This window comes from Comamonas sp. BIGb0124, assembly GCF_003752175.1.
Lineage (GTDB): Bacteria > Pseudomonadota > Gammaproteobacteria > Burkholderiales > Burkholderiaceae_C > Comamonas_F.
Genome location: NZ_RJVF01000008.1, coordinates 511,710 through 624,747, shown reverse-complemented (window position 1 = coordinate 624,747; position 113,038 = coordinate 511,710). Strand labels below are relative to the sequence as shown.

The window sequence follows — 113,038 nt, the reverse complement described above, 5'->3', positions numbered from 1 at the left end:
TCTTGAACCCCTCCATGGAGATCGCTGAAAAGTGGGCAAACACGTCGCCGCCACTTTCGTCTGGCTCGATAAAGCCGAAACCCTTAGCGTCATTGAACCACTTCACCGTGCCGGTTGCCATGGGCTGCACTCCTGTACTTCGTTGACTGTCATGGACAGGACAGCCGCTTGTTCCGCGGATGTCCGGTAGGACGCGCAGAGGCGACATATCCGCTTTCAGTCTGCGGGATTCGCAGAACAGTGTCAACTCGCGCCGGGCCCGGCGACGCGCAGGGCGCTCGATTCGGCGTTTTGTCCTGCGGCCCAGCGGCATGAACAGCGCATCCCGACGATGCGGGCTCTTGAATGTTGAGCGGTCGTGACCATTTCAGATCGGTGGACCGGCAGTATCCTGGTGCCGGAACACCATCCGAGGAGGCTTCTTCTGGGCCTCGGCCCGGAAATTGCTCGATAGAATCCATCATGGCCACCAATATCCAGTTGTCCAAGCCGCTCGTCACAGGGCCCAAACCCGCAGCCCCCGATCAGGGTGGCGATGCGGTCCTGGAGCGGCTGACGCAAAAAATCGAGCCTCCGCGCATGTACCAGGTCGTCATGCTCAACGACGACTACACCCCGATGGAATTCGTGGTGCAGGTCATCCAGGAGTTTTTTAACAAGGACCGCGAAGCGGCCACGCAGATCATGCTCAAAATCCACCTGGATGGAAAAGCGGTCTGCGGCGTGTATTCAAAAGATGTGGCCGCCACCAAGGTGGATCAGGTCATGGAGGCAGCGGCCAAGGCCGGGCATCCGCTCCAGTGCGTGAGCGAACCCACCGGGTCGTGAGGTCTTTCGAGGTAGGGTATTTTTTGGACGTCAAGGCAAAGGAACCAACATGATTGCCCAGGAATTGGAAGTCAGTCTGCATATGGCCTTCGTGGAGGCCCGGCAGCAACGCCACGAGTTCATCACGGTCGAGCACCTGCTGCTGGCCTTGCTGGACAACCCGAGTGCGGCGGAGGTTCTGCGTGCCTGCTCGGCCAACATCGACGACCTGCGTGCATCGCTGGTCAACTTCATCAAGGACAACACGCCCACCGTGGCGGGGACCGATGAGGTCGACACGCAGCCCACGCTGGGTTTTCAGCGCGTGATCCAGCGCGCCATCATGCACGTGCAGTCCACGGGCAATGGCAAGAAGGAAGTGACCGGTGCCAATGTGCTGGTGGCGATCTTCGGCGAAAAGGATTCGCATGCGGTCTATTACCTGCACCAGCAGGGCGTGACACGCCTGGACGTGGTGAACTTCATCGCGCACGGCATCCGCAAGAGCGACCCTGCGGACGGCACCAAGCCGCCCGAAGGCGCGGCCCCCGAGGCCAGCGAGGAACCGGGCGCCGCCGACAAGGGCGAGAAGGCTTCGCCGCTCGAGCAGTTCACGGTCAACCTCAATGCGCAGGCCAAGGAAGGCAAGATCGATCCGCTGATCGGCCGTGAGTACGAGGTCGAGCGCGTGATCCAGATCCTGTGCCGCCGCCGCAAGAACAACCCGCTGCTGGTGGGCGAGGCCGGTGTGGGCAAGACGGCGATCGCCGAGGGCCTGGCTTGGCGCATCACGCAGGGCGAGGTGCCCGAGATCCTCGAAGAGGCTCAGGTCTACTCGCTCGACATGGGTGCGCTGCTGGCCGGCACCAAGTACCGCGGCGATTTCGAACAGCGTCTCAAGGCCGTTCTGAAGACGCTCAAGGAAAAGCCCAATGCCGTGCTGTTCATCGACGAGATCCACACGCTGATCGGCGCGGGTGCGGCTTCCGGCGGTACGCTGGATGCATCCAACCTGCTCAAGCCGGCGCTCTCGAGCGGCCAGCTCAAGTGCATCGGCGCCACGACCTTCACCGAGTACCGCGGCATCTTCGAAAAGGATGCGGCTCTGTCGCGTCGTTTCCAGAAGGTCGACGTGGTGGAACCGACGGTCGAGCAGACGGTGGAGATCCTCAAGGGCCTGAAGTCGCGTTTCGAGGAACACCACAGCGTGAAGTACGCAGCCGCTGCCCTGCAGGCCGCTGCCGAGCTGAGCGCCAAGTACATCAACGACCGTCATTTGCCCGACAAGGCCATCGATGTGATCGACGAGGCCGGCGCGGCCCAGCGCATCCTGCCCAAGAGCAAGCAGAAGAAGACGATCACCAAGGCCGAGGTCGAGGAGATCGTGGCCAAGATCGCCCGCATTCCGCCTGCCAGCGTGTCCAACGATGATCGCAGCAAGCTCAAGACGCTCGAGCGTGACCTCAAGAACGTGGTGTTCGGCCAGGACAAGGCGCTCGACGTGCTGGCTGCCGCCGTGAAGATGGCGCGTTCGGGCCTGGGCAAGGTCGACAAGCCGATCGGCTCCTTCCTGTTCTCGGGCCCCACGGGTGTGGGCAAGACCGAGGCTGCCAAGCAGCTCGCCTACATCATGGGCGTCGACCTGGTGCGCTTCGACATGTCCGAGTACATGGAGCGGCATGCCGTCAGCCGCCTGATCGGTGCGCCTCCCGGTTATGTCGGTTTCGACCAGGGCGGTCTGCTGACCGAAGCCATCACGAAGAAGCCGCATTCGGTGCTGCTGCTCGACGAAATCGAGAAGGCGCATCCGGATATCTTCAACGTGCTGCTGCAGGTCATGGACCACGGGACGCTGACCGACAACAACGGCCGCAAGACCGACTTCCGCAACGTGATCATCATCATGACCACCAATGCGGGTGCCGACACCATGAACAAGGCGACCATCGGTTTCACCAACCCGCGGCAGGCCGGCGACGAGATGGTCGACATCAAGCGCCTGTTCACGCCCGAGTTCCGCAACCGCCTGGATGCGATCGTGAGCTTCAAGCCGCTCGACGAACAGGTCATCCTGCGTGTGGTCGACAAGTTCCTGCTGCAGCTGGAAACGCAGCTGGGCGAGAAGAAGGTGGAGGTGACCTTCACCGACAACTTGCGCAAGCATCTGGCCAAGAAGGGCTTCGATCCGCTGATGGGCGCACGCCCCATGCAGCGCCTGATCCAGGACCTGATCCGCAAGGCGCTGGCCGACGAGCTGCTGTTCGGACGCCTGACCGATGGGGGACGCCTGACGGTGGATCTCGACGACAGCAAGCCGGATCAGCCCGAAGTCAGCCTCGACATTCAGCCGCTGCCCAAGAAGGAGCGTGCCAGCAAGTCGGAGCCGGCCGAGCCGGCAGAGGCCGAGTAAACGGCCGCACGGGGGGCCGCAAGGTTGCCCCGGGGCTGTGGCCTGCAAACCGCCCCTGGATGGAGATGCGCCGTCCAGGGGCGGTTTCTTTTTGTCGGGCCGGCGATGGGGCCGGAGGGTCAGGTTTCGAGGTGCGGTTCGATGAGGTCTTCGAACCAGTCGATGAAGGCCTGCAGCCGCCGGGAACGCTGGCGGCGGTGGGGGTAGACCATCGAGACATCGAGCGACTGCGGGCGGTGATCGGGCAGGATTTCCACCAGCAGGCCGCGGTCGAGCAGATGCTGGACGTCGAAGCGGGGGATCTGGATGAGGCCGACTCCGGCCTGGCATGCTGCAATGTACGACTCCGCGTTGTCGACGGCCACCAGGCTGGGCAGGACGAATTCCGAGCGCTGGCCGTTTTCCAGGTACTCCCAGGGAGCCTCCCGGCCCGATGCCGAAGCCACATAACCCACGGCCACGTGACCGTGGGTACGCAGCTCGTCCGGATGGCGCGGAACCGCGCGTTGCTGCAGATAGGCCGGGCCGGCGCAGTTGATCAGCGCGATGCGGCCCAGTGGGCGGACCACCAGGCTGCTGTCGCTGAGCATGCCGATGCGCACGGCGCAGTCGACGCCTTCCTGGACCAGGTCGATGGGCCGGTCGGTGGAGCCGACCTGAAGGCGCATGTGAGGATAGCTGCGCAGAAAGGCCGGCAGGGCCGGGGCCAGCATGCGGCGTGCGATACGGCTGGGCAGGTTGACTTTGAGCGTTCCGCGGACCTGCTCGTCGCCGTCCTTGAACAGCCGGTCGATCTGGCGCGCTTCGTCGAGCAGGCCGACGACGCGCTGGAGCAATCGCTGTCCGTCGGGCGTGAGCTGGACTTGGCGCGTCGTGCGATGCAACAACCGCGTGCCCGTATCGGTCTCGAGCTGGGCGATGGCCGCCGATACGCTGGCGCGCGGCATCCCGAGGGCCAGGGATGCCTTCACGAAACTCCCCATCTCTGCCACCTTGACGAAGGCGCGATAGCGATCGAGTTTGTCCATGCCAGACGTTTTAACGCGTTCGGCGGTATTTGTCCTATACGGGATCTTCCGGGCAATGGGGCGATTCGATGCGTCTGCGCCACGTTTTTCTGCGCCTCCACTGCCATTTCCACAGCCACAAAGCGCCGGTCGGCAGAACGAAGGCGACGGCGTTGAAGGCGATTTCCTGCTTCAGGGTGTCGCCATCGGCCATGCCCTGCACGGCATTGCAGGCGACCAGGCCCGCCCAGCCCAGCGTGAAGAGCAGGCAGGCCCGGAGTTGCCGATCGCGCTGTTCTCGCCAACGAATGGCCAGGGCCAACCCGACGGCAGCACACAGCATCCAGCCCACGCTGGACCATCCCTGCGGCGTGTGAAAAAGCTGCAGATGCCGATGCCCGTTCGGACTCGACGCATAGGCGTAGCACATCCACAGGGCCAGGGCAGCCATGGCCGGAATCGCAAACACCAAGCCCGAGGCCGCGAGACGATCGCCGGGCGGGGTGCCCTGGGCGCGCCGAAGTGCGTAGTGGCCGACCGCCACGCTCAGCCAGAGCGGCAGGAAGGCCAACGAGGCGATCTGCAGCGCATCGACGCCTGCTGCACTCAGGCCGACTCCCAGGCAGCCGAGCAAGGCAATGAGGCCGATGGCCATGAGTTCGATATCGCGCATGAAAGAATGACGGGAGCGTTGCGGTCTCGGTCGCGGTCGTGTCGCGTCGGTTTCGATGCAGGTGCGGCGAATCGGCGTGGCGGGCGGCAGTGAAAAAAGGAATCGGGCGGGGGCGCGGTACTGGCCGCGTCGACGACGGTGGCGAAGCGCGCAGTCTAGGCGCGTCGCGGCTCGATTGGATGTCCGGTTTTTGAGATAGATCATCCATGAAAACCGACCAATGGCTGACGGCACGCAGAAACCCGGGGGCCGTCGGTGCCGCCGAGCCGGGCACCACCGGTTTCCAAAGGCGTGCAGGCGGGCCGTGGATAATCATTGGTTGTCCTTACTGCGCCTGCACTGATCTATGACGGAACACACCTTCCTCTGGCATGACTACGAAACCTTCGGTGTGAACACGCGGCGCGACCGGCCTGCCCAGTTCGCCGCGATTCGAACCGATGCCGAGCTCAACGAGGTGGGCGAGCCGGTCATGCTCTATTGCCATCCCGCAACGGACGTCCTGCCCGATCCCGACTCGTGTCTCATCACGGGCATCACGCCGCAGCTGTGCCAGGCGCAGGGGGTGCCCGAGCACGTGTTCGCCTCCCGGATCGAGGCCTTGCTGGCCGAACCCGGCACCATCGGCGTGGGTTACAACACCATCCGCTTCGACGACGAGGTCACGCGCTTCATGTTCTGGCGCAACCTGATCGATCCCTATGCACGCGAGTGGCAGAACGGCTGCGGACGCTGGGATCTGCTGGATGTGGTGCGCATGACCTACGCCCTGCGCCCCGACGGCATCGAGTGGCCTCGCCACGACGACGGCCGGCCCAGTTTCAAGCTCGAGCATCTGAGCCGTGCCAACGGCCTGCTGCACGAGGCCGCGCACGATGCCTTGTCGGACGTGCGGGCCACGATCGCGCTGGCTCGCCTGATCAGGACCCGGCAGCCGCGCCTCTTCGATTTCTGCCTGGGGCTGCACAAGAAGGACCGGGTCGGCGCCGAGCTGGGCCTGCCGGTGTCGCCCGCCGAGGCCAAGCCTTTCCTGCACGTCTCGGGCATGTTTCCCGCCGAGCGGGGCTGTCTGGCCGTGATGTGGCCGCTGGCCAGCCATCCGGTCAACAAGAACGAACTGCTGGCGTGGGATCTGTCGAGCGACCCGGCCGAGCTGGCGAGCCTGGATGCGGATGCCATCCGCACGCGCATGTTCACGCGCCAGGCCGATCTGCCTGAGGGCGTGCAGCGCTTGCCGGTCAAGTCCATCCACCTCAACAAGTCGCCGATGGTGGTCGGCAACCTGAAGACCCTGTCGGCCCCCATGGCGCAGCGCTGGGGCATCGACCTCGATCAGGCACTCCGGCATGCGGCCGTGGCCCGCGACCTGCCGGACATGAGCGCCATCTGGGCGGAGGTGATGAAGCGGCCAGCGACGGGCACTGACGAACCCGATGTGGACGAGGATCTGTATGGCGGCTTCGTGGGGAACGGCGATCGCCGCAAGCTCACGCAGTTGCGCGCGCTCGATGGCGAGTCGCTGACCCAGGCCCGCACCGGCTTCGACGATCCGCGGCTCGAGGAAGTGTTCTTCCGTTACCGGGCCCGCAATTTCCCCGACAGCCTGACGGCCGAGGAAAACGAACGCTGGCAGGCGCATCGTGCTGCGCGGCTCATCGAAGGCGAGGGCGGGTGGCTGACGCTCGAGGCCCTGTTCAACCGCATCGACGCCTTGTCGGAAACACTGGACACCTTGTCTCCCGAGCAGGCCGAACGAGCCGAGGCCGTGCTGGGTGCGCTGTACGACTACGCCAGCGACATCGCGCCGGAATAAGGGCATGTCGCGACGCCCTGACAGGGCTGGGGCGGGCTTCTATCATGCGCCATCGCGTGGGTCGGCGGCCCGCGCTGTCTTCAAGTTCCTTACGCATGGGTGGAAAGCCGCATGGATTCTTTGACTCAGGTTGTTCTTGGCAGCACGGTTGCCGCATTGGCCGTGCCCGCAAAACACCGGCGGGCCGCATTGGTCGTCGGCGCCGTGCTGGGCACGGTGCCCGATCTGGATGTGCTCTGGTTCGGTCTGGCCGGCAGCGACGCCGTCACCACCGTGACCTGGCACCGCGGCCCTTCCCATGCGCTGCTTGTCCTGGCCGCATTGGGGTGGCTGTTGTGGCTGGCCGGCCGAAGATGGACGGCTCGGGTGCGAGAAGCGCCCGGGCCATGGCTGACCGCGATCTGGCTGTCGTTGCTCACCCATCCCTTGCTCGACGCCTTCACGGTGTACGGCACCCAGCTGTTCTGGCCGCTGAGCTCGCCGCCGGTGATGGCTTCGACCGTGTTTGTGATCGACCCGCTCTATACGCTGCCGCTGCTGTGCGGAACCGTGGCGGCCTGGGTGATGTCCGGGAAGAACCGAAACGTGCAAGCGGCCGGCATCCAGGTGGCGAATCACCGTGCACCGTCCGGCTTGGGCCGTGCGACGGACAAGGCCAGGCGCTGGCTGCTGGCCGGACTGATCCTGAGCTCGTGTTACCTGGGCTGGTCGGTCTGGGCCAAGTACCAGGTCGATCGCGCGGCGGAGCGTGCCCTGAGCGGAATGGGGTTGGCCGATGTGCCGCGCTTTTCGGTCCCGATGCCTCTGAACACCTTGCTGTGGCGGGTGATCGCGATGGCCCCCGAAGGCGGCTATTACGTGGCCGATCGTTCTCTGGTGGCCGACCGGGGCGAGATGGCATTCGCTTTTCAGCCCAGCGACACCGCGGCCTTGGCCCAGGTGGCTGAACAGTCGGCCGGTGTTCGCCGCCTGCTGTGGTTCACCCAGGGCTTCGTGAATGCGCGGACCGAAGGGGTGGAGGGGCAACCCCGTCTGATTCTTTCCGACCTGCGCATGGGGGTCGAGCCGGATTACAACTTCCGCTACGACGTGGCCGGACAGGATGCGCAAGGCCGATGGGTGGCCGCCGAGCCGATCATCCGTTCGCCAGGAGCCGACGGCCGGGCCGCGACATTGGGCTGGGTGTGGCGGCGGATATGGGACAGCCAGGCCCGGCCTTGAGCATTGACGACAAAGGGGTCTTGCCGATCCCGGAGGCCCGACGGCCGGGCTGAGCGCCGGCTTGCCATGCAGGGCCCCGAAGCGCTGCCCGGGGCCCCTGCGTGTCTGGCGTCTCGCGCTTGCCTGTCGGTGCTGCTTACTTGCCGGCTGCCAGCAGGTTGGGCAGCCACATCGAGAAAGCGGGCACATACGTCACCAATGCCAGGCAGACCAACAACGCCCCATAGAACGGCAGGATCGATTTCATCACCTGCCCGACCGATATCTCGCCGATGGCACACCCCACGAACTGCGTGACGCCGACCGGCGGTGTGTTGAGGCCCAGTGCACAGTTGATCAGCATCACGATACCGAACTGGACGGGATCCATGCCGAACTGCACGGCGATCGGCAGGAAGATGGGGGTGCACACCAGAATGGTGGCGGCCATGTCCAGGAAGGTGCCGAGGATGAACAGCAGCACGTTGATCATCAGGAAGATCATCCAGGGCGTGCTCGAGACCGAGGTCATCAGTTCACCGGTCTTCTGCGGCACTTCGTAGAGGGCCATGAAGTAGCCGAAGGCCGACGAGATACCGATCAGCAGCAGCACCACGCCGGTGGTCTTGCAGGCCTTGGCACAGGCTTTGATGAAGTCTTTCCACTTCAGCGAGCGGTAGACCAGCACGGTGACCAGCAAGGCCCACATCACTGCCGTGGCGGCCGATTCGGTGGCCGTGAAGATGCCGGACAGGATGCCCGCCAGGATGATGACGACGATCAGCAGGCCGGGCAACGCACCCAGATAGGCCTTCAGTACTTCCTTCCAGCCGGGGAAATTGCCGCGTGTGGGATATCCGCGTTTGACGGCCACGTAGTAGGCGGCCCCCAGGTTGCACAGCGTCAGAATCAGGGCCGGAATGATGCCGGCCAGGATCAGGCTCAGCACGCTCACCGAGGCGATGCCCGTGGTGGCCAGCGTGAAGATGATGAGGTTGTGCGAGGTCGGCATCAGCACGCCCACCAGCGCCGCATGCGTGGTCACGTTGACCGCGTAGTCGGCGTCGTAGCCCTCTTTTTTCATCAGGGGGATCATCACCGAGCCCATGGCGGAGACGTCGGCCAGCGCCGAGCCCGCGACCCCGCCGAACAGGGTGCAGCCCACCACGTTGCTCATGCCCAGGCCGCCACGCACGTGGCCGACCAGGCTGTTGGCGAATCGCACGATGCGGTCGGCGATGCCGCCGTAGAGCATCAGTTCGCCCGCGAACACAAAGAACGGGATGGCCAGGAAGGAAAAGATCTGCATGCCGCCGACCATTTTCTGGAAGACGACGGCGACGGGCAGTCCGGCATAGAGCACGGTGGCGACGGAGGCCAGCCCGATGGAGAAGGCAACCGGTACCCCGAGTACCAGCAGTGCGAGAAAACTCAATGAAAGTATGGTCAGTTCCATGACGATGAACCTCGGCTGTGAGCCTTGTGTTTTTATGGGTTGTGCGAAGGAATCAGTACCAGGCCGGCTCGACGGATTCGCCGCGCAGCAAGGCCACGAAATGTTCGATGGAGAACAGGACGATCAGTCCGCCGGCGATCACCAGCGAGAGGTAGTCGACGCCGACCGGCATGCCCAGCATGGGGTCGAGCTCGTCCCACTTGAGCTTTGTCCACATCCAGCCGCTCCAGGCCATGATGCCGCCGAAGAGCGCGACCAGCAGGTGGATCAGCATCTCGACTTTCAGGCGCATGGCTTCGGGCAGCAGGGAGACCAGGGATTCGAGGCCGATGTGACCGGCATCGCGTACGCCGACGGCCACGCCCAGCGCGGTGACGTACAGCACCAGTTGCAGTGCAAGCGGTTCGGCCCAGGTGGGCGTATCGTTGAAGACGTAACGGCCGATGACCTGGGTCTGGACCGATACGATGATGCCGATCAGGCCGACGATGGCGAGGATCAGGCTGCTCTTGCTCAGCAAGGCGCAGATGCGGCTGAAGACATGGACACCGGCTGCCTTGCGGCGCTCGGGGTCGATGGCAGGGGCGACCGGCGCGACGGCTGCGCTGCGTACGGCGGCAGCGGGCGAGGGGAGGGGCGACGTCATGAGTGAACCTTTGGGAGCGATATCGTCGGCGCCCCGCGACGGCCGAGGCCGAGCGGGGCGCCGTGCTGGAACGGCCGGGATTACTTGGTGTCCTGCACGGCCTTGACCAGGCGTTGCAGGTCGGGTGTGTTGATGAACTTGGCGTAGACCGGCTCCATGGCCTTCTTGAATGCAGCCTTGTCCACGTCGTCGACGATTTGCGAACCGGCCTTCAGGACGATGTCGCGGGCCTTGGCTTCCTGCTCATCCCACTTCTGACGCTGGAAAGCGACCGATTCCTTGGCCGTGGCGCGGAACAGGTCCTGGTCTTCCTTGGACATCTTGTCGAAGATCACCTTGGAGATCACGAGCATCTCGGGGGCCATCGAGTGTTCGGTGCGCGAGAAGAATTTCACCGCCTCGTAGTGCTTGAAGCCTTCGTAGGAGGGGATGTTGTTCTCGGCGGCATCGATCAGGCCGGTCTTGAGCGCGGTGTAGACCTCGCCGGTGGGCATGGGCGTGGCGTTGGCCCCCATTGCGGTGACCAGCGCGACCCACAGTTCGGACTGCTGCACGCGGATCTTCAGGCCCTTGACGTCGGCCAGATTGCGCACGGGCTTCTTGGCGTAGATCGAGCGGGCACCGCTGTCGTAGAAGGCCAGACCCACCAGGCCCTGGCTTTCGCAGCCCTTGAGGATCTCTTCACCGACCGGGCCGTCGAGCGACTTGCGCATGTGGGCGATCGAGTCGAACAGGAAGGGCATGGTGGGCACCAGGCTCTTGGGGCAGATGGCGTTGAGCGAGCTGATGTTGATGCGGTTCATCTCCAGCGCGCCGATCTTGACCTGGTCGAGGGTTTCCTTCTCGGAGCCGAGGGCGCTCTTGTTGAAGACCTTGATCTTGTACTTGCCGTTGCTGCGTTGATCCAGCAGTTGGCTCATGTGCTTGACGGCGGCCACGGTGGGGTATTCGTCGCTGTTGTGCACATCGGCCGAACGCAGTTCGACAGCGTGGGCACTCAGCGCCATGCATGCAGCCAGGGCTGCGATCAGGGGTTTGATGGTCATGTCTCCGTCTTTCTCTCACTAGGGTTGCGGGTCGTTGCTTCAAGGAAACCAGTGGCCGCACGTATGCGGCAGCCTCGGCTGCACGAGCCGCGAAACCGATGGGTTCACGGGCAGGGCGCAATCGACGGCGGCGGGCTTGGGGGACGGCAAAGGGCCAGGCGGCTGGCTGCGCGGCAGGGGGCGCAGCGGAGACGGCGACTGGCGGCCTTTGTGACGGCCTCGGCTCGGTGTGTGTGGGGGGCGGAGAGGCCGATGGCCTCAGGCGCTGGGGGGGCGCGTGGCAGGGCGAAGGCGCTGCGCCGCGGGATGCCGCAGTGCGAGGGGGCAGAAGAAGTGGGCGTGGACAGCGTTGCCGAGGGCACACGGCCTGTCGATGTACCGGGCCTGGGCCGGCACAGTGGCCATGCCCGTCAGCAGCGGTCGCTGCGCATGCGGGCGTCGGCGGCTTGTGGCCTCGACTGTTTCAGGGTGCGGTTGCATGGTGGAAATAATTCCTCAAGGACGTTGTTATCAGTTGTCATACACCTCGAGAGTGAATTATCCGAAATGGCCGATCCGCTGCGATTGGTAGTTACCATGAGCCAACCACCGCAAGTGCAAAACATGCTGTTTTACGGTGCGCATTGTGGTGCCGCAGGCGAAATGCGCAGGGCCGTAATCGTGCTGTAAGAAGCTGGATGCAAGCAAGCCAACTTGTATGATGACTTGTGTGTCGGTGCGGCGACAAATGGGCCTCCCGGCCCGTTGCCAGACGTCTGCTTCAGTCGTCGAACCGGGGTGTCTCCACCCCCAGGATCTGGTGCACCTTGGTGCTGGTGGTGGTGTACTGAAGCAAGACCCGTTTGTCCGGAAAGACGATCGGCGCGGCACCGTAGGCCGCCAGGGCGCATTCGTGAAAACCGCTGAGGATGAGTTTTTTCTTGCCCGGGTAGGTGTTGATGTCGCCCACGGCAAAGATGCCGGGCACGGAGGTCGAGAATTTCTCGGTATCGACCATCAACTGCTTTTTCTCGATATCCAGGCCCCACTCCGCGATGGGACCGAGCTTGGGGCTGAGGCCAAAGAAGACCAGCAGCACATCGAGCGGGACCTGCCGCGTCACGGCATCGGGGCCGGTGACCTTGATGTGCGTGAGCCGTCCGCCGGTGGCTTCGTAGCCGGTGATCTGGCCGACCACGAACTGCATCTCCATCGCTTCGCACAGCGCCCGCATGCGCGCGACGGTGGCCGGTGCGGCCTGGAAACCGTCGCGGCGGTGCAGCAGGATGACGCTTTCCGCCTTGTGGGGGCCGTCCTGGGCGAAATGCAGCGTCCAGTCGAGTGCCGAGTCGCCGCCGCCCACGATGACGATGTTGCGGCCGGCGAAATCGGCAGGGTTGCGCACCCGGTAGAACATCTGGCTGTCCTCGAAGCCGTCCATGCCGTCGACCCGCAGCCGCTGGGGCTGGAAGGCCCCCACGCCTGCCGCGATGAACACGGTCTTGGCAATGAAGGCCGTGCCCTTGCCGGTCACGATGTCGAAACGGCCATCTTCACGCTGTTGAAGTTGCTGGACCTCTTGCCCGAGGTGGAAGGTCGGGGCGAAGGGTTCGATCTGCTTGAGCAGGTTGGCCGTCAGTTCGCGGCCGGTGCAGACCGGCACGGCGGGAATGTCGTAGATGGGCTTGTCCGGGTAGAGCTCCATGCACTGGCCGCCGGGATAGGGCAGGGCGTCGATGACGTGGGCCCTGATCTCGAGCAGGCCGAGCTCGAAGACCTGGAACAGGCCGACGGGACCGGCACCGATGATGACCGCGTCGGTCTCGATGGGGGCCGAGGAAGCTTGGACGGAAGCGGGCGGGGGCGTGACGGGACTCAAGGCGGCGGCTCGTGATGGTGGGCGGTGGGGTGGACGGCGTGCCGGGCGGTGCGGGGCAAGCGGCGGCAGACCTGCGAGCGTAGCAAAAAACAAGGACCTGCTGCTCTTGCGGTCATGGGCCTGCTCGAGCCTTCGGCAGCGGGTGCGCTTGGTACCATCGTGTCCTGGGCGTATGCGAGCGCCATCCATCCGAACAATACCTTCGATCTCCCCCATGAGTCTTGATCTTTCCGCCATCAACGCGCAGTACGGCCGCGATCCGCAGCAACTCGTGGCCTGGGCCCTGGGCCTGGGCAAGCGCGCCATCTGCACGACCAACTTCCGCCCCTACGAGGCGGTCATCCTGCACATGGTCACGCGGGTCCAGCCCGACCTGCCCATCGTCTGGATGGACAACGGCTACAACACCGAAGCCACCTACCGTTATGCCGACGAGGTCACCCGGCAGCTCGGCCTGAATCTGTCGATCTACCTGCCCAAGCGCTCGCGCGCGCATCGCGAAGCCATCGACGGACCCCTGCCCGGACTGGACGATCCGCGCCATGCCGCCTTCACCGAAGAGGTCAAGCTCGAGCCCTTTGCCCGTGCGCTGCGCGAGACCGCCCCCGAGGTCTGGTTCACCGCTCTCCGCGCCACCGACACGGCCGTGCGTGCGCAGATGGATCCTGTGAGCATCAATCCCGATGGGCTGATCAAGGTCGCTCCGCTGCTGCACTGGACGTCCCGCGAGCTCTACGCGTATCTCAAGGAACACCAATTGCCGGACAACCTCGACTACTACGACCCGACCAAGGGCGAAGACCATCGCGAGTGCGGCCTGCATCTCTCGCACTGAGCCTGCCGGATCGTCACAGCGCCAGCATGACGATCAGGATCAGGCCCAGCAACCCGAGATACACCCTGGCGTGAAGCGCGTCGGGGATGCGCCCGATCCAGGGCGCCGCCAGCCGGATGCCCAGCCATGACCCGGCGGCCAGGGCCAGGAAGGCCCGGAGATCGATATAACCGGCGTGCCAGGGACCCAGGGACGTGGGCTCTCCGGCGAGCAGCATGTAGGTCGCGGTGCCGGCGACCGCCATGGGCAGCGACAAGGGACTGGCCATGGCCGTGGCTGCCGTCATGCTGGCACCCCGCCTTCGCATCAGCGGTACGGTCATCACGCTGCCCCCCACACCCAGCAGGGCCGAGACGCAGCCGATGAGCAGCCCGGCAGCCGCCGTGAGCGTCCGGCCCATGGGTCTGATCGACGGCCGCGTTTGGTGCATGAAGCCGGGCCGCAGGAAGGCATCGAGCAGGCTGACCGCCAGGTAGGCCATGAAGGCCCATTTCACCCGGTCGCCGCTCAGGGCCAGTGCCGCGGCCGCGCCGCCGATCGCACCCAGGCCGAGATAGACGCTCAGCGGCCGGACTTCATGCCAGGGCACGGTCTTGGCCCGGTGATGGCGGAGCGTGGCCATGCCCGCGCCGAAGACCATGACGGCCGTCGAGGTGGCCACGGCAATGTGCATGGCGGCGTTGGGCTGCCCGAGGTCTGCCGCCGGCGTTGCCGTCAGCACGGCGTAGAGCAGCGGCACGATGACAAAACCGCCGCCGAAGCCGAACAGCACCGTGGTGATGCCAGCCAGGCAGCCCGCGAAAAGCAAAAGCGTGTACATCGCGTGTCGTCCCGAATCCAAAACTGCACGATAGACTGCGCGTTGGTGGCCTGCATTCGTCGATTGGCCAATCATGTTCGCATTTCGGCCAAGAGGATCGCGCCATGCTCAACACCGCTCTGCAGTCCGTCGATGCCGTGGCACGTCCGCTGATCGCGATCGGCACCGACTATCCCGCCGGAACCCTGCTCGATACGCACACCCATCGCCGCGCGCAACTGCTGTACGGCATGACGGGCCTGATGGAGGTCGAAACCGACGATGGGGCGTGGGTCGTGCCGCCGTTCAGCGGTGTGTGGATTCCGGCCGGGCACCGGCACAAGGTTCGCATGCAAGGCGTCAGTACGCGGAGCGTGTACATCGAACCCGATGCGGCGCCGCGTGCGGCCACGGGCTGCGAGGTCCTGAGCATCTCGCCCTTGCTGCATCAGCTGCTGCTGGCTTCGGCAGGCATTGCCGCGCTGTACGACGAGAACGGGCGCGACGGGGCCGTGGTGCAGCTCATCCTGCATGAACTGCGCACGGCGCCGACCTTGCCGCTGTTCGCGCCCGTTGCGCGCGATGCCTCGTTGGCCGCGCTGTGCCGGGTGTTCCTGAGGCAGCCCGACATCCGGTCGGCGCCACAGGCCTGGGCCAGGGACACCCACCGGAGCCTGCGTACCTTTGCCCGGTTCTTTCGCCAGCAGACCGGCCTGTCCTTCGGCGAGTGGCGGCGGCAGGCCTGCCTGTTGGCGGCGCTGTCCAGGCTGTCGGCAGGGCAGTCCGTCACGCAGGTCGCACTCGAGCTGGGCTACGACAGCCCCGGGGCTTTTTCGACCATGTTTCGCAAAGCGCTGGGAAAGTCACCGTCGGACTTCATCCGTGCGTCTGCGGCACCGGGTTCCGATTGACGGCATCTCGTGTGCAGCCGGGAGCCGCGAACCTTATCGCAAAACAAAAAAACCGCAGGCACCCGGTCGGATGCTGCGGTCGTTCGGGTGCGTGGTCATTCGGGGAATGCACCCTGCTCCCCGGCTTTGCCAAGAGCGACACCCTTCGGGCGTGTCGCGCCGGCGCCTTGTTCAGGCGTCGCGAATCAGCTCGTCGATCTTGCCGGGCTTGCCGTTCCACTCGTCGGCATCGGGCATCGAGTCCTTGCGGCGGGTGATGGTTTTCCAGCCTGCGGCGCGAGCGAGCTCGGCGTTGATTTCGATGAAAGCGAGCTGATCGGCCGGCAGATCTTCTTCGGCGAAGATCGCGTTGGCCGGGCACTCGGGAATGCAGACGGCGCAATCGATGCATTCGTCCGGATCGATCACCAGGAAGTTGGGGCCTTCGCGGAAGCAATCCACGGGGCAGACATCAACGCAATCGGTGTATTTGCACTTGATGCAGTTTTCGGAAACGACGTGAGTCATGGCTGAAGCTGTAGAGACGTATGTGTATCGTGGGGCCGGGCCGTCTTGTTGCGCGCGGTACGGGCCAAACGAACGATTTTAAAGAGTTTCGCCGTCTAGGCTCGGCACAGGTGGCAGCTGTAGGGTCTTGTGTGGCGTACGCCCCATGGAACGTGGCCGGGCATGGTGGCCCGGCTCCGGTTTTTACAGTGCCAGCAGTGCGCCGGCGGTGCGGTGGCTGGCGGTGTCGACGAGCACCAGCGAGCCCAGCGCCCGCGATTGCGTGTAGGGCCGGGTGGCCAGGTTTTCCTGCAGTGCCAGTTCGATTTCACCGATGGCATTGGCGGGCAGCTCGGTGGCGTCCTGGCGTTCGAGCGTGTGCACGTCGAGGCGGTGGACGATGCGCTGGACCTTGGCCTTGACCCAGCGGTGGCCGTGCAGGGCCCAGTAGACGCGGCCGGGGACCAGCGGCTGGTCGTCGAGCCAAGCCACGGTCGCCCGCAGCGTGCGGCTGGGTTCGTAGCCTTGCGGTGCCAGCAGCCAGTCGCCGCGCGAGATGTCGACTTCGTGGTCGAGCACGATGCCGGCGCTCTGGCCAGCCGCGACGTCATGGGGCTGGCGGACATGGTCGAGCACTTGTGCGATCACGGCCTGCTGCCCGCTGGGCAGAACGGCAATGGGTTGGCCGATGCGTGCCGTGCCTGCGGCCACGCGGCCCCAGTACACGCGGCGGCCTTGCTGGGTTTCCGCAGAATCCGAGAACTTCTCGACCCACTGAACCGGGAAAGCGAAAGGCGCGTCGGCTTCGGCCGGGGTGTTGGGCAGGGCCTCGAGCACCTGCAGCAGGCTGGGGCCCTCGTAGCCGGCCCAGCCGGGCTGGCTGTCGACCACGTTGTGGCCCTTGAGTGCCGACACGGGCACGATGGCGTGCACCGGCATGCCGGCCTGTTCGGCAAAGGCTTGGAGAGCCGCAGCGATATGGGCAAATGCCAGTGCCGGATCGGCGACGGCATCGAGCTTGTTGACGGCAAACACGATGGACGGCACGCGCAGCAACTGAGCCAGCAGGCTGTGGCGGCGGGTCTGGGGCAGCAGGGCCAGGCCGGCCGATTGCCAGTCGAGCTTGGTGGCATCGACCAGCACCACGGCGGCGTCGGCGCTGGAGGCTGCGGTCACCATGTTGCGGGTGTACTGCTCGTGGCCCGGTGCATCGCCGATGATGAACTTGCGCTGGGCGGTCGAGAAGTAGCGGTAGGCCACGTCGATGGTGATGCCCTGTTCGCGTTCGGCGGACAGGCCGTCGGTGAACTGGGCCAGATCGGCTTCTCCGCTCTTGGAGACATTGGCGAGCTGGTCCTGCAGGACGGAGCGGCTGTCGACCAGCAGGCGGCCGATCAACGTGCTTTTGCCGTCATCGACGCTGCCGCAGGTGATGAAGCGCAGGGCGGCTTGTTGGGAGAGAGACATGAGGCGTGTTCCAACTGGGGTGGAGGGGGCGGAGAATGGCATGCGACCCGAAGGCCGCATCAGAAGTAGCCATCCTTCTTGCGTTTTTCCATCGACGCTTCGGAGGTCTTGTCGTCCATGCGCGTCGCGCCGCGTTCGCTGACATCGGCGGCCAGGGTCTCGATCACGATATCGGCCGGCGTGGCGGCCAGGCTGTCGACGGGGCAGGTGCAGGTGATGTCGCCGACGGTACGGAAGCGCACGTCGCGGGACTGCACGACTTCGCCGTCGCGGGCGGGGGTCAGCTCGGTCACGGGCACCAGCAGGCCCTTGCGCTCGACGATGTCGCGTTTGTGGGTGTAGTAGAGCGAAGGCAGGGCGATGGATTCGCGGGCGATGTACTGCCACACGTCGAGCTCGGTCCAGTTCGAGATCGGGAACACCCGGAAATGCTCGCCGGGTTGCAGGCGGGTATTGAAGAGCGTCCACAGCTCGGGGCGCTGGTCCTTGGGCTGCCATTGGCCGAAGCTGTCGCGGTGCGAGAAGATGCGCTCCTTGGCGCGTGCCTTTTCTTCGTCGCGACGGGCGCCGCCGATGAGGGCGTCGAACTGGAACTCCTCGATGGCTTCGAGCAGCGTGACCGACTGGTGCACGTTGCGCGATTCGTCCGGGCGCGCCAGGCGCACGGTGCCGCGCTTCATGGAGTCTTCCACGCTGCGCACGATGAGCTTGGCCTGCAGCTGTTCGGCACGCAAGTCGCGGAAGTCGGTGACTTCGTGGAAGTTGTGTCCCGTGTCGATCATCAGCAGGGGATAAGGGATGCGCCCCTGGCCGAAGGCCTTTTCGGCCAGCTTGAGCAGCACCAGAGAATCCTTGCCGCCCGAAAACAGCAGGGTGGGGCGCTCGAAGGCGGCCGCGACTTCACGCAGCACGAAGATGGCTTCTTCCTCGAGCGCATTCAGGTGCGTGTCGCTCAGCGCCTGGGCCGGAGCGAGCAGTTCGGCGGATTCGTTGCGGGCGTTCATGAGGCGGTGATCCATTCTTCAGAAAAACACGGGGCGATGCAGCGGCCTCGCATAGGCCGTGCGTCGCCGGAAACAAACGGGCGGTCGGGTCGTCAAGGGTGCCGGGCGATGGCCGCGGCACCCGCAGAGCTTCAGCTGCTGGCGTCGGCCAGCTCGCGCTTGAACACGGGGGTCAGAACTTCGGCATCGGCCTGGTAGAAGCCGCCGAAGCGTTCGAACTGGCGCTGTGCATCGGCGATATCGACACCTTCCTTGAGCACCGCGCTGGAAAAACCGGTGCGCTGCATCTGCACCAGTTGGTCGATCAGCACGTCGCCGGTGGCGCGCAGGTCGCCCTGGAAACCCAGCCGCCGGCGCAGCAGGTAGGCCTGGCTGTAAGCACGTCCGTCGGTGAAATTGGGGAAGTCCAGGTCGATGCGGTCGATGTCGGCCAACCGATCCTTCAGCGTGAACGGATCGGCGTCGTTGGCCAGGTGCACGATGCGCGGATCGTCCTGCGCAGGCTGATGGTCGGCCGTGGCCAGGATCTTGAGGTGCTGCTGAGTCACGAAACGGCCTCCTCGACCTTGAAGCGGGCGGAATTGCCGGCGGCCTTGAAGGGGTCCAGGCCGACGCGGCGCACGGTGTTGATGAACGTTTCGCCGTTCTCGCGGATGTCGCGGTAGGTGGTCAGCACGGCCTCGATGACGTCCGGCACTTCGGCGGCCGAGAACGACGGACCGATCGCCTTGCCGGCCACGGCGGGGCCGCTCAGGGCGCTGCCGTCGGCACCGCCCAAGGTGACCTGGTACCACTCCTTGCCGTCCTTGTCGACGCCGAGGATGCCGATATGGCCGCTGTGGTGGTGGCCGCAGGAGTTGATGCAGCCGCTGATGTGCAGGTCGATCTCGCCGATGTCGTCGAGTTCGTCGAGATCCTGGTAGCGCTCGGTGATGGCCTCGGCGATCGGCAGCGAGCGGGCATTGGCCAGGGCGCAGAAATCGCCGCCGGGGCAGGCGATCATGTCGGTGAGCAGGTGCACGTTGGTGCTGGCCAGACCGAGGTCGCGGGCGTCTTTCCAGAGTGCATGCAACTGGGCGACCGGCACCCAGGGCAGCAGCACGTTCTGGTCGTGCGTGACGCGTGCTTCGCCGCTCGAGTAGCGGTCGACCAGGTCGGCCACGGCGTCGAGCTGATCGGCCGACGCATCGCCGGGCGCCTGCAGGCGGCGCTTGAAGCTCAGCGTGACGGCCCGCAGCGCGGGGTTCTTGTGCGGCGCGGCGTTGCGCTCGACCCAGCGGGCAAAAGCCGGGTTCTCGGCCATGTGCTGGGCCAGCAGACGATGTGCGGCCTCGGTTTCCTCGGCGCTGCTGCGGGCGATCTCGGGTTCGGTGAAGAAGGCCTTCACGCGATCGAATTCTTCCTGCGGCACGGTGTGCGGGCCGCCGTCGATCTCGACGATCTGCCGGTACTCTTCCTCGACGTCGTCGATATAGGCCTGGCCTTCGGACTTGACCAGAATCTTGATGCGGGCCTTGTACTTGTTGTCGCGGCGACCGTAGCGGTTGTAGACCCGCACGATGGCCTCGATGTAGTTCATGATCTGGTTCCAGGGCAGGAACTCGCGGATCACGACGCCCACCACGGGCGTGCGGCCCATGCCGCCGCCCACGAAGACACGGAAACCGACTTCGCCGGCTTCGTTCTTGATCACGTGCAGGCCCACGTCGTGCCAACCGGTGGCCGCACGGTCTTCGGTGGCGCCGGTGACGGCGATCTTGAACTTGCGGGGCAGGAAAGCGAACTCGGGATGCAGCGTCGTCCACTGGCGCAGGATTTCCGCGTAGGGGCGGGGATCCACGATCTCGTCGACGGCCACGCCGGCACGCTCGTCGGTGGTGGTGTTGCGGATGCAGTTGCCGCTGGTCTGGATGCCGTGCATGTTGACGCTGGCCAGCAGGTCCATCACATCGGCAGCCTTGGACAGCGGAATCCAGTTGAACTGCACGTTGGTGCGGGTCGTGAAGTGGGCGTAATGCGTCGGCAGGTAATGGGTACCGAGCTTGCCCTGGATATCCATGGCCTGTTTGTAGACTTCGGCTTCGGGCTCGTCGTACTCGCGGGCGATGCGGGCCAGTACGCGGAACTGGGCACTGCTGATCTCGCCGTAGGGCACGGCGACGCGCAGCATCGGTGCGTAACGCTGGACGTACCAGCCGTTCTGCAGGCGCAGCGGGCGGAACTCTTCTTCCGAGATCTTGCCCGACTGCCAGCGCTCGAGCTGGTCACGGAATTGCGCCGCGCGGTTGTGCACGAACGCATGGTCGAATTCGGTGTACTGATACATGTTTCTGTGGGGTTGCTGCTCAGGCGGCACAAACGATCCGGATCACCGGATCATTGCGGCCCATCGCTGAGCGTGTAGGAACTGTAGTAAAAATTCATATTGGAGCAAACTATTATTTTATTTTGGATATATGTTTAGCAGCTATATGAGCTTGACTGAGCCCGTCGGGCTCTGCAGGTTTCAGGCATCCCGGCGTTGCGGATCGCCTGCAGCCGAGCGGTCGCTGGCCGGCTCGTGCGGCCGGACCCGGGCATGGCCCTTCTCTCAGTGGGCAAGCACTGCCGCCAGTTCGTCCGGGTGGCCCAGCAGATAGCCCTGGACTTCGGCGCAGCCTTCGTGGCGCAGCACCTCGATCTGGCCCCGGGTCTCGACGCATTCGGCCAGCACGGGCATGCCCAGGCTGCGACCGAGGGCAATGATGGCCCGCACGATGTCCTTGGCCTGCAGGTTGCTCTCGATCTCGTTGACGAAGCTGCCGTCGATCTTGATCTTGTTGAAGGGGAAGGAGCGCAGCGTCTGGAACGACGAGTAACCGGTGCCGAAATCGTCGAGGGCGATGCTCACGCCCAGCTCGCGGATCCGCTGCAGCACGCTCAGCGCGCGGCTGGTGTCGCTGATGATGGCGGTTTCGGTCACTTCGAGTTCGAGCAGATCGGGCCGCAGGCCGGTGTCGCGCAGAACCTGGCGCACCTTGTTCACCAGATTGGTGCTGACGATCTGGACCGGGGACAGGTTGATGGCGATGCGGTGGTTCAGCGGAAAAGCCGTGGCCTGTCGGCAGGCGGTCTCGAGCACCCACTCGCCGATCGGGATGATGGCGCCGCATTCCTCGGCGATCGGAATGAAGGTGGCCGGCGAGATCAGCCCCAGCGTCGGGTGACGCCAGCGCAGCAGCACTTCGTAGCCCGTGATCCGATCGTGCACCAGTGAGCGCTGCACCTGGTAGTGCAGGAAGAACTGCTCTTGCTCGATGGCGACCCAGATGTCCTTGGCCAGGGTGCGCCGCGCGCGGGCCGCTTCGTCCATCTGCGCTTCGTAGAAGCAGACTTTTTCCTCGATGGCGGCCTTGGCGCGGTACATGGCCAGATCGGCGTTGATCAGCAGCTTGTCGCGGTCGACGGTGTCGGCCGGGTAGACGGACACCCCCAGCGAGGCGTCGAGAGACACCACCAACCGGTCGATGTCGACCTTGGTGCGCAGCGCGGTTTCGAGCCGGTGGATGAAGTCGTGCAGCGCATCGGCTTTGGTATAGACCTTGAACGCCGCGAACTCGTCGCCGCCGAACCGTGCCACGAACTCGTCGTCGCCCGCCAGAACGGCGGTCATGCTCTGGGCCAGCTGGCGCAGCACCTTGTCTCCGATCGCGTGGCCGTAGGTGTCGTTGATTTCCTTGAAGCGGTTGAGGTCGAGGTTGATCACCGCGAGCGAATCGCCCGGGCGTTGCGCGAGGGCTTCGAGCCGCTGGTCGAGCCTTTGCAGAAAGCTGGCCCGGTTGGGCAGCCCCGTCAGCGCATCGTGGCTGGCCATGTACGACATCCGGGCCTCGGATCGCTTGCGCTCGGTGATGTCCTCGGCCACCGTGACCCACGATCCATCGCCGATGGGACTGTGGCTGATGCGGATGACCCGGTCGTTGGCGTACTGCCGGAGGATCTCGCCGCCTTCGGGTTCGGTCACGATGGCGCGGTGTGCCTGGTAGAGCTCCTCGATCTCGGCGGGCTGTATGGCGCGGTCGGCGTGACGCCAGGACAGCACCAGACGACAGAGCTCGCGCAGCGACTTGCCGCGGAAGTCGACGGTTTCCGGTGCGCCCAGAATGCCCGGCAACTTGTTGTTGTGCAGGATCAGGATCTCGTTTTCGTCGAACAGCGCCAGTCCACGCGCCATGTGCTCGAGAGCCAATGCCAGGTTCTTCTGCACGGTTCGCAGTTCCTCGGCTGCCTCGCGCTGCGTGGTGCAGTCGCGCGTGATCTTTGCAAAACCGATGAACCGGCCGTCGTTGTCATGAATGCGGTCGATGATCACATGGGCCCAGAACGCGCTGCCGTCCTTGCGCAGACGCCAGCCCTCGGCCTCGAACCGTCCTTGCGACTGGGCGGTGGACAGCCCTTTCTGAGGCAGTTCGCGCGCCCGGTCTTCGGGGGTATAGAACATGCCGAAATGGTGGCCCATGACTTCGCCGGCCTCGTAGCCCTTGAAGCGGCGGGCACCGGCGTTCCAGCTCATGACCCGTCCGTTCGGGTCCAGCATGTAGATCGCGTAGTCGGTCACGCCTTGCACCAGCAAGCGGTAGGACAGTTCCTGGTGAGCGCCGGGCAGGCTGCGGTTGGTCTGGTCGGACATAGATCTTGATGGCACGCGGCAGCAGGCGCCGTCTGTGAAAGACAGCGGCTCTGACGACCCGCAAGCATGCGGCAGCCACCGCGTCATGCGGTACCTGGCCGGTGCCTGTTCCCCCTGTTGATTCAAATTCGAGCGGTGTGCACCTGCCCGGCCTCGTGGCGCGCGAAACGCGGCCCACGAGGCCGGGCAGGCGTCGCGATGCGCATGTTATATCGGCAAGGCCGCGCGGGACTTGAGTGCCTTGCTCCGAACCTTGAGATTGCAGGGATTTGCCGCAAACAAACAACGCCGCCGGCCCGCCGGGAGTTCGTGGCGTCCGCAATCCACCCGTATCTCTTGCGCAACCCGCACGGGCAGCGGGCGAAAACGACGGGCCGACCGGTTGCTGAACCTGGCTAGGCGCCCAGCAGTCGCTTGAGTCTCTGCTGATGAGGCGTGAGCGGCGCAGAGGCCGGCTGGGTGGCGGCGAGCAGGCTGTGGCTCTCGGCAGTGTGCATGTCGATCCGGCTGACTGCGCGGCCGTTCTCGAACAGGAAAGTGGTGTCGGCCAGCGCGAGCACATCGTCGATGTCGTGCGAAATCATGACCACCGGGATATCCCACTGCCGGCGGACCTGTGCCAGTTCACGTCGCATGGACTGGCGCAGCATGGGGTTGAGAGCCGAGAAGGGCTCGTCGAGCAGCAGCGCACGGGGCTGCGTGGCCAGCGCCCGAGCCAGTGCGACCCGTTGTTTCTGCCCCCCCGAGAGCGTCCCGGGCCGACTGTCGGCCAGGGCGGTCAGGCCGAACCGCTCGAGCAGTTCGTCGGCACGTGCGCGCGACTCGGGCGACGGTCGGCGGCGCAGCCAGGACGTCAGTCCGAACACCACGTTCTGGCGCACCGAGAGGTGGGGGAACAGGGCGTAGTCCTGGAACAGGTAGCCCAGTTGCCGCTGCCGGGGTTCGAGCCAGATGCGCTGGCGGGTGTCCACCAGCGTGCGATCGGCCACCCGGATGTGGCCGGCGGTCGGCCGCAGCAGTCCGGCCATGGCCTGCAGGGTCAGCGTCTTGCCCGAGCCGGAAGGCCCGTAGAAGGCGGTGAAGCCTGCTGGACTCTGCAAGCTGACATCCAGGTCGAAGGAACGATGGGCATCGCCCACGGCCAACTGGATATGCAGGTCGATCATGGGACCGCCGGGCAGGGACGACGGGCCGGGGGCACGTTCGAATGACGCACGAAGCAAGGCATCAGGGTTGGCCGAAACCGTATTGATCCAGCACCTGGCGGGCGGCGGGCGTCGCCAGGAAGGCGATGAAATCCTTGGCCAGTTGTTTGTTGGCGCTGTCCGTGGTGGCGGCGACGGGGTAGGTCACCGGCGTGTGGCCGGTCGCGGTCAGCACGATCTTGATCTTGTCGCCTGCCGTCGCGGCATCCGTGCGATACACGAAGCCGGCTTCGACTTCGCCCCGGCTCACGTAGTCGAGAACCTGGCGGACGCTGTCGGCCTGCACGAACTTCGGCGTCAGGGGCGTCCACAGTCGAGCGGCTTCGAGCGACTGCTGGGTGTAGCGGCCAGCGGGCACCGAGGCGGGCTTGCCGATGGCGATCTTCTTGACCGACTCGCCGGTCAGGTCCTGCAGGGTCTTGAGCTTCAGGCCTTCCTGTGCGGGCTCGATCAGCACGAGGGTATTGCGGGCGAAATCGACACGCGTGGCGGGGTCGAGCAGCTTCTGTTCCACGCCGCGGTCCAGGGTGGCCTGATCGGCGCTGGCCAGCACGTCCACGGGTGCGCCTTGGCTGATCTGCTGCAGCAGCGTGCCCGATGCGGCGAAGTTGTAGCGGACGGTCACGCCGGGTTTGCCGGCTTCGAATTGCGGCGCCAGCGCCTTGAAGGCATCGGTCAGGCTGGCTGCGGCCGACACGGTGAGCTGCTGGGCCGAGGCTGCGCCCGCCAGAGCCAGGGTCGCGATGAATGTGGCGGCCAGACGGGCGAGAGGGGCCAGGCGGCGGGTACGGGACAGTGTCATGGGATCAAGCTCCGGATCAACGGTTGGACAGAAAACGGTTCGACGCCACCAGGATCACGATGGACAGCACCGAGGTGACGATGACGAGCAGCAGCGCCAGATCGTCCTGGCCGGCCTGCACGGCGTCGTAGATGGCCATGGACAGCGTCTGGGTATGCCGGGGGATGGAGCCGGCCACCATCAGCGAGGCGCCGAATTCGCCCATGGCGCGAGCGAAGGCCAGCAGCATGCCGGCGAGGATGCCGGGCCAAGCCAGCGGCAGCGTCACGCGCAGAAACACCGACAGGCGGGATTGCCCCAGCGTGGCGGCCGCGGCTTCGAGGGTGCGGTCGACGCCGGCAAAGGCGGACGAGGCGGATTTCAGCACCAGGGGCAGGGCGACGATGGTCGAGGCCACGACCGCGCCATGCCAGCTGAAGATGATGGTGTAGTCGAAATGCTCGCGCAGCCAGCCGCCGATGGCGCTGCGCCGGCCCGCCGCGACCAGGATGGCGTAGCCCACGACCGTCGGGGGCAGCACCAGCGGCAGCATAAACAGCGCCTCGAGAACCTGACGGCCGGGGAAACGCTTGCGGCCGAAGAGCCAGCCCAGCACGATTCCGAGCAGCAGCGCCGCCAGGGTTGCCACGCCGGCGACCTTCAGCGAGAGCCAGAGCGGCGACCAATCCGTGGCGTGGAGCGTGTCGGACCACGCGGTTGTATTCATCGGTATATAGAGGATGGCGAATCGCAACCTGCGGGACATCGGCAGGTCGTCCGGATCGATGCCGTGCCGGCACGCATCGAACGCAGCCATGTATTCTACAGAATATAACGGTGGTCGAACCCCAAGGGGCGGAGATGGTTGGGCGGCGTGCGGGGCAGGCCGGGCGGCGCCTGTGCGGTCCGCCGGTCGGCAGACGAATCGGGAACGCAGGCCTGGTTGGGGGTGACCGCAGGCCCGATCGCCTCAGGGGGCCAGCAAACGGGTCAGCGCCGCGATGTCTTCGGCCGCAGCCAGCCGCGCCGTCTGTTCGATCGACCGGTAGTGACGGACGATGTCGCGGCCGACATCGGTGAGCACCGTGCCTCCGCCATGGTTGCCGCCGGTGGCGGTCACCACGGCAGGTTGACGGAGTGCGCGGTTCATTTCGTCGATGAGCAGCCAGGCCCGTCGGTAGGACATGCCGAAATGCCGGGCGGCAGCGGAAATCGAGCCGGTCTGGGCGATGGCTTCGAGCAGGTCGATCTTGCCGGGCCCCATGGCGATCTGGTCGTCGCGCAGGACACGCAGGCGGAATTGGACTTTGGATGGCATGTTGGGAGCCGCATGTCGGGCAATCGAGGGCGTGACGCAATGATAGAAGAGGAATTCGTCCTGGCGTTCGGTCCCCTTGCTCTGACTTAAACTCATCCTTTCGGCCAGCACCTTCCAAGACCCGGCGGCAAGGCGGTCTTGGCCCCTCCTGTTCCTACTTCAACTGCCCATGCTCGATCCACAAGACACACCCGTCCGCGAGACCCCCAAGCGCCGCAAGGGCATCTATATCCTGCCCAATCTGTTCACGCTCGCGGCGCTGTTCGGCGGCTTCTACGCCGTCGTGATGGCCATGAACATGCGTTACGACCTGGCGACCATCGGCGTGTTCTGCGCCATGGTGCTCGACAGCCTCGACGGCCGGGTGGCCCGCCTCACCAATACCCAGAGCGCTTTCGGCGAACAGATGGATTCGCTGGCCGACATGGTGAGCTTCGGTGCCGCGCCCGCGTTGATCGCCTACGAATGGGCGCTCAAGGACCTGGGACGCTGGGGCTGGATCGCCGCCTTCGTGTACTGCGCCTGCGCTGCGTTGCGCCTGGCGCGTTTTAATGTCAACACGGGCGTGGTCGACAAGCGGTTCTTCCAGGGCCTGCCCAGCCCTGCCGCAGCCGCGCTGGTGATGGGTTTTGTCTGGCTCATGAACGAGGGCGGCATCGCCGGCACCGACGTCGAGTGGATCGTGTTCGCGCTGACGCTGTATGCGGGCCTGACGATGGTGACCAACGTGCCGTTCTACAGCTTCAAGGACGTGCACATGAAGAAGAGCGTGCCGTTCGTCGTCATCGTGCTGATCGCTCTGGCCATTGCCGTCATCAACATCGATCCGCCCAGCATGCTGTTCATGGTGTTCATGGCCTACGGTTTCAGCGGCTACGGCGTCTATCTCTGGCTCAAGCTCAAGGGCCGTCGCACCAGCCTGATCAGCATGTCGACGGACGAGCCGGAAGAGCGCGGACTGCACGAGGATTGAAGCCGAATTGCCGGCGAAGGCCTGAAGGCTGTATCCAACCACAGTAGAAAAAGGGATGCAATCCAGCAATTACGCCATTTGCTACACTTTTTTTCATATTTAATAAAGCCGCGCAAGTCTTTGATATTGCGCGGTTTTTTTTCTTTATATAAACTTCACTTCAGTTGACGTTTTAGGCATGCTTGCGCAATTCAATGGTTTTGCGCTAAGTCGTTGCCGTAAAAGGGTTTTTTGTTGTTTCCCGCCGGCAGTCCCCATGCCGGCTTTTTTCGCCAATCTGGAGCGCCTGCCATGCTTCGCCGTGATACCCGCAAGAGTGTGACCCGTTTCCTTGCCGTGACGGGCCTGGTGCTGAGTCTCGGGTTCGGCCTGTCGCACACCGCACAGGCTGCCGCCGCACAGACCAAGAAGCCGGTCGCCACCAGCAAAAAGAAGGCCGAGCCCAAGGCGACGGCCAGCCGCAGCAAGTCGACGGCCAAGAAGGCCACCGCCAAGGCTGCACCCAAGAAGGGCGCCTCGTCTGCCCGTGTCGCACGCAAGAACCCGCCCAGCAAAGGCAGCATCGCCAAGAAGGTGGTTGCCGCTGCCGTGGCGCCTGCCGCCAGCCTGTCGCTGGGCCAGGCCGCCGGCCTGCACGGTGCCCACGATCCGCTCGCCCTCAAGGCCAGCGTCGCGCTGGTCGTCGATCAGGACACGCACGAGGTGCTGTTCAGCAAGAACGATCAGGCCGTGCTGCCCATCGCCTCGCTCACCAAGCTGATGACCGGCCTGCTGGTCAGCGAAGCCGGGCTCGATCTGACCGAAGTGCTGGCCATCACGCAGGACGATGTCGACACGCTCAAGCATTCCTCCTCGCGCCTGCCCGTGGGAACACGCCTGACGCGTGGCGAGATGCTGCAGCTCGCGCTCATGAGCAGCGAGAACCGTGCCGCCCATGCGCTGGCCCGCACCCATCCCGAAGGCCTGCGCCGCTTTGTCGCCATGATGAATGCGCGTGCCGTCATGCTGGGCATGAAGGACACCCACTATGTGGAGCCCACGGGTCTGTCCAGCGAAAACCGCTCGAGTGCGCGCGATCTGGCCATCCTGGTCAATGCCGCCTACCGCGATCCCATGGTCAGTGCGATGTCGGTGACGCCCGACCACGAAGTCAACATCGGCTCGCGGACGCTGCAGTACAACAACTCCAACCGCCTGGTGCGTGGCGGCAACTGGGACATCGGTCTGCAGAAGACCGGCTACATCTCTGAAGCCGGGCATTGCCTGGTGATGCAGAGCCGCGTGGCGGGCCGCAAGGTCATCATGGTGTTCCTGGATTCGGGCCCCGGCCTGAGCCGCCTGGCCGATGCGCAGCGTGTGCGCCATTGGCTCGAAGCCAGCATCGATCACCGGGGCGGACAGATGCAATCGGCTCGCGCCAGCCTGAACGACAGTTGAGGCGATACCCGGGCGGGCGGGCGCGACAGCGATATCGCGCCGCCGCCGCAGGGCTCAGGCGGCTTCGCCCGATTCGTGACCGAGCGCGCGTGAAATCGTCTCTGCGGTGTGCTGGAGCTGAGCCAGCCATTTTTCTTCCAGCCGATCGGCCGGCGCCGAGATGGACAGGCCGGCGATCAGACGATGCTGGTCGTCGTAAATGCCGGCTGCGATGCAGCGCACCCCCAGTTCGAGTTCTTCGTTGTCGCGGGCCGTGCCGTACTGGCGTGCCTTCGACAGCTCGCGTTCGAGCGTGGCGAACTGGGTGATGCTGTTGTGGGTCTGGCCGGGCAGGCCGGTGCGGTTGGCGTAGGCACGCACCCGCTGGGGTTCGTCTGCCGCGAGGAACAGTTTGCCGACCGAGGTGAGATGCAACGGGGCGCGCGCGCCGATGGCTCGCACCACCTGCATGCCCGAGCGCTCGCTGTAGGCGCGCTCGATGTAGACGATCTCGTCGCCCTGGCGCACGCTGAGATTGACCGGCTGCTGGATGTGGCGGTGCAGTTCGCGCATGGGCTCGACAGCCGCGTCGCGTACGTTGAGCCTGGCCTTGACGAAATTGCCCAGTTCCAGAAGCCGCATGCCCAGACGATAGCTTCCGGCTTCGGGACGGTCGACAAACCGGCCGATGGCCAGATCGTTGAGGATACGGTGGGTGGTGGACGGGTGCAGGCCTGTCTTTTCGCTGATCTCCTTGAGGGAGATGGGCTCCTCGCTGTCGGCAAGCACATTGATCAGCGCAAACATGCGCTCGATCACCTGGATGGCGGGCGTGGTGGGCAATGGCCTGTCGGTTTTTTTCATTGTGAGGGCTCAGAGCGAAAGAGCCCGAATTTTATCCTATGAAATATCCTGTGCGGCAAGCGATCGAGCATGCTTGAATATTCATAGCATTTACCGCTCGTTTTTCACAACCTTTTTCCAGTTTTGGTCTATCAGGATCTCGTGGGGCAGAAAATGCGATTTGTACTGCATCTTCGGACTCTCCTGGATCCAGTAGCCGAGGTACACATAGGGCAGATTCATGCGTCTGGCCTGTTCGATCTGCCAGAGCACGTTGTAGGTGCCGTAGCTGTTCTGGCCGTCTGTGTCGTAGAAGGTATAGACCGCCGAGAGGCCGTCGCTGAGCACGTCCAGCATGCTGACCATGCGCAGGGTGCCGGGCGAGCCGTCTTCGGTGGGGTCGCGGAACTCGACCAGGCGCGAGTTGACGCGGCTCTGCAGCAGGAACTGGGTGTACTGGTCGATGCTGTCCTGATCCATGCCGCCGCCCGCGTGGCGGTTGTTCTGGTAGCGCAGGTAGAGCTGGTAGTGTTCGGCCACGAAGCCCAGCCGCAAGACCCGTGTGGTCAGTTGGCCATGCCGCGCATCGGCCCGGCGCTGGCTGCGCGTGGGCTGGAATTCGTGGGCGACGACACGCAGCGGCAGGCAGGCCCTGCAGCCGTCGCAATGGGGACGGTACGTGAACATGCCGCTGCGGCGAAAGCCCTGCGAGACCAGCCCCGAATACACATCGTTGTTGATGAGATGGCTGGGTGTGGCCACTTGCGAGCGCGCCTGGCGGTCGGGCAGGTAGCTGCACGGATAGGCCGCGGTCGCGTAGAACTGCAGAGCCTGGAGGGGCAGGTCGGTCAGGCGGGTCATCTGCGGGCAGGGGAAAAAAGGCTCTGGCCGGCAGCGGCGCCGTGGCCAGGGCCATCATGCGGTCAGCCCGCGTCGTCGGACGCGTGCAGTTGCTGCCAGTATACGGCGTCGAAGCGCCAGGTGGGTGGGGCCTTGCCGGTCGCGCCGTGCACCAGGGCCAGGAAATCGTCACGCGGCATTTCCCGGGCACCCAGCGAGGCCAGATGCCGGGTGTTCTGCTGGCAGTCGATGAAGTCGAGCGCGTGTGCGCGCGCGAAGGCCACCAGCGCGGCCAGCGCGATCTTGGAGGCATCGGTGCGGCGCGCGAACATCGATTCGCCGAACACCGCCTGCCCGATATTGACCAGGTACAGGCCACCGGCCAGTTGCCCGTCCATCCAGCATTCCACGCTGTGGGCCAGGCCGGCCCGATGCAGGTCGCCGTAGGCCTCGACGATGTCGGGCACGATCCAGGTGCCGTTCTGTCCCGCCCGGGCCATGCCGGCGCAGGCGCGGATCACCGCATCGAAGGCCGAGTCGAAGCGGATTTCGCAGCCGGGCTGCACCCTGAAGCGGGCCAAGGTCTTGCGCAGCGAGCGGTGGAGCCGGAAGTCGGCCGTGCGCAACACCATGCGGGGATCGGGGCTCCACCACAGGATGGGATCGCCCGGGCTGAACCACGGAAAGATGCCTTGGCCGTAGGCGAGGGCGAGTGTTGCGCTGTCGAGCTGCCCGCCGGCGGCCAGCAGGCCCGGCAGGGGCGCGTGCGCGTCCCATGCCAGACGAGGGGGAGGGAAGGCCTCGCCGGGCTGCAGCCAGGGAAGCGGGGCGACGGTCGGGGTTCTGCTCATGGGCGGGAAATACAAGCGAGCGGGTCGCACGGTCGGTCGAAAGCGTTCAGGCCGCCTGCCGATCCTGTCGGCATGCTTGGACACGTAGAATACACGCCGCTCCTGCAAGAGTGGCGCAAGCCTCCGGTGGCAGGATGTTTTTTTAGCTTTATCACTTCATCCAGGGCAACACCCATGTCTTTTTCCAATGTCCCCGCGGGCAAGAAACTGCCTGAGCAATTCAACGTCGTCATCGAAATCTCGGCGCATTCCGACCCGATCAAATACGAAGTCGACAAGGACAGCGGTGCCGTGTTCGTGGATCGTTTCCTGGGAACGGCCATGACCTATCCCGCCAACTACGGTTATGTGCCGCAGACCCTGGCCGGCGACGGCGACCCGGTCGACGTGCTGGTGCTGACTCCGTTCCCGCTGCCGCCCGGCGTGGTGGTGCCCGCCCGTGCCATCGGCATCCTGAAGATGGAAGACGAAAGCGGCATCGACGGCAAGGTCCTGGCCGTGCCCACCGAAAAGATTCTGCCGCTGTACAACCACATCCAGAAGCTGGAAGACCTCAACCCGATCCAGCTCAAGCAGATCAGCCACTTCTTCGAGCACTACAAGGATCTCGAGCCGGGCAAGTGGGTCAAGGTGTTGGGCTGGGAAGGCATCGAAGCCGCCCACAAGGAAATCACCGACGGCGTCGCCAACTACAAGGGCTGACGACAAGGGGCTGGTGTACAGCCCCTGCGAGTCCGGGCACCGGGCCCGGACGACTGCCCTCGATCCCGCTCGGGGATCGGGCGGCCCGCCAGGCGCCAGGCGCCAATCGCCGCAGCGATGCGTGCCCTTGCGGGTGCGAGCGGGCCCGGGCCGTCAGCGGTTGCGGCTCTTCATGACGCGTTCGACTTCGCGTTTGCCTTCGCGGTCCTTGATGACGTCGCGCTTGTCGTGTTCGGCCTTGCCCTTGGCCAGGGCGATCTCGCATTTCACGCGGCCATTGGCCCAATGCAGATTGATGGGCACCAGCGTGTAGCCCTTCTGCTCGACCTTGACGGTCAGGCGCTTGATCTCGTCTTTCTTGAGCAGCAGTTTTTTTGTCCGAACGGCGTCCGGATTGACGTGGGAGGACGCGCTCTTGAGCGGATTGATCTGGCAGCCGATGACGAACATCTCGCCTTCGCGGATGACCACGTAGCCGTCGGTCAACTGCACCTTGCCCTCGCGCAAGGCCTTGACTTCCCAGCCTTCGAGGACCATGCCGGCTTCGTGGCGCTCTTCGAAGAAGTAGTTGAACGCGGCTTTTTTGTTTTCTGCGATGCGGCTGGATTTCTGAGCGGGTGTGGTGGGTTTCTTGGCCATGCGGTAGAGATGAGGGTGAAGGGCAAACTTACAATTGCGACAACGGCTTCCACGGAAGCGATCAGCAATCAACGTCGAATTCGGGCGCGTGATGCGCCGACTGCGGCCCTTACGCAAGCCCGCCATTGTATGAAAAGCGTCAACAAATCCGTCCTCATTTGGTATAGCCCGCAGCAAATGTTCGATCTGGTGGCCGATGTCGAGCATTACCCGGAGTTCTTGCCCTGGTGCGACCAGGCCAAGGTACTGGAGCGGCATGCCGACGGCCTCACCGGCGAGGTCGGCATGAAGCTGGGCGCCCTGCACCAGAGTTTCACCACCCGCAACACCCACATCGCCGAGGGCGAGGTGCGCAAGCTGATCATGAACCTGGTCAAGGGGCCTTTCTCGAATCTGCACGGCGAGTGGACCTTCAACCCCGTGGGTGGGGGCGGCGCGCCCGGGTCGGTGACCGCTTGCCGGGTCGAGCTCAAGCTCAATTACGGTTTCTCCAACTTCGCGCTGGCCGCCGTCGTCGGGCCCGTTTTCGAAAAGATCGCCACCAGCATGGTCGATGCGTTCGTGAAACGCGCCGAGCAGGTCTACGGCTGATGCGCGTGCAACTGGTCTACGCCGGTGCACAGAGGCAGGTTCTCGAGGTGCAGCTCGATCTGGCCGCGGAGGTGTCCATCGAACAGGCCTTGCCTGACGTGGCCGATGTTCTGGGCGAAGACGTGGTGGCACAGATTCGCGACGGCGGGCTGGAAGCGGGCGTATGGGGCGAGCGCGTGGCCTTGGCGCGTGTGCTGCGCGATGGCGATCGTCTGGAGTTCTACCGGGCGCTAAGGGTCGACCCGAAGGTGGCGCGCCGCGAGCGGTTCAGCCGGCAAGGCGCCCGCGCCACGGGTCTGTTTGCACAGCGCAGGCCGGGATCTAAATCCGGTTACTGAAGAACGGACACACTGGATTCGGGCGGTGCCCGGTTGCCGCCGCCATAAGGAAAGGGGCGGGTGGGTGTATCGAAGCACCCACGGGAAGTCGTACTTTGTCACGCGCACCGATGCGTCGCCCGGATGACAAATGTACAATCCTTCTTTTGGAGATTCTCATGCGCCTACTTGGCAAAGCGCTCACATTCGACGATGTACTGCTGGTCCCTGCGTTCTCCCAGGTGCTACCCAAGGACACATCGCTCTCGACCCAGTTTACACGCAATATCCGCCTGAATCTGCCTTTGGTCTCTGCCGCAATGGATACAGTGACCGAAGCCCGCCTGGCCATCGCCATGGCGCAAGAGGGCGGTATCGGCGTGGTCCACAAGAACCTCACCGCCGAGGAACAGGCGGCCCAGGTCGCTCGCGTCAAGCGTTACGAATCCGGCGTGCTGCGTGATCCCGTCGTGATCACCCCCACATTCACGGTGCGCGAGGTGATGGAACTGTCCGATCGCCTGGGCATCTCGGGTTTCCCGGTGTGCGACGGCGGCAAGGTCGTCGGCCTCGTCACCGGCCGCGATCTGCGTTTCGAGACCCGCTACGACGTGCCCGTCAGCGAAATCATGACGCCGCGCGGCAAACTCATCACCGTGCGCGACGGCACCACGCCGGCCGAAGCCAAGGCGCTGCTCAACAAGCACAAGCTCGAGCGCCTGCTGGTCGTCAATGACGATTTCGAGCTCAAGGGCCTGATCACCGTCAAGGACATCACCAAGCAGACCAGCTTCCCCAACGCCGCGCGTGACGCCTCGGGCCGCCTGCGCGTGGCCGCTGCGGTGGGCGTGGGTGCCGGTACCGAAGAACGTGTCGAACTGCTGGTCAAGGCCGGTGTCGATGCGATCGTGGTCGACACGGCCCACGGCCACAGCAAGGGCGTGATCGAACGCGTGCGCTGGGTCAAGCAGAACTACCCCCAGATCGAAGTCATCGGCGGCAACATCGCCACCGGTGAAGCCGCGCTGGCCCTGGTCGAAGCCGGTGCCGACGGCGTCAAGGTCGGGATCGGCCCCGGCTCGATCTGCACGACCCGCATCGTGGCAGGCGTCGGCGTGCCGCAGATCACCGCCATCGACAACGTGGCCCAGGCCCTGAAGGGCACCGGCGTGCCGCTCATCGGCGACGGCGGCATCCGCTTCAGCGGCGACATCTCGAAGGCCATCGCCGCGGGCGCATCGACCGTCATGATGGGCGGCATGTTTGCCGGCACCGAAGAAGCCCCAGGCGAAGTGATCCTGTTCCAAGGCCGCAGCTACAAGAGCTATCGCGGCATGGGCAGCATCGGCGCCATGCAGCAAGGCAGTGCCGACCGCTACTTCCAGGAAGCCACCACCGGCAACCCGAACGCCGACAAGCTGGTGCCCGAAGGCATCGAAGGCCGTGTGCCTTACAAGGGCTCGGTCCTGGCCATCATCTTCCAGATGGCCGGCGGCCTGCGGGCTTCCATGGGCTACTGCGGTTGCGGCACCATCGAAGAGATGCAGGATCAGGCTGCGTTCGTGCAGATCACGGCCGCGGGCATCCGCGAGTCGCATGTCCACGACGTGCAGATCACCAAGGAAGCGCCCAACTACCGTGCGGACTGATCCCGTCGCGCCCGAGTCGGAGGTTTCCTCCGCTGGCGCACGGGCGTCTGCCCGGCCGCACGCCGCCGACGGTGCGGCGCCGGCCCCCCAGGGCCGGCAGGCCGCCATGCCGTTCATCATGATCGCGGTGCTGATCGACATGGTGTCGATCGGCCTGATCGTGCCGGTGATGGCTCCTCTGGTCGGCAGCTTCACCGGCTCGCAGAACGACCAGGCCTACTGGTACGGGCTGCTGACCCTGCTGTACGGCGTGGCCAACTTCTTTGGTGCGCCGGTGCTTGGAACGCTGTCCGACCGGTATGGCCGCCGTTCGGTGCTGCTCATCGGGTTCTGCGGCCTGATGCTGAGCTTTTTCGGCACGGCGCTGTCGACGAGCCTGGGCATGCTGATCGTGGTGCGCCTGGCGGCCGGTTTCATGCAGGCCAATGCATCGGTGGCACAGGCCTATGTGGCCGATATCACGCCGCCCGAGCAGCGTGCACGCCGTTTCGGCCTGCTGGGTGCGATGTTCGGACTGGGTTTCATCCTGGGTCCGGTGATGGGCGGCATTCTCGGTGCCATCGATCTCCGGTTGCCCTTCTATGTGGCGGGAACGCTGGCATTCGCCAATCTCGTCTACGGCTTTTTTGTGCTGCCCGAGTCGCTGCCGCTGGAGCGCCGTCAGCCCTGGAACTGGCGTGCCGCCAATCCGGTCGCTTCGCTGAAGGCGCTGGGCGCGCTCGAAGGCGTCCGCCCGCTGGTGGCGGTGGTGATGCTGGCCTCGCTGGCCCAGTTCACGCTGCATACCACCTGGGTGCTGTACACGCAGTTCAAGTTCGGCTGGGGGCCGTTGCAGAACGGCTGGTCGATGTTTGCCGTGGGCTTGACCTCTGCCGTGGTGCAGGGCGGCCTGCTGGGCTGGATGCTGCGCCGTCTGGGTGCCGAGCGGGTGGCGGTGTGGGGGCTGATGTCCTCGACCGTGGCCTACCTGCTCTGGGGCCTGGCGACGCAGGGGTGGATGATGTATGTGATCATCGCCTGCAATGTGCTGGGGTTCGGCGTGACGGCGGCGGTGCAGAGCATGATCTCGAATGCCGCCGATTCCCGTACCCAGGGGCGCACCATGGGTGCGGTTTCGGGCATCAACAGCCTGAGCACGGTGCTGGCGCCGATGATCGCCGCGCCTCTGCTGGTGATGGTGTCGCATTTGCCGCAGGGCGACTGGCGCATCGGCACCCCGTTTTATTTCTGCGCCTTGCTGCTGGCCGCCGCCAGCGTGTTGGCGATTCTGTTTGTGAGGCAACGCGGCCGGCGGGCCGAAGGCGCCGGGCCCCGTGCCCAGTCGCCGATCGGTGCGGATTGACGTCCGACTGCCGCCGCCGTTTTTTGTCTTGTCTTCTGTCCCTGGACTCCCACCATGTCCCATCAAAAAATACTCATCCTGGACTTCGGTTCACAAGTCACCCAACTGATCGCCCGCCGCGTGCGCGAAGCGCATGTGTTCTGCGAAGTCCATCCCTGCGACGTGACCAGCGACTGGGTGCGCGAGTATGCGGCCGACGGCAACCTGAAGGGTGTCATCCTGTCCGGCAGCCATGCCAGCGTGTATGAAGACACCACCGACAAGGCTCCCCAGGCCGTGTTCGATCTGGGCGTGCCCGTGCTGGGCATCTGCTACGGCATGCAGACCATGGCGCAGCAACTCGGCGGCAAGGTCGAGGGCGGCCACAAGCGCGAGTTCGGTTATGCCGAAGTGCGGGCGCACAACCACACCCCGCTGCTCAAGGACATCGCCGACTTCACCACCGCCGAAGGCCACGGCATGCTGCGCGTGTGGATGAGCCATGGCGACAAGGTCACCGAACTGCCGCCGGGCTTCAAGCTCATGGCCAGCACGCCGAGCTGCCCCATTGCCGGCATGGCCGACGAGGCACGCGGTTTCTATGCCGTGCAGTTCCACCCCGAAGTCACGCACACGGTGCAGGGCAAGGCGTTGCTCGAGCGCTTCGTGCTGGGCATCTGCGGCGTGCAGCCCGACTGGATCATGGGCGACTACATCGAGGAAGCCGTCGCTTCCATCCGCGAGCAAGTGGGCGACGAGGAAGTCATCCTCGGCCTGTCGGGCGGCGTGGATTCGTCGGTTGCGGCAGCGCTCATCCACCGCGCCATCGGCGATCAGCTGACCTGCGTGTTTGTGGACCACGGCCTGCTGCGCAAGGACGAAGGCAAGATGGTCATGGAGATGTTTGCCGGCAAGCTGCATGCACGTGTGGTGCATGTGGACGCCGCCGAGCAGTTTCTGGGCAAGCTGGTGGGCGAGAACGATCCGGAAGCCAAACGCAAGATCATCGGCCGCGAGTTCGTGGAAGTGTTCAAGGCCGAGGCGGCCAAGCTGGTGGCCAGCGGCCAGGGCCACAAGGGTGCGACCTTCCTGGCCCAGGGCACGATCTACCCGGACGTGATCGAATCGGGCGGCGCCAAGAGCAAGAAGGCCGTCACCATCAAGAGCCACCACAACGTGGGTGGCTTGCCCGAGCAACTGGGCCTGAAGCTGCTCGAGCCGCTGCGCGAGCTGTTCAAGGACGAAGTGCGCGAACTGGGCGTGGCCCTGGGCCTGCCGCCCGACATGGTGTATCGCCACCCGTTCCCCGGCCCCGGCCTGGGCGTGCGCATTCTGGGCGAGGTCAAGAAGGAATATGCCGATCTGCTGCGCGAAGCCGATGCAATCTTCATCGAGGAACTGCGCAACTTCAAGGACGAAGTCAGCGGCAAGACCTGGTACGAACTGACCAGCCAGGCCTTCACCGTTTTCTTGCCGGTGAAGAGCGTGGGCGTGATGGGCGATGGCCGCACCTATGACTACGTCGTGGCCCTGCGTGCCGTGCAGACCAGCGATTTCATGACCGCCGACTGGGCCGAGCTGCCGTATGCGCTGCTCAAGAAGGTCTCGGGCCGCATCATCAACGAAGTGCGTGGCATCAACCGCGTGACGTACGACGTGAGCAGCAAGCCGCCGGCGACGATTGAGTGGGAGTGATTTGACGTCCTTCGAGGACTATCGCCAGCTATCGAAAAATCGTCGTAACGTGTTGATTTAAAAGTAAATACGTCACGGCAGCTATCGGTGACTATCGCCGGGTAGCGCAACGGATTGACGGTAGCGGTGACGGTACGAACCGGAGGCCGGATTAAGACCTCCTTGTTTACTGTCGAGACCAAAACGGTCTTTGACGGTAAAACGCTCCTCCGGAAAGCTTGTTTCATGCGGCTTTCCAGGCATCAGCAGGTCTCCTGACCCCTGACGGTAAAAGCCGTCATGAACAGGAGTAAAAACCTCGATGTCTTACCGACACCGCACTGCGCAATTTCAAGCCTAAGTCCAAGACTTACAAGGCTTCCGACCGTGACGGCATGTACGTGACGGTATCGCCCACCGGTACCGTCACTTTCCGCTTCGATTACCGTCTCAACGGCCGGCGGGAGACACTGACCATTGGCCGGTATGGCCTGTCCGGTATTTCGCTGGCCATGGCCCGTGAGAAGCTGCTGGACGCCAAGAAGGCCGTCGCCCAGGGCAAGTCCCCGGCGCACGAGAAGCAGCGCGAGAAGCGCCGCCTGACCGCCGCCAAGAACTTTGGCGATATGACCGCCCAATGGCTGGCCGGCGCCAGGATGGCCGACAGCACGCGAGCGATGCGCAAGAGCATCGTCGATCGGGACATCCTGCCGGCTTTCCAGAACCGCCTGCTCAACGAAATCACCGCCGATGATTTGCGCGCCTTGTGCGGCAAGGTGAAGGGGCGGGGCGCCCCGGCCACGGCGGTGCATGTCCGCGACATCGTGAAGCAGGTCTATGCCTTCGCCATCCTGCATGGTGAGAAAGTGGACAACCCGGCGGCCGACGTGGGCGCGGCGTCGATCGCGACCTTCGTGCCCAAGGACCGCGCCTTGTCGCCGCTGGAGATCCGCCTGATGTCACGGCAGATGGAGTCGGTGGCCACCTATCCCACCATTCGGCTGGCACTGCGCATGATCCTGCTGACGCTGGTGCGCAAGAGCGAGTTGATCGAGGCCACCTGGGACGAGGTTGATTTTGAGAGCGCGACCTGGACCGTTCCGAAGCAGCGGATGAAGGGACGCAACCCGCATGTGGTCTACCTGTCGCGCCAGGCGCTGGACATCCTGGTGGCGCTGCACACCTGTGCGGCCGGATCGAAGTTCGTGCTGCCGTCGCGCTACGACTCCGACCGGAGCATGTCCCATGCGACCCTCAACCGGGTTACGCAGATCGTGGCGCAGCGGGCGAAGGCTGCAGGCCTGCCGCTGGAGCCGTTCACCGTCCACGATCTGCGCCGCACGGGCTCGACGCTGCTCAACGAGATCGGCTTCAACCGCGACTGGATCGAGAAATGCCTTGCGCACGAGGAAGGGCGCTCCTCGCGCTCGATCTACAACAAGGCCGAGTACGCCGAGCAGCGGCGCCACATGCTGCAGGAGTGGGCCAACATGGTCGATGCCTGGATCGACGGACAGACCTACGTGCCGAAGCTGATGCCGGACAACGTGGTTGTCCCGGTATTGAGCGCGATGGCCTGATGTAGCGGCAAGGTTGTCACTTGACAACCTTGCCGATTCTTCCTATACTGGAGACTGTTGATGGCACGTTCCTCTCATCCGAAGAAAGAGGTCGAGGAAGCGCTCAAGCACGCAGAAGGGCAGGGCTGGCGCGTGGAAGTAGGTGGCAGCCATGCCTGGGGGCGGATCTACTGCCCGTACAACGACGCGGAATGTCGCTGTGGAGAGTTCTGTATCACCAGCGTGTGGAGCACGCCGAAGAACCCTAGCAACCACGCGCGTGCTTTGCGACGCGTCGTGGACAACTGCACCACTCACCGCAAGCAGCAGGAGGCCGACGACGATGCTGAGGAGTAGCACGATGGAATACACCTTCACCTTGAAGTACCAACTCGCCGACAACGACCGTGAACCGGATGCGCTGGTCGAGCGCCTGGGCGAGGCCGGCTGCGAAGATGCCCTGGTCGGCATCGGGCAGCCGGGGCGGCTCGCACTGGAGTTCACCCGCGAGGCGGGCAGTGCGGACGAGGCTGTGCGCAGCGCACTGGCTGACGTACGGCGTGCCGTACCGTCGGCCAGTCTGATCGAGGTCGCACCGGATCTGGTCGGGCTGACCGATGTGGCCGACATCGTGGGCGTGTCGCGGCAGAACATGCGCAAGCTGATGCTGGCCCATCCGGGCAGCTTCCCGACGCCGGTGCATGAGGGCAGTGCGTCGATTTGGCACTTGGCAGATGTGCTGGCCTGGCTGCAGGCTAAGGGTAGCTACTCGCTGGCCTTGGACGTTCTGGAAGTGGCGCGCGCGGCCCTGCAGGTCAATGTGGCCAAGGAAGGGCGGCGGCTATCGAGCGCGGCTTTCAAGGAACTGGAAGCTCTTGTTGGATGAGGCTGTCGTCAGCCTTACCCCTGACCGGAACCCGCCCGAACAGGGCGGGTTTTTCGCAGATGGACATCCGGCTTGGTGGCGCCTGCGCGAGGGGCTTGCTTGCGTTCGTCGATCCAAGCCTCCACTTCGGCCAGGTCCCACACCACGCAGCGCGGCGTCAGATTGAAACGTCTTGGAAACTCACCGCGGCGCTCCATTTCGTAGATCGTCGTTTCGGCTAAGGGGACGATCTGCCGCAACTCGTTGCGGCGAATGGTGCGTCGAAATGGCAGAGCGCCGCGCTTCGGGAACTGCGGGAGATTGCCGTAGGCGGTCGAGCCGGGCAGGGGGAGTGATGCGGGCTGCTGGCGCATCTCGGCGCCGTTGTCTCGGCCGCTTTTTTCTGACAGGTTGTTTTCCATTTTGAACTCCGTGCTTGTTCCGCGGCGCATGGCTTGCCACCGCATGAAGGTATGGTGGCTTTTATTGGCTACCGCGAGAACTCACAGGAGCGTGGATGGGCGTACAGAAGGAGCACGGCCCTGATGGGCGGCTGCTATCCGACAGCTTGAGGCTAGTTGCAGTCGGGCAGCGCTGATTCGGCCAATTCTGTTGTCAAAGGAAGCGGCCGCTGTGCAACTGGTGTGCCAACACTGCCTCTCTCACTCATTTGCTTGGCAGGGTTGGCCGCCAGCCGGTGCGCGTAGTCGCGTAGGTCCGGTCTGGCTAACGAAGGCAAGCGACTACACTCAAGGTAACTTCGACTTCACCAATGCGCTCCCTTGCCTACAACCCGAACTACGCGCTGAACGCAATCTGCCCGTACTTTACGATGTTTCCGCTTGAGTACCCGTTGCGGGTGCTGAAGAAACACAGGAAGGATAAGCCGGTTGTTCTAGACCCTTTTTGTGGTCGGGGAACCACTTTGTTCGCAGCCCGGAGCCTTGGACTCGAGAGCTGGGCTGCTGCCGGTTGCATTGACACCAACCTAAGCTTCTCGAGCTTGCTCGAACTGTACGGGACTGATGTAGCCCAGTGTCGAATGCCTGCGCGTCGGGTTGTAGAAGCGCTCGATGTAATCGAAGACATCGGCCCTTGCCTGCTCGCGACTTCGGTACACCTTGCGGGCCGTCCGCTCGGTCTTCATTGAACTGAAGAAGCTCTCCATCGCCGAGTTGTCCCATACCTCGCCTGCCCGGCTCATGCTGCATGTGATGCCCTGTTCCCGCAGCAGCTGTTGGAACTGTACGCTGGTGTATTGGCTGCCCTGGTCGGAGTGATGCAGCAAGGCGACCGGCTTGCCCCGGCGCCATACGGCCATCATCAATGCGTCCACCACCAGCTGCGAGGTCATGCCGTCCTGCATCGACCAACCCACGATGCGGCGCGAGTACAGGTCAAGCACGGCAGCCACATAGAGCCAGCCCTCGGCCGTCCAGATATAGGTGAAGTCAGCCACCCACTTCTGGTTGGGCGCGTCGGCCTGGAATTGCCGGTTCAACACGTTCTCGGCCACGGCACTGCGCTCGCCTTTGTCCTTGGGTAGACCACGCCTGCGAGGTCGCGCCCGCAACGCCTGCTCACGCATCAGCCGCTCGATGCGGTGCAGCCCACAGGCCTGGCCTTGCTCCAGCACATCGCGCCATACGCGCCTGGCGCCGTAGGTGCGGTCGCTGCGAACGAAGCTCTGCTGCACATGTTTGCCCAACACTTCATCGTCAAGGCTGCGCCGGCTTCTGGGTCTGCTCAGCCAGGCATAGAAGCCACCCCGCGAGACACCGAGCGCCTCGCACATCACGTTGACCGGCCACGCCCCTCGGTGCTTCGCCATGAAGCCGAATCTCATATCGACTCCCTCGCGAAGTAGGCCGCAGCTTTTTTCAGGATGTCGCGCTCCATCTTGAGCTTGGCCACTTCCTTGCGTAGCTGGGCTATCTCCTGGTCCTGCGCCGTCTGCTTGCCCTGACCTGGAAACGCATCCTGCGGCGCTGCGCGCTGTTCTCGCACCCACTTGCGCAGCACGTTCTCGTGCAGGTCCAAATCTTTGGCCGCTTGCGCCACGGTCACCCCGCGCTCAGTGACCAGCTTGACCGCTTCGAGCTTGAACTCTCGGCTGAACGTCCTTCTGACTCTCTCCATGAACCTCTCCCGGTTTCATCTGCCACCTTAACAAGGTGTCATCGAAACCGGCAGCAGCCCAACAGTTGAGAACACGACGGACGAGTCGAGCGCGTTGTTAACAAGGATGTCGATAGCGCCCCACGTTGTGACTACCTTGTCTACAGCGGACAGAATCTGCTCGGCTTCACTGATGTCGCAGCGAATTCCGATTGCTGTACCGCCAGCAGCTGCGATTTCTGACACCACAGCGTCGATCTGCGTCTGAGTCCGGGAGAGGACAGCGACTTTGGCCCCTTCGCTTGCGAATAGCTTGGCGGTGGCACGGCCGATGCCGCGGCCTGCACCCATGACGAGAGCAACTTTTTCATTGAGTCGATTCATTTGGAGCTCCACTGATTAGAAGATGGCTTGCACTACTGCTGCGGTCGGTGCGTAAGGGGATTGAAGTTCGCGCGCAGCGTTTTGTGTTGCGAAGGACGCCACCAAGAAGATGAGGCCCAAAGCAGCCGGTATTGCGCCTTTCGGCTTGTGGACACCGAGGTGGGCCATCCCCGATAGGAGGAGGTGATAGAAGATGCCGGCATAGGCGAGATCGCTAAGCGCTACGTTGAAGTGCCAGAGGATTGCGACAGGGCCTAGCAACTTCACGATGATCATGAAAGGCACCAAAAGCGGCGCTGTGTAACCTAAGTCACCCAGCGCTTTTCGTACAAAGTCGCCTTTGGCGATGTACATGGATGCGGAAACGAAGTAGAGCAACGACAGCAGTGCGGTGCTGATCCAATAGATAGATGCGATAGCCACGGAATTTCCTTCTTAGCATTGATGATTCGACATGCAGAGAGGATGTCGTCTAAGATTGATCTTGACAAGCAGGATGAAAAAATGGTGGTTAGTATGGAAAATATGACTAATGAAGTTGATGGCATCAACATGCACGAGGAGATGCGGAGAGCGTTCGGGCTGCTTTCAGGCAAATGGAAGCTGGAGATCATGTGGTTGCTCAACCAGCGCATTTACCGCTTTGGCGAACTTCGCAAGGCAATTCCTGGCATCACTCAGCACATGCTGACGGCTCAACTACGTGAACTGGAGACTGATGGCTTGGTGGAGCGCACTGTGTTTGCGGAGGTGCCGCCGCGTGTGGAATACGAGATCACGCAGAAGGCTCGTGGACTCGGTCCAACGATGGAGGCGCTGACGGCCTGGTGGAGCGAGTACGGACAAACCGTGCCGGCCAAGACGGCATCGCGGGGGCGTAAATCCGCTAATGCCAAGTCGAAGTAAAAATCAGGCCAATGCACAAGAAGCTCGCGGCTTCGCTAACGCACAGCGCAGGATTCAGCTATGCTGAGTTCGGTTGACAATGAGGTCGAAACAGTTGCCGCTCCGTGAATCGTTCCATCTCCCGCGCCAGCAAAAGATCTGCGCTTTTGACGGTAAAAGCGACGGTAGAGACCCATGCCGATCACAGCCGATCCCTTTAACCATGCGGGTCTGCGTGACCTGTTGATGATCGAGTGGGGCGGCAGGAAAGCAGGGCGTAGAGCAGCGGGCTTTGACGCATTCCAACGTATGGTTCCGATATGCAGTGGCGCCAGCTCGGCCTCGTCGTCGCTGGATTGCAAGCCGGTATCGGCCATGAAGTCGATATGGCCAATAACCAGACCAAGCACGCCTTCGCAAGTCGCGATCTGCGGCAGGACATCCCAGCCAATTACACGTTCGATTAGCGGGACGATGGGTACGTTTAGGAGTTGTGCTCACACGCGCGCCAGGGCGGCCACTGACTCAACCTTGGGCATCATCACGGCGGAAGGCCTCGACAAAGTGGCCAGCCACTGCAAGTCGTCCGCACCCAAGGGTTGATCGACCGTGTTAATGCGGATCACCAACGGCAAGCTGGCGCCCTGCAATCCCGACCACGCCGCCTCGATGTCCGCACGTTCCACCGCTTTGTCTGCGGGCGCCACCGCGTCTTCGAGGTCGAGCACAACGGCATCGGCGCCGCTGTGCGCCGCCTTGTCGAAGCGTTCGGGTCGGTTGCCCGGTACGAATAGCAAGCTGCGCGCGTCTGCCAGCGGGCCTGTGGTGTCCGCCATCAGTTCGCACCTTCCGTCCGCATCCGTGCGATCTCATCGATGGACCAGCCGAACTCCTGCAGGATGGCGTCGGTGTGCTGGCCAGGACTCGGCACGCCATCCATACGCGGCGACCAGGCCTGGTGCGGCCGGATGGCAGCAACGCCGGACTGGTGCCATTGGGCGTTGCCACCTTATTACAGCAACCCCGCGCAGCTAATTGCGGATGGACCCACACGTCGTGCATATCGTTCAGGCGCGCGTTGGCTATTTGTGCAGCGTCAAGCCGCTGCACCACCTGCGCTGCCTTTAGGGCGGCGAACGCCTGCAGAATCAGCGCAGGCAGTTCATCGCGGTTGGCCGTGCGGCGGGAGTTAGACGAGAAGCGCTCGTCGGTGGCGAGCGCGGGCTGGAGCAAGACCGTGCTGCAGACGGCCACCCCCTCGAACAGCCGCTGCCCGCTCTGGGCTCGGAGTTCCACCAACGCATCGTCTTCGCCGACAGCGTGGCCGCAGGCCGGCTCGCCCGCGAAAGCGCGCCCGACAGCGCCGCTGCGTGCGAGATTGCCGCGCTCACCGACGAACTCCTGGCGTGGCCGACATGACTGCGAAGCCACCACCACGCAGCAAGCGCGTCGGCATCGGCGCGTCCCCCCTGGGAATCCGCGGGCCGAGGCGTGGATTCCCAGGGCGACGCAGATGCCTTGCAGAAAAGCGACCTCTCTACACCGCTCGACTGACGCTCGACATTACGCCCGCTATGCGGGCGCGCAGATGGCGTGCAGTGCTTGATTGGCCGGTTTAGCTGGACTCATCCAGCCGCAGCATGGGGATAATCGATGTAGCCTTCGTTTCCGCCGCCATAGTAGGTGGCACGCTCCGGCTCTGCGAGCGGGAGCCCGCCCCGATACCGTTCGACCAGATCGGGATTGGCGATGAACGGTTGTCCAAAGGCAGGGAGATCGATAACGCCAGCCTCCACAAGCCGCTCGGCCCGCTCAAACCTCATTGCTCCAGCCAAGATGATGGTGCCGGAAAAACGCTGGCGGAACTTGGTCAGTAGCTCATCATCGACGACAGACCGGCCCGCAGCCCAATTGTCGTTGAGGTGGATGTAGGCGACGCCTCGCTTTGCTAACTGGTCGGCTAAGTAGAAGTAGGTTTCTTCGACGCCGTCATAGTCCTGCATGTCGAACTGCTGATTGTGCGGCGCGAGCCGGATGCCGACGCGATCGGCACCGAGCACCTTGATCAGAGCGTCAACGGTTTCGAGAGTAAACCGAGCGCGGTTCTCGACCGAGCCGCCGTAGTGATCGGTTCGATCATTCAATATGGGGTTCAAGAACTGCTCGAAAAGGTAGCCGTTCGCGGCATGCAGCTCGACACCATCGAAGCCTGCGGTAGCGGCGTTGCGCGCAGCATGGGCGAAGTCTGCAGTTACACGTGCCACTTCTTCTGTATCGAGTGCACGTGGGATGGACGGCTCGACGAAACCCGTTGTGCCGTCTTCGTTGTAAGTGAACACCATGCTCTTCGGGTTGCGAACGGGCTTGTTGGTCGAACTGACCGGCGCTCCGCGGTCTGGTTGCAGAGACGTATGCGACATACGCCCTACATGCCAGAGCTGAGCGAATATCGTGCCGCCGGCTTCGTGCACGCCATCGGTAACGAGCTTCCATCCGGCGGTTTGTTCGGCTGTCCAGATTCCTGGCACGTTGATGTAGCCCTGAGCTTCGGGTGAGACAGGCGTGCCTTCGGTGATGATCAGGCCAGCGCTTGCGCGTTGACGGTAATAGGTAGCCGTTTCCTCGTTCGCGATGTAGTCTGGCCGACGTGCCCGCGTCATGGGCGCCATGACAAAACGGTTCGCAAGCTCTCGGCCAGCGAGGTCGTATTTCTGTAGGATCGTCATAGGTTTTCTCTTGATTGTTGCGATAGATATGCGGGGCACGATCGACGCAATAGCGTCAGACAATGTGTGGATGGCTGTTAGCCGGTCGATTGGCACGGTCCTCACGCTTATCCAACGTGCCCGAGATGATGGCCAGCGCGAGTGCACCCAGCGACAGAAGGCCGCCCGCCCAGTTCGGAGCTTCCAGACCGAGGCCCGCGTCGATGACGCCGCCACCGACCCACGCACCGATGGCATTGCCCAGGTTGAACAGGCCGATGTTCACGGCGGCAGCCAGCGTGGGCGCGCCTGCGGCCTTCGCCTTGTCCAGCACCAATTTTTGGATAGGTGAGACCGTGGCAAACCCAAATCCAGACATCAGGACAATGCACAGGATCGACAGCCATTGGTTGTGCGCCGCGAATGCGAAGACGAACAGAACCAGTGCTTGCGCCAGCAATGTGATATAGAGCAAGGGCATCAGCGCCCGGTCCGCATAGCGCCCGCCGAGGGCGTTACCCAGGAACAGCCCGATGCCGAATGCCATCATCAACCAGACGATCGCACCTTCGGAGAAACCGGCCAATTCCGTCATCATCGGCGCGATGTAGGTGATCGAAGTGAAGAACGAGGCTGGGCCGAGGATGGTGATACCCATCGCCAGCAGGACACGACTGTTCTTGAACGCGGCCAATTCCTGGCGAACGTGCGCGTCTTCGCCTCCCTTGGTGGCTGGAATCCACCAAACGACCGCCAGCAGCGCGAACACCCCAATGGCCGTGATCGCGTAGAACGTGGCACGCCAAGAGATGAACTGGCTCAACCATGTGCCAGCTGGCACACCGATCAGCGTTGCGAGCGCCATGCCCGAGAACATGAACGCGATAGCGCTGACGCGCTTGTTGGGCGCGACAAGTTCGGCTGCCAGGATGGAGCCGATGCCAATGAAGGCACCATGGGTCAGCGATGTCACGACGCGTCCCGCCAGGGCCAGCGCATAGTTCGGCGCAATCGCTGTGAGCAGATTGCCCACGATGAACAGCAGCATCAGGCCAACCATCATTTGCTTGCGCGGAACTTGGCCGCCCATCACGATCAGCAGCGGGGCGCCAAAGAACACCCCCAACGCGTAAGCCGTGGCCATGTGCCCAGCTTGGGGGATCGTGACACTGAACTCGGCAGCCACCTGCGGAAGCAAGCCTGCAATCACGAATTCGGTGGTGCCGATTCCAAACGCACCGATTGCCAATGCCCATATTGCAAGAGGCATGGATCTGCTCCTTTTAAAAAACGAGGAAAGTTGGCGGTGTGCGCTGCTGCGCACACTCGTTTACTTCAAGCGTTTGCATCAGCCAAGCCATGACCAGTGCACGATGCTAAGGTAGAATTTGTTTGCGATAAACACCTGAAAATATTCTCTATGTAGAGTGCATGTCTACATTTGGAGGCAGCATGCTCCCCGTCGAACCATTGAGCGGCATTGCAACCTTCGTGGTTGCGGCGAGGTCGCACAGCTTTACCGAAGCCGCTGAACTGCTTGGCATTTCCAAATCTGCCGTTGGCAAATCGATAGCACGGCTTGAAGACCGTCTTGGGGTCAAGCTGTTTCATAGGACCACCCGCAAGCTCACCTTGTCTGCGGACGGGGAGGCTTATTTCGCGGCCTGCTCGTTGGCGCTGAATGAAATCGCTACGGCGGAGACCGCACTCAGTTCCCGCCTGCATCAGCCATCAGGCCGCTTGCGTATCGACATGCCCGTGGCATTCGGTCGTCAAGTGATGCTGCCCATCCTTTTGGAGATGGGAAAAACCTACCCAGAGCTTCAATTCACGCTGACATTCACGGACCACTTGATCGACCCCATTGAGGAAGGCGTGGATCTCGCCATCCGTTTTGGCGAACCGAAAGATTCCACAGACCTGATCGCGCGTCGATTGACAAGTCAGCGATGGGTCATTTGCGCGTCTCCCGACTATCTGACGCAGCATGGCACGCCGCGAACGCTGGACGATGTGCAGCATCACCACGGAATCGTGGGATACAGGCGTGGCCAACCACTTTCATGGCGGGTCAGCAGCGAAGGGCTTACCCAACGGTTGAATCCACCACCGACACATCAGATTGGCGATGGGGACGCCATGGTCGAGGCCACGCTTGCTGGCCTTGGACTGTGTCAAATGCCTCTTTCACTGCTTCGGCGCCACATTCAGTCAGGTCGACTGTCAACAGTGCTGGAGGAGTACACGGCGGATCTTATCGACGTGTACGCGGTATGGCCCAAGGTGGCTCATTTGAGGCCGAAGGTGAGACATATTGTCGATGCATTGGTGGAACTTGGGGGGTTGGGAAAATTGGATTGAGCAGGCATTCCCGAAATAAGCGCGGCAGAAAACCTGCCCATAGAACAATCGCCACTATCGCGTGCCATCAGGGGTCTGGAAGCAGGCGTTCCAGTTTGAGCTGGCAGGCGCTAGTGACCGGCGCTCGAAATTAGCTCCTGCCGACGCTCAAGAATCCATTGCTTAAGTGTTACGGCGTACTGTCCAGTAACATGCGGAACATCATCCCGAACGCTTCCGACATATCCCATCCGCCCATCCACCACCTGTCGCATGACCTCGACGCCGCCATCCGCATACCACGACTCCACCGGGATACTTGCTGATGTGAAAATGGCCTGAAATTCTGCGGGACCAAGGGTGTTAGCAGTAATCTCTTTTCCTAGGGTTTCGCTTAGCAGTCTGGCGAGCTCAGGGCCTGTGGCAACATCGCTACTTAACCAATACTCTTTTCCTGCGTGTTTCGCTGGCCCCTCCCGAAGCGCGGTAGCAGCAACCAAGGCGACATCCGCCGCAGCCACCCAGCCCGTTCGGTTTTCGTTCCAGTAAGTGGTCAGGGTGTCTCCCTTTAGGCAAAGGGTAAGAATGTTTTCCATAAACATATTGGGATGAAGGAAGGTCCAAGAAATTCCGCTGGTTTTAATATAGGCCTCAACCAACTGGTGCCAGGCAAAGGCTGGGCTCGTGCAATCCCACTCCCCAAACACACCCAGGTGCACGATATGCCTAACACCGGCTTTACTGGCGGCGTCTACCAGCGTCTTGCTCTGCGCAAGCATGGCTACGGTATAGCCGGTTAAAAGGAAAATTCGATCCACGCCGGCCAGCGCGGCTCCGAAAGTCCGGGGATCGTCCAGATCAAGGTGAACAATGTCATTTCCCTCGCCACTTAACCGGTGAACCTCCTCAAGCCTGCGGGAAGTAATCCTAACGCTAATGTCAGGATTGCCTTCTAGGTAGGAAACGACTTTTTTGCCTACTTGCCCGCTGGAACCTATAACCAATGCTCGCGATTTACTTTGATCTATATTCATGGAGTTATCTTTCTAATCTTCCTTAATGAATTTCCACATGGATAGGCCATCTCGGAGTGCGTGCAAAAACTTCGGTGACACTCCGAGTTCATTGAGTTCCTCAATCGTGAGCGGAAAATTTTTAATTTCGAAATCGGGACGAGCAGCCCTTTTAGGCCAGTCCGGAGCTAATATTGCTGCGCGGCCCAAAGCAACTATATCGGCACCATCGTTGAGCACAACTTGAACGTCTTGTGGCGTCAACAACGATCCACTTGCCACCACGGGAATGTCGCTCCTTAAAACGTTCCTAACCCGCGAGAGATTTGTTTGCTTTTGATTGGGATACTTCCAGGATACTTCCTTTGCGTTCATGGCCGAGAGATTCAGGTAAGTAAAACCCACATCGTTCATCATCTGGATCATTTCCAAGCCTTCGTCAATGTCGAAACCCCGCCCGTTGCTCCAGTCTTCGGCGAGGATCTTGACTCCGATGGTTAAGTCGCTGGGTAAGTCGGCCCGGATTCTCCGCATGGCTTCGAGGAGAAATCGTGCGCGATTTTTCAGCGAGCCTCCCCATTTATCTTTTCGCAGGTTCGTGGTCAAACTAAAGAACTGGGTAAAGAGGTAGCCGTTGGCACCGTGTAGCTCGATTCCAGAGGCGCCAGTCTGATGCACTCGCCGCGCGCTATCCACGAAAGCATCAAGGATGGCGTGGATTTGTTCTTCGCTCAACTCCCGAGGCTGCTCGAAATCAGGAATCGGAAGTTGAACGACACTTGGACCCGCTGGCCGTTTGCCTCTATTCAGTTTGGCCTTTGCTCGCATTCCGGAGGGCATGAGCTGAACAATCGACAGCGCCTGCTCGCGCTTAACCATTTCGGCAAAGCGGCGGAGTCCATCTTCATGAGTATCTGAGAACGTTCCGATCTGCCCTTCTATGAAAAGGTCGTCTTCGTAGGGCGCAGCTCCGGCCGTGATTACCGCGCCGAATCCACCTTGGGCGCGCATCGCTAACCAGTTCAATTCATCTTCGCTAAAGCGTCCGTCGGTATTACTTTGCCCATTGGTCATCGGCGCCATGAAGAGCCGATTTTTTACCGTCGCCCCGTTGTTGAAAGTATAGGGCTGGAAAAATTGTTCGTTTACTTTGGAGCCTATTCGCTTGTCAGCTATTGAGTTACTGGTCGTATGAGAGATTCCCGCCTGTTTAAGCATTTGGCTCTTGTAGTTGTATAGGAGCCACATGTTGGCTGCGGCCAGAGCGTGGAATGCCGGAAATGATTTTCGGGCCTTGTCGTATCGGCTCTAACGTGGCGGAACTGCTTGAGGCGGCTGAACATCGGATCGATGCGGTCGAGCGAATCCGATCCTCGTAAGCTCGTAAATCACAGGCGGGGCTTACCAGTTAATCACTCGCCTAATTTATTAGGTCACGAGTGCTTCGCGCAGAAAGTCTGCCGTCATAGACTTTGTCGGTAAACAACAGTCTCGGTTTGCGAACCCGCAGTACATTCTGTAAGCCATGTTGCAAGAGGCAGAATAAGAAGCGTAGCCTTCCGCCTGCCCCGGAGACAAGCTCGAAGCACCCTTATCAACGTGGACTGTATTGCTTGATGAGTTTCCCAAATTTCCGCAGACCAATCGCATCAGCAGCGGATGGAGAGATGGCGTTCATGAGTGTCATCATCTTGAGCAGTGCGCCGCCCATAACGTGCTCCCGACGGCGCTGGCGGATGGTGGCAAGGATATCCCGCGCGACCTCATCAGGCTCGCATAGGTCGACGCCCATCTTTTTCCACATGTCGAAAAATGGGGACTCCGACTCGGTGTTGGAGGGTGCAGGCCCGAAGAAGGAGAGCACCACGTCGGTCCCGGCCAACTCGCGGTTAACGCCTTGAACGTAGCTTGCCAGCGCACCTCGGGTCGCCGCATAGGCACTCATGAACGGCAGCGCCACGCGGCCGTCCATAGCGCCGCCGAGGTGGACTACCACTCCGCCACCGGCTTGCTTCAGCAACCTCGGCAGAAATGCCTGAGTCACGAAGATCGGCCCTTTCACGTTGATCGCCATCAGCGCGTCGACATCGGCCGTCGTGTAGTCCTCAATGGGCTTGCGCGGCGAGATCCCCGCGAGGTTCACCACCGCATCGATCCGGCCGAGGTGATCGAAAGCCGCCGCCGCGAGCTTCTCAAGGCTCGCCGGATCGGTGACATCGGCGCGCAGGTAAATCGCCGAACCGTCGCTCCGGCCGGTCAGCGCGGCGGCGTCCTGCTCGCTTCGCGCCGCGAGCACGATCCGGAAGCCCTCGGCCGCGAGGAGTCTGGCAAGGGCGTTGCCAAGTCCTCCGGTCGCCCCGATAAGAACAGCGGTGGGCGCATCGCTGCCCTGATTGGTTTTGGCGCGTTCGGTTCCGGTCGCATTACCGGTCATCACCGGGGCCTTTTTCGTGATCTGCTCATTCATTCGCTTTCCTTTGTGCGTCTTGGTGGGTCGCTGCAACCCCATGGCAGGTCGGCAGGTCGAATTGTTCTGTCGGTTCAATGAAGCCATTGTTCCAAAGACGCTGCCTGCGCGCACTCGCAGATGGCGCCGAATTTACAGCAAAACGCGCCAAAATCCCCTTTCCTGCTTGGCGCGATCCACCGATGCGCTGGCGCGATGCGCGAACTAGACCTGACGCATGCCATCTGAGCGCACCGACGACCTGATTGCCTGCAATGACGCCTCAGCCACGCCAGCAGCCTCTGGGTCTGGCCCGGTTGGCGTGTGCTGATACAAGACGCCGGGGTGGACCGCGCCAACGTGCTGCGCCGTGCCAACGGCGACAGAGACCTTGTCGATCTTCACGCCCTCCTTGGTCACCCTGATCTGGACCACCTGCGCCACCGGCTCGAACGAGATCGAGGCAGACGAGCCGCTGAAGATAGTCACTTTTGAGAGTGCAAACCCCGACTACCGAATGTCGGAGGTGGCGTAGCCCCGCCAATCAGCCACTGGGTTGTCTCATTGACCGAGTATTTCCTCGATCCGGATCGGCAGCCGTCGCACCCGCTTGCCGACGGCGTCGTGAACGGCATTGGCGATGGCAGCTTGAATGCCTGCGCTGCCCAGCATGCCGATGCCCTTGATGCCGCTTGGGAGCAACGGGTCATCCTCGTCCAGCATGGTGACGTCGAATTCGGGCATGTCGGCGTGAGTGGGGATCAAATAGTCTGCGAGGTTGTCACCCACGATGCGACCGGTGGCCTTGTCGGTGTCGACCTGCTCGTGCAGGGCCATGCCGATACCGCCGATCAGGCCACCCACGTACTGGCTATGGGCCATTTGGGCGTTAATGATGCGCCCGGCGGCGAAGGCGGCCACACAACGGCGCACACGCACCTCGCCAAGGTCGGGATCGACACCCACCTCCACAAAGACCGCACCGTAGCCGTTGGCGCTGAACGGCTGGGCCTCCGGCAGCGTCGCGGCGCCCTCGGCCTCCAGGCCTTCCGGCGCACACCGGGCCATCAGGTCGACCAAGCGCTCGGCAGCGTCTCTGCTGCCGCTGCGCACCAGCCCACCTTCGAAGATCAGATCGCTGGGCTCCGCGCCCGCAAGCGGCGAGCCCGCATCCGCTAAGGCCAGTTCGGCCAGTCGTGCGCGCAGGATCGCCACGGCGTCATCGACCGCCGGTGCGAAGCTCGCCGTTACCATCGAGCCACCGGTGAATGGGCCCTCGGGCAGGTCGGTGTCGCCCAGTTCGACCCGGACCTGGCCCATGTCGATGCCCAGGCCGTCGGCGGCCAGTTGACCCATGGCGGTGTAGAGGCCCTGACCGAAGTCCTGCGTACCGCACTGAACCAGCAAACTCGCATCGACGTCGATCCGCACCTTCACCCGACAGGGCTGCCGGTGGACCGGATAGACCGACGAGGCCATGCCGACGCCGACCCGCCAGCGCCCGTCCCGGGCCTGCGCCGGTCGCCCCGCCCAACCGAACCGCTCGGCGGCGGCCGCATAGCAATCCAGCAGGCCATTGCTGCTCCACGGCTTGTCGGCGTCGAGGTCGCGGTCGGCGTAGTTGCGCACCCGCAGCGCGACGGGATCGATCCCGAGCGCCTGGGCTGCCTCGTCCATCGCCGACTCCAGCGCGAAGGTGCCAGGCGCCACGCCGGGTGCGCGCATGGCGGCCGGCAGCGGTTCGTTGGTGCGCACTACGCGATGTCCAGTGGTGACGTTTGCGCAGGCGTACAGCGAGCGCGACGTCGTCGCGGTGGCGTCGCTGTAGTCACCGTGCGTGGCGGTCTGCGCCAGCACCTGGTGGTCGATGGCGGTGAGCCGGCCGTCCGCGTCGAAACCCAGAGCCAAGTCCTGCACCGTCTCCTGCCGCCGGCCTACCAGGTTGAACAGCTGGGCGCGGGTGAGTTCCAGGCGCACCGGGCGGCCCGTCCGCCGCGACGCCAGGATCGTCCACATCAGCCAGGGTAACCACAGGGGCCCTTTGCAGCCGAAACCGCCGCCCACGAAGCGCGAGACCACCCGTACCTGCTCTACCGGGATCTGGAAGCTGTGGGCCACGATCCGCTGGGTGAGGAAGACCGCCTGAGTACCGTTGTGAACCACAACGTGGTCGCCCTCCCACGCGCAGACGACCGAGTGCGGCTCCATCGGATGGTGGTTGTTGACCGCGGTGTCGTAGCGATGACGCACGACCAGGTGCGCGGCCGCGAGCGCCGCCGCTGCATCCCCGCGCTGCGAACTGGGCGGATAGCGACCTGCAAGGTCCGGAGCGAAGGCCGTGTCCAGCGCCTGGCTCATGGCCGTGACGGCGGGCTCGGGGGCCAGTTGGAGCGGGACGGCGCGGGCGCAGGCCTCGGCTTCCTGCATCGTTTCGGCGACCACCAAGCCCAGCGGCTGGCCAGCGAAGTGGATCACGGATTCGCGGACGAGGGCGAGTGGCGGCGATGGCGCCAGCACCTGGGCTTCGGCGTGCGAGACGAGATCGACGAAGCCGGGCATGGCGCGGACCCGGTCCACATCGAGGCCGAGCAGTCGGCCCCTGGCGATAGGCGATTGGATCAGGGCCGCATGCAGCATCCCCGCCATCGGCGTCTCGGCTTCGTAGACGGCGCGGCCCGTGGCCTTGAGTGCGGCCTCCAGGCGGACAGGGCTTTGATGGACTGTCACGTTTTGCCTCCCACCGTCTCGAGCGCCCGGCGCACGGCGCGCCGCAGGAGCTCGATCTTGAAACCGTTATGTTCAAGCGCCTGGGCGCCCTCGACCGCCAGTGCCGCCGCGCCTTCGAAGACCGCTTGCGTCGGTCGCTGTCCGAGCAGCGCTGCTTCGCATTGCGCGAGTCGCCAGGGGCGGGACGCGACCCCGCCGGCGACCAATCGGACGTGTGCGATCTTTTCGTCCTCGACGCGCAGCACAGCTGCCACCGAGACCACTGCGAATTCAAACGAGGCCCGGTCGCGAACCTTCAGATAGGTCGATAGCGCTCCATCGCTCTCCGGGATGTCGACGGCGGCGATCAATTCGCCCGGTTCAAGCACGGTGTCGAGATTCGGCGTCTCGCCCGGCAACCGGTACAGATCGAGGGCGGCCACGCGGCGCATACCGCCCGCCTGCGCCAACTCCACCTCGGCATCGAGGGCGGTCAGCGCCACAGCCAGATCCGAGGGATGCGTGGCGACGCAGGCCCCACTGGCCCCAAAGATGGCGTGGCCGCGATTCTCGCCCGTCCGCGCGCCGCAGCCCGAGCCGGGCTGGCGCTTGTTGCAGGGCAGGGCGTCATTGCGGAAGTAGGCGCAACGAGTTCGCTGCAGCAGCGCGCCGCCAACGGTGGCCATATTCCGCACCTGGCCGGAAGCGCTGGCGTTGATGGCGTCCACGATCAGGGGCCAGCGGGCCCAGACGCGCGTGTCCGTCGCAACGTCGCTCAGCTTTGCCAGGGCGCCCAGCCGCAAATTGGCGTCAGCCGCAATGTCGCCCAGCGGCAGGCGCGAGATATCCACCACGCGGGCCGGCATTTCGGCACGCAACTTCCACAACGGCATCAGGTCGGTGCCGCCGGCCATATACGCCGACCCCGTCTCGGCGCCCATGTCCAGCGCCTCGGCCAGGTCGGCCGGACGCACATAGTCGAACACGTCGCCGCTCATAGTCCCGCAACCTCGGCGACGGCGGCCACGATGTTGGGCTGGGCCCCGCAGCGGCACAGATTGCCCGACAGGCCCTCGCGGATCGCCTCCCGACTATCGACACCTTCCTCCAGCAGCGCCACGGCGGACAAGATCTGGCCCGGTGTGCAATAGCCGCACTGCAGCGCGTCGTGTCGGATGAAGGCGTCCTGCAAGGGATGCAGCACGCCGTCCGAGGCCAGCCCTTCGATCGTCGTGATCGCCCGGCCGTCGTAAGAATGCGCCAGCGCCAGGCACGCCTTGATGCGCCGCCCATCCGCCAGGACCGTGCAGGCCCCGCAGGCGCCCAGGTCACACCCCTTCTTCACGCCCGTGAGCCGCAGCTCGTCTCGCAAGACATCGAGCAGGGTGGCGGTGGGCAGAGGCGTCAGGGTTCGCGCCTCCCCGTTCACGTTGAGCGAAAGCACATGTGTCTTCATTCGCTTTTCTCCATGGTTCTGTCGGTTCAATGAGTGCATTGTTCCGACCGTGGCGCCTGCGCGCACTCGCCGATGACGACAAAATGACAGCGAAACGCGCCAATATGTCTGACTTGAGTGGCGTGATTGGCCGATGCGCTGGCGCAATGCGCGCAATATACTTGACGCATGCCATCCGACCGAACAGACGACCTGACCGCCCCCGACGATCGCGCCAGCCACGCCCGCACCCTCTGGGTCTGGCCCGGTTGGCAGGTCTTGATGCACGACGCCGGAGTGGACCGCGCCAACGTGTTGCGCCGCGCGAAGTTACCCGGCGACCTGTTCGCACGGGGAAGTGTCCGGCTCGATGGCGCGACCTACTTCCGTCTCTGGGACGCCATCGAAGAGGAGGCCGGGAACGCGGACGGCCCCGCGGCGCTGCGCTTTGCGCAGAAGATGTCGGTCGACTGGTTCAATTTAGAACTGTTCGTTGCCTTGTGCAGCGAAGACATGAACAGTGCGCTGGCCCGCCTCGCCAAATACAAGAGCGGGCCGATGGCGCTGAAGCTTGAGCACGATGCACGCGGCACCACGGTCGCGATGGAGTCCTTCGACCGCGCGCTGACCCCGCCGCGCGTGCTCATGGCGTTCAAGCTGGTCTTCTTCGTGCAGCTTGCTCGCCTGGCTACGCGTAGCCAGGTGCGCCCGCTGCGCATAGGCTGGCCCTCGCCGGATCTGTCGGCCAGTGATGCGGCCGCCTACGCCGCATGGTTCGGCGTTCCGGTGGAAGACCTGCCTTTGCCTACGGTGGTGTTCGCAGCAGAAGATGCGCGGCACCCGTTCCTCACGGCGAACCATGCCATGTGGAAGTCCTTCGAACCGGCCTTGCGGCAGCGCCTGGACGATCTGGACCAACAAGCCAGCACCGTCGAACGCCTGCGCAATGCGCTGCTCGAGGCGCTGCCCGCGGGCCAGGTGTCAATGCAAGCCGTGTGCAAAAAGCTCGGCGTCAGCACGCGCACCCTGCAGCGCAGGCTGCAGGAAGAGGGCAGCAGCTTCCAGCAGACGCTCGACACCGTGCGCAATTCACTGGCACACCACTACCTGCACAACACAACCCTGTCCGGCACGGAAATCTCATTCCTTCTCGGCTTCGAAGATCCCAACTCCTTCGTGCGGGCCTTCCAGACGTGGACCGGATCAACGCCACAGGCGGTTCGCTTGGCGCAGTTAGAAAGCGGGAAGGGGTCTGGGCAGCAAGGTGGAAGAGGCTCTGGAAACGGCTGAGCAAACCGTCGCCTAAAGCCTCTTTGCTTGCACGCTTGCTCCAGGGGGCGCCCATGTCAAGGCAGAATTCGGCCAAAAGCATCGGTGATCGGGCGGGTTGATTGACCCGCAGAATTCTCTTCCTAGACTCGTAACCCACTACGAAGGAGAGCTTGATGACCTACTTCACCGGAATCGATTTATCCCTGAGATCCGTCTCGATCTGCGTCGTGGACGACCGTGGCGAGGTCTGTCGAGAGGCCAAGGTCGACGCGCACGTTGACGTCATCATCGACTGGCTACGTGCTTGGGCAGTGACAAATCGGACGGCATCGGCTTCTTGCGTAAGTCAATCATGCAAATGACATTCAACTAATATCCGGGTTGTACTACTGGCTGTCCAAAGGGGAGCGATGGGGATGTGCGCGGCGCTTGGAGTCAACCCGTGATGGGTTGATTGCTGCCTACTTCAAAAGTCTCACAATTTTCTGCGACTCGTGTGAACGCACGAGTCCGTGTGTCACTGAGTTTTGGGCAGAAGCTCCAGGGCCCTGAAAGACATGAATTTGGTCAAAGGCTGTATGCTGGAAGGGGCTCAGAAGTACCCGTAGCGTGCCGTTGCGCAGCGCTTCATCGCGAAGGACTGACTGACGGTAAAAGCGACGGTATAGAGCTCATCCGACCCCGCCAGATCCCTTTAACAATGCGGGTTAGCGAGGCCTATTGATGATGGAGTGGGAGTGATTTAAGGTCTTTCGGGGACTATCGTCAGCTATCGGTGGCTATCGCCGGCCAGCGGAACAGGTTGGCGGTAGAAGTGGCGGTAGGAACCGGAGGCTCGATTAAGACCCTCCCGTTTACTATCCAGACCAAACCGGTCTTTGACGGTAAATGTCTCCTCGGGAAAGCTTGTTCTACACGGCTTTCCAGGCATCAGCAGGTCTCCTGACCCCTGACGGTAAAAGCCGTCAAGAACAGGAGGAAAACCTCGATGCTTACCGACACCGCGCTACGCAATTTCCAGCCTAAGTCATTGACTTACAAGGCTTCCGACCGTGACGGCATGTACGTGTGACGGTATCGCCCACCGGTACCGTCACCTTCCGCCACGATTACCGTCTCAACGGCCGGCGTGAAACGCTGACCATCGGCCGTTACGGGCCGGCCGGCATCTCACTGGCCTTGGCCCGCGAAAAGCTGCTCGACGCCAAGAAAGCCGTTGCCGAGGGCAAGTCCCCGGCGCACGAGAAGCAGCGCGAGAAGCGCCGGCTGACCGCTGCCAAGAATTTCGGCGACATGACTGCCCGATGGCTTGCCGACGCCAAGATGGCCGACAGCACGCGTGCGATGCGCAAGAGCATCGTTGATCGGGACATCCTGCCGGTCCTGGAGACTTGCCGCGACCAAATCCTCGCGTCGCTGAGGCCTGCTGTGAGTCCGTCTGCGACAGCTCGCGGACCTGTGCGCAAGAGGCGAGCGGGTTGATGAATTGCAGGCGGCGTGCCGGTGTCACAGCACCGGGCCCAGAGAGTAGATGACGGGTTCGGCCGCCAGCAGTTGCGGCGCCTTGGCGAAGAAGGCCTGCACATCGGGCTTTTGCCGGTGGACGTCGGAATCGGCCTTGCTCTCCCAGATCTCGTACAACAGCCAGGTCGTCTCGCCGAGAACCTGGTGATAGTTGAAGGTCACCACCCCTTTGTCATTGCGCGTCTCGGTGACGTTCTCCTGAACCAAGACCGCGAATTCTTCGGCATGCTCAGGCTTGACCTTCAGCACGACGCACAGCGAATAGGGATCTGACATGGTGGACTCCTTGATGTACGGGGTTGCGGGATGGCGGATAAGAGAAGGACATTCAAGCGTTCACGTCGACGACGGTGCGGCCGCGCACCTGGCCCTTCAGGATGCGCTGCGCAACATCTGGCACCTCGGCCAGCCCGACCACTTGGGTGGTCGAAGTCAGCTTGGCGAGGTCCAGGTCGCGCGCCAGGCGCGACCAAGCCTCCAGTCGAACCGACTGCGGCGCGTTGACGGCATCGATGCCAGCGAGCGTGACGTTGCGCAGGATGAAGGGCAGGACCGAGGCGGGCAGGTCATGGCCTTGCACCATGCCGAAAGCGGCCACCACGCCGCGGTAGGCGGTCTGTGCCAGAACATTGGCCAGCGTGTGGCTGCCCACCGTGTCGATGGCGCCGGCCCAGCGTTCGCGGGCAATCGGCTGGCCCGGCTCGGACAGGACATGTCGGTCGATGATGTCGGCCGCGCCCAGTTCGCGCAGATAGTCGGCTTCCTGTAAACGCCCGGTGGAGGCGATGACCCGATAGCCGAGCCTGGACAGCAGCGCGATGGCGATGGAGCCAGCGCCGCCGCTGGCGCCGGTGACCAGGATGTCGCCGCGCTGCGGTGTGAGGCCGCCATGCTCCAGGGCCATGATGGAGAGCATGGCCGTATAGCCTGCGGTGCCGATGGCCATCGCGTCCCTGGTGGAGAACGCGTCGGGCAGCTTGATCACCCATTCGCCCGGTACGCGGGCCTTCTGGGTGAAGCCACCATGATGGGTCTGGCCCAGGCCCCAGCAGTTGACCATGACCCTGTCGCCCGGCTGGATGCCGTGATGACTCGATGCGCGCACAGTGCCGGCAAGATCCGCGCCGGGGATCAGTGGGAAGCGTCCGATGATCGGGAGGCGGTTGGTCAGAGCCAGGCCGTCCTTGTAGTTGACGGTGGAATACTCGACATCGATGGTGACGTCGCCATTCATCAGGTCGTTGTCGTCCAGTTGTGCCAGGTTCACAGCGAAGTTGCCGTCGTCCTGTGTGGCGAGCAGTGCCTTGAAACTCATGTGTCGCTCCTCGAAGGGGTGAATGCAGAGACGGTCCGATGTAGTGCCGCCGTGACAGCTGAGGACCTGGACGTGGTGAGGCTTTCGCTGGCGTCGGGCGCAGGGTCGCGGCTAAGGTGCACAAGGGTCTCAAGCTGCTGCGCTTAGCAGGGGTGCTGCGGCCGATCAAGCCATCCGTGGAGCCATCTGCGCTCGGGCATGCTGGCCTTCATAGACCTGAAGGTGGCAGTACGCCGTGCGCGCCAACGGGAGGTCCAACGCGCGGCGTTCGGCGCGCACGATGAGATCGCCAACGATGGCCTGGGCCTCCAGGCGCGGCGCGTCTTGCGCGATGTCGCGCATCATGGACGCGGCCCACGTCGAGCGCGTATCGAGCAAACGCGCCTCCAGGCCGCGCAAGTCCTCGGCGGAAAGCGCATGGCCTTCGGCCGCGGCAACGGCGCAGCACTCGCCGATTGCCTGCTTCATCAGTCGCTCGCCGTCGCGGGTGGCGAGAATGTCCGCCACCGTCCCCCGCATGAGGCAGGTCATCAAGGCGCCGGTGCCGAGCATCACCCATTTGTTCCACAGCGCCTGGGTCACGTCTGGCGACAGCTTGCGCGAACCTTGCGACGCAGAGATCAGGGCGAAGAAGCGCTCGGCGGCATGGGCAGTCCGTTCGCTTCGGGAGCCAACGACCACGACATCATTGGCACCGAAATGGCGGATGACGCGATCCTGGTCGAGCATGACCGCGATATATGCCGCCCCGCCCAGCACACGGTCACGGCCGAAGCGCGCATCCAGCAGGTCGTACACAGCCATGCCGTTGAGGAACGGAAGAATGACGGTGTCTGGCCCCACGGCCGGGCCGATGTCGTGCATGGCTGCGTCCAGGTCGTACGCCTTGCAGCTCAGCACGATCAGGTCGTAGACGGGCTTCAGGTCCTCGCGGACCACTGCCGCCACGGCGCCGCTGAAATCGCCCAGCTCGCTGCGCACCTGCAGCCCGTTGGACGCCAGCGACGCCGCCCGCTGCGGCCTGACCAGAAAAGACACTTGGGCACCTGCCTGCAATAGCCGTGCGCCGTAATACCCGCCGATTGCGCCGGCACCTACGACAAGAATCTTCATGCGCAACTCCTGAACATCGAGAAAGAGGGTTGGTTGTCGTGATTGCTGCGCCGAGACGGCTGCGAATCAATGCTTCCCGAGTGATCCGACCACATGCGTCAGGCTCGCCTCGGAAGTCGTATGGACCAAAAACACAGACAGGACACCGCAAGCGATGCAAGCAAGATGACGCCCAAAGCGGTATGCGGCGGCAAAGCCAGCATCCCTCCGGCAACAATTGCCAGCGCGGCGCACCCCATCTGAAGAAACCCAAGCAAGGCCGATGCGGCCCCCGCCTGCTGTGCAAAGGGCTGTAGCGCAATGGCCGTTCCCAGTGGATTGAAGATACCCATCCCGAACAGGAAGATGGTCAGGGACACGCTGAAGGAGACGAACCCCAAGCCGCTGACCAATATCGCAGCGGCTCCAGCGAGTGCGACGGAAACCCCGATACGAGCGGTCACGACCGGACCCCATCTTCTGGCGAGACGCGGCGCCAGCAGGCCCGACCCGAACACGACGAAAGCCGTCGATGCGAAGAACAACCCGAACGTCAATGGCGACAGCCCGAAGCCAGTGATCAGGATGGCCGGAGCCATGCCGAAAAAGGCATACAACGCCCCGATCACCAGGCTCACGGAGAGGGCGGGCACCATGAGACGACGATCAAAGGCCAACGCCTTGTAGCCCGCAGCGACGCTGCCTAGCGAGAGTGCGGATCGGCGATCTGGTGCATGTGTCTCGCCAAGCCTGGTGACATAGCCAACGGCCAGGGCGAGGGCCAGCGCCGCCACCACGAAGAAGGTGGAGCGCCAGCCGAACAGACTGTCCAGGGCGCTGCCGAGCAGCGGGGAGAAGCCCGGTGCGGCCGCCATCGCCACCATGGTCAGGGAAAGCGCCCGCGCCAGCTCCTGGCCCTCGAACAGATCCCGCGCGATGGCGCGAGACAGCACCGACGTGGCGCACACGCCCAACGCCTGGACCACCCGGCCGCCGATGAGCTGCGGCAACGTGCTGGCCACCGTGCAGACCAGGCTGCCGACGATGAAGGTGGCCAGTCCCGCCAAGACCAGGCGTTGACGCCCAAAGCGGTCCGACAGCGGCCCGACGAACAACTGCCCCAGCGCGAAGGCGATGAAAAAGCTGCTGAGCGTTGCGCCAAGATCGCGGACCGAGACGCCGAGGTCCTTGCCCATCGAGGGAAATGCCGGAAGGATGATGTTGGTGGCCAGTGCGCCCAGAGCCGCCAGCGCAGCCAACAGGAACAGCAGGCTTGCCGTGAGTGAGCGTCCCGGTGCCTGAGCGGCCCGCTCGGCGGGAAGCAGGGGTGTTGTCGGTGATGCGTGCGGCACGTGTCTGTCTCTCACTGGTTCAGCGCTTCGAGCGTCGGATAGTCGACGTAGCCCTCGGCACCACCGCCATAGAAGGTGCCGCGGTGGTAGGCATTGAGTTCGGTACCCCGGCGCGCGCGCTCGGGCAGATCAGGATTGGCGATGAACAGGCGCCCGAACGCGACAGCATCCGCGCGGCCCGCTGCAATGGCGGCGGCCGCCGTGTCGGGCCTGTAGTTTCCGGCCGCGAGCAGCGCGTGCGGCCAATGCGGTCGGAACAGTTCCGACGCGAAAGGCACATTCTGGTGATCGACTTCGGCCTGGCCCGCGCCACTGGCCCGCGGCTCGATCAGATGCAGATAGGCCAGGTCCAGGCGCGCCAGGCGCTCGATCAGATGGGTGTAAAGCGCCAGCGGTTCGTCTTCTCCGCTGCCATTGGCGACTCCGAATGGCGACAGGCGGATACCGACACGATCGGCACCATAGACGACCGATACGGCGCGTGCCACCTCCAGGACGAGCCGGCAGCGATTCTCGATCGACCCGCCATAGTCGTCCGTGCGCTGGTTGCTTCGGCTCTGCAGGAATTGCTCCAACAGGTAGCCATTGGCTGCATGGATTTCCACGCCATCGAAACCAGCGCGTTGCGAGCTCAGTGCCGCGCGGCCGTAATCCTCGACGATCGAGCCTATCTCTTGCATTTCGAGCGCGCGCGGCGTTTCGAAGGGCACGCGCCCGAATGTCGCAGTGAACGCATTGCCTGGGGCCGCGATGGCCGACGGAGCAACCGGCAACAGGCCGTTCAAGAGCGAGGAATGCGATATACGGCCAACGTGCCAAAGCTGCAGAAAGGCAAAGCCACCTTTGGCATGAATCGCCTGGGTGACTTCTTTCCAGCCTGCAATCTGCTCCTCACTGTGGATACCCGGCGTGGCGGGCATGCCCTGGCCGGACGGAGAGATTTGAGTGCCCTCTGTGATGATCAGCCCGCCTTGTGATGCCCGCTGGTGGTAGTACGCCACGTTGAGCGCGTGCGGGAGGTTGCCTGGTTGGGCCGCGCGCATCCGGGTGAGCGGCGCCATCACGACGCGATGGGCAAGCTTCAATGCACCCAGCTTCAGGGGCGAGAACAATGTGTGGGTCATCGGGCGAATCCTTTCGTGGGACGCTGACTTAGAAGTAAGTCATCGGTACGAGCGTTCGTGCAAGGCCTCGACTTTTCGCGTTGTGCGGCTCGAGTTGCGGCCAAATCACCAGCGGGGCGTGCACCGAGGACAACTGCATTGCAGTGCGCATTCATAGTTGCTGCAGACGCGTTCAACGGACTTCACCGGTGCAGGCAAGCATCGAGGCACAAGAGAAGGCACGAGCAGGCACTTGCAAGCTCAGGTCGCTGTTCCATCTTCGGCGTCCTCATCCAGACATCCGATGCAAGCATCGAGCAAATCGTGCAATGCAACGACGCGCTCAACGCCCAACCGCTCGTTGAGCGACGTTTGCGCCGCCTTCCAGGCGCGCTGCCCTTCAGCCCGTTTCGTGCGCCCCGCCTCCGTCGCTTCGACCAAACGGCTGCGCGCATCCTTGCCCGCGCCGACTTCCAAAAGGCCTTGAGCAGCCAGAGGCTGCAGGTTGCGCGTCAACGTTGAGGCATCCATCTGCATGCGCCTAGCGAGATCGCTTGGCTGGATGGGTCCGAGCCTGACAACGTGCGACAGCAGCGCGTACTGCGTGTTCTTGAGCCCCGTCGACGCGACGTGGTGGTCGTAGTGCCGCGTCACCATGCGCGTGAGCTGGCGCAGCTTCAGGTTGGTGCATCCCTGTGGCTTGATGACGGTTCTCATGTGATACATTGTACCTGCAACTATTGCATATGCAATGTTATTCAAAGAAGGAGCGGCCGATGGATGTTGATCAAACCGTGGCACGGCGGGAGGCCGACGAGGCGCGAGTCCGCGCACGCCTGAGCGCTCACAGCGCGGAGCCCGAGGGCCGGGTCTTTGGCCTCACTGGTATAGAGATGTTCGACGCGAACTTCAGCGGGGATCTGCCGCCAGCACCACGACGTGTCTGATCGTCGGCCAACCTGCAACCGTTTCTGGAGAATCCCATGGCCAAGCCCGAAATCGTTCTTTGCTCTCCTGTTCGCACCGCGATTGGCACCTATGGCGGTGCGCTGAAAGACACCCCGGCGACCGAGCTTGGCGCTGCCGTGATTCGCGAGACACTGCGACGTTCGGGCCTGGCCGCCGACCTCATCGATACGGTCGTCATGGGCAACGTGATTCAGGCCGGCACGAAGATGAACCCGGCACGTCAAGCCGCCATCGGCGGTGGTCTGCCCGTGCAGGTCCCGGCCTTGACGGTGAACCGCGTATGCGGCTCGGGCGCCCAGGCGATCGCGAGTGCTGCGCTCGAGATCGCCGCGGGATACGCCGAAGTGGCGATTGCCGGCGGCATGGAGAACATGGACCAGGCGCCCTACCTGGTGCCGGGCGGGCGCTGGGGCAACCGGATGGGCGACGCCCAGATGCTCGACAGCATGCTGCGCGACGGCCTCAACGACGCCTTCAGCGGCCAGCACTCGGGTTGGCACACGGAGGATCTGGTCAGCCAGTACGGCATCTCCCGCGAAGACCAGGATCGCTGGGCTGCGCGCTCGCAGCAACAGTTCAGCACTGCGCAGGCCGCGGGCAGGTTCGACGCGGAAATCGTCACCATCGAACTTGCCAGCCGCAAGGGGCCGGTGAGCTTTGCCAAGGACGAAGCCAATCGCCCGGATACGACGCTTGAAACACTCGCCAAGCTCAAGCCGGCGTTTCGCAAGGACGGCACGATCACGGCCGGCAATGCACCCGGCCTCAACAGCGGCGCAGCCGCAGTGATCGTTGCGGAGCGCAGCTTCGCGGAAAAGAACGGTCTGAAGCCCTGGGCCCGGCTGGTGTCCCATGGCGTCGCGGCCGTAGAACCGGGGATGTTTGGCATCGGGCCTGTGCCGGCCGTGAAACTGGCGCTTGAGCGCGCCAACTGGAAACACACGGACGTTGAGCGCATCGAAATCAACGAAGCCTTTGCCGCCATTGCTCTGGCCTGCCTGCGCGAGCTGGAGCTGCCGGAAGACATTGTCAACGTCGAAGGAGGCTCGATTGCCCATGGCCATGCCATTGGCGCCACGGGCGCGGTGCTGACCACGCGCTTGCTGCATTCGATGCGCCGCGACGGGTTGACGCGCGGCATTGTGACCCTGTGCATCGGCGGCGGGCAGGGCATCGCGCTCGCGCTCGAAATGCTCTGACGAGGAGGCCAGCGATGCCCTTTCTTTACCTGGATGACCTTGAACCCGGCCAACGTTTCGCCGGAACCACGCGGATACGCATCGATGAGGAGCGGCTCAAGACGTTTGCCGCCGAGTTCGACCCGCAGCCGTTCCATCTGGATGAATTGGCCGCAACTGACTCGATTTTCCGAGGCTTGGCCGCGAGTGGCTGGCATACCGCTGCAGTGACGATGCGACTGCTCGTGGACAGCGACTTCAAGCCGGCAGGTGGCATCGTCGGCGCGGGTTTCGATGAACTGCGCTGGCCGCTGCCTCTGCGGCCTGGCGACGAGTTGCGCGTGGAAAGCGAAGTGCTGGAGGTACGGCCGTCAAAGTCGCGCCCGGAGCAAGGCTTGGTCAAGGTGCGTACGACGACGCTGAACCAGGACGGGAAAGCCGTGCAGATATCCGTCGGCAACCTCGTCGTTCCGCGGCGAGTGACGTAACCGCACCGGTTACGACGCGACCAGACGACATTGATAACCCCCTCTCGATTCATTCAACGAAGCACATCATGAAATACACCCCCTTTGGCACGACCGGCTTGCGGGTTTCTCAGGTCGCACTCGGCACGGGTAACTTTGGCACAGGCTGGGGCTATGGTGCCGATCCCGATGTCAGCAAGGCGGTCTTCAACGCCTATGCCGAAGCCGGGGGCAACTTCATCGACTCGGCGGATGTCTACCAGTTCGGCCAATCGGAAGAGGCGCTGGGCGGTCTGCTGGAGGGCCGGCGTGAAGATTTCGTGCTCGCCACCAAGTTCACCAACGGCGCGGCTCCCGATGCCAACCGCCTGGTCACCGGCAACAGTCGCAAGTCCATGGTCGCCTCTGTCGAGGCAAGCCTGAAACGGCTCAAGACCGACCGCATCGACATTTACTGGGCGCACCATCCCGATGGCGTGACCCCTATCGAGGAAATCATCCGTGGCTTCGAGGACCTGGCGCGCGCGGGCAAGATCCTCTATGCCGGACTGTCGAACTTCGCCGCCTGGCGGTTGGCCCGTGCGGTCACGCTGGCCGAACTCACCCATGCCGTTCCCATCGCGGCTGCGCAGTTCGAACACAGCCTGGTCCATCGTGAGCCCGAGGCGGATCTGTTCCCGGCTTCACATGCGCTTGGGCTGGGCATCGTGACTTGGTCACCTCTGGGTGGCGGCATGCTGACCGGCAAGTACCGGCAGGGCGAGAAAGGTCGTGCCGAAGGCTTCGGTGGCCGCGTGTTCCAGGCGGAGAACTCCGCGCAGCGCACGCAGGTACTCGATACCGTGCTCGCCATCGCCGGCGAGCTTGGCGTCAACGCCGGGCAGGTCGCCATTGCCTGGGCTGGCACGCATGGCGCGGTGCCGATCATCGGGCCGCGTTCGCTCACCCAGCTCAACGACAACCTCGGCGCTCTGGCAGTGGAGCTTTCGGCAGAGCAGATTGGACGCCTTGACACCGTGAGCAGCCTGGTGCCCTTGGCGCCGGCGAGAACACCTGTCCCCTGGGCAGGGCCCGCCCCTGCCAGGATCGTTGCCTGAATCTTGATGACCGCGGCGTATCGGGATCGATTGCGAGGTTCAGATGAACAGTAGCAGCAAGCTTTCGCGTATGAACCTTGGCCAGACACGCAACGCACTTTGGCTTGTGCTGTTGGCAGCTGGGGGGACATTCGCGCTCACGATGGGCGTGCGCAACACGATGGGTCTTTACCTCTCATCGTTGAATACCTCCACAGCACTGGGCATCGGGAATATCAGCCTGGCATTCGCCTTCGGGCAGCTCTGGTGGGGTCTCACGCAGCCCTTCGCGGGTGCGGTCGCCGACCGCATCGGCACGGGGCGCGTGATCTTCGTGGGCATCTTGCTGATCGTCATCGGCACGGTGATCACGCCCTTCATGACCTCGACCCTCGGTCTGATCTTTGCCATCGGTGTTCTGGCCGCTGGTGGTGCAGGCATGGCCGGACCTTCGGTATTGATGGCAGCCAGCACGCGACTGGTACCTGCGGAGAGACGCGGCATGGCCACTGGCATCGTCAACGCAGGAGGTTCGTTTGGGCAGTTCGTCATGGCACCCATCTCGATCGGCCTGACGGCCACGCTCGGCTGGGTCGCATCCATGCAGTGGCTGGGGGTTCTGGCGCTTCTCGCGCTGCCGGCCATCTGGGTTCTCAAGGGAAACTCCAAAGCCATTGCAGCAGCAGCTGCGGCCGTGTCCGGCAAGAAGGCGCTCACGGCGCGTGAAGCGTTGATCCAGGCGTTGGCAACGCCCAGCTATGGCCTTCTGGCGCTGGGTTTCATGGTCTGTGGATTCCATGTTGCCTTCCTGGCCACCCATTTGCCAGGCGTGATTGAAGCCTGCGGGTTGCCGCCAGTCATTGCCGGCTGGTCGTTGGCGATGATCGGTCTGTTCAACATCATCGGCAGCCTCTCGATGGGATGGGCGGTCGGGCGCTGGCGCATGAAGTCGCTTCTCTCATTGCTCTATACGGTCCGCGGCCTTGCGGTGTTGGTCTTCCTGTTTGCGCCCAAGACACCGGCCGTGATGCTGGTGTTTGCCGCTGTCATGGGGGTGACCTTCCTGTCGACGGTGCCGCCGACGGCGGGACTGGTTGCCAAGATGTTCGGTCCGGCGAACATGGCCATGCTCTTTGGCGTTCTGATGCTCGCTCATCAAGTAGGGGGCTTCACCGGCGCCTTCCTGGGAGGGCAGGTCTTCCAGGCAACCGGTAGTTATGACTGGGTCTGGTACATCGATATCGCGTTGGCGGCGGGTGCGGCGCTGATCCATCTTCCGATTCGTGAGGCTCGGCCAGCGCGCTTGCAAACGGCTGTGACGCCATGAGCGGCGCAGGAGTGCATCGTTCAATGACGCACGGGATGCGCCCGTGGCGATGACGCCTTCAGGGGGGAGTGCATCCCATGCGTCGATACTGACTGTGCCTCCAGCCAGCCCGCGCGTGCGCGGCATGCTGCAAGACCCCATCTTGCCCACGCTCCTGCGGATGAGTTGGCCGAATGTGCTGATGATGCTAGCCCAGGCATCGACAGGCCTGATCGAGATGTGGTTCCTGGCCAAGTTAGGCACCGATGTATTGGCCGGCGTCGCCGTGGTCGTGCCCGTTCTGATGCTGATGCAGAACATGTCGCAGGGCGCCTTGGGCGGTGGCATTTCGGCTGCGGTTGCCCGGTCGCTTGGCTCCGGCAACGTGGTGCTGGCGGATTCGCTGGCGCGCCACGCCGTTGTACTGAGCGCGGCGGTTGGCCTGGCTTTCACGATTCTGTTGATGTTGTTCGGCACTCCGCTTTTCCATCTGCTAGGCGCACGGGGTGCCTCGCTGGCCGTGGCCCATGACTACGGACATGTCGTATTCGCCGGACTGGTGCTCATGTGGGTCATGAACGCACTGGCGAGCGTGATCCGAGGCACGGGCAACATGCTGTTGCCAGGTGCGGTCATCTGCGGTGGCGCCCTTCTTTTGATCCCAGTCTGCGCCGCCCTGGTCTTTGGATTCGGGCCAGTTCCGGCACTTGGTGTCGTCGGCGGTGCCTGGGCATTGGTGGGCTACTACGCGGTCGGCAGCTTGGTATTGGCTTCGTACTGCTTCGGCGACCGAAACGCCGCGAAACTCCGTTGGGGCCGGTTGCATTGGGCGCCCATGCGCAGCATCCTGACTGTCGGGGGCTTGGCCTGTCTCAATCCCGTGTTGACCAACGGGCTGATCGCGTCGACGGCCGCCATCGTGGGCGCCCATGCGGGCACTGAAGCTCTCGCTGGTTATGCCACCGCTGCGCGGCTGGAATACCTGCTGATGCCGATCGCCTTCGGCCTGGGCGCGCCCATGGTCGCCCTGGTCGGTGCGAACCTCGGAGCCGGCCAACCCGAGCGCGCGCGGAACATTGCCCTCGTCGGCGGCGCCATCGCGTTCGTGGTCGCCGAGGTCGTGGGCCTGGCCGCGGCGCTGTGGCCCGAGGCCTGGCTCAGGCTGTTTGGAACGGACGAGCACATGTTGGAGACGGGGGTGCATTACCTGCGCATCGCCGGCCCGTTCTATGGTTTCTTTGCGCTGGGCTTCTCGCTCTATTTCGCATCCCAGGGGGCAGGGCGGTTGACGTGGCCCTTGCTGGCGGCGGTGCTGCGGCTGTGTTTGTACGCCGGGCTGGGATGGGCTGTGCTTGTCATGACGGGGTCGCTGACAGCATTCTTCGCCATAGGTGCCGTTGCAATGGCCGTCTACGGACTGCTCATTCTGTGGTCTGTCGCATCGGGCAGTTGGTTTGCAAGTGCCCAGCGGTAAACATGGCTGCCGTACAGAGAGTTCACCTATGCAGGCCGCACTGGTCGAAGTTGCGCGTAGGCACAGGAAGTCGGACATCCATCCACTCCCGCAGGCGCTTTCATGCTTGATGCGTGCCTGGCACAAGATGGCATCGTGGTCCTCGGCGAGCTCTTCCACGACATCCATTGGACCTGATGAAGGCGCGGACCCGACCGGGACAACAGGCTTGACCTCAAAGATATCGTGATCCAGTTGATCACTGAGAAGATCCAGTTTCGCAGGCTGGAAGGCCCCGTTCTGGCGGCATTCATCGATCTCAGGAAGATGGAGAAGGTCGTCGCCAGCAGTGGGGTGACCGATGTCGTGTTTGTGCCTTGGGCGGCGGAAGAGCATGCGGGATATCTGAGCACCTATCCTGACTCGAAAGAGCTTTTTCGGTCTCCCAAGTTTGATGATGGTGTCGCAAACGTCGCTTTCCCGCAAATTGCTCCGTCTCCCGCACCAGCAAAAGATGATGGCATTGGGCGCACACGTTATCAGTCTTGCGTGCCTGGTTCGACTTGGCCTAAACTCAGAATCGCATTACGTGTAGCCGAGACGCCCGCGGAGTAACCGATCGATTCATGAAGTGCCAGTGACACTTCAAACTCGCGCCGCGCTAAATCAAGATTGCCATCCGCTGCGGCGAGCTTGCCCAGATTGCCGTGCGCATTGCCTTCTGTTTCCTTCAGGACTAGCGCTCTGCGCATAGCAGCTTCGGAGTCCTGATCAAACTCGTCGGCGAGCAGGTTGCAAACCTCAATCTCATCGGCTTCAGGAGAGGCAATGGCCGTGCCGTTCGCCAGCTTCTGTTTGTGCTGTTCACGACGTTCAGCCGCCTCTTCAACACTGATGAACTTGGTTCCAACGAACAGCCGCCCCTGACGTGGATCTCCTTTACACAGAGCCAGCGCCTGGACAAAGTAGTCTCTTGCAGTATTTGCCTGACCTCGCAAGCCGACGATGGTCCCCAGGTTACACAGGTAAACCGCCTCGGCCACAAAGTCCTTTTGTTCGAGGCTCATGGAACGAGCACGGTGCAGGTACTCTTCACTCTTGTCGAGTTCACCGCGATGACCAGCGATACGTGCCAGGCCTTCGAGAATTCGGCGGTGCTCAGTCGGCGCGGCACTGGCATCGATCACGCAGCCTAAGTTGTAGACCCGTTCGCGGAAGAACTCGATGATCCCCGGCGCTTCACGCTCGGTCGGCTTTCGCTGTTCGCCCAGCCGATCCAGGGGCACAAGCCGGAGGCCGCATTCTGAGACCAATGATGGCTCACGCCGCAAAATCTCAACAATGTTGAGCCCGGCGATCATGATGCCTCTGATCGCCCATACGCGTGCCTTGTGGGTGAGGTCGGGGTGATCAGTCATGAATCGAGCCTGCTGCATTGCAGGCGGATCACCTGCTCTAGCAAGCGTTGCAACCCCTTCTGGCATGGAGCCCCACATACGAGTAAAGGCGTGCAGCGCCTTGTCCAGACGCCCCAGCCACAAAGAAATCTCGCCCAACCGGCTCCAGCCGTAAGGATTTGACGGGTCCATCTCAGTGCAACGCTCATAGGCGTTGGCAGCTTGTACAAAGTCCGAGATGAAGGCGATATCTCCAGCATCGAGCCACCGGGCCGCAGCACGGACACGAGCCGCCTTGGCGGCTTTCCCAAGATGAGCTGCCGCATCGGCTTCGTCTTCAGCAAGACGAATGGCTTCCGTAGCGGCATCCGCATAGCGACCGTCGCTGCTTAGCTGCATGGCGGCCGATCCGCGAGCCTTGCCACTATCCGCGAGTCGCCGCAATGCCTCCAACAAGTGGTCAAGGGGCTCAACGCCCATCTGATTTGATGTGCGTCCATTGGCAAGATCTGCCTGGATGGCGTGCAGTTGGGCGAGTATTTCTTGCTGAACCTGCCCTTGCTGCGTGATGAGCCCTTGCGTCTGCGTGTGCAAATGGGCTTCGGTGAGGAGCGGCTTGCCAAACTCCCGCGCGGCCGCCGTTTCTGCTGACGCTTTCCATTCGCGCAAAAGCTCGACGGGATATGCAACTTGGTCGTGATCGATCTTGCGGGCACAGACGGCACACAGCCAGATCCCGTTCTCGATGGATGAGCGCTCCATCGGAGACATGCTGGGGTCGTACCGAGGGCCATTCGGTGAGGCCGCAGTAATGTGTGCGGCATCGCCTCCTCGAAGCACTCCTGCGGCTCCGGAACCTGGGGCTGCTGTGGGGACTCGGCACTCAGGATTGGAGCAGCGATGCGCAACGCGATCACGAAGCGCAGCCTTGATTGACTCCTTGAAGTTATCCCGTGGCATTCACCAATTGTGCCTTCTATTCAGACACCATCAGCTTAAGGCTGTGCTTTCTCTGAAAACGCGCACTTTGTGGAAAAAGGCTGCTCTTGAAAACACCGAGTTGGGAGTGCAAAGTATGAGCCGAGAAGTACAGATGGCGAGCCGATGGCAGGGTCGCAGCACCACTCTGGTACATACTTGCCGAACTGTGCGGCGGACGCCTACTTGACCGGTCGGTATTGGCGTCGCCTTACATCTGGGCCTCAACGCCCGTACTTGGCCTCCAGCGTGGCCTTCCCCAGCTCGTTGAAGTGAACCATGAACCCGACCATCGCTGGGGTGGCCTCGGGCGGAAGGTCGAGTTTCTCGATCTTCAGGGCATGCACCGTAAAGCGATAGCGGTGTGGTTGATCACCGGCTGGAGGGCAAGCTCCACCGAAGCCGGGTGGGCCGAAGTCGGTCGGGCCTTGGACGGCACCGGCCGGCAACGATGTGCCATCGGCCCGGCCGGCTCCTTCGGGCAGTGCCGACGTGGTGGCTGGAAGGTTGTAGACCACCCAGTGCCACCAGCCCGAGCCCGTCGGGGCGTCCGGGTCGTAAGCCGTCACGACAAAGCTCTTTGTTCCGGAAGGTGCGTCGCGCCATGCCAAGGCCGGCGATACGTTCCCCCCACTGCAGCCAAAGCCCTTGTAGAGCTGGGCCAGGGGCAGTGGGGCACCGGCATGAAAGGACGTGCTGGTGAGCTTGAAGTCACCCGCATGGGACAGCAGTGGGAACAGAGCAAGAGCGGCGGCGACAGAACGGAATACACGCATAGGGCCTTTGAAAGAAGGATGACGATGTCTCCATGATCCGATCCTTCTGCCGGACGTGCTGTGCGTGGCGCGTCAAGCGTTAGCCGATTTGCGTCAACTGTTGCCGCATCACCGAAGGCGCAAAGCCCCATCGCTCCTGGAACGCGGCGCTGAAGCGGCTGTGCGATTCCCATCCACAACGAGCTGCAATCTCTCCGATGGAATGGCGGGTACTCTGGAGCAGGGTCAACGCGGTCTCCAGCCGAACTTCGCGGACCAGCGCCGCCAACGTGGCACCAGATCCTTCGAGGCGTCGGCGCAGAGTCGACGCGCTGGTGCCGAAATGTCTGGCCAACGTGACGACCGTCCAATCGGCTTGCGGATGTTGCGTGATGAGACGGCGGATCCGCTCCTCCCATCCCTGGCACTGAATGGACTTGAACCGGTGCCCCCGCTCGGAGAGCAACAGCAGAACCTCCATCAATCGATGCCGCCGCAACGCCACAGACATTGATCGAGAGTGCAGGAAGGCGGCCGCACGTTGTACCGCCTCCTCCAGTTCCTCGTCCATCAGAAGATGCGAGGCCGGCGGCGGGTCGATGGCCTGAGCCGGGAGCGTGGGCTCCAGCTCACGGACGAGATCGTCGGCAAAGGCCAGCACCAGCGCCTCGTAGCGAGGGGCACCTGCGGGGTCGTTGATGACGTCCCACTGCGTGCTGCGGGACATCAACAAACCCTTGCCACGCCCAGCCTGCAGGGAGTTTGTCGCCGAGATCAAGGTCTTGCGCCCCTGACGGACAACGACCAACAGATCCTCCCGGATCGACAGGGTCCGGATGCGACAGCATGCCGTGACGGTTATACGGGTGCAATAGCCCGGCTCGGGGTAGGCGCCCGCAGGCCGGTTCGACAAAGACAAGAGGGTCATGATGGGTGCACCGGCCCTCGACGCACGCGTGGGCATTGGCGGTCTGTGCAAGTGAATAGACCGCTTCGATCATAAAGCCCGGCCTGCGGTGGTGCGGGTGGCCCTGCGACAATGCCGTATGAGTCAAAAACAGCCCAACGCGGCAATCGAAGAAAAGAATCCCTCCATGGTCTTGCACACGCTCCCGAACGGGGTGCGGCTGCTGGCCTTGCCCATGCCCCACGTGCAGAGTGCCAGCGTGGGGGTGTTTCTGCGTGTGGGTTCACGCGACGAGACGCCTGCCAACAACGGTATCAGCCATGTTCTCGAACACATGGCGTTCAAGGGCACCGACACCCGCACCGTGCAGGCGATCAATCTGGATGCGGAGCGCCTGGGTGCGGAGGTCAACGCCTTCACCGGGAAGGACACGACCGGGTACTTCATGACCGGCCTGGGCCGGCACACGCCGCAACTGCTGCGCATGACCGCCGACATCGTGCTCAACAGCACGTTTCCCGAGCATGAATTGCAGCGGGAACTGGAGGTGATCCGGCAAGAGGCCATCGAGTACGACGAGGATCCCGAAGACAGCGCCAGCGACATCCTCGACCGCGCCATCTGGGGCGACGATCCGATGGGCATGCCGGTGATCGGCACCGTCGCCAACATCGAGGGCTTTACCCGGCAGGATCTGGTACACCATGTGCAAAGCCACTATGTTGCGGAGAAGACCGTTGTCGTGGCCGCCGGCAACTTCGATGTCGATGCCTGGATGGCGCTCGCAAAAGAACTGTTTGCAGGCATGCGTGCGTCGACCGATGTGCCCGTGCTGCAGCAAGCCACGCCTGCGAAGTATGTCGGTCAGTCACTGGCCCGGCGTTTCACGCAGGTCTCGCAGGTGTTCGTGAACGTCGCTTACCCGCTGGTGCCTGCAGCGCAAGAACAGGGCGTCCGGCGGCGCTCGCGGTTGGCGGCTTCGCTGGCGGCTTATCTGTTTGGCGAAGGCATGTCGTCGCCCCTGGTCGATACCGTGCGCGAGCAGCTCGGCCTGGCCTATACGGCCTATGCGGCGATGGAAAGCGGCGATGTCTGGGCCAACTTCATCGTCCACGCGGTCACCACGCCGGACAAGCTCGACGCGCTGCTGACCGCGACCCGCCGCCTGCTGCAGGCGCAAGCCGCCGGCATCGATCCTGTGCATCTGGAGCGGGCCAAGAACCAGTTGACCGTGTCGCGCGTTCGCTCCGGCGAGCGGACCTACGCCACGATGGAGCAGGCCGTCGAAGAGCTCTTCGCCAACGGCACCGTGACGCCCATCGCCGAAACGCTGGCGATGATCGACGACATCGGGGCGGAGGAAGTGCGCATGGTCTTCGAGCGGATGTTGGCCCATCCTCCGGCGCTGGCGATCACCGGCAAAGGGGTCAGTGCAAAAGCTACGCGGCAGCTCGCGGGGTGCTTGCAAGCCTGAGTCGATTCGGCTCCGCGAGCTTGCCGGCGGTGCGGAGGACTAAACCCCGACGCCCGACGCTTCAGGCGTATGCCCTGCTTCCAGCGCAAACACGCCCTGATACCGAAACCCTTCGCTGCTGTCCGGGCTCATCAAGGCCAGGGCCCGGTCGATGCAGTCGCGCGCCGCATCGAGGGTGCTGCTCATCACGGCGTCCGACGCTGCGCTGTCCTTGTCGGTCGTGCCGGTCATGACCTCGAGGCTGGCGAGAATGCCAGCCGCCTGCACGATCTCTTCCTGCGCTGCGCCGGACATGAGGTTCAAGCCGTGCTGCGAGTAGGTGACCGCACGATCGGCGACTTTGGCTGCGTGCTGGATCATCGCGATGACGTGTTCTTGTGCTTGTAGCAAGGCGTCTTCTTCTGCACCTTCGAAGAAATGACTGATCACGAACAGCGTGCCGGTCAGACGATTCAGATCGGCTTCGATCAGGGCGCAGAGATCATTGTCGGAGAACTTTTGTCTGTCTTGCGAAGCCGACTGAGGTTGAGGTTTGGAGAAGGTCATGCTGCATCGCCTTTGCGGGAAAGGGATACGGGCCGCTTCGCGGGGCTGTGGGTCTTGCCCTCTGTGGGCGGGTAGGGCAAGGCCGGGGGGCTGGCCAAAAGACGGATGGATTTCGTCATGATCGAGACTCCTAACTGAGACTTGAGACCACGCGCCCTGTTTTCACGCAAAGCAGGTGGACGGGATGTTGAAAACACGTAGTTAGACGTGCGACCAGCCTTACGGACTGACCCATCCCGTCCGTAATCATGGGATGGGCGCAAACGCACCACCACCACCAAATATGGACGTGACAACACCGCGCTGACGGGGCGGTATGGCCGCTAACTAAAAGATGTTTTCAAGCATCATCCCTTTCGGGATTCGCTGATTGTGGCACGTGCGTGGGCGGCAGGCAACAAAGACGGCGTCTTTCAAGGTCGCCGTGAACTCGCGTGTGGGGTGTGGGCTCCTCGGTGAGGGGCGTCGTGATTGTGGCAAGGCGCTCCGAAGCATCTTGGGCGCTCATTCCGGACCGGTCGATCGAGGCATTGCCTTCGTTTGGGTGCAGTGTCTGCCGCGGATTGTGCGGGCGGGGCCGCGCGCAAGTCAGACCAGCCGATCGGCGGTCACGACGTGTCGGCCCGGTTGCGGCTCGAGTGCTGCCGTCAGCAAGGCCTGTGCAATCTGCGGCGCGGGATTGAGCCGCCAGCGCCGAGGCAGCAGCGGGCCGGACCAGGCCAAGGCCGACACGAGCAGGCGCTCGCCGAGACGGAACTCTTCGCGTTCGCCGCCGATCAAGCCAGGGCGCACGAAGGCCAGCGATGCGTAGCCTTCGCGTTCCAGCGCTTGCTCGAGTTCACCCTTGACCCGGTTGTAGAAGAAACGCGATTGGGCATCCGCGCCGACGGCCGAGTTCAGCACATAGGTGGGTGTGCCGTGCGCGTGGGCCAGCCGTGCCACGGCAAGCGGATAGTCATGGTCGACGCGCCGGAAGGCGGCCTGCGAGCCTGCGACCTTCATCGTGGTGCCCAAGGTGCAGATGACCGCATCGGCGTTCCACCAGGATGCTTCAGGGACGAGACGATCGAAATCCACCTGGGGCGACGACAGCTTGGGATGCGCCGGCAACGCGCGGCGGACGGGCGCGACGACCGATGCGACCCGGGCATCGGCCAGGGCCAGTTCGAGCACATGGCGGCCGACCAGTCCGGTGGCGCCGACCAGGAGCAGTTTTGCTTTTGTTTCCATGCCGTGGCTCCGGGCTCAGGTGCGTGCGAACCGTTGAACGGGCTCGCCTGCAGGGGTATCGCCCTGCGTCAGCTCGATGATGACGCGGTTGACGGCCGGGCGCTCGATGATCTCGAGTAAGGTCGCCGCCACGTCGTCGCGCGGCACATCGCCATACGGGATCGCCAGGCCGGTGCGGACCTTGCCTGCGCCTCCGACGATAAACACCTTGCTCATGATCGACTCCTTATCGTTTGCGTCCACGCGAGGCTAGCAGTTCAGAGCGTCCAATGACCTCGCGCTGCGGCTGGGCCGCCTTGGAAGCCGAGAAGCCCGCGTCGGCGATCGCCTGGTCGAGCCCTTTGACGTGCGCTGCCTGTTTGGGGCTACGCAGCGATGCCATCCCGTCGTTCCAGCTATGCACCATCTGCTTGGCCGTGTTGCGCCAGCGGGGCTCGTTCTTGCCGGCGGCGATCACTGTCCTGCCGACCTCCACTGCCGATTCGCACAGTTGCTCGACCATCTCGGCATAGCGACGTGGCGCGATGCCAAGGCGCGTGTTGACAAATCGTTCAAGCGCCTTCCCGGCTGCCCAGGTTTGGCGCCCGTCGATCGGCAGGCCCGGCGGATTCGCTGCATAGCGTGGATAGGCCTGCGTTGTCACGATGTCGTAGACCGGCGTGTAGCCGACATCGGATTGCGACGTGTAGTAAAGCGAAATGTTCTTGGCGTGGCAATCGGCGTTGCGTACCACGTAATTCGTCAGCAGGTGCCAGGCCAGGTGCTCAAGTTGAGTTCTGACGTGAGCCGGGGGGAGGTAGGCGCGCGTGGCGTTCAGAACCTTCTCCGTGGTTGTGGCGTACTTTTCGTGCGGGGGCAGACCCAACAGGCTGCAAGCATCCTCAAGTCCATGCGTCGGTATGCCGTTGGCATCTACGTCGAAGCGCTCGACTATCAGGAGTCGGCCATCGTCGGACATCTGTGTTTGGGCGACCGGCACCACGTTCAGTTGCTGCAGTACGCGCATGCTGTAGAACTCGTTGAAGCCCAGATAAGGTGTGCTCTTGTCCGACCCCTTCACGATGTGCCGACTGGTTCGCAGTGTCGGCTTGCCCATCAGGTCTCACGGCGCCTCACCCTGCCGCTGTTCTACAAGGATGTCTTCGACGGTACGGACATGGCCCAGCTTCACGGCCTTCAGGTCATACCCTACGGCTTCAAGCAGTCGGACCAAGGCCGAGACGCTCATGTCACCTTTGGCCGCAGTCTCCATGCGGGCAACGGTCGTGCGCGAGACACCCGCACGCTGGGCAAGTTCTTCTTGGCTGAGACCCGTCTTTTTGCGTACCTCTTTCAGCATTGCAGCGACATCGTATAGTGTGGTCATGTGTCCTTTGGGATACAGGAAATCCTATATTGTCGGAAATTGTATCCCCTGGGACATATTTCGCAAGTCGCACCTGCAGTTCCAATCGCGGCTTGCCAAGCACTCGAGCCACCACTCGTGATGCAAACCGGTTGGCCGAGAAACGCACAGCAAAGCACGACAGCTTGTTGAATAGCCCGGGCCACCCCCGGGCACTTGCCCCGGCTGGCGGTCGGTGTCGACCGACCGCTACAGCACTTGCACCACGACCTTGCCTTTGGCGCGTCCACTGTCGACGTAGGCCAACGCGGCGTCGGTGTCGTCGAAGGCAAACACTTTGTCGACGACGGGGCGTATGGCGCCCGATTCGACAAGTGAGGTGATCTGGCGCAACTGCGCCCCGTCGGCCCGCATGAAGACAAAGGAGTATGGGCTGCCGTTCTTTCTGGCTTTGCGCCGGATGCCGAAACTCAGCAGGCGCAGCACCTGTTTGAGCGGCCAGGCCAGTCCGCGCGCGGCGGCGAATGCCGGGGTGGGCGGCCCCGAGATGGAGATGAGATGCCCGCCCGGTTTGAGCACCTGGAGCGATTTGTTCAGCTCGTCGGTGCCCAGGCTGTTCAGCACCACGTCGTAGTCACGCAGCACGGTGGTGAAGTCTTGTTTTTTGTAATCGATGACGACATCCGCGCCCAGCGCCTTCACCCAGTCGGTGTTGGCGGTACTGGTGGTCGTGGCCACGAACGCACCGAGGTGCTTGGCCAACTGAATGGCGATGGTGCCGACGCCGCCCGAACCGGCCGCAATCAGCACCTTCTGGCCCTTCTTGAGCTTGGCTGTTTCCACCAGCGTCTGCCAAGCGGTCAAGGCCACGAGGGGGAGCGCGGCGGCCTCGGCCATGCCGAGGTTCTTGGGCTTGAGCGCCAGCGACGATTCCTTGACGGCGATGCGTTCGGCGAAGGTGCCGATGCGGTCGTCGTCGGGGCGCGCATAGACCTCGTCGCCGGCCTTGAAGCTGCGAACGCGAGCGCCGACCCGGATGACCGTACCGGCCACGTCATTGCCCAGGATGAGGGGTAGGCGGTAGGGAAGAATCAGTTTGAACTCGCCGCTCTTGATCTTCGAATCCAGGGCATTCACGCTCGCGGCATGGATCTGGATCAGAACGTCATCGTCCCGCACCTCGGGTTCGGGCATGTCCTGGATACGGCCGGCCTGGTTCTTTCCATACCGGTCGATGGCGAATGCTTTCATGAAGGGACTGCTCTCCAGGGTGTTCGAAAGAATGTGTTTCCGGCCCTCTTCAGCCTTGGTGCTTGGCGGAAGGGCGCGGCCGGTCAAGAGGCGGTCTGGTAGCGCTCGGCAACATGAGCTTGCCGGAGGTCGGAAAGCAGGCCCTGCCGTGCGGCATCCAACGCGTCCCAGCGCGCGGCATCGTGCAGCGGCGGGATGGTGACCCCTTCGCGGCGGTCGAAACCGACCAGGGCCGCGTCGACCAGTTCACCCACGTCCATCAGATCGGAAAGCGTATTGACGTCGATGCCTGCGCGCTCCCAGATCTCGGTGCGGGTGCCGGCAGGCAGCACGGCTTGCACGTAGACGCCCTTGGGGGCGAGCTCCAGGCTCAGTCCCTGCGAAAGGAAGAGCACGAAGGCCTTGGTCGCCCCGTAGACCGACATGCCGAATTCGGGCGCAAAACCGACCACCGAGCCGATGTTGACGATGGCGCCCTTGCCGGCCTGCGCCAGGCGCGGGGCGACGGCACTCGCCAGCCTGACCAGAGCGGTGGTGTTGAGGGCGACGAGTCGGGCGACATCGTCTGTCGATTGGCCGATGAAGGGACCGGACAGCGTAGCGCCTGCGTTGTTGATCAGGGTCTCGATCCGGGCGTCTTCGCGCAGATGGGTTTCGACTGCGGCGAGATCTGCGGGCTGGGTGAGGTCGGCCGGGAGGATGTCGACGGCAGCGCCGGTTTCCTTTTGCAGGCGAGCAGCGAGCGCTTCGAGGCGCGCCTTGTCTCGGGCGACCAGGACGAGGTCGTGGCCGCGGCGGGCGAAGCGCTCGGCATAGGTGGCGCCGATGCCGGTCGAAGCGCCCGTGATGAGAACAGTGGTACGAGTGGTCATGTTTGATTTCTCTTGAACGAAAGGTGAGCCCATGCCGCACAGTGCGGTTTTTCGTAATGATGTCGACCATCATCTAAGTTGTCAAGCACTTTGATGATGGTCGACATCAATGTATAGTCATGGTTTTACCGATGGCATTTCTCAAGAGATCCTGAATATGAAGGTCACCAAAGCGCAGGCGCAGGCGAACCGGGCGCACATCGTCGAGACGGCATCCGTGCTGTTTCGCGAGCGGGGTTACGACGGGGTGGGGATCGCCGACTTGATGGCCCGCGCGGGTTTTACGCACGGCGGGTTCTACAAACACTTCGAGTCGAAGGCCGATCTGATCGCGGAAGCGGCGAGCTGCGGTTTTGCGCAGGGGGCTGCCAAGGCCGATGGCTTCGATGCGGCAGAGTTCGTCACGTATTACCTGTCGCGCGCGCATCGCGACGGGCGGGGCGAGGGTTGCACGATGGCTGCGCTGTGCGGCGATGCGGCGCGTCAGCCGGAGTCGATCAAGACGGCTTTTGCGAATGGCGTCGAAGGCGTGCTGGCGACATTGGCCGGTCAGGCCGGCACGCCTGCGGACGGCGAGCACGAAGGCGACCTGCGTGCCAGACGCATCGCAGTGATTGCGCAGGTGGTCGGTGCACTGGTGCTGTCGCGGGCGTGCCCCGACGATTCGCCGCTGGCCGACGAGATCCTGGAGGTGTGCCGCGCGGCTGTCTTGTCGAAGCTGTCGGCCCCCCTGGATGCCTAGCCGATCGCACCGGGAGATCTGACCCCGGTCAATCTCCATCTATTTCTGCATGAGGACCTGTCGAATGATCCAAGCACTGTTCTCGCCCTTGCGCATCGGGGCATTCGAGTTGTCGCACCGCATGGTGATGGCGCCGCTGACCCGCATGCGCGCATCGCAGCCGGGCAATGTTCCGCATGCGCTCAATGTCGAGTACTACCGTCAGCGTGCCTCGCAAGGCGGGTTGATCGTCACCGAAGGTGCGCAGATATCGCCCAGCGGCCAGGGCATGCCTGCGACGCCCGGCATTCACAGTCAGGCGCAGATCGAGGGTTGGCGGGGCGTCACGCAGGCGGTGCACGACAAAGGCGGGTTGATTTTTCTGCAGCTCTGGCATGTCGGCCGTGTTTCGCATTCCTCGCTGCATGGAGGTGAACGCCCTGTGGCGCCATCCGCGATCGCCGCGCCTGGCCATGCGTTCACGGCGACCTTCGAGCGGGCTCCGTTCGAAACGCCCAGGGCGTTGGAAACGGCCGAGATCGCCTCGGTGGTCGCCGACTATGCCCAGGCGGCGCGCAACGCGCAGCAGGCGGGCTTCGACGGCGTCGAAATCCACGGGGCCAACGGCTACCTGCTGGAACAGTTTCTGCAAAGCCGCAGCAATCGGCGCACGGACGCCTACGGCGGCTCGATCGAGAATCGCAGCCGCATCGTTCTGGAGGTTGCCGCGGCCGTGTCGGATGTGTTCGGTGCCGACCGCGTCGGTATCCGTCTGTCGCCGTTCGGTGTGGCCAACGGCAGCGGAGAGGAAGAACCGTTGCCGCTGTACCGCGACCTGATCGAACAGCTCGCGCTACAGAACCTGGCTTATCTTCACCTGGTCGAGCCGCGAGCCAGCGGTGCGGGGCAGGCCGATGTCGATCATCAGAACGTGCCTTTTGCGTCGGAGCTTTTCCGTCCGCATTGGCCCAATGCCTTGATCGCGGCGGGCAACTACACGCCGTCCACGGCAGCGGCGGCCATCGAGACGGGCCGCGCAGACGCCGTGGCCTTCGGTCGTCTGTTCATCGCCAATCCCGACCTTCCCGAACGCACGCGGCAGGGTTCGGTCTTGAACCCGTACGACCGCGCCACGTTCTATGGTGGCGGCGCCGAAGGGTATATCGATTATCCGGCGCTTGGCGCGTCGGCGTATCGGGCGCGCGGCACGCCGGCGCGACCGACTTCTGTTTGACGGGCGCCACCCTCGAGTTTAAGACGAAGACGGAGAACCAGTGGGGCGAGAGACTCGTCGAGGTGACCGAGCTGGCCGGCGTGCAGATGCAGGAGTGGGCCTTCTCGACATGAAGAAAAAAATCGAGGCCCTGCACAGATCGGCATGACTGCGGCTGCGTGGCTTGACGCAGAGCGCTGACGAACACGCGAACTCCCAGGGGGCGTACCTTGCCGTACCGACAAGCGCCTTGTGCTCAACTGCCTGACCTGTGCGGTCGTGCGAGGGATTGGGCACTTTGGCGAAGCTCAGGCATCGAGAACCAGATCGTCGGTGGGTACAGCCTGACAGACCAAGCAGACATGTGCGTCTTCAGGCTCGACGCCGTGCAGGTGCCGAACTTTCCCCGAAACAATGCGCACCGCACAGCTCTCGCACTGTCCCACGCGGCAGCCGTTGGCCAATTGCAGCCCTTGCTTCTCGGCAAAGGCCAGCAGAGGCCCTTGATCTGCGGTCCATCGAAGGGACGGCGTTCTGGAGGAGCGGAACTGTACGGCGAAGCTGCGACCGTCATCCAGCAGAGGCCCGGGTGGCGAGCGAAACACTTCGCGGAAGATGTCGAAGCTCGGCACTCCGCGCGCGACAAGGCCCTTGGCGAAAGCATCCATCATGGGAGGTGGTCCGCACATGTAGATTCTCGCGCGGCGTTCGATCAAACCCTCCCCGATCAGGGCCGCCGTGACGAAGTCGGCGCTGTCGTAGTCATGGCCGAGTTGATCCTCGGGGCGTGGGGCGGCATAGTGATTGCGCACCCGCAGGTTGGGCAGACGTTGGGCGTGGTACTTCAGCCTATGCTTGAAGGCGTGAGTTCCGCCGTGCTGGTTGCCGTAGTACAACCAGATCTCGGTCTCGTCACCATCGTTCATGGACTCGAGCTGACTCAAGAAGGGCGTGATGCCAATGCCGCCCGCCAAGAAAATCAGCGGCTGGGCGGACTTCACAGGGATCAGGAAGGTGCCGGATGGTGCCTGGACCTCGATGCATTGCCCCTCGCGAAGCGTTCGGTGGAGATGGGCCGAAACCAGTCCTTCGAACGGATCGCCATTGGGCAGGCGACCCTTTTGGTGGCGCACGGCGATGGTGTAGCTGCGGCGTTCTCCATCGGTGCATGGTCCTGTCAGAGAGTAAGCGCGGTTCAGCGTTTCTCCCCCGACGGGCAGGCGAATCTGCAGGTGTTGACCAGGCTGATAGTCCGGTAGCAAACCGCCGTCAGACCGCTCGAATGCGATCTGAATGACTCCCTCCGCCTCTGGCTTGATGTGGCGGATCTGAAAGGTTTCGTAGCCTTGCCATCTGCGCTGATGTGCCGCAATGGCGGGATCGGGTTCGATGCTGCAGCGAAACGAGCGCATGCCTACGGAGCCGCTGACTGGGTCGTGATCATCGGCGGAGATCAGGCTGTTGAAGTTGCTCGACCCTGCGCCCCGCGTCGTCGATGCATCCTTGCCCAGTTCGCTGCATGCCTGCCACCACCCGAACTCGGCGACGACCACATCCTCGGCCAAGCCGGGGGTGAGCCGTGCGACGAAGCGCGCGATACCCACGCGGGTCGCCACCCGAACCCAAGCGCCTTCGCCAATGCCGTGGCGGCGTGCCAACTCTGGTGCCAGTTCGATCAACGGATCCATCGCCCGTTTGCGAAGGGAGACAAGACTGCGGTGCTGCGAGTGGCAGAAGTAGCCGTTCTTTGCCGTGCTCAGTATCAGGGGATATCGCGCGTCGCCGCTCTGGTCTTGCCGTTGGCTCTCGGCGCTGGGCACGTAATGGGCCAAAGGCGGCTGGCCGTGCTGCAGGAATTTCTCGGAATAGAGCTCCACCCGTCGACTGGCTGTCTCGAATCCGCGGATCGTTCCTTCGCCGTGCGGTCCCGGGGCTGCAAATTTGCGTTCACGTACATCGATGGGAAGGTGAATGCCGTCTGGTTTCGCCCTTAGCGCCTCCACGCTGAGTCCGGTGGGCGCGAGCATGTGGTTCCAACCGGCTTGGACGTCACCGCCGAAGAAGCTGTCGGTCATGCCGAGGCGTCGGGCCAAATCGAGCACGATCTCGTAGTCGGCGCGCGACTCGCCACGCGGGCTGACCATGCGGGGCCGCAACTGGGCCAGAGATGCAGCCTCGTCGGAGACTTCGAAACCGATTCGCAGCGCTTCGCGCTCCCAAGGCGTGTTCACGGGCAACAGAATGTCCGCGTAGCGTGAGGAGGGGGTCTCGAAGAGATCCAAATGGACGTGAAACTCCAGTTGCTCGAGGGCTTGGATCGCCAACGACGTGTCGCCGTGCGAGACCGTCATGTTTGTCCCAAAGGACATCAGTGCGCGGACGGTGTAGGGCTTGTGCTCCAGAATGGCGCGATATAGATCCAGTGCGGTGACCCATCCCCCCGCAGGAGGACCGATGGGGCGCTCGGCGAGGCCCAAGGCCTTGCCGCGCTGCGAGTCTGGAAGCAACCCCGGCGGAACGAGCGAGTTCACGGGAGTGACTTGCCGCTGGCGATTGCCGCCTATCCGATCGAAACTGCCGTTGAGGGCATAGACCGTCGCAATGGCGCGCTCTGTCTGCGTGGCGTTGGTGTGTTGACCGACACCCGTCCAGGCATGGTAGGCCATGCGGCATCCGCCGCGCATCAAGTCCGCGGCTGCCATCACCTTTGCCTCTGTCAAACCCGTGATTCGTTCGACCTCTTGCGTGGTGTAGCGGGCGGCCTCGGCTCTCAGCCGGGAGAACACGGTATCGCAAACCATCGCCTTGCCGCGGCCCGGTACTTGCACTTCGATTTCGCCATCGAGCAGCAGCGAGTCGGCAAGCGCGTCTGACATCGCCCGGTCATTGTCGACGGGCTGCAATGTCCGTCGGAATGCATCCCAGACCAAGAAACGATTCGTCGGCGCATCGGGTGTCAGGTCTTGCTCGCGCAGCAGCAGTCCGTTGTCGCGGCGGACCAGATAAGGGGCATTGGTCCAGCGACGGACGAAAGCGGCGTCGTAGGCGCTTTCCTCGATCAGATGCCGCACGATTCCGAGTGCCAGTGCGGCGTCCGTGCCGGGCCGGACGGGCAGCCACACATCGGCCTCTCGAGCCAGCGCCGTGGGCCGGGGGTCGATGACCACCATGCGGGCGCCTCGGGCACGTCCTCGCGCGATCGCAGAAGACTGCGAAAGCCAGGTGTTGGCGGGGTTGTGGCCCCACAACACGATCGTATCGGCCTGCGCGTAGTCGGCGACCGGCATGGCACAGCCGAAGGTGAAAGCGTGGGCGTTGTCCTTATGCCAGTTGCAGATTTCAACTGCGTAGGCCATGTTGGGACTGCCGAAGCTGCGCAGGAAGCGCTCGACCCAGTCGATGCTGTCGGATAGAGGAGTCCCACTGGGCGTCGTAACCGAGAACGCCACGGCCTCTGCACCGTGCTCAGCCCGAATGTTGCCAAGTCGGCTGGCCACGGTGGAAAGTGCCTCGTCCCAATCGATGCGTACCCAGCCCGGATCGGGATCGGTCTTGGGCCGCGTTCGTTTCATCGGGTAAAGCACACGATGTGGACTGTGAACGAGTTCGGGTGCGGCCTTTCCCTTGAGGCACATGGCGCTCCCGTTCGGATGGTCCGGGTCGGGGCGGACGGAGACCAGTTGATCGTTCTCGACCCGGTTGATCGTCCCGCAGCGAGATCTGCAGAGTGTGCAGTAGCCTTTGATGTCGATGGCACCCATAGACGGAATGTCCTTGTGGATCAGCTTCGGTAAGCCAGTGTGGCCGCTGCGAGGTCTTCCAGCGCGGTCCCTACAGACTTGAACACGGTTCGGCCCGCGCGGCCCGCTCGCCCCGATACCTCACCGCGGGCGAGTTTGGTCAGGTCCGCAACCACGTCCACCGCTTTGAACACGCCGCGTGACATGGGGTCCAGCAGGTCGCCGCTCTTGCGCAGGGCATCGTCGGTATCGATGTAGATGGCGGCACCCCGGAAACAGTCGTCATGGGCCTCGCGCATCTGGGGTGTGAAGCTGCCGATGAGATCGAGGTGGGCGTGCGGCTGCAGCCACGCACCACAGATGAAGGGCTCGGTCGACAGTGTGGCACAAGTCACCACATCCGCCACGCCGACTGCTGCAGCGAGGTCAGTAGCAGCCAAGGCATCGAACCCTTCGGTCTGCAACTGATGAGCCAAGCGACGTGCCGCCTCCGGATCGCGGTCCCAGGTCAGCACACGTTGAATCGGCAGCACCTCTCGGTAAGCATGGGCAACCAGAGAGCCTACCCGACCACAGCCGGCGATCAACTGGGTCTTCGACTCCGGACTGGCGACATACGATGCGGCCAATGCCGAGGCCGCAACGGTGCGGCGGGAAGTGATCTCGTTGCCGTCCAGCATCGCGCGCGGCTCGCCGGTCTGCGCGTCATACAGGGTGTAGGTCGAGAATAGTCCCGGCAAGGCACGTGCCTGGTTGCCCGGAAATACGTTCACCGTCTTGATGCCAAGAAATCCACCCGTTTGCCACGCCGGCATGATGAGAGTCATCCCGCCGCCCGAGCCCTCGATCTCGTGCACATGACGTGGTGGAGCCTGGCAACCCACTTGGAACATGTCGCGCAGTGCAGGAATGAGTTTTGCAAAAGGCAGCTTTTCTCGTGTCTGCCGGTCATCGAGGATTTTCACAACGGTCTCTTTTCAAGAGGAAATAGGGAGCAACGGACCTGCACCCACTTGCATGGATCAGGTGCTACGGTCGTTCACCAAGACGAGGCAGGACTTGTTCGATGGATTGCGAACCGGCCGCGCGCTGCGAGAAAGGCCGATATCGGGACAGTGATGTCATCGCCGTTCCAGGAAAAATCATCGATCGAGAAGTGGCCCACTTCTCGATCTACAAGCCCGCGGGTATCAGGGGCGCAGCAGCTTCTGCGACAGCTTTCCCTTGTCGTCGACGGATGTGATTCCGAAAGAGCCTGGAATGTCACCGGCGGTATCGAAGTCGACCGAACCCGAAGCGCCTTCATAGTTGATCTTTTGTCCCGCGGCGATGAGTGCCTTGGCCTTGGCCCACTCGCCAGGACGCACGATCTCGCCTCCCGGGCCTGCGACCTGTCGTAACGCAGCCGGCAACAGCTTGCGGTCGGTAGAGCCGGCTTTCTCGATGGCCAGCGCGGTCAGGAAGACGGCGTCGTAGCCGTTGGCTACGTACGGCGATGCGGGATCGAAGCCGGCCTTCTTCGCAGCATCGGCATAGGCCACGAACGAGACTTCCTCCTGGTCCACGGCGGGCGTGGCGAAGAACAGGTGATCTCGCATGCGATCGGCACCGATCTGATCGACCACCGCCTGGTCCGCCATGCCCCCGGTGCTGTAGAAGGTGGTGAACAGGTTTGCCTCGATGCTGTTCTTGATCATGTTGATCCCGCCGTTGCCGTAGTAGGCGAAGACGGCGATCGCTTTGCTGCCGCCTTTGGAGAGAGACGCCAGATCGGTGCGGTAGGACGCTTTGTTCGCCTCGACCTTCACTGACGCGCTGACCTTGCCGCCAAGCTTCACAAAGGCGCTTTCGAAGTTGCGGGCAATGGCGGAGTTGTAGTCGTCGTTGACCACGATCATTGCGATACTGGTGATGTTGTGGCTCTTGACGATGGTGGCCAGCGCGCCAGCCTGGTCGACATTGGCCGGTGCGGTGCGGTACACCGTATCGCCGTCGTTGAGTGTAGTGAGGCCTGCGGAGGTGGCCGAGTCGGTGATCAGCATGACGCCGGCGGGGATCGTGACGTTCTGGGCAACCGCGATGGTTTCACCCGAGCAAGTCGGACCGATCACGGAGACCACGCGCTCCACGTTGATCAGCTTGCCGGCGGCATCAACGGCGGTCTTTGCGTCGCAGCCGCTGTCGGCCGTCACGAAACGCAGTTGGTCGCCCTTGAGCAGTCCGCCTGCAGCGTTGATCTGCTTGAGCGCGAGTTCGCGTGCTTTGTGAACGTTGGCAGAGAGCTCTGCCAACGAGCCGGTGAAGCCGCCCATCGCGCCGACTTTGATGTCGGCGGCATGGCTGGTCGAGGCCAGCGCAGAGAGTGCAATGACGAGCGCCGGTACTTTGCGCAAGGTCTTCATGGTATTCCAATCAAGTGTTACGGTAATGAAGGAGAGGACGGGAGGATCAGGCCCCCTTCTTGGGGGTGGCTCGTTGCTCGGGAAGAATGCCTTCGGGATGGCGCTGAAGGAAGTACTGCAGCGCCAGGCCGATGAGGAAGATCCGGACGTAGGAGGCACGCACCGCGAAATCGGATGGCAGGCGTGCACTGATCACTTCGCTGAAGGACCAGACGGCCCAGATCAGAACGCCGCCAAGAATGGCTCCCTTGTTGTTGCCGCTGCCGCCCACGAACAACATTACCCAGACCAGGAAGGTCGCGAGAAAGGGGTCGACCATGTTGGGGTCGATGAACTTGAGGTAGTGCGCCGTGAGCGCTCCTCCCAAGCCCATGATCATGCTGCCGAGCACGAATCCTTGAAGGCGGAAGGCCTGCACGTTCTTGCCCGCGGCACGAGCTGCCGGCTCGTCGTCCCGGATGGCGGCCAGCACACGCCCCCAGGGCGAGCGGCGAAGAACCTCCAGAACGCCATAGACGAGCAGAACCAATGCGACCAGCAGCAGCAGGAAACAAATCAGGTTCCACGGTTCGGGCAGGTGCTCGAAGGGACGCGGAATTTCGGGGATACCGTCTGGCCCGTTGGTCAGCCAACCTTCGGTGCGCAGAACGAGGCGGAAGATCTCGGCAACACCCAGTGTCGCGATGGCCAGGTAGTCTCCGCGCAATCGCAGGCAGATCTTGCCCACTGCCCAGGCAAGTGCGCCGGATATGGCCATCGCTGCAACGAGTGACAGCGCGAAGGGGAGTTGGTAGCCGCCGAGATGCGAGGTGCTGGGCGCCGTGGTCAGAATGGCGGTGGCATAAGCGCCGACAGCGAAGAAGCCCGCGATGCCAGCGTTAAATAGGCCAGCCATGCCCCATTGAACGTTCAGGCCCAAGGTGAGTATGGCGTAGATCGCCCCCATCGTCAGGATGGAGATCAGGTAGAAACCGATGCCGTTCAAGTTGTCCATGTGATGCCCCTTGTTACTTTCCTTTGAACAGACCGGTGGGACGCATCAACATCACGAGAATCATGATGAAGAAAGCAATCGCAGACTTGTAGCCCGGCTCCACCAGAGGGCCGTCCCCGATCCATGCGTAGGAGGAGAGTTCTTCCACGATGCCGATGATGAAACCGCCTGCCGCGGCGCCGTAGGGCTTGCCCACCCCGCCAAGCACGGCGGCGGCGAAGATGGGAAGCATGATCTTGAAACCCATCTGTGTTTCGACCTGCGTGTCGATAGCCAGGAAAACGCCGGCACAGCAAGCCAGCACTGCGCTGAGCATCCAGGTGGCACGCACAACCATTTGCGTGTCGATGCCCGTGAGCCTCGCCAGTTCGGGGTGGTCTGACATGGCTCGCATCGCCTTGCCTATGCGGGTCTTCGAGAGCAGCAAGTGGACTGCAACCATCATCACCAGCGCGGCACCAATGATCATCAGGTGCTTGGGCAGGATGTTGATCGTGTCGAGAATGGAAACCGGTGTCTGGATGCCAGGTGACATCACGCGTACCTTCACGCCCCAGAAGAACTGGATGGCCGAGCGCAGCATCAGCATCACACCAAAAGAAGCGATGACCAGCATGATCGTTGGCGCCTTGCGCAGTGGCTTGTAGAAGGCCCGGTCGAGCAGCAGTGCGGCAAGCATGGTGAGGACGCAGGAGATGGGCAGTATCACCAGCGGATGCAAGGAGGTGAGCGTCATCAGGGACCAGGTGATGTACACCCCCAGCGTCATCAATTCGCCGTGCGAGAAATTGGCGAAACGCAGGATGCCGAACGTGAAACTCAGACCGATGGCGCCTAACGCGTAGATGGAGCCGAGCACGAGCCCTGGCACTAAATAGAAATTGAGGAATTCAGCCATGAGCCAGCTCCCCTGCAGGCTTGCCCGCACCGAGGAACATGTGTGCGACTTCGGGGTTGGCCAGAAGGTCGGAACCCGTGCCTTCATGCTTGTTCCGGCCATCCACCAGCACATACGCACGAGTGGCGATGCGCAAGGCTTGTTTGGCGTTCTGCTCGACCAGGAGGATGGGCGTGCCGGTGGCATTGATGCGCTGCACGATCTCGAAGATCTCGCCTCGGTATTTGGGCGAGAGTCCCGCAGTGGGCTCGTCCAGAAGCAGTACTTTGGGCTGCAGCATCAGCGCTTTGCCCATGGCGACCATCTGGCGTTGGCCGCCGGAGAGGGTTCCTGCAGGCACATGCCGTTTGCCCTTCAGCGGAGGGAACATGTCGTAGATCTCGGCGAGTCGGCCGCTGAAATCGTCCTTGCGCACGAAGGCGCCCATTTCGAGGTTTTCATTGACGCTCATGCTGGGGAAGATGTTTTCTGTTTGCGGCACAAAAGAGATTCCGCGGCGCACGCATTTCTCGGGCGGGGTGTTGGTGATGTCCTGCCCCTCGAGCAGGACCTGGCCGCCTGTGAGCGTGAGCAGGCCGAACACGGATTTGAGAGAGGTGGATTTGCCGGCGCCGTTGGGGCCGATGATCACGACGATCTCGCCCAGGCTGACCTGCATGGACACCCCTTTGAGAATCTGGGTGTCGCCGTAGCCGCCGACCAGGGATTTGAGTTCAAGCACGGGCCTCATGCGTCGTCCCCCCCGAGGTAGGCTTCGAGCACTTCCTGGTTGGCACGAATTTCGGCCATGGTGCCCTTGGTGAGAACTGAACCCGCAGCCATCACGATGATGGGATCGCACAATGCGGCGATCAGATCCATGTCATGTTCGATGATGCAAAAGGTGTAGCGGCGCTCCTGGCGCAGTCGAGAGATCATTCCACGCACCTCGAGCATCAGGCTGGGGTTCACGCCGGCGCCCGGCTCGTCAAGCAGCACCAGCTTGGCGTCGGTCATCATGGTGCGGCCCAACTCAAGCAGCTTCTTTTGGCCACCCGACAACTTGCCTGCGAATTCGTCCCGCACGTGCCACAGCGAGAGGAACTTCAACGCATCTTCTGCGCGTTCACGGACTTCTCGTTCACGCTGGCCGACGGCCAAGCGTGCCATGAAGTTGGACAGGATGTTTTCGCCAGGCTGCGAAGGGGGCACCACCATCAAGTTCTCCAGCACGGTCAGGCGCTTGAACTCGTGGGGGATCTGAAAGGTTCGCACGATGCCCTTGTGGAACAGCTTGTGCCCCGGCAATCCCGCCACGTTCTCGCCTTCGAAGATGATCTTTCCGCTGGTGGGGACTTCCTCGCCAGCAATCATGTTGAAGGTGGTGCTTTTCCCCGCACCGTTTGGGCCTATCAGGCCAGTAATGCTTCCCGCTTTTATTTCAAATGAACAGTTTTTGACGGCGTGAAATCCGCCAAATGTTTTCCCAAGCATTTCAACGTTTAACATTTTTGCTTTTTGGAGATATCCAATACCGTGGTGATTGGGGGTGCCTAAAGCCACTGGATGTATTGCGGTGTTTATTCGCACACAGATTTGTCCATGAGGCTCGAACTCGCCATCCCTTGCAGAACCCCATGGGGATGTCGATGAGGTCGGATTGTGGATAGTGGCCTGTCGCCGTGCAAACGACAATTGTGCACAAGGTCATGCCGAGTCAGAATGACCTGATGGCATGCACCAAAATGGTGATGTTGAAAATGGATTACGCACCAAATGCATCGCGTAATAGGGGCGAAAAAATGGCGATCGCACTTCGCCGGTGCGAAAACAACGAATGTGAATATTCGTACTTACCCGAGTATTTCGAGGTATGCGTCATACCGCCAAGGCATGGGCAGGGCGCAACACACTTGGCCTTACTGTGAAGGCGTGCGGGGATCTGCGTTTTTTGACGCGCGGTAACCTATCGTTCCGCGAGCTAACTTTCGAGGCGGTAAGCCTCTGTTTCGGCCAGCAGCCAATCTCGAAAGCGCTGCAAGGGTGGGTAGGCTGCGCGCGCTGTGGGTGATGCGAGGTAATAGGCCTCGACGCTCCTCATCGGGGCATCGAGCGCGGGCACCAGGTCGCCGTTCATGAATTCGTGCTGAAACAGGAACTCCGGCAACAGCGTAATGCCCATGCCAGCGATGGCGGCCTGTGTTGCGACAGCGAACTGGTCGATCAGCATACCGTGGACCTCGACCGGTGGCAGACCGTTGGCCGTGAACCACCGCTCCCAGGCGTCCGGTCGCGAGACGAGGTGCAGCAACGGTGCCTTCAGCAGATCGGCGGGCTCGGTGAAGCCGTATTGGTCGCGCAGCGCTCGGCTGCAAGCGGGGATGACGGTTTCAGGCATCAGGTAGTTGATCTCGGCACCAGGCCAATTGGGCGTGCCGTAATGGATGGCTGCATCGACGGCGTCAAGCTTGAATTCCACTGGAATCAGCCGTGTCACGAGATTGACCGTGATGCCAGGGTTGGAGGCTAGGAAGCGGGGCAACCGGGGTGCCAGCCAACGGGTACCAAAAGTCGGAAGGATGGCCAAATTCAATGTGCCACCCTGTGGGTTTGCCCTAAACCCCAGCGACGCGCCAGCGATCCGTTTCAAACCTTCCCTGATTTCGTGTGCGTAAGCCTCCCCGGCGACGGTTAAACGAACGGTTTGCCGTTCGCGGATGAATAAATCCGAGCCCAAGGTATCTTCCAGCATCTTGATTTGCCGGCTGACCGCGCTTTGCGTCAGACTCAATTCATTGGCGGCGGCCGTGAAGCTGTTGAGGCGGGCGCAGGCCTCGAAGGCGCACAGCACATGCATGGAGGGCAGGAAGCGTCGGGGAAACTGCATGGCGATCATTCCTTTCTGGAACGACCTGAGTCTAAAACATCGTTTGCTCGCTCGGTAGAGCATGGTCAAAATTTATATAGCTCAATTCCGACCCGGCCCGCGCCCCACACCTCCGGCGCTATCACCTCCACGTATGACGAGTATGCAAAGCTTCGCGTCCCCTGACCAAATACGCAGCTGGTTTTCCAGCGCCATGTCCGAGATGTACCGCCGTGAGGTTCCCCAATACGGGACCTTGCTCTCACTGGTGGCCGAGATTAATCAGGCCGTGCTGGACCGCCCTGATCAGGAGGGTTTGTTCGACGCGGAAGAACGACAACGACTGGGGGTGGAACGCCACGGTGCCATTCGTGTGGGCACCGCCGCCGAGTTGGCCGGGATCGCCCGGATATTCAAAGTGATGGGCATGCATCCGGTGGGCTACTACGACCTGTCGGTCGCCGGGGTCCCCGTGCATTCCACTGCTTTTCGGCCGATCGGCGACGAAGCGTTGAAAATCAATCCGTTTCGCGTCTTCACGTCGCTGCTTCGACTGGAGTTGATCCCGGATCGTGCGCTGCGCGAGCGCGCCGAAGCCATCCTCTCGCGCCGCCAGATCTTTACGTCCACTGCGCTGGAACTGTTGACCCGGCACGAGCAGCAAGGGGGGCTGTCCGTCGATGATGCAGAAATCTTCGTCCGAGAGGCACTGGAGACCTTCCGCTGGCACGGAGAGGCGACTGTAGATGGCGCCACGTACCGCGAGCTGCATGACGCGCACCGGCTCATCGCCGATGTGGTGAGCTTCAAAGGGCCACATATCAACCACTTGACGCCGCGTACGTTGGACATCGACGCGGCGCAGGAGGCCATGCCGCGATGTGGGATCGAAGCGAAGGCCAGCATCGAAGGGCCCCCTCACCGCCGCCACTCGATCTTGCTTCGTCAAACGAGCTTTACGGCGCTGAGCGAGCCCATTCGTTTTGTGGGCGACATCGACGCAGGTACCCATACCGCCCGTTTCGGAGAAATCGAGCAACGCGGCATGGCCTTGACCCGCGAAGGGCGTGCGCTCTATGACCGCCTTCTCGATGAGGCTCGCCGAGACGCCACCCCAGGATCGAGCTCAGCAGGTCGGCTTGCCAGCGTGTTCCAGGCTTTCCCCGACGACTTGCGCACCTTGCGCCATCGAGGGCTGGCTTTTTTCCGCTATGAGGTGAAAGACGCCGCGCGATTCAAGGCCATGGCGGAGTCCGGTTTGTCCTGGGATCTGGAGGTTCTCGTCGAGGCGGGGGCGGTCGCTGCCTGTCCTCTCATCTACGAGGACTTTCTGCCGGTGAGCGCTGCAGGCATCTTTCGCTCCAACCTCGGTGGCGCCGAGCCCAAGGCTTACGACGCTCGTGGCGCCAAGGCTGGATTCGAGGCTGCATTGGGCATGCCCGTGCATGACGAGATTGCCCTGTACGAACAAGCACGGGACGCTTCGGTCACCGTGCTCAAGCGGGCCTACGCACAGGAGCAATACGCATGAACGGCGACGCTTACAGCCACGGTCTGTGGGAAGCTTCGGCACCGGCCGCGCCGGTCACCGGTCCTTTGCAAGAGCAGGACTTGCGCGTCGATATCGCCGTGATCGGTGCAGGCTTTACAGGCTTGTCTACGGCCCTGCATGCAGCCGAAGGCGGCGCCAGCGTCGCCGTGCTCGAAGCTCAGCAAGTCGGCTTCGGCGGTTCCGGACGCAATGTCGGCTTGGTCAATGCAGGCATGTGGGTCATGCCCGACGCCTTGCCGCAGGAGCTCGGAGAGGCCTATGGCACTCGGCTGAGAAAGTGTCTGGGCGATGCGCCTTCGCTGGTGTTCGCGCTGGTGGATCGCCATGGCATGGATTGCCAGGCCGTTCCTCGAGGCACGCTGCATTGCGCGGTCGGGCAGCAAGGCTTGCGCGACATCACGGAGCGCCATCGGCAGTGGCTGGTGCACGGTGCGCCGGTCGAGCTGTTGGATGCTCGTGCCGTCGCCGCTGCGACGGGCACCACTGCCTACACCGGTGGCTTGCTGGACAGGCGTGCCGGAACGATCCAACCGCTGGCGTACGCGCGCGGTCTGGCACATGCCGCTGTGAAGGCGGGCGCCAAGCTCTACACGCACAGCTGCGTGACCGAGGTCCGTGACGAGGCCTCGCACTGGGCTCTTCGGACTGCGCACGGCAGCGTCCAGGCCCGTTGGGTGTTCGTCGCGACTGATGCCTACACAGGTGCGCTGTGGCCGCAGTTGCAGGAGGAGCAGATTCGGTTACCTTACTTCAATATGGCAACTGCACCGTTGTCCGATGCGCAACGAGCGCGCATTCTCCCCGGCCTTCAGGGCGTGTGGGATACACCCGATGTGTTGTCTTCGTTCCGCTACGACCGGCAGGGCAGGTTGGTGTTCGGCAGTGTCGGTGCGCTGCGCGGAGCCGGCATGGGAATCCACCGGAACTGGGGGCGCCGAGCCTTGAACAAGTTGTTTCCGGAGCTGGCGAGTACACCTTTTGAATACGAGTGGTATGGGCAGATCGGCATGACATCCAATGCTTTACCGCGTCTGCATGAGTTGGGTCGTCAGGTGTTCTCGTTCAGCGGGTACAACGGCCGCGGTATCGCGCCAGGCACGGCATTCGGCCGCGAACTGGCAGGGCTGGCACTCGGACAGCGCCGCGTCGAAGATCTGCCGCTGCCGGTCACCCCTTCGGTCACGGCGCGTTTCAAAGGTCTCCGGGAGATGGGCTACGAAGCGGGCGCTCAGCTCGTGCACGCCACCCAGGCCCGCCTGTAGTTCAACTGCCACACACCATGGATACCTCTCTCTTTTCGCACAGCTATCAGAGCCCGACAGGCTCGCCCATTCGCGAGCTTTTCCCTTACCTCAGCAAGCCAGGCCTTATCAGTTTTGCCGGGGGATACCCCTCGCCGGAGTTGTTCGACGGGGATGGGTTGAAAGAAGCCGCCGCTCGCGTGACCGGTGGCAGCAACGACGTCTACCAGTACGGTCCCACGGAAGGCTTGCCCGCGCTGCGCGAGAGGCTGGCCGAACTGGGTCAGAAGCGAGGGGTCGAGGCACAGGCCCAGAATCTGCTGGTCACGACCGGATCGCAGCAAGCGTTCGATCTGCTGGTCAAGACGCTGCTCGACCCCGGGGACACCGTTCTTGTGGAGCTGCCCGCCTATCCGGCAACGCTTCAGGCCTTGCGCTTGGCCCAGGTTCAGGTCTTGGGGGTTCCGATGGATGCGCATGGACTGCAGACGGAGAGCCTGCGCTCGACGCTGCAGGCGCTCCGCACCGCCAGCCGCCCGAAGCTGCTCTACACCGTGCCGACGTTTTCCAATCCCAGCGGCACGGTCCTGTGCGAAGCGCGACGTGCCAGTCTGGTCGAGCTGGCGCTGGAGTACGGCTTCTTCATCGTCGAGGACGATCCTTACGGCGAGCTGAGCTTCACCAGCGACTTGCACAAGCCGCTGTATCGCCATGGCATGGAAATGGCTGGATCTCGCAATCCCGTGATCTACCTCTCCAGCTTGTCCAAAACGGTGGCGCCGGCGCTGCGCACAGGCTGGATGGCGGCCAACGACGACATCTTGCGACGTTGTGCCATCGCCAAGCAGACCGCCGATCTCTGCAGCTCGCCGCTGACCCAGATGATTGCCACCGAGTACCTGGGACTGGGGCGATACGACGCCGCAGTGGAGCGTGCGTGCCGTACTTACCAAGAGCGCATGCAAGTGATGACAGACGGTCTGAACGCGCTCCTTTCTCACCAGCTCAGCTTTGTCCAGCCGCAAGGCGGCATGTTCCTGTGGGCAGATTTGCATCCTGACATGCCGCTGCCAGATCTCTTCGATGCCTGTGTGCGCGAGGGTGTCCTGTACGTGCCGGGCACGGCGTTCTTCCCGACGCCCACCGCCCGCAAATCCATCCGCATGTCTTTTGCCTCTCCTGGTTTGGCCGATATCCAAGAGGGCGTCAACCGGCTCAGGCGCGCCATGGACGCCGTTACCCCAGTCATCCGAAGCAGTCGCGCAAACGCCAGCGTCGCTGCCGGCGTTTGAAGTTCACTTATCCAACCCTCAGAAAGTTTTCATGTCCTCAATCCTCCATCAAACCCAATCCGTACTCGATCGTCTTGGCGTCGATGCCAGTCTTCTGCGAGGGGGTGTCATCACCGTGCGCACGCCTGTGGATGGCAGTGCCTTGGCCCATGTTGCCGACATGACTAAGCCGGAAGTCGATGCGATCGTCGCGGCGGCCCGACAGGCGTTTGTCACTTGGCGAGACGTTCCCGCGCCGCAGCGTGGCGAACTGGTTCGATTGCTCGGCGAAGAACTGCGTGCTTCAAAGGAGCAACTGGGTCAGCTCGTCTCTATCGAGGCAGGAAAAATCCTGTCCGAAGGGTTGGGCGAAGTACAGGAGATGATCGACATCTGCGACTTCGCGGTGGGACTCTCGCGCCAGCTCTATGGCCTTACCATCGCTTCCGAGCGCCCAGGCCATCGCATGATGGAAACCTGGCACCCCCTGGGGGTGGTGGGGGTGATCACGGCCTTCAACTTTCCCGTCGCCGTCTGGGCGTGGAATGCGGCTCTGGCGCTGGTCTGCGGCAATGCCGTCGTCTGGAAGCCTTCTGAGAAGACACCGCTGTGCGCTCTTGCCTGTCAGGCCATCTTCGAACGTGCACTCAAGCGCTTCGGCGACAAGGCACCCGAGCGATTGAACCAGTTGGTGCTGGGTCTGCGCGGCGCTGGCGAGGCGCTGGTGGACAACCCCGAAGTGGCCTTGGTGTCCGCAACCGGCAGTACCCGTATGGGCCGTGAAGTCGGACCGCGCGTGGCACAGCGCTTCGGCCGTTCCCTGTTGGAGCTCGGCGGCAACAATGCCGTCATTGTCACCCCCAGTGCCGATCTGGATCTGGCGGTTCGCGGCATCGCTTTTGCAGCGGTCGGCACAGCGGGGCAGCGGTGTACCACCACCCGCCGGCTGATCGTGCACAGCAGCGTCAAGGATGTCTTGGTTTCGCGGCTCAAGACCGCATTCGCCAAGCTGCCGATCGGCAACCCTCTTGACCAGGGAACCCTGGTGGGGCCGCTGATCGACTTGGCGAGCTACGAGGGCATGCAGAAGGCTCTGAACAATGCAAAAGCTGAAGGCGGGGTCGTCTCCGGAGGTACCCGTGTGCTGCAGTTGGAGTATTCGCAGGCCTACTACGTCACCCCGGCGCTGGTAGAGATGCCTGGTCAAACGGCCACGGTGTGTCATGAGACTTTTGCGCCGATCCTCTACGTACTGACTTACGAGAATTTCGAGGATGCCATCGCGCTTCAAAACGGAGTGCCTCAGGGGCTGTCATCGGCTATTTTCAGCAACGACCTTCGCGAAGCCGAGACATTTCTCGCGGCTGGAGGCTCGGACTGCGGCATCGCCAATGTCAACATCGGCACCTCAGGAGCGGAAATCGGCGGTGCTTTCGGGGGTGACAAGGAAACGGGTGGCGGTCGAGAATCCGGCTCGGACTCCTGGCGCGCCTACATGCGGCGCGCGACGAATACCGTCAACTATTCGCGCGAGCTGCCTCTTGCTCAAGGTGTACGTTTCGACTTCTAAGCGCTGAAGATGCGCCCGAGATGGGCCAGCAACCGGCTCGCCCGTTCGGTGGCTTCGCTTCCGGTCTGCGCAAAGGCGACGGGCAGGCCCAGAGCCTTGCCCGCCCCCTGAGCGGCCAGCCGGACGGGGGCCGCAATCGTCCGGTAGCCCAGGAGAAGAAATGGCCGATCACGAACAGGGTGCCGGTGAGGCGGTTCAGATCGGCTTCGATCCAAGCGGTTGACGTAAAGCGTCATGTGCGGCTCCTTGATGAGCCTCGCTGACGGGGAGGTTGCACCGCTGTGTAAAAGGTGTTTTCAAGCACCGGCCCTTTCGGGCTGCGGTGATTGTGGCACGCGCGTGTACGCCGGGCAACAGAAGACGATGTCTTTCATGGCTGGCGCGGGTGTTCGAGGCGCTGCGACGCTCCGGTCGTCATGCGGCCGCTGACACGAGCCGATGAAGATTGCCGTCGATCTGGACCTGGATGGATCGCAAGGTGTTTGCCGTGATATGGCCGGGCAGCAGATCCGTCGCGATGGCGGTGAAGCGGGAGGCAACGTGGCAGATGCGGTCGATGACGGCACTGGCTGCCTGGCGCGACAGCTCCGCTTCTTGTTCGCCGAGCGCGAGCAACTGTTTTCGGCCGACGTCGAGGGCCTCGCCCATCACATCCATCTGGTGATACCCGCCTGGCCCGTCGCAGAAGGTCACGTCGTAAGCCGGGGCCAGTGTCCACGCGCCTGCAGACGACATGAGGTAGGAGAAATTCTTGGGGTGATCGTCGCGGTTGTTGAAGGCGACGTTGAACACCACTCGCTCGAATGCGATCGCCTTCTGCCGGACATCGTTGGTGCACAACTGCGTGGCACGCAGAAAGTTGACGCAGTCCAGAGAGCCGGGTGTGCGGTAGTCGGCGCCCGTGAAAGCAGCCAGGCTTTGCATCGGCACGCGCATGCCGTCCTTGCGATCGAAACGCCGGGCTGCAAAAGCGGCCTGTCCGTTGGAGAGAGGAAAGAACTCGGTGTCCGGTGTCGCGATGCCGCAGGCGCGCAGGCATTGGGCGTAGACCGCCTCGACGGCGCACACTTCGGGGTGCTCTCCGTTGGCTGGGAATTTGATCAGCCACGGTTCCAGGCTCGGGGCCTCGGCCGTCGTGAAACGGCCGCTGACAGCATCTCGGTACAGCAGTGCCTTCGGGCGAGCCCCTTGGGGAGATCCGCCCATCTGCAGCAGCGTCTGAAGGAAGGCGCCCCCTTCGCCCTGCAGCACGGCCTGGGCCTGGGCAGCCAGTTCCGAGAGGTGGATGTTCTCGGGCAGGGCCGACATGTCCGGTGCGACGGGTCGATAGGACATCGCGCCCATCGCACGATCTCCGATGAAGGTCAGGCGCTCGAGCGGGCCGATGCGGGCGGCCTGGAGGCCCCGCTGCTTGAACAGACGGTCCATCAAGAGCATGCCCCAGCCATCGGGCAGGGAGTCGTAAACCGGCCCAGGCAATTGCAATTGATGGGCTGGGAAGTCCTTGCGTAGCTTTGGGCCCCGCAAGGGCAGCGCGTACGCCGACAGTTCCAGGCCGCGGCTCAACGCTTCATCGCTGTACTCGAAAGCAATCCACGGACGACCGTTGATGGCCGTGGACGAGACCAGGGAGCCCCATCGCCAACGCTTTCCCCAGCCTTCGTAGTAGACGTCGACTTGATCAGGCATCGTTGGAGGTTTTCTTGATTCGTTGACGCTTGGCGCCGCTCTCGTAGCGACGGATGTCGTCCAGACTGTCCAGCTTTGGCATGAACAGGGCTTCCAGCTCGTCACGACGCCCTAGAGCCATCGCCACTCGCACAACGCCTTCAAATGCGGTGTTTCGGCCTGCTTCGAGATTGGAGAGGGTGGCCACGCCGATGCCTGAGCGCGCAGCCAACTCGGACTGCGTCATCTGCTGCACCAGTCGTTCCTTGCGCAGGCGCTCGGCCAGAAGCTTGACGAGCTCGTCGGGTTTGACTAACGATAAATCCATGGAAGCAGTTCTTAAGTCGGAATTTGTCGGTTTATCAACGATATTTTAGAGTTATACGCCTTGACCATCAAGCAGCTTAACATTCATGATCCAGGGATGGAATCCAATTTTCGGCGGATGCGGTCAGGCGATCTGGCATGCGCCGTTCGGGTCGCCTGCCCTGCGAGAGGCCGGCTTGCGCAGCTTCGAAGTCAGCGCAGCCAGCACGGCCGCAGCCGACAGCAGGCCGATGCTCAGCGCGAATGTGGCTGTGTGGCCCTTGAGGTCGAACAGCAGTCCGCCCAATGTGGAGCCCAATCCGATCGCCAGTTGCACCACTGCGACCATCAGGCCGCCGCCGGCCTCTGCATCGTCGGGCAAGTTGTTGGCGATCCAGGACCACCATCCGACGGGTGCAGCGGTCGCGACCAGGCCCCAGCACCCCAGCAACACGACCACTGCCGTCACCGAGTGACCGAAGAGCATGAGACCGGCTGCGCAGAACGCCATCAGGATGGGGATGACGACGAGCGTGGCATAGAAGCCCTTCTGCAGGAAACGTCCGATCAGCAGGGTGCCGGCGAATCCTGCCGCACCGATGACCAGCAAGGTGAGAGACAGTGTGTTGGCGGCCATGCCGGTGACGGTCTCGAGGAACGGACGCACATAGGTGTACAGCGCAAACTGGCCCATGAAGAAGACGCTGACGGCGGCCATGCCGCAGGCTACGAAGGGGCTCTTCAAGAGCGACAGAACGTTTTTGGATTGGGTCGTGAGGGGTGTGGCCTGCGGCAGCGATGGAAGGCTGCGCCATTGCCAGATCCCTGCAACGATGGCCACCGGCACCAGGCAGAAGAAGGTGCCGCGCCACCCGATCACCGACCCCAGAAAGCTGCCCAGCGGGGCCGCGACAACCGTCGCCAGGGCGTTGCCGCTGTTGAAGATGGCCAGGGCCCTCGGGACTTGCGGCGTGGGAACCAGACCGATCGCCACTGCAGCCGAGAGTGACCAGAAGCCGCCGATGGCGATGCCGATCAAGGCGCGGCCGGCCATGTAGATCGGATAGCTGGGGGCGAGCGAGATGACGGCTCCCGACAGGCACATCAGGCCGGTGAGTCCCAGCAGCAGTTTCTTTCTGGGTATCTTGCCGGCCAGTATCAGGATGGACAGACTGGTCAGCACGGCGAACGCACCCGAGATGGCGATGGCCTGACCCGCCATGCCTTCGGAGACCTGCAGATCGACGGCGATGGGCGTGAGCAGACTCACGGGCATGAATTCGGAGGCGACGAGTGCGAACACGCACAGCGTCATCGCGTAGACGGCACTCCAGTGCGCGGGCCGGGAATCCCGCTCGTGCGCGGCTGGCGCGTCGGTCGTTTCTCCGGCGGGTTGGCCGGCAATGGTGGGGGTGGACATGTTGCGTATCTCTTTGCGCCGCTGGGAGCGAGTCCGCGCGGCTGGAACAGGGCTTCGACTGCCGCCGGGTGTCGGCCGCAGGATCACGGGTCGAAAGTTTGCCTGTCGAAACAGAGGGTGACTAGATAATGGATGCTTATTGGATTTAGTAGATAATTTAATCAATAAACTTCGCTGAAACTCGGTCTGACATGGCGCGACGCAATCTCAACGATCTTCTGGCATTCGTCACGGTGGCCCGCGAAGGCAGCTTCACCAAGGCGGGCGCAACCCTGGGCGTGACTCAATCGGCGTTGAGCCAGGCCGTCAAGGGGCTGGAAGAGCGGTTGAAGATCCGGCTGCTGACCCGCACCACCCGAAGCGTGTCGGCCACGCCGGCGGGTGAACGGTTGATGCTGGCCATAGGCCATCGCTTCGATGAAATCGAGGCCGAGCTCGACGCGCTGACCGAGCTCAGGGACAAGCCTGCCGGTACGGTCAGGATCACCTGCGGCGACCACATCCTGCACAGCTTGCTCCTGCCCAAACTGACGCCGGTGTTGCACGAGTTCCCCGACATCCTGTTGGAGTTCGACATGAACTACGGCTTTCGCGACATCGTGGCCGACCGCTTCGACGCCGGGGTCAGACTCGGCAGCACGATCGATCAGGACATGATCGCGGTGCCGATCGGGCCGCCGATGCGCATGGCGGTGGTGGCGTCTCCCGACTACTTCGAACGCCACCCCGCCCCGAAGACGCCCCACGAGCTGACGCGGCATCGTTGCATCAATCAGCGCATGCCGACGTCGGGTGGACTGTATGTCTGGGATTTCCGGCGTGGCCGCCAGCAGATCAATGTGCGCGTCACCGGACCGCTGATCTTCAACACCGCGCCGCCCCAGGTGGATGCGGCTCTGGCCGGTCTGGGCATCACCTTGCTGCCCGAGGACGAGCTGGGGAGCCACATCGAGGAGGGCCGCTTGATTCGTGTGCTCGACGAGTGGTGTCCGCCTTTTCCGGGGTATCACCTGTATTACCCGAGCCGAAGGCAGCCATCGCCGGCGTTTTCGCTGGTGCTCAAGGCGTTGAAGTGGGATGGCGGCAAACGATGACATCGGCAGGCTTGCCGCGCATGGCCGTCACCGGGGTCTGCGCCCGACGACGGGTTTGCCGGGGGCGCGGTAACGCAGGGCCTCGATGACCAGGGCCAGCGCGGGCGAGATGTGCCGGCGGTTGGCGTAGTACAGGTGATAGCCGGGAAATCTCGGCCACCAGCTCTTGAGGACGGGCGCCAGACGACCGGCTTCGATGTGATGCTGGACGAGGTCGTACGGCACATAGGCGCAGCCCATGCCGTCGAGCGACGCCTGCAGCATGAGGCCGGTGGTGTTGAAAACCGTCTGGCCCTGCACCTTGACCTTCACCGGGGTGCCGTTCTTTTCCAGATCCCAGGCGTAGAGGCCGCCATGCGTCGGCAGCCTGAGGTTGATGCATTGGTGGTGGGTCAGATCCTCGGGTACCGACGGGAGCGTTCTGTTCTCGAGGTACGCGGGTGAGGCGACGACCGCCATCCGGAGTTCGGGCGCGATCTGCACGGCGATCATGTCCTTGTCGACGCGGTTGCCGACCCGCACGCCGGCGTCGAACCGGTGCGCGGCGATATCGGTCATGGCGTAGTCGACGCTGAACTCGATGGAGATTTCGGGATGCGCCTTGAGCAGGTGCAGGAGCCTTGGCCATAGTGCGGTGGCAATCGCATGGTCGTGCGACGTGATGCGGATGGAGCCGGCCGGCCGGTCCTTGCGCGAGCGTATCGATGCGATGGTCTCGTCGATCTCCTGCAGCCGTGGCGCCAGCGTGGTCAGCAGCGTTTCGCCCTCGGCGGTGGTCGACACGCTGCGGGTGGTGCGGATGAGCAGACGCACGCCCAGCCGGGCTTCGAGCATCGACATCGAACGGCTCAAAGCCGAGCGCGACAGGCCCAGCCGGGCTGCGGCGCGCGTGAAGCTGCGTTCAGTGGCCACCACGACGAAGGCGTGAAGTTCGTTCAGATTCTCGGTCGTCATTGTTGAATTTCTTGCACCTGTTTATGCAGATTTTGCACTCTTCTCAATCAATCCGAGCGCAGATACATTGATCCGAAGCGAGCACGGAATCGCCTTTCCGGCTTCGCCACCTCTTGTTTCAACACCCACATCTTCAGTTCATGCATCTCAAAAAAGCAGGCTCGCAGGCTTCGATCAAAGGTCCTTCCGACTGGTTCACGGGCACGGTGCGCATCGACCCGCTGAATGCGCCACCGCCGCCGGCGCGCACCTCTTGCGCGAGCGTCACGTTCGAGCCCGGCGCGCGATCGGCTTGGCACACCCATCCGCTGGGACAGACCCTGATCGTGACGGCCGGCTGCGGATGGACGCAGTGCGAGGGCGAGGCGATCGTCGAGATCCGGGCCGGCGACGTGATCTGGTGTCCGCCGGGCCATCGCCATTGGCACGGTGCGACGGCCACGACCGCCATGACCCACATCGCGATTCAGGAAGCTCTGGACGGCAAGAACGTCGAGTGGATGGAGCATGTGACCGACGCTCAATACCTGGGTCAGCGATGAACAATACGCATCTTGTTAAACGTGGCGTGGCGGCAGCGATGCTGGCCACCCTGTCCCTGGCGGCGGAAGCCGATGGTTCCACCCCGGGTACGCGTCCGGGGGCGGCGTCTGCAGCAGGCCATGCCGCTGCGGGAGAGGCGCTCACGCAGCAGCAACAGCACATCGTTCCGGTCTCGGCCCTCGCGGCGGCGGGCGACATGGCTCGCCTCGGGCCGGCCTTGCAAGAGGCGTTGAATGCGGGCGTGACGGTCAACGAACTCAAGGAAGTGCTGACGCAACTGTATGCGTATGCGGGTTTCCCGCGCAGCCTGAACGCGCTGGCAGAGCTGATGAAGGTGGTGGAGCAACGCCGCGGGCAGGGCATCGTCGACGACGAGGGCCGCTTGCCCAGCCGCCCCATCCCGACGGGCGATGCGCTGCTGAAGGCCGGCACTGCCAACCAGACGCGGCTGGTGGGAGCGCCGGTCGGCGGTGCGCTGTTCGACTTTGCGCCTGCTGCCGGCACCTATCTGCAGACCCATCTTTTCGGCGACATCTTCGAGCGCGACAACCTCGACTGGAAGAGCCGTGAGCTGGCGACGGTGGCCATGCTCTCGACGATGGCGGGTGCGCAGGCCCAGTTGCAGTCGCACATGAACATGAGCATGAACGTCGGCCTGACCGAGGGCCAGTTGACCCGGGTCGCTCAACTGCTGGGCGAGCGGGTGGACGATGTCTATGGCCAGCGGGCCCGCACGGCGCTCGCTCGGCACCTGGAAAGCCGTCGATCGGGTGGCTGAAGTTCGTCGATCGAACACCTGGATTCATGAGCAGGGCTAATAGGCCTATTAAGAGTCCATCAGCTAGTCGTCGTCGTGCGATTGAGCCAACATGGTGGGCACGGGCAAGGGCCGACCCTCGGCGGTCCATGCCCTGCCGCCCGGCAGAACCTCGCTGCCCCCCGCCCGTTCTCCAAGAAAAAACACCATGCCCCACGATGATGAAAACCCGGGACCCTCGGTCCAACTCAGCGCGGACGAAGACGCTCTGCTCAAGGAGATGCCCCAACTCGATGGCGTCGGGCAGACTCGCCGCACCTTCATGATGGGCTCTTCGGCCGCCGGCATCGGCGTGTTTGCCGCGCAGTTGCTGGCACACGAATCCGCGCTCGCCGAGATGCCCTTGGCCGAAGCCGCACTGTCCGCGCCGGACAAGCCCCAGAACCTCGTGCAGGTCGCCGTGCAGATCAACGGCCGGCCCCACACGCTGGCGCTGGATTCCCGCGTGGTGTTGCTCGATGCCCTGCGTGAACGCCTGGGGTACACCGGCACCAAGAAAGGCTGCGATCAGGGCCAGTGCGGTGCATGCACGGTGCTGGTCGACGGCCAGCGCGTGTTGTCCTGCCTGACGCTGACGGCCACGCTGGAAGGCCGCACCGTCACCACCATCGAAGGACTCGCGCAGGACGAGAACCTGCATCCGGTGCAGGCCGCCTTCATCAAGCACGATGCCTTCCAGTGCGGCTATTGCACACCGGGGCAGATCTGCTCGGCTGTCGGGCTGTTGGGCGAGGCGCAACGCGGGCACGTCAGCCATGTCACGCAAGACGTGCGCCGGACGACGACGCGCCTGAGCGACGACGAGATCCGCGAACGCATGAGCGGCAACATCTGCCGCTGCGGCGCCTATCCGGGCATCGTCGCCGCGGTGCAAGAGGCCCATTCGGGGCAGCAGACCGCGCACCACTGGGCTTACGCCACCGACACGCAACTGGCTGCGGCCAAACTGGAGCAGGGCCATGAGACCGTTTGAATATGTGCGTGCCGGCGATGCCGCAGCCGCTACGGCGGCGGTCGCCGCGATGCCACTGGCCCGGTTTCTTGCGGGCGGCACCAACCTCATCGATCTGATGAAGGAGGATGTCGAGCGGCCGACGCGGCTGGTGGACATCCGCAACCTGCCGCTGCGCGAGATCCAGCGCACCCGATCGGGCCTGTCGATCGGCGCGCTGGCGACCAACACCGAGACGGCCAACCACCCGCTGGTGCGCGAGAACTACCCGCTGTTGACCCAGGCGATCGTCGCGGGGGCCTCGGGGCAATTGCGCAACATGGCCACGAACGGCGGCAACCTGCTGCAGAGAACCCGTTGCAACTATTTCTACGATACCGCGATGCCGTGCAACAAACGCGAGCCTGGAACGGGCTGCGGCGCACGGGAAGGTCTCAACAAGATCCACGCCATCCTGGGCTGGAGCGAATCCTGTGTGGCGACGTATCCGGGCGACATGGCCAACGCGCTCTACGCACTCGATGCCAGTGTGCGTGTGCGGGGTGCCGACGGGCGGGAACGTGCGATCGCCATCCAGGATTTCCATCGCCTGCCGGGCGACGAGCCGCATCGCGACAACACGCTCGAGCGCGGTGATCTGATCGTGGCCATCGACTTGCCGGTGGCGGCGGGCGAACTGGCCACGCACTCGCACTACCTCAAGGTGCGCGACCGCACCTCTTACGCCTTTGCCATGGTTTCCGTGGCGGCGGGCCTGCGCATCGAGGGCGGAGCGATCCGGCAGGCGAGGGTGGTGCTGGGCAGCGTCTCGCACAAGCCCTGGCGCAGCCAGGAAGCAGAAAACGTGCTGGTGGGCCAAGCGCCCAGCGAGCAGACCTTTCGGCAGGCGGCCGACGCGGCGCTGAGCCAGGCCCGTCCGCTGGCGCACAACGCCTACAAGGTCGAGCTGGGCAAACGGTCGGTGGTGCGTGCGCTCATGCGCGCGGCCCGCCTGGTCTGATCGATCGAGAGGAAACGATTCATGGCACGTTATCTAGGCAAGGAAACGACCCGTGTGGACGGGATCGCGAAGGTGACCGGCAAGGCCAAGTATGCGGCCGAGTTCCAGGTCCCGCATCTCAGCCACGGCTTTCTGGTGCTGAGCACCATCGCCAAGGGCCGCATCACGACGATGGATACGGCGGCGGCTGAACAGGCCGCCGGTGTGATCCGTGTGTTCACCCATCTCAACACGCCGCCCTTCGGCGAGGGCCGCGACATGATGGGCCCGATTCCGCATTGGGCGCTGCAATCCGAGCGCATCCATTTCAACGGGCAGCCCATCGCCCTGGTGGTGGCCGAGACCTTCGAGCAGGCTCGCCATGCGGCCCGGCTGGTGCAGGTGACTTACCAGGCCGAGGCCCATGTCACCGATCTCGACCGGGTGCTCGATCGCGCCTTGCCCGATGCCGCGACGCAGAAGACCCAACCGCGCGGCAATCCGCAGGCCGCGCTGGCCGCTTCGGCGGTGCAGGTGCGCGCCGATTACCATATTCCGATCGAACATCACAACCCCATCGAGCCGCATGCCGCGATCGCTTTCTGGGAGGGCGATCACCTCACCGTGTTCGACAAGACCCAGCAGGTCAACGGCGTCCGCGACCATCTGGCCTCGTGCCTGAAAATGCCGGCCGACAAGATCCGGGTGATTTCTCCGTTTGTGGGCGGGGCGTTCGGCGCCTCGCTGAAACCCAACTATTACCCGTCTTTGACGGCCATGGCGGCGCGCGAGCTCAAACGCCCGGTGAAGGTGGTGTTCACACGTGCGCAGATGTTCACGGGGCATGGCTATCGGCCGCAGACCCTGCAGCGAATGGCATTGGGCGCGGACCGGTCGGGCAAGCTGCAGGCCATCGTTCACGAGGCGTTTCACAACACGTCGACCCTCGAGGAGTTTTCGGATGGAACGACGCAGTTCCCGCGCCAGGTCTATGCCTGCGCCAATCTACATGCGCCGTTGAAGATCGCAGCGACCGACCTCGCCACGCCGACATGGATGCGGGCACCGGGTGCCGTCAGCGGCATGTTTGCGCTGGAAAGCGCCATGGACGAACTGGCCTATGCGCTCAAGCTCGATCCATTGGATCTGCGCCTGATCAACTATGCCGAGGTCGACCCCGAAAGCGGCAAACCTTTCTCGAGCAAGGCCTTGCGCGAGTGCTACCGCATCGGCGCCGAGAAATTCGGCTGGAAGAACCGCAATCCCGAGCCGCGCTCGATGCGCGACGGCCACCTGCTGGTCGGGTGGGGCATGGCCACCGGCGTCTGGGGCGCCATGCAGATGCCGGCCAGCGCGAGCATCACCTACCGTGCCGACGGGACGGCCGATGTGGCCAGTGCCACCAGCGACATCGGACCCGGCACCTACACGGTGATGACCATGATCGCCGCCGAGTTCCTGGGGCTGAAGCTTGAGCAAGTCCACTTTCAGTTGGGCGACACGCGCCAGCCCAAGGCCCCGCCGCAGGGTGGCTCGTTCACCACGTCGAGCGTGGGCTCGGCGGTGCATGGTGCCGCGCTGGCCATTGCGGGCCGGCTGCTGGCCCTGGCCCAGCAGGACGCCGACTCGCCTTTGAAGGGCGCTGCCGCCGCCGATGTCGAGATGGCCGACGGCTTTCTGCGCCTGAGACGCGAGCCGGTGCGCGCCGTCGAGATCGCCGGCCTGATGCGTCGCAGCGGGCACGATGCCATCACCGAGGTCTTCGACTCCACCCCCTCGCCCGAACGGGCCAAGTACGCCTCGCTGGCCCATGGCGCGCAGTTCGTCGAGGTCAAGGTCGACCCGGATCTGGGTACCGTGAAGGTCAGCCGCGTGATCGAGATCACGGCCTGCGGCAAGATCCTCAACCCCATGGCGTCGCACAGCCAGGAGATCGGTGGCGTGGTGTGGGGGATCGGCATGGCGCTCGAAGAAGCCACCGAGATCGACCACCGCTACGGCCGCATCATGAACGCCAGCCTTCAGCACTACCATGTGCCGGTCAATGCGGACATCCATGCCATCGAAACGATTTTTGTCGAGGAAGAGGACACGATCGTCAATCCGCTGGGCGTCAAGGGGATGGGCGAACTGGGCATGGTGGGCATTCCGGCCGCGATCGCGAATGCGGTCTTCCATGCGACGGGCCGGCGGATACGGGAACTGCCGATCACGCCGGACAAGCTGCTGTGAGCGTCGCAGCCGTTGCCGGCGAGGTCGTGTCAATGGACAACATCGATCTCATGGTGCTGCGCGCAGCGCGCGACTGGCGTGCGCAAGGCCATCGGGTGCTGCTGGCCACAGTCGTCGGCACGTGGGGCTCTTCGCCACGCCCCGTCGGCGCCATGATGGCGTTGCGCGGGGACGGCCGTGCGGTGGGCAGCGTGTCGGGAGGCTGCATCGAGGACGACTTGATTCGCCGCTACACGTCCGCTTCGCCGCATGCTTCGTGGACCGACGGGCCGGCGACCGAGCGGGTCCGATACGGTGTGAGCGCGGATGAGGCGCATCGGTTCGGACTGCCGTGCGGCGGAACCCTGGAGCTGATCCTCGAGTTCACGCTGTGCGCTGCCGGGCTCGATGAGCTCGTCGGCCGGTTGGATTCGGGCGAGCTCGTGCAGCGCAAGGTGAGGCTGACCGATGGTGTGGCGACGCTGCACCACGCCGCGTTGCCCGATGCGCTGCGATGCGACGCAACGAGCCTGGTCAACACCTTGGGCCCGGGTTACCGCATGCTGCTGATCGGCGCCGGGGCGCTGGCCGAGTATGTCGCGACCATGGCCCTGTTCAACGGCTTCGCGGTCACGGTGTGCGATCCGCGAGCCGAGTCTCTCGGGACCTGGTCGGTGGCCGGCGCCAACCGGTCGGAGCTGATGCCGGACGATGCCGTGGCTGCGTTCCGGCCCGACGCTCGCTGCTGTGTGCTGGCGCTGAGCCACGACCCCAAGCTCGACGACCTGGCTCTGCTCGAGGCCCTGCGCAGCCCCGCCTTCTACGTCGGGGCCATCGGCTCGCGTCGCAACAATCGGCTTCGCCGCGAGCGTTTGATGACGCATTTCGGCGAGACCGAGGCATCGCTTGCCGCACTCAGAGGGCCGATCGGCATTTACATCGGCAGCAAGACACCGGCCGAGATCGCCGTGAGCGTGATGGCCGAGATTCTGGCCGTGAAGAACGGCGTGAGCGTCCCGGCGGATGCCCAGGTTGCCGCCGGCAAGCAGTTGCATGAGAGGGCGGTGGCGTGATGTCGGCCCGCGCCGCGCGGCGCACCCGTCGCCTGGCAGGGGGATGGCTGCTTCGAGGTGGCGAAGGGGCGGGCCGGGAGGCCGTGGAGCATGCGAAAAAGTGAGCGCTGAATTTCCGGGATAATCGAGGGTAATTTATTCAAGCCTCATTTTGGGTTTTCCATGGAAATCAAGGTCAATTTTCTCGATAAGCTGCGGCTTGAAGCCAAGTTCGATGATTTTACGGTGGTGGCCGATCAGCCTATCCGCTACAAGGGCGACGGCTCGGCGCCGGGGCCTTTCGATTATTTTCTCGCCTCTTCGGCCTTGTGCGCGGCTTATTTTGTGAAGCTGTATTGCGTGACTCGCAATATCCCCACAGAAAATATCCGTCTGTCGCAGAACAATATTGTCGATCCCGAGAACAGATACCAGCAGATCTTCAAGATTCAGGTCGAGCTGCCGGCGGATATCTCGGCCAAGGATCGCCAGGGCATTCTGCGCTCGATCGAACGTTGCACTGTGAAGAAGGTGGTGCAAGCCGGGCCCGAGTTCGTGATCGAGGAAGTCCAGAATCTGGATGCCGACGCCCAGGCGCTGCTGACGGTGAATTCGGAAGCCGGTGCAAGCACCTATATCACCGGCAAGGATCTGCCTCTGGAGCAGACCATCGCCAATATGTCGGGTGTGCTGGCGAATCTGGGCATCAAGATTGAAATCGCATCCTGGCGCAACATCATTCCCAACGTGTGGTCTTTGCATATTCGCGATGCCCATTCGCCCATGTGTTTCACCAACGGCAAGGGTTCGACCAAGGAAAGTGCATTGGCGTCGGCCTTGGGTGAATATATCGAGCGCATCAACTGCAACCACTTCTATGCGGGCCAGTTCTGGGGTGAAGACCTTGCCGATGCCCCCTTCGTGCATGATCCGAACGAACGCTGGTTCAAGCCGGGGCCTGACGATGCGTTGCCGGCAGAAATTCTCGATGACTACTGCCTGCCCATCTACGATCCCGAAAACGAGTTGCGGGCCTCGCACCTCTACGACACCAATTCAGGCAATGTGCA

105 protein-coding genes and 7 pseudogenes (2 of these 112 only partly in view) are annotated in these 113,038 nt (G+C 63.2%); 46 read left to right on the top strand and 66 right to left on the bottom strand.

The window, feature by feature from the left end; genetic code table 11:
- Positions 1–121: the beginning of a cold-shock protein gene (locus EC845_RS04040; RefSeq protein WP_123295900.1), read on the bottom strand. It extends 146 nt beyond the left edge of the window; only the first 121 of its 267 coding nucleotides appear in the window; the start codon lies at positions 119–121; its stop codon lies off the left edge, out of view.
- A 341-nt stretch (positions 122–462) separates the two neighbouring features.
- Here EC845_RS04040 and clpS point away from each other — a divergent pair, with 341 nt between their 5' ends.
- Together clpS and clpA are read left to right on the top strand one after the other, a co-directional pair.
- Positions 463–828, top strand: a complete 366-nt coding sequence (clpS, locus tag EC845_RS04035; RefSeq protein ID WP_123295899.1) for an ATP-dependent Clp protease adapter ClpS — start codon at positions 463–465, stop codon at positions 826–828.
- A 49-nt stretch (positions 829–877) separates the two neighbouring features.
- Positions 878–3,217, top strand: a complete 2,340-nt coding sequence (gene clpA, locus EC845_RS04030) for an ATP-dependent Clp protease ATP-binding subunit ClpA (protein WP_123295898.1) — start codon at positions 878–880, stop codon at positions 3,215–3,217.
- Between the two features lie 119 nt (positions 3,218–3,336).
- Here the strand turns inward: clpA and EC845_RS04025 are convergent, their stop codons facing one another.
- Both EC845_RS04025 and EC845_RS04020 read right to left on the bottom strand, forming a co-directional pair.
- Positions 3,337–4,245, bottom strand: a complete 909-nt coding sequence (locus tag EC845_RS04025) for a LysR family transcriptional regulator (protein ID WP_123295897.1) — start codon at positions 4,243–4,245, stop codon at positions 3,337–3,339.
- Positions 4,246–4,279: 34 nt separating this feature from the next.
- Positions 4,280–4,897 carry a hypothetical protein gene (locus EC845_RS04020; RefSeq protein ID WP_123295896.1) on the bottom strand — a complete coding sequence of 206 codons (618 nt, stop codon included), beginning with the start codon at positions 4,895–4,897 and terminating at the stop codon, positions 4,280–4,282.
- 346 nt (positions 4,898–5,243) lie between these two features.
- On the opposite strand from EC845_RS04020, the gene sbcB reads away from it, so the two are divergent.
- Positions 5,244–6,710, top strand: coding sequence for an exodeoxyribonuclease I (sbcB, locus tag EC845_RS04015; RefSeq protein WP_123295895.1), 1,467 nt, complete (start codon positions 5,244–5,246; stop codon positions 6,708–6,710).
- Between the two features lie 111 nt (positions 6,711–6,821).
- The gene (locus EC845_RS04010; RefSeq protein ID WP_123295894.1) at positions 6,822–7,931 is read left to right on the top strand and encodes a metal-dependent hydrolase; all 1,110 of its coding nucleotides are present in this window, start codon (positions 6,822–6,824) and stop codon (positions 7,929–7,931) included.
- 136 nt (positions 7,932–8,067) lie between these two features.
- Here EC845_RS04010 and EC845_RS04005 read toward each other — a convergent pair whose 3' ends face one another.
- The 4 genes from EC845_RS04005 to EC845_RS03990 form a co-directional block, all read right to left on the bottom strand.
- Entirely contained in the window at positions 8,068–9,366 is a 1,299-nt protein-coding gene (locus EC845_RS04005; protein WP_123295893.1) for a TRAP transporter large permease, read from the bottom strand.
- Between the two features lie 52 nt (positions 9,367–9,418).
- Positions 9,419–10,012 (bottom strand): TRAP transporter small permease, encoded by a 594-nt coding sequence (locus tag EC845_RS04000; protein ID WP_123295892.1) that lies wholly within the window; start codon positions 10,010–10,012, stop codon positions 9,419–9,421.
- 80 nt (positions 10,013–10,092) lie between these two features.
- Positions 10,093–11,058: a TRAP transporter substrate-binding protein gene (locus EC845_RS03995; protein ID WP_123295891.1), complete on the bottom strand. Its 966-nt coding sequence runs from the start codon at positions 11,056–11,058 to the stop codon at positions 10,093–10,095.
- Positions 11,059–11,818: 760 nt separating this feature from the next.
- Positions 11,819–12,916, bottom strand: coding sequence for an NAD(P)/FAD-dependent oxidoreductase (locus EC845_RS03990; RefSeq protein ID WP_233597922.1), 1,098 nt, complete (start codon positions 12,914–12,916; stop codon positions 11,819–11,821).
- 214 nt (positions 12,917–13,130) lie between these two features.
- On the opposite strand from EC845_RS03990, the gene EC845_RS03985 reads away from it, so the two are divergent.
- Positions 13,131–13,751 carry a phosphoadenosine phosphosulfate reductase family protein gene (locus EC845_RS03985; protein WP_123295890.1) on the top strand — a complete coding sequence of 207 codons (621 nt, stop codon included), beginning with the start codon at positions 13,131–13,133 and terminating at the stop codon, positions 13,749–13,751.
- A 13-nt stretch (positions 13,752–13,764) separates the two neighbouring features.
- On the opposite strand, the gene EC845_RS03980 is transcribed toward EC845_RS03985, so the two are convergent.
- On the bottom strand, positions 13,765–14,571 hold the full coding sequence (locus tag EC845_RS03980; protein WP_123295889.1) for a sulfite exporter TauE/SafE family protein: 807 nt from the start codon (positions 14,569–14,571) through the stop codon (positions 13,765–13,767).
- Between the two features lie 104 nt (positions 14,572–14,675).
- On the opposite strand from EC845_RS03980, the gene EC845_RS03975 reads away from it, so the two are divergent.
- On the top strand, positions 14,676–15,461 hold the full coding sequence (locus EC845_RS03975) for a helix-turn-helix transcriptional regulator (protein WP_123295888.1): 786 nt from the start codon (positions 14,676–14,678) through the stop codon (positions 15,459–15,461).
- 171 nt (positions 15,462–15,632) lie between these two features.
- On the opposite strand, the gene fdxA is transcribed toward EC845_RS03975, so the two are convergent.
- From fdxA to EC845_RS03925, 10 genes are all read right to left on the bottom strand, one after another.
- A complete protein-coding gene (gene fdxA / locus EC845_RS03970) occupies positions 15,633–15,968 on the bottom strand; it encodes a ferredoxin FdxA (RefSeq protein WP_123295887.1) in 336 nt (111 codons plus the stop codon).
- Positions 15,969–16,151: 183 nt separating this feature from the next.
- Positions 16,152–17,414 (bottom strand): sulfate adenylyltransferase subunit 1, encoded by a 1,263-nt coding sequence (locus EC845_RS03965; protein ID WP_233597921.1) that lies wholly within the window; start codon positions 17,412–17,414, stop codon positions 16,152–16,154.
- A 59-nt stretch (positions 17,415–17,473) separates the two neighbouring features.
- A complete protein-coding gene (gene cysD, locus EC845_RS03960) occupies positions 17,474–18,418 on the bottom strand; it encodes a sulfate adenylyltransferase subunit CysD (RefSeq protein WP_123296350.1) in 945 nt (314 codons plus the stop codon).
- Between the two features lie 131 nt (positions 18,419–18,549).
- Positions 18,550–18,966, bottom strand: a complete 417-nt coding sequence (locus EC845_RS03955) for a DUF934 domain-containing protein (RefSeq protein ID WP_199739719.1) — start codon at positions 18,964–18,966, stop codon at positions 18,550–18,552.
- Entirely contained in the window at positions 18,963–20,744 is a 1,782-nt protein-coding gene (locus EC845_RS03950) for a nitrite/sulfite reductase (RefSeq protein ID WP_123295886.1), read from the bottom strand. Before EC845_RS03950 ends, EC845_RS03955 begins: the two co-directional genes overlap by 4 nt.
- 264 nt (positions 20,745–21,008) lie before the next feature.
- A complete protein-coding gene (locus EC845_RS03945; RefSeq protein ID WP_158615608.1) occupies positions 21,009–23,087 on the bottom strand; it encodes an EAL domain-containing protein in 2,079 nt (692 codons plus the stop codon).
- A gap of 395 nt (positions 23,088–23,482) precedes the next feature.
- A complete protein-coding gene (locus tag EC845_RS03940) occupies positions 23,483–24,253 on the bottom strand; it encodes an ATP-binding cassette domain-containing protein (RefSeq protein ID WP_123295884.1) in 771 nt (256 codons plus the stop codon).
- A 61-nt stretch (positions 24,254–24,314) separates the two neighbouring features.
- Positions 24,315–25,094: a molybdate ABC transporter substrate-binding protein gene (gene modA, locus EC845_RS03935; protein WP_123295883.1), complete on the bottom strand. Its 780-nt coding sequence runs from the start codon at positions 25,092–25,094 to the stop codon at positions 24,315–24,317.
- 16 nt (positions 25,095–25,110) lie between these two features.
- On the bottom strand, positions 25,111–25,800 hold the full coding sequence (gene modB / locus EC845_RS03930; protein WP_123296348.1) for a molybdate ABC transporter permease subunit: 690 nt from the start codon (positions 25,798–25,800) through the stop codon (positions 25,111–25,113).
- 243 nt (positions 25,801–26,043) lie between these two features.
- Positions 26,044–26,391, bottom strand: coding sequence for a winged helix-turn-helix domain-containing protein (locus EC845_RS03925; protein WP_123296347.1), 348 nt, complete (start codon positions 26,389–26,391; stop codon positions 26,044–26,046).
- Positions 26,392–26,560: 169 nt separating this feature from the next.
- Between EC845_RS03925 and pssA the strand changes: the two genes are divergently transcribed.
- The gene (gene pssA, locus EC845_RS03920; RefSeq protein ID WP_123295882.1) at positions 26,561–27,364 is read left to right on the top strand and encodes a CDP-diacylglycerol--serine O-phosphatidyltransferase; all 804 of its coding nucleotides are present in this window, start codon (positions 26,561–26,563) and stop codon (positions 27,362–27,364) included.
- 291 nt (positions 27,365–27,655) lie between these two features.
- Complete coding sequence (locus EC845_RS03915; protein ID WP_123295881.1) at positions 27,656–28,801, top strand: D-alanyl-D-alanine carboxypeptidase family protein; 1,146 nt, start codon at positions 27,656–27,658, stop codon at positions 28,799–28,801.
- A 54-nt stretch (positions 28,802–28,855) separates the two neighbouring features.
- Here EC845_RS03915 and EC845_RS03910 read toward each other — a convergent pair whose 3' ends face one another.
- From EC845_RS03910 to aat, 3 genes are all read right to left on the bottom strand, one after another.
- A complete protein-coding gene (locus EC845_RS03910) occupies positions 28,856–29,644 on the bottom strand; it encodes an IclR family transcriptional regulator (protein WP_123295880.1) in 789 nt (262 codons plus the stop codon).
- Between the two features lie 90 nt (positions 29,645–29,734).
- Complete coding sequence (locus EC845_RS03905) at positions 29,735–30,484, bottom strand: arginyltransferase (protein ID WP_123295879.1); 750 nt, start codon at positions 30,482–30,484, stop codon at positions 29,735–29,737.
- A 62-nt stretch (positions 30,485–30,546) separates the two neighbouring features.
- Entirely contained in the window at positions 30,547–31,314 is a 768-nt protein-coding gene (aat, locus tag EC845_RS03900) for a leucyl/phenylalanyl-tRNA--protein transferase (RefSeq protein ID WP_123296346.1), read from the bottom strand.
- Between the two features lie 174 nt (positions 31,315–31,488).
- Between aat and ppa the strand changes: the two genes are divergently transcribed.
- Entirely contained in the window at positions 31,489–32,016 is a 528-nt protein-coding gene (gene ppa, locus EC845_RS03895; RefSeq protein ID WP_123295878.1) for an inorganic diphosphatase, read from the top strand.
- A gap of 153 nt (positions 32,017–32,169) precedes the next feature.
- Here the strand turns inward: ppa and smpB are convergent, their stop codons facing one another.
- Positions 32,170–32,655 carry an SsrA-binding protein SmpB gene (smpB, locus tag EC845_RS03890; RefSeq protein WP_123295877.1) on the bottom strand — a complete coding sequence of 162 codons (486 nt, stop codon included), beginning with the start codon at positions 32,653–32,655 and terminating at the stop codon, positions 32,170–32,172.
- Between the two features lie 129 nt (positions 32,656–32,784).
- On the opposite strand from smpB, the gene EC845_RS03885 reads away from it, so the two are divergent.
- From EC845_RS03885 to EC845_RS03850, 8 genes and pseudogenes are all read left to right on the top strand, one after another.
- A complete protein-coding gene (locus EC845_RS03885) occupies positions 32,785–33,246 on the top strand; it encodes a type II toxin-antitoxin system RatA family toxin (RefSeq protein ID WP_123295876.1) in 462 nt (153 codons plus the stop codon).
- Positions 33,246–33,584, top strand: coding sequence for an RnfH family protein (locus EC845_RS03880; RefSeq protein ID WP_123295875.1), 339 nt, complete (start codon positions 33,246–33,248; stop codon positions 33,582–33,584). The genes EC845_RS03885 and EC845_RS03880 overlap by 1 nt, the downstream gene beginning before the upstream one ends.
- Before the next feature lie 158 nt (positions 33,585–33,742).
- Positions 33,743–35,212: an IMP dehydrogenase gene (gene guaB, locus EC845_RS03875; RefSeq protein ID WP_123295874.1), complete on the top strand. Its 1,470-nt coding sequence runs from the start codon at positions 33,743–33,745 to the stop codon at positions 35,210–35,212.
- The gene (locus EC845_RS03870) at positions 35,202–36,554 is read left to right on the top strand and encodes an MFS transporter (protein WP_255416892.1); all 1,353 of its coding nucleotides are present in this window, start codon (positions 35,202–35,204) and stop codon (positions 36,552–36,554) included. The genes guaB and EC845_RS03870 overlap by 11 nt, the downstream gene beginning before the upstream one ends.
- 54 nt (positions 36,555–36,608) lie before the next feature.
- A complete protein-coding gene (guaA, locus tag EC845_RS03865; protein ID WP_123295872.1) occupies positions 36,609–38,228 on the top strand; it encodes a glutamine-hydrolyzing GMP synthase in 1,620 nt (539 codons plus the stop codon).
- A 305-nt stretch (positions 38,229–38,533) separates the two neighbouring features.
- Positions 38,534–39,787, top strand: a pseudogene (locus tag EC845_RS03860) (tyrosine-type recombinase/integrase); the annotation flags it as partial.
- Positions 39,788–39,847: 60 nt separating this feature from the next.
- Entirely contained in the window at positions 39,848–40,123 is a 276-nt protein-coding gene (locus tag EC845_RS03855) for a hypothetical protein (protein WP_123295870.1), read from the top strand.
- A gap of 4 nt (positions 40,124–40,127) precedes the next feature.
- A complete protein-coding gene (locus EC845_RS03850) occupies positions 40,128–40,652 on the top strand; it encodes an AlpA family transcriptional regulator (protein ID WP_123295869.1) in 525 nt (174 codons plus the stop codon).
- Positions 40,653–40,666: 14 nt separating this feature from the next.
- Here the strand turns inward: EC845_RS03850 and EC845_RS03845 are convergent, their stop codons facing one another.
- On the bottom strand, positions 40,667–41,005 hold the full coding sequence (locus EC845_RS03845) for an AlpA family transcriptional regulator (RefSeq protein WP_233597952.1): 339 nt from the start codon (positions 41,003–41,005) through the stop codon (positions 40,667–40,669).
- Positions 41,006–41,403: 398 nt separating this feature from the next.
- Between EC845_RS03845 and EC845_RS22795 the strand changes: the two are divergent.
- Positions 41,404–41,574, top strand: a pseudogene (locus EC845_RS22795) (DNA methyltransferase); the annotation flags it as partial.
- A gap of 45 nt (positions 41,575–41,619) precedes the next feature.
- Here EC845_RS22795 and EC845_RS03835 read toward each other — a convergent pair.
- The 3 genes from EC845_RS03835 to EC845_RS03825 form a co-directional block, all read right to left on the bottom strand.
- A protein-coding gene (locus EC845_RS03835; RefSeq protein WP_123295867.1) for an IS3 family transposase occupies positions 41,620–42,770 on the bottom strand; the annotation gives its coding sequence in 2 pieces (ribosomal slippage) (positions 41,620–42,503 and positions 42,503–42,770; 1,152 coding nt in all).
- A 27-nt stretch (positions 42,771–42,797) separates the two neighbouring features.
- Complete coding sequence (locus EC845_RS03830; protein ID WP_123295866.1) at positions 42,798–43,133, bottom strand: SDR family NAD(P)-dependent oxidoreductase; 336 nt, start codon at positions 43,131–43,133, stop codon at positions 42,798–42,800.
- Between the two features lie 15 nt (positions 43,134–43,148).
- Positions 43,149–43,556: a hypothetical protein gene (locus EC845_RS03825; RefSeq protein ID WP_123295865.1), complete on the bottom strand. Its 408-nt coding sequence runs from the start codon at positions 43,554–43,556 to the stop codon at positions 43,149–43,151.
- 42 nt (positions 43,557–43,598) lie between these two features.
- Between EC845_RS03825 and EC845_RS03820 the strand changes: the two genes are divergently transcribed.
- Together EC845_RS03820 and EC845_RS22280 are read left to right on the top strand one after the other, a co-directional pair.
- Entirely contained in the window at positions 43,599–44,039 is a 441-nt protein-coding gene (locus EC845_RS03820; RefSeq protein ID WP_304984821.1) for a helix-turn-helix domain-containing protein, read from the top strand.
- A gap of 299 nt (positions 44,040–44,338) precedes the next feature.
- Positions 44,339–44,485: a hypothetical protein gene (locus EC845_RS22280; protein ID WP_158615607.1), complete on the top strand. Its 147-nt coding sequence runs from the start codon at positions 44,339–44,341 to the stop codon at positions 44,483–44,485.
- Positions 44,486–44,515: 30 nt separating this feature from the next.
- Here the strand turns inward: EC845_RS22280 and EC845_RS03815 are convergent, their stop codons facing one another.
- Both EC845_RS03815 and EC845_RS22790 read right to left on the bottom strand, forming a co-directional pair.
- Entirely contained in the window at positions 44,516–44,854 is a 339-nt protein-coding gene (locus EC845_RS03815; RefSeq protein WP_123295864.1) for an aldolase/citrate lyase family protein, read from the bottom strand.
- A gap of 205 nt (positions 44,855–45,059) precedes the next feature.
- Positions 45,060–45,272 (bottom strand): annotated as a pseudogene (locus tag EC845_RS22790) (CoA transferase); the annotation flags it as partial.
- A gap of 6 nt (positions 45,273–45,278) precedes the next feature.
- On the opposite strand from EC845_RS22790, the pseudogene EC845_RS22565 reads away from it, so the two are divergent.
- Both EC845_RS22565 and EC845_RS22560 read left to right on the top strand, forming a co-directional pair.
- Positions 45,279–45,437 (top strand): annotated as a pseudogene (locus tag EC845_RS22565) (ATPase); the annotation flags it as partial.
- Positions 45,434–45,604, top strand: a pseudogene (locus EC845_RS22560) (chromosome partitioning protein ParB); the annotation flags it as partial. The pseudogenes EC845_RS22565 and EC845_RS22560, both read left to right, overlap by 4 nt.
- A 39-nt stretch (positions 45,605–45,643) precedes the next feature.
- On the opposite strand, the gene EC845_RS03805 reads toward EC845_RS22560, so the two are convergent.
- On the bottom strand, positions 45,644–46,744 hold the full coding sequence (locus EC845_RS03805; RefSeq protein ID WP_123295863.1) for an alkene reductase: 1,101 nt from the start codon (positions 46,742–46,744) through the stop codon (positions 45,644–45,646).
- A 55-nt stretch (positions 46,745–46,799) separates the two neighbouring features.
- On the bottom strand, positions 46,800–47,993 hold the full coding sequence (locus EC845_RS03800; RefSeq protein WP_123295862.1) for an MFS transporter: 1,194 nt from the start codon (positions 47,991–47,993) through the stop codon (positions 46,800–46,802).
- A 182-nt stretch (positions 47,994–48,175) separates the two neighbouring features.
- Here EC845_RS03800 and EC845_RS03795 point away from each other — a divergent pair, with 182 nt between their 5' ends.
- Positions 48,176–49,084, top strand: a complete 909-nt coding sequence (locus tag EC845_RS03795; RefSeq protein ID WP_123296344.1) for a LysR family transcriptional regulator — start codon at positions 48,176–48,178, stop codon at positions 49,082–49,084.
- Between the two features lie 110 nt (positions 49,085–49,194).
- Here EC845_RS03795 and EC845_RS03790 read toward each other — a convergent pair whose 3' ends face one another.
- The 7 genes from EC845_RS03790 to EC845_RS03760 form a co-directional block, all read right to left on the bottom strand.
- Complete coding sequence (locus tag EC845_RS03790) at positions 49,195–50,097, bottom strand: NmrA family NAD(P)-binding protein (protein ID WP_123295861.1); 903 nt, start codon at positions 50,095–50,097, stop codon at positions 49,195–49,197.
- 12 nt (positions 50,098–50,109) lie between these two features.
- Entirely contained in the window at positions 50,110–51,294 is a 1,185-nt protein-coding gene (locus EC845_RS03785) for an NADH:flavin oxidoreductase (protein WP_158615606.1), read from the bottom strand.
- A gap of 376 nt (positions 51,295–51,670) precedes the next feature.
- Positions 51,671–52,543: an SDR family oxidoreductase gene (locus tag EC845_RS03780; RefSeq protein ID WP_158615605.1), complete on the bottom strand. Its 873-nt coding sequence runs from the start codon at positions 52,541–52,543 to the stop codon at positions 51,671–51,673.
- A gap of 204 nt (positions 52,544–52,747) precedes the next feature.
- Positions 52,748–53,011 carry a hypothetical protein gene (locus tag EC845_RS03775; protein ID WP_123295858.1) on the bottom strand — a complete coding sequence of 88 codons (264 nt, stop codon included), beginning with the start codon at positions 53,009–53,011 and terminating at the stop codon, positions 52,748–52,750.
- Positions 53,012–53,083: 72 nt separating this feature from the next.
- On the bottom strand, positions 53,084–55,249 hold the full coding sequence (locus tag EC845_RS03770; protein ID WP_123295857.1) for a xanthine dehydrogenase family protein molybdopterin-binding subunit: 2,166 nt from the start codon (positions 55,247–55,249) through the stop codon (positions 53,084–53,086).
- Positions 55,246–56,226, bottom strand: coding sequence for a xanthine dehydrogenase family protein subunit M (locus EC845_RS03765; protein WP_123295856.1), 981 nt, complete (start codon positions 56,224–56,226; stop codon positions 55,246–55,248). Before EC845_RS03765 ends, EC845_RS03770 begins: the two co-directional genes overlap by 4 nt.
- Entirely contained in the window at positions 56,223–56,684 is a 462-nt protein-coding gene (locus EC845_RS03760) for a (2Fe-2S)-binding protein (RefSeq protein WP_123295855.1), read from the bottom strand. Before EC845_RS03760 ends, EC845_RS03765 begins: the two co-directional genes overlap by 4 nt.
- Before the next feature lie 168 nt (positions 56,685–56,852).
- On the opposite strand from EC845_RS03760, the gene EC845_RS03755 reads away from it, so the two are divergent.
- Together EC845_RS03755 and EC845_RS03750 are read left to right on the top strand one after the other, a co-directional pair.
- On the top strand, positions 56,853–57,953 hold the full coding sequence (locus EC845_RS03755) for an AraC family transcriptional regulator (RefSeq protein ID WP_199739718.1): 1,101 nt from the start codon (positions 56,853–56,855) through the stop codon (positions 57,951–57,953).
- A 970-nt stretch (positions 57,954–58,923) separates the two neighbouring features.
- Positions 58,924–59,324 (top strand): annotated as a pseudogene (locus EC845_RS03750) (Arm DNA-binding domain-containing protein); the annotation flags it as partial.
- 117 nt (positions 59,325–59,441) lie between these two features.
- Here the strand turns inward: EC845_RS03750 and EC845_RS03745 are convergent.
- The 6 genes from EC845_RS03745 to EC845_RS03720 form a co-directional block, all read right to left on the bottom strand.
- Positions 59,442–59,735 carry a putative quinol monooxygenase gene (locus EC845_RS03745; protein WP_123295854.1) on the bottom strand — a complete coding sequence of 98 codons (294 nt, stop codon included), beginning with the start codon at positions 59,733–59,735 and terminating at the stop codon, positions 59,442–59,444.
- Between the two features lie 52 nt (positions 59,736–59,787).
- The gene (locus EC845_RS03740; protein WP_123295853.1) at positions 59,788–60,774 is read right to left on the bottom strand and encodes an MDR family oxidoreductase; all 987 of its coding nucleotides are present in this window, start codon (positions 60,772–60,774) and stop codon (positions 59,788–59,790) included.
- A 165-nt stretch (positions 60,775–60,939) separates the two neighbouring features.
- Positions 60,940–61,887 carry a 2-dehydropantoate 2-reductase gene (locus EC845_RS03735; protein WP_123295852.1) on the bottom strand — a complete coding sequence of 316 codons (948 nt, stop codon included), beginning with the start codon at positions 61,885–61,887 and terminating at the stop codon, positions 60,940–60,942.
- 98 nt (positions 61,888–61,985) lie between these two features.
- Entirely contained in the window at positions 61,986–63,218 is a 1,233-nt protein-coding gene (locus EC845_RS03730; RefSeq protein WP_233597920.1) for a multidrug effflux MFS transporter, read from the bottom strand.
- Between the two features lie 11 nt (positions 63,219–63,229).
- Complete coding sequence (locus EC845_RS03725; protein WP_123295851.1) at positions 63,230–64,342, bottom strand: alkene reductase; 1,113 nt, start codon at positions 64,340–64,342, stop codon at positions 63,230–63,232.
- A gap of 240 nt (positions 64,343–64,582) precedes the next feature.
- Entirely contained in the window at positions 64,583–65,038 is a 456-nt protein-coding gene (locus EC845_RS03720; protein ID WP_123296341.1) for a MarR family winged helix-turn-helix transcriptional regulator, read from the bottom strand.
- Between the two features lie 266 nt (positions 65,039–65,304).
- Here EC845_RS03720 and EC845_RS03715 point away from each other — a divergent pair, with 266 nt between their 5' ends.
- From EC845_RS03715 to EC845_RS22275, 6 genes are all read left to right on the top strand, one after another.
- Entirely contained in the window at positions 65,305–66,489 is a 1,185-nt protein-coding gene (locus EC845_RS03715) for an acetyl-CoA C-acetyltransferase (protein WP_123295850.1), read from the top strand.
- 14 nt (positions 66,490–66,503) lie between these two features.
- Positions 66,504–66,956, top strand: coding sequence for a MaoC family dehydratase (locus EC845_RS03710; RefSeq protein WP_123295849.1), 453 nt, complete (start codon positions 66,504–66,506; stop codon positions 66,954–66,956).
- Positions 66,957–67,024: 68 nt separating this feature from the next.
- On the top strand, positions 67,025–68,032 hold the full coding sequence (locus EC845_RS03705; RefSeq protein WP_123295848.1) for an aldo/keto reductase: 1,008 nt from the start codon (positions 67,025–67,027) through the stop codon (positions 68,030–68,032).
- A 43-nt stretch (positions 68,033–68,075) separates the two neighbouring features.
- A complete protein-coding gene (locus EC845_RS03700) occupies positions 68,076–69,338 on the top strand; it encodes an MFS transporter (RefSeq protein WP_123295847.1) in 1,263 nt (420 codons plus the stop codon).
- A gap of 124 nt (positions 69,339–69,462) precedes the next feature.
- Positions 69,463–70,791 (top strand): MATE family efflux transporter, encoded by a 1,329-nt coding sequence (locus tag EC845_RS03695; RefSeq protein WP_123295846.1) that lies wholly within the window; start codon positions 69,463–69,465, stop codon positions 70,789–70,791.
- A gap of 225 nt (positions 70,792–71,016) precedes the next feature.
- Positions 71,017–71,385, top strand: coding sequence for a hypothetical protein (locus EC845_RS22275; RefSeq protein ID WP_158615604.1), 369 nt, complete (start codon positions 71,017–71,019; stop codon positions 71,383–71,385).
- Here the strand turns inward: EC845_RS22275 and EC845_RS03690 are convergent.
- The 3 genes from EC845_RS03690 to EC845_RS03680 form a co-directional block, all read right to left on the bottom strand.
- The gene (locus EC845_RS03690; RefSeq protein WP_158615603.1) at positions 71,310–72,938 is read right to left on the bottom strand and encodes a tetratricopeptide repeat protein; all 1,629 of its coding nucleotides are present in this window, start codon (positions 72,936–72,938) and stop codon (positions 71,310–71,312) included. The genes EC845_RS22275 and EC845_RS03690 overlap by 76 nt on opposite strands.
- A gap of 431 nt (positions 72,939–73,369) precedes the next feature.
- On the bottom strand, positions 73,370–73,921 hold the full coding sequence (locus tag EC845_RS03685) for a YbhB/YbcL family Raf kinase inhibitor-like protein (protein ID WP_123295844.1): 552 nt from the start codon (positions 73,919–73,921) through the stop codon (positions 73,370–73,372).
- A gap of 79 nt (positions 73,922–74,000) precedes the next feature.
- Positions 74,001–74,828 (bottom strand): AraC family transcriptional regulator, encoded by an 828-nt coding sequence (locus EC845_RS03680; protein ID WP_158615602.1) that lies wholly within the window; start codon positions 74,826–74,828, stop codon positions 74,001–74,003.
- Between the two features lie 166 nt (positions 74,829–74,994).
- Here EC845_RS03680 and EC845_RS03675 point away from each other — a divergent pair, with 166 nt between their 5' ends.
- Positions 74,995–76,281, top strand: a complete 1,287-nt coding sequence (locus tag EC845_RS03675; protein ID WP_123296340.1) for a pitrilysin family protein — start codon at positions 74,995–74,997, stop codon at positions 76,279–76,281.
- A 39-nt stretch (positions 76,282–76,320) separates the two neighbouring features.
- Here EC845_RS03675 and EC845_RS03670 read toward each other — a convergent pair whose 3' ends face one another.
- From EC845_RS03670 to EC845_RS03635, 7 genes and pseudogenes are all read right to left on the bottom strand, one after another.
- Positions 76,321–76,827 (bottom strand): hypothetical protein, encoded by a 507-nt coding sequence (locus EC845_RS03670; protein ID WP_123295842.1) that lies wholly within the window; start codon positions 76,825–76,827, stop codon positions 76,321–76,323.
- A gap of 588 nt (positions 76,828–77,415) precedes the next feature.
- Positions 77,416–78,057: an NAD(P)H-binding protein gene (locus tag EC845_RS03665; RefSeq protein ID WP_123295841.1), complete on the bottom strand. Its 642-nt coding sequence runs from the start codon at positions 78,055–78,057 to the stop codon at positions 77,416–77,418.
- Between the two features lie 15 nt (positions 78,058–78,072).
- A complete protein-coding gene (locus EC845_RS03660) occupies positions 78,073–78,273 on the bottom strand; it encodes a hypothetical protein (protein WP_199739717.1) in 201 nt (66 codons plus the stop codon).
- Between the two features lie 10 nt (positions 78,274–78,283).
- Positions 78,284–79,153: pseudogene (locus tag EC845_RS03655) on the bottom strand (HipA domain-containing protein); the annotation flags it as partial.
- A gap of 6 nt (positions 79,154–79,159) precedes the next feature.
- Entirely contained in the window at positions 79,160–79,423 is a 264-nt protein-coding gene (locus EC845_RS03650; RefSeq protein WP_123295839.1) for a helix-turn-helix domain-containing protein, read from the bottom strand.
- 228 nt (positions 79,424–79,651) lie between these two features.
- Complete coding sequence (locus EC845_RS03640) at positions 79,652–80,653, bottom strand: NADP-dependent oxidoreductase (protein WP_123295838.1); 1,002 nt, start codon at positions 80,651–80,653, stop codon at positions 79,652–79,654.
- An 83-nt stretch (positions 80,654–80,736) separates the two neighbouring features.
- Positions 80,737–81,525, bottom strand: coding sequence for an SDR family oxidoreductase (locus tag EC845_RS03635; protein ID WP_123295837.1), 789 nt, complete (start codon positions 81,523–81,525; stop codon positions 80,737–80,739).
- A gap of 157 nt (positions 81,526–81,682) precedes the next feature.
- On the opposite strand from EC845_RS03635, the gene EC845_RS03630 reads away from it, so the two are divergent.
- Together EC845_RS03630 and EC845_RS03625 are read left to right on the top strand one after the other, a co-directional pair.
- A complete protein-coding gene (locus EC845_RS03630) occupies positions 81,683–82,267 on the top strand; it encodes a TetR/AcrR family transcriptional regulator (RefSeq protein WP_123295836.1) in 585 nt (194 codons plus the stop codon).
- A gap of 64 nt (positions 82,268–82,331) precedes the next feature.
- Positions 82,332–83,480 (top strand): alkene reductase, encoded by a 1,149-nt coding sequence (locus EC845_RS03625; protein ID WP_123295835.1) that lies wholly within the window; start codon positions 82,332–82,334, stop codon positions 83,478–83,480.
- 287 nt (positions 83,481–83,767) lie between these two features.
- Here the strand turns inward: EC845_RS03625 and EC845_RS03620 are convergent, their stop codons facing one another.
- The 8 genes from EC845_RS03620 to EC845_RS03585 all read right to left on the bottom strand — a co-directional run bounded on the left by EC845_RS03620 (position 83,768) and on the right by EC845_RS03585 (position 94,359).
- Positions 83,768–87,220 (bottom strand): molybdopterin-dependent oxidoreductase, encoded by a 3,453-nt coding sequence (locus EC845_RS03620; RefSeq protein ID WP_123295834.1) that lies wholly within the window; start codon positions 87,218–87,220, stop codon positions 83,768–83,770.
- A gap of 20 nt (positions 87,221–87,240) precedes the next feature.
- Complete coding sequence (locus EC845_RS03615) at positions 87,241–88,164, bottom strand: ornithine cyclodeaminase family protein (RefSeq protein WP_123295833.1); 924 nt, start codon at positions 88,162–88,164, stop codon at positions 87,241–87,243.
- Between the two features lie 225 nt (positions 88,165–88,389).
- On the bottom strand, positions 88,390–89,601 hold the full coding sequence (locus EC845_RS03610) for an ABC transporter substrate-binding protein (RefSeq protein ID WP_123295832.1): 1,212 nt from the start codon (positions 89,599–89,601) through the stop codon (positions 88,390–88,392).
- A 46-nt stretch (positions 89,602–89,647) separates the two neighbouring features.
- The gene (locus tag EC845_RS03605) at positions 89,648–90,595 is read right to left on the bottom strand and encodes a branched-chain amino acid ABC transporter permease (protein ID WP_123295831.1); all 948 of its coding nucleotides are present in this window, start codon (positions 90,593–90,595) and stop codon (positions 89,648–89,650) included.
- A 13-nt stretch (positions 90,596–90,608) separates the two neighbouring features.
- On the bottom strand, positions 90,609–91,493 hold the full coding sequence (locus EC845_RS03600; protein WP_123295830.1) for a branched-chain amino acid ABC transporter permease: 885 nt from the start codon (positions 91,491–91,493) through the stop codon (positions 90,609–90,611).
- Positions 91,486–92,214: an ABC transporter ATP-binding protein gene (locus tag EC845_RS03595; RefSeq protein WP_199739716.1), complete on the bottom strand. Its 729-nt coding sequence runs from the start codon at positions 92,212–92,214 to the stop codon at positions 91,486–91,488. Before EC845_RS03595 ends, EC845_RS03600 begins: the two co-directional genes overlap by 8 nt.
- Positions 92,215–92,219: 5 nt before the next feature.
- On the bottom strand, positions 92,220–93,035 hold the full coding sequence (locus EC845_RS03590) for an ABC transporter ATP-binding protein (RefSeq protein ID WP_199739715.1): 816 nt from the start codon (positions 93,033–93,035) through the stop codon (positions 92,220–92,222).
- Positions 93,036–93,453: 418 nt separating this feature from the next.
- Positions 93,454–94,359, bottom strand: a complete 906-nt coding sequence (locus EC845_RS03585; protein ID WP_123296339.1) for a LysR family transcriptional regulator — start codon at positions 94,357–94,359, stop codon at positions 93,454–93,456.
- A 133-nt stretch (positions 94,360–94,492) separates the two neighbouring features.
- Here EC845_RS03585 and EC845_RS03580 point away from each other — a divergent pair, with 133 nt between their 5' ends.
- The 4 genes from EC845_RS03580 to EC845_RS03565 are packed head-to-tail and all read left to right on the top strand — an operon-like array spanning position 94,493 to position 99,972.
- A complete protein-coding gene (locus EC845_RS03580) occupies positions 94,493–95,869 on the top strand; it encodes a VOC family protein (protein WP_199739714.1) in 1,377 nt (458 codons plus the stop codon).
- Positions 95,866–97,152, top strand: coding sequence for an FAD-binding oxidoreductase (locus EC845_RS03575; protein WP_123295826.1), 1,287 nt, complete (start codon positions 95,866–95,868; stop codon positions 97,150–97,152). Before EC845_RS03580 ends, EC845_RS03575 begins: the two co-directional genes overlap by 4 nt.
- A gap of 17 nt (positions 97,153–97,169) precedes the next feature.
- Positions 97,170–98,423 carry a PLP-dependent aminotransferase family protein gene (locus tag EC845_RS03570; protein ID WP_123295825.1) on the top strand — a complete coding sequence of 418 codons (1,254 nt, stop codon included), beginning with the start codon at positions 97,170–97,172 and terminating at the stop codon, positions 98,421–98,423.
- 31 nt (positions 98,424–98,454) lie between these two features.
- Entirely contained in the window at positions 98,455–99,972 is a 1,518-nt protein-coding gene (locus EC845_RS03565; RefSeq protein ID WP_123295824.1) for an aldehyde dehydrogenase family protein, read from the top strand.
- Here EC845_RS03565 and EC845_RS03560 read toward each other — a convergent pair.
- From EC845_RS03560 to EC845_RS03545, 4 genes are all read right to left on the bottom strand, one after another.
- Positions 99,969–100,208, bottom strand: a complete 240-nt coding sequence (locus EC845_RS03560) for a hypothetical protein (protein ID WP_123295823.1) — start codon at positions 100,206–100,208, stop codon at positions 99,969–99,971. The two genes, EC845_RS03565 and EC845_RS03560, sit on opposite strands and share 4 nt — an antisense overlap.
- Before the next feature lie 178 nt (positions 100,209–100,386).
- Positions 100,387–101,661 (bottom strand): type II toxin-antitoxin system HipA family toxin, encoded by a 1,275-nt coding sequence (locus EC845_RS03555; RefSeq protein ID WP_123295822.1) that lies wholly within the window; start codon positions 101,659–101,661, stop codon positions 100,387–100,389.
- Entirely contained in the window at positions 101,654–101,968 is a 315-nt protein-coding gene (locus EC845_RS03550; RefSeq protein ID WP_123295821.1) for a helix-turn-helix domain-containing protein, read from the bottom strand. The genes EC845_RS03555 and EC845_RS03550 overlap by 8 nt, the downstream gene beginning before the upstream one ends.
- Before the next feature lie 123 nt (positions 101,969–102,091).
- Positions 102,092–103,366 carry an MFS transporter gene (locus EC845_RS03545; protein WP_123295820.1) on the bottom strand — a complete coding sequence of 425 codons (1,275 nt, stop codon included), beginning with the start codon at positions 103,364–103,366 and terminating at the stop codon, positions 102,092–102,094.
- A gap of 191 nt (positions 103,367–103,557) precedes the next feature.
- On the opposite strand from EC845_RS03545, the gene EC845_RS03540 reads away from it, so the two are divergent.
- Complete coding sequence (locus EC845_RS03540) at positions 103,558–104,460, top strand: LysR family transcriptional regulator (protein ID WP_123295819.1); 903 nt, start codon at positions 103,558–103,560, stop codon at positions 104,458–104,460.
- A 27-nt stretch (positions 104,461–104,487) separates the two neighbouring features.
- On the opposite strand, the gene EC845_RS03535 is transcribed toward EC845_RS03540, so the two are convergent.
- Positions 104,488–105,414, bottom strand: a complete 927-nt coding sequence (locus EC845_RS03535; protein WP_123295818.1) for a LysR family transcriptional regulator — start codon at positions 105,412–105,414, stop codon at positions 104,488–104,490.
- A gap of 140 nt (positions 105,415–105,554) precedes the next feature.
- On the opposite strand from EC845_RS03535, the gene EC845_RS03530 reads away from it, so the two are divergent.
- From EC845_RS03530 to EC845_RS03500, 7 genes are all read left to right on the top strand, one after another.
- Positions 105,555–105,956, top strand: coding sequence for a cupin domain-containing protein (locus EC845_RS03530; protein WP_123295817.1), 402 nt, complete (start codon positions 105,555–105,557; stop codon positions 105,954–105,956).
- Complete coding sequence (locus tag EC845_RS03525; protein ID WP_233597919.1) at positions 105,953–106,735, top strand: carboxymuconolactone decarboxylase family protein; 783 nt, start codon at positions 105,953–105,955, stop codon at positions 106,733–106,735. The genes EC845_RS03530 and EC845_RS03525 overlap by 4 nt, the downstream gene beginning before the upstream one ends.
- 187 nt (positions 106,736–106,922) lie before the next feature.
- On the top strand, positions 106,923–107,747 hold the full coding sequence (locus tag EC845_RS03520) for a 2Fe-2S iron-sulfur cluster-binding protein (RefSeq protein WP_123295815.1): 825 nt from the start codon (positions 106,923–106,925) through the stop codon (positions 107,745–107,747).
- Positions 107,734–108,726 carry a xanthine dehydrogenase family protein subunit M gene (locus EC845_RS03515; protein ID WP_123295814.1) on the top strand — a complete coding sequence of 331 codons (993 nt, stop codon included), beginning with the start codon at positions 107,734–107,736 and terminating at the stop codon, positions 108,724–108,726. Before EC845_RS03520 ends, EC845_RS03515 begins: the two co-directional genes overlap by 14 nt.
- A gap of 21 nt (positions 108,727–108,747) precedes the next feature.
- Positions 108,748–110,937: a xanthine dehydrogenase family protein molybdopterin-binding subunit gene (locus tag EC845_RS03510; protein WP_123295813.1), complete on the top strand. Its 2,190-nt coding sequence runs from the start codon at positions 108,748–108,750 to the stop codon at positions 110,935–110,937.
- A 32-nt stretch (positions 110,938–110,969) separates the two neighbouring features.
- Positions 110,970–111,989 (top strand): XdhC family protein, encoded by a 1,020-nt coding sequence (locus tag EC845_RS03505; protein WP_123295812.1) that lies wholly within the window; start codon positions 110,970–110,972, stop codon positions 111,987–111,989.
- 162 nt (positions 111,990–112,151) lie between these two features.
- A protein-coding gene (locus EC845_RS03500) for an OsmC domain/YcaO domain-containing protein (RefSeq protein ID WP_123295811.1) crosses the window boundary here: on the top strand, positions 112,152–113,038 show its 5' end (the start). 1,321 nt of this gene lie beyond the right edge of the window; the window shows 887 of its 2,208 coding nt (coding positions 1–887); the start codon lies at positions 112,152–112,154; the stop codon falls past the right edge of the window.

Coding starts and splice junctions, on each gene's coding strand:
- EC845_RS03845 (WP_233597952.1), bottom strand. CDS start 41,005: ATGCGCCAGCAGCCCGCATCACTCCCCCTGCCCGGCTCGACCGCCTAC.
- EC845_RS03910 (WP_123295880.1), bottom strand. CDS start 29,644: ATGAAAAAAACCGACAGGCCATTGCCCACCACGCCCGCCATCCAGGTG.
- EC845_RS03695 (WP_123295846.1), top strand. CDS start 69,463: ATGCTGCAAGACCCCATCTTGCCCACGCTCCTGCGGATGAGTTGGCCG.
- pssA (WP_123295882.1), top strand. CDS start 26,561: ATGCTCGATCCACAAGACACACCCGTCCGCGAGACCCCCAAGCGCCGC.
- EC845_RS03520 (WP_123295815.1), top strand. CDS start 106,923: ATGCCCCACGATGATGAAAACCCGGGACCCTCGGTCCAACTCAGCGCG.
- EC845_RS03565 (WP_123295824.1), top strand. CDS start 98,455: ATGTCCTCAATCCTCCATCAAACCCAATCCGTACTCGATCGTCTTGGC.
- EC845_RS03880 (WP_123295875.1), top strand. CDS start 33,246: ATGCGCGTGCAACTGGTCTACGCCGGTGCACAGAGGCAGGTTCTCGAG.
- EC845_RS03745 (WP_123295854.1), bottom strand. CDS start 59,735: ATGTCAGATCCCTATTCGCTGTGCGTCGTGCTGAAGGTCAAGCCTGAG.
- EC845_RS03515 (WP_123295814.1), top strand. CDS start 107,734: ATGAGACCGTTTGAATATGTGCGTGCCGGCGATGCCGCAGCCGCTACG.
- EC845_RS03980 (WP_123295889.1), bottom strand. CDS start 14,571: ATGTACACGCTTTTGCTTTTCGCGGGCTGCCTGGCTGGCATCACCACG.
- EC845_RS03785 (WP_158615606.1), bottom strand. CDS start 51,294: ATGCTTAAACAGGCGGGAATCTCTCATACGACCAGTAACTCAATAGCT.
- EC845_RS03540 (WP_123295819.1), top strand. CDS start 103,558: ATGGCGCGACGCAATCTCAACGATCTTCTGGCATTCGTCACGGTGGCC.
- EC845_RS03720 (WP_123296341.1), bottom strand. CDS start 65,038: ATGAGAACCGTCATCAAGCCACAGGGATGCACCAACCTGAAGCTGCGC.
- EC845_RS03625 (WP_123295835.1), top strand. CDS start 82,332: ATGATCCAAGCACTGTTCTCGCCCTTGCGCATCGGGGCATTCGAGTTG.
- EC845_RS03700 (WP_123295847.1), top strand. CDS start 68,076: ATGAACAGTAGCAGCAAGCTTTCGCGTATGAACCTTGGCCAGACACGC.
- EC845_RS03705 (WP_123295848.1), top strand. CDS start 67,025: ATGAAATACACCCCCTTTGGCACGACCGGCTTGCGGGTTTCTCAGGTC.
- EC845_RS04020 (WP_123295896.1), bottom strand. CDS start 4,897: ATGCGCGATATCGAACTCATGGCCATCGGCCTCATTGCCTTGCTCGGC.
- EC845_RS03665 (WP_123295841.1), bottom strand. CDS start 78,057: ATGGAAACAAAAGCAAAACTGCTCCTGGTCGGCGCCACCGGACTGGTC.
- EC845_RS03925 (WP_123296347.1), bottom strand. CDS start 26,391: ATGCCATCCAAAGTCCAATTCCGCCTGCGTGTCCTGCGCGACGACCAG.
- EC845_RS03675 (WP_123296340.1), top strand. CDS start 74,995: ATGGTCTTGCACACGCTCCCGAACGGGGTGCGGCTGCTGGCCTTGCCC.
- EC845_RS03605 (WP_123295831.1), bottom strand. CDS start 90,595: ATGGACAACTTGAACGGCATCGGTTTCTACCTGATCTCCATCCTGACG.
- EC845_RS03535 (WP_123295818.1), bottom strand. CDS start 105,414: ATGACGACCGAGAATCTGAACGAACTTCACGCCTTCGTCGTGGTGGCC.
- EC845_RS03680 (WP_158615602.1), bottom strand. CDS start 74,828: ATGACCCTCTTGTCTTTGTCGAACCGGCCTGCGGGCGCCTACCCCGAG.
- EC845_RS03685 (WP_123295844.1), bottom strand. CDS start 73,921: ATGCGTGTATTCCGTTCTGTCGCCGCCGCTCTTGCTCTGTTCCCACTG.
- EC845_RS03525 (WP_233597919.1), top strand. CDS start 105,953: ATGAACAATACGCATCTTGTTAAACGTGGCGTGGCGGCAGCGATGCTG.
- sbcB (WP_123295895.1), top strand. CDS start 5,244: ATGACGGAACACACCTTCCTCTGGCATGACTACGAAACCTTCGGTGTG.
- modA (WP_123295883.1), bottom strand. CDS start 25,094: ATGACACTGTCCCGTACCCGCCGCCTGGCCCCTCTCGCCCGTCTGGCC.
- EC845_RS03640 (WP_123295838.1), bottom strand. CDS start 80,653: ATGAAAGCATTCGCCATCGACCGGTATGGAAAGAACCAGGCCGGCCGT.
- EC845_RS03795 (WP_123296344.1), top strand. CDS start 48,176: ATGCTCCCCGTCGAACCATTGAGCGGCATTGCAACCTTCGTGGTTGCG.
- EC845_RS03850 (WP_123295869.1), top strand. CDS start 40,128: ATGGAATACACCTTCACCTTGAAGTACCAACTCGCCGACAACGACCGT.
- EC845_RS03915 (WP_123295881.1), top strand. CDS start 27,656: ATGCTTCGCCGTGATACCCGCAAGAGTGTGACCCGTTTCCTTGCCGTG.
- EC845_RS03855 (WP_123295870.1), top strand. CDS start 39,848: ATGGCACGTTCCTCTCATCCGAAGAAAGAGGTCGAGGAAGCGCTCAAG.
- EC845_RS03735 (WP_123295852.1), bottom strand. CDS start 61,887: ATGAAGATTCTTGTCGTAGGTGCCGGCGCAATCGGCGGGTATTACGGC.
- EC845_RS03905 (WP_123295879.1), bottom strand. CDS start 30,484: ATGACCCGCCTGACCGACCTGCCCCTCCAGGCTCTGCAGTTCTACGCG.
- EC845_RS03630 (WP_123295836.1), top strand. CDS start 81,683: ATGAAGGTCACCAAAGCGCAGGCGCAGGCGAACCGGGCGCACATCGTC.
- EC845_RS03600 (WP_123295830.1), bottom strand. CDS start 91,493: ATGGCTGAATTCCTCAATTTCTATTTAGTGCCAGGGCTCGTGCTCGGC.
- modB (WP_123296348.1), bottom strand. CDS start 25,800: ATGAATACAACCGCGTGGTCCGACACGCTCCACGCCACGGATTGGTCG.
- cysD (WP_123296350.1), bottom strand. CDS start 18,418: ATGAACGCCCGCAACGAATCCGCCGAACTGCTCGCTCCGGCCCAGGCG.
- EC845_RS03510 (WP_123295813.1), top strand. CDS start 108,748: ATGGCACGTTATCTAGGCAAGGAAACGACCCGTGTGGACGGGATCGCG.
- EC845_RS03940 (WP_123295884.1), bottom strand. CDS start 24,253: ATGATCGACCTGCATATCCAGTTGGCCGTGGGCGATGCCCATCGTTCC.
- EC845_RS03780 (WP_158615605.1), bottom strand. CDS start 52,543: ATGAATGAGCAGATCACGAAAAAGGCCCCGGTGATGACCGGTAATGCG.
- smpB (WP_123295877.1), bottom strand. CDS start 32,655: ATGGCCAAGAAACCCACCACACCCGCTCAGAAATCCAGCCGCATCGCA.
- EC845_RS03715 (WP_123295850.1), top strand. CDS start 65,305: ATGGCCAAGCCCGAAATCGTTCTTTGCTCTCCTGTTCGCACCGCGATT.
- EC845_RS04005 (WP_123295893.1), bottom strand. CDS start 9,366: ATGGAACTGACCATACTTTCATTGAGTTTTCTCGCACTGCTGGTACTC.
- EC845_RS03660 (WP_199739717.1), bottom strand. CDS start 78,273: ATGAGCAAGGTGTTTATCGTCGGAGGCGCAGGCAAGGTCCGCACCGGC.
- EC845_RS03585 (WP_123296339.1), bottom strand. CDS start 94,359: ATGCAGTTTCCCCGACGCTTCCTGCCCTCCATGCATGTGCTGTGCGCC.
- clpA (WP_123295898.1), top strand. CDS start 878: ATGATTGCCCAGGAATTGGAAGTCAGTCTGCATATGGCCTTCGTGGAG.
- ppa (WP_123295878.1), top strand. CDS start 31,489: ATGTCTTTTTCCAATGTCCCCGCGGGCAAGAAACTGCCTGAGCAATTC.
- fdxA (WP_123295887.1), bottom strand. CDS start 15,968: ATGACTCACGTCGTTTCCGAAAACTGCATCAAGTGCAAATACACCGAT.
- EC845_RS03710 (WP_123295849.1), top strand. CDS start 66,504: ATGCCCTTTCTTTACCTGGATGACCTTGAACCCGGCCAACGTTTCGCC.
- EC845_RS22280 (WP_158615607.1), top strand. CDS start 44,339: ATGCAGTGGCGCCAGCTCGGCCTCGTCGTCGCTGGATTGCAAGCCGGT.
- EC845_RS03985 (WP_123295890.1), top strand. CDS start 13,131: ATGAGTCTTGATCTTTCCGCCATCAACGCGCAGTACGGCCGCGATCCG.
- EC845_RS03690 (WP_158615603.1), bottom strand. CDS start 72,938: ATGTCTCCGATGGAGCGCTCATCCATCGAGAACGGGATCTGGCTGTGT.
- EC845_RS03530 (WP_123295817.1), top strand. CDS start 105,555: ATGCATCTCAAAAAAGCAGGCTCGCAGGCTTCGATCAAAGGTCCTTCC.
- EC845_RS03790 (WP_123295861.1), bottom strand. CDS start 50,097: ATGAATATAGATCAAAGTAAATCGCGAGCATTGGTTATAGGTTCCAGC.
- EC845_RS03580 (WP_199739714.1), top strand. CDS start 94,493: ATGACGAGTATGCAAAGCTTCGCGTCCCCTGACCAAATACGCAGCTGG.
- EC845_RS03950 (WP_123295886.1), bottom strand. CDS start 20,744: ATGTATCAGTACACCGAATTCGACCATGCGTTCGTGCACAACCGCGCG.
- EC845_RS03765 (WP_123295856.1), bottom strand. CDS start 56,226: ATGAGCGGCGACGTGTTCGACTATGTGCGTCCGGCCGACCTGGCCGAG.
- clpS (WP_123295899.1), top strand. CDS start 463: ATGGCCACCAATATCCAGTTGTCCAAGCCGCTCGTCACAGGGCCCAAA.
- EC845_RS03805 (WP_123295863.1), bottom strand. CDS start 46,744: ATGACGATCCTACAGAAATACGACCTCGCTGGCCGAGAGCTTGCGAAC.
- EC845_RS03620 (WP_123295834.1), bottom strand. CDS start 87,220: ATGGGTGCCATCGACATCAAAGGCTACTGCACACTCTGCAGATCTCGC.
- EC845_RS03725 (WP_123295851.1), bottom strand. CDS start 64,342: ATGACCCACACATTGTTCTCGCCCCTGAAGCTGGGTGCATTGAAGCTT.
- EC845_RS03800 (WP_123295862.1), bottom strand. CDS start 47,993: ATGCCTCTTGCAATATGGGCATTGGCAATCGGTGCGTTTGGAATCGGC.
- EC845_RS03545 (WP_123295820.1), bottom strand. CDS start 103,366: ATGTCCACCCCCACCATTGCCGGCCAACCCGCCGGAGAAACGACCGAC.
- EC845_RS03830 (WP_123295866.1), bottom strand. CDS start 43,133: ATGAATCGACTCAATGAAAAAGTTGCTCTCGTCATGGGTGCAGGCCGC.
- EC845_RS03610 (WP_123295832.1), bottom strand. CDS start 89,601: ATGAAGACCTTGCGCAAAGTACCGGCGCTCGTCATTGCACTCTCTGCG.
- EC845_RS03740 (WP_123295853.1), bottom strand. CDS start 60,774: ATGAGTTTCAAGGCACTGCTCGCCACACAGGACGACGGCAACTTCGCT.
- EC845_RS03575 (WP_123295826.1), top strand. CDS start 95,866: ATGAACGGCGACGCTTACAGCCACGGTCTGTGGGAAGCTTCGGCACCG.
- EC845_RS03820 (WP_304984821.1), top strand. CDS start 43,599: ATGTCGTCTAAGATTGATCTTGACAAGCAGGATGAAAAAATGGTGGTT.
- EC845_RS03945 (WP_158615608.1), bottom strand. CDS start 23,087: ATGTCCGACCAGACCAACCGCAGCCTGCCCGGCGCTCACCAGGAACTG.
- guaB (WP_123295874.1), top strand. CDS start 33,743: ATGCGCCTACTTGGCAAAGCGCTCACATTCGACGATGTACTGCTGGTC.
- EC845_RS03975 (WP_123295888.1), top strand. CDS start 14,676: ATGCTCAACACCGCTCTGCAGTCCGTCGATGCCGTGGCACGTCCGCTG.
- EC845_RS03885 (WP_123295876.1), top strand. CDS start 32,785: ATGAAAAGCGTCAACAAATCCGTCCTCATTTGGTATAGCCCGCAGCAA.
- EC845_RS04010 (WP_123295894.1), top strand. CDS start 6,822: ATGGATTCTTTGACTCAGGTTGTTCTTGGCAGCACGGTTGCCGCATTG.
- EC845_RS03650 (WP_123295839.1), bottom strand. CDS start 79,423: ATGACCACACTATACGATGTCGCTGCAATGCTGAAAGAGGTACGCAAA.
- EC845_RS03555 (WP_123295822.1), bottom strand. CDS start 101,661: ATGCCTGATCAAGTCGACGTCTACTACGAAGGCTGGGGAAAGCGTTGG.
- EC845_RS03995 (WP_123295891.1), bottom strand. CDS start 11,058: ATGACCATCAAACCCCTGATCGCAGCCCTGGCTGCATGCATGGCGCTG.
- EC845_RS04025 (WP_123295897.1), bottom strand. CDS start 4,245: ATGGACAAACTCGATCGCTATCGCGCCTTCGTCAAGGTGGCAGAGATG.
- guaA (WP_123295872.1), top strand. CDS start 36,609: ATGTCCCATCAAAAAATACTCATCCTGGACTTCGGTTCACAAGTCACC.
- EC845_RS03570 (WP_123295825.1), top strand. CDS start 97,170: ATGGATACCTCTCTCTTTTCGCACAGCTATCAGAGCCCGACAGGCTCG.
- aat (WP_123296346.1), bottom strand. CDS start 31,314: ATGAGCAGAACCCCGACCGTCGCCCCGCTTCCCTGGCTGCAGCCCGGC.
- EC845_RS03815 (WP_123295864.1), bottom strand. CDS start 44,854: ATGGCGGACACCACAGGCCCGCTGGCAGACGCGCGCAGCTTGCTATTC.
- EC845_RS03635 (WP_123295837.1), bottom strand. CDS start 81,525: ATGACCACTCGTACCACTGTTCTCATCACGGGCGCTTCGACCGGCATC.
- EC845_RS03965 (WP_233597921.1), bottom strand. CDS start 17,414: ATGTCTCTCTCCCAACAAGCCGCCCTGCGCTTCATCACCTGCGGCAGC.
- EC845_RS03505 (WP_123295812.1), top strand. CDS start 110,970: ATGGACAACATCGATCTCATGGTGCTGCGCGCAGCGCGCGACTGGCGT.
- EC845_RS03755 (WP_199739718.1), top strand. CDS start 56,853: ATGCCATCCGACCGAACAGACGACCTGACCGCCCCCGACGATCGCGCC.
- EC845_RS03560 (WP_123295823.1), bottom strand. CDS start 100,208: ATGACGCTTTACGTCAACCGCTTGGATCGAAGCCGATCTGAACCGCCT.
- EC845_RS03670 (WP_123295842.1), bottom strand. CDS start 76,827: ATGACCTTCTCCAAACCTCAACCTCAGTCGGCTTCGCAAGACAGACAA.
- EC845_RS03760 (WP_123295855.1), bottom strand. CDS start 56,684: ATGAAGACACATGTGCTTTCGCTCAACGTGAACGGGGAGGCGCGAACC.
- EC845_RS03550 (WP_123295821.1), bottom strand. CDS start 101,968: ATGGATTTATCGTTAGTCAAACCCGACGAGCTCGTCAAGCTTCTGGCC.
- EC845_RS04000 (WP_123295892.1), bottom strand. CDS start 10,012: ATGACGTCGCCCCTCCCCTCGCCCGCTGCCGCCGTACGCAGCGCAGCC.